A 115,343-nucleotide genomic window follows, 5' to 3' on the forward strand; every position below is an offset into this window, starting at 1 on the left:
TCCATGGATGCCGCGGTTTCCTCAAGGGATGCCGCCTGCTGTTCCGTGCGGCTGGACAGGTCCGTATTGCCCGCGGAGATCTCGCGCGCACCCACATTGATTTCGTCCACACCACGGCGCACCGTTGCCACCGTGCGCGTCAGGCTTTCCTGCATGCGCTTGATGGCCGCAAACAACTGGCCAATCTCGTTGGAGCTGCGCACGTCGATACGGCCGGTGAAGTCGCCGCCCGAGATCTTGTCGAAATGGTCTCCCGCCTGGTGCAGCGGACGCAGCACGGTGCGGTTGATGAAAATCCAGCAGCCCAGCGCCAGCAGCAAGGTGATTGCCAACAGCGCAATCGTCACCGTGCGCGAAATGCGATGGTCGCTCTCGGCTTGCGCCACGAGTTCATTGGTGCGCGTATCCACGAACTGCAATACGCCATACACGGCTTCACGGAATGCGGTGTTGGCCGCACCGCCGGCGTCGTTCAGGTCCAGATATTCCTGGATGGACAGGTTGGCCAATGCGGCAGCCTGACGCTTGTAGACGTCGTCAAACTGACGGTATGAAGTTTCCAGCTTTTCAACGAGTGCTTCCGAACCCGCCATGCGCGGCACCTTGCGAAACGCGTCAAGCTGCTCGTTGCCTTCCCGCATCAAGGTGTCGGCGCGCTGCGCCTGGGACGTGGCCTGCTCGGTTTTTCCCTGCTGCATATCCATCAGCGAATTCGCCAACAGCAGCCGGCCGCGCAGAAACGCGATGTAGGCGCGATTCAATTGCGTCGCCTGGTCGGAATAGGCGTCATTGACCTGTTCCAGCTTTCCGTTGCTGGAGTCCAACCCCATCCACGCCACCCCGTTTGACAGGAACATGGCGCCCGTGAAGAGCAAGAGCACCAGAACGATACAGGTGCGGACTTTCAAATTGACAAGCATGAATTACCCGAGCGTTAAACAGTGAAACGACACAACCTACCCTGAACGCAACCACGGACGCCCCGGTCCTTGACCGGCAGCGTCCGAGAATGGCGAACCGCCACGCCTGGGCGCGGCCTGGGAACCCGCCGCTTATTGGCGGCTGAACAGGCTGGATCCCTGAATCGTCATGAACGCGGCGGAAGCCGCTTGCAACGCCACCTGGCGCAGAGCAAGCTGGCTGGCGCCGGCGTAGTAGTCCAAATCTTCCAAGTCAGACAGCGTCTTGGAATAGTTCAAGCCCTTTGCCGTGCCGGTTGCGTCCAGCGCTTCCAGCTCGTTCATGCGGGCGCCGACCGACGCCGAGACCGTCAAGACGTTGTCGTAATTGCTTGCCAGCTTCTTGTTGGCGGTCGCCAGCTCGTTGTTCAGCTTGGCCAGTGCCACTTCATCGCCGGCAATCGGCGAATCCAGCACCTTGATCAGGCTGTCCAACGTATTGAACATGTCCACGTCGGCCGACTGCACGCTTTCGACGTTGATCACGTCGCCGTTGGCCGGCGTGCCCTTGATCACCACCGACACGCCACCGAAATCGATGGCCGAATCCGGCGTGTATTGCGTGGGCGCGGCCGGCGGCGCGGGCGCGATGACGGGCGGGACCGGCGGGTTGGCGTTCGGGTCCGTCGTCGTGACGCGGTAGCCCATGTTGCCCGTGGCCGGATCCGCTTCAAACTGGATCTGGAAGCTCTTGCCGATGTTGGCCGAACCGGGGGTCACCGACACCGTGCTGAACTGCGCGGTTCCAATATTGGCGTTGGCGGCGGTGCTGACATACGCCTGCGAGCCCGGGTTGGCGCGGTTGAAAATATCGCTGCCCAGATCGCTCGTGGACAACTGGCGCGACTGGTCCACCTGCATCGTGCGTTCGCCGGTGGCGCCGCTGTAGACGATCTTGCCGTTGACGTCCTGCGAATAGGGAACCACACCGCCCTGGTAACCCGAGAACAGGTACTGGCCGTTGCCGTCCGTGCTGTTCGCCAGGCCCAGCAGGGCATCGCGGGCGCTTTTCAGCGCGGTCGACAGCGCTTGGCGGTCGCTGTCGGCAAAGGTGCCGTTACCGGCCTGGATGACACGGGTGCGCACGTCCTGCAAGGCGGTCGTGATCGAATCCAGCACATTGCTTTCCTGGCCCAGGCTGGTCGTCGCCGCATCGCGGTTCATGCCATACGTGCTGTTCATGCTCTTGGTCTGCGCCACGCCGATGGACAGCGAGGCAGACAGCGGATCATCCGCCGGCGTCAGGAACTTGCGGCCGCTGCCTACCTGTTCGACCAGGCGGTTCATGTCCGACTCTTGATTCAGAATGCCGCTCAGGCCATTCGAATACATCATCGTGGTGCTCAGGCGCATGGTGCGGCTCCGGATTTCTTTTTAGTCATCACAATGGAAATTTCGTCTTAACCACGCAGGCCCAGCAACGTGTCGAACACGGTGCTGGCCACATCGATGATGCGGGCGCTGGCCTGGTATTGCTCTTGATACAACGAAAGGCTGACGTATTCTTCGTTCAGGTTGACACCCGACACCGACTGCTGGGCAGCGGTGGTCTGTTTGATCAGGTTGGCCTGCGCGGTGGCGGCCGACTTCACCTGGGCGGTTTGCACGCCCACCGTGTTCACCACCTGCGCGAACATGTCGGTGGTGCTCATCGTGCCGTGGCCCAGCACCTTGGCGCTTTGCAGTTGCGCCAATTTCAGCGCGTTCTTGCCGTTGGCGTCGCCACCCTCGGCGTCGGCCGCGGCCACTTTTTCCGGATCGGTAATCAGCACATTGATGTCGCGCGCGGCATTGCGCGTGGGCGACAGCGACCACGTGTCGCCCGCCTGCGGCGGCGCGTCGATCGTCAGCGTCACGCCCATCTCGGCGTCCAGGTTCAGCGTCGCGTTGGGCGGCGTGCCGGTCGCGGGGCCGTTATAGACGCGCGCGCCTTCCGGCATGCGCAGCACCTGGTAGTTGGTGCCGTCAAACGAAATCTCGTAGTCCTTGGCGTTGACATTGCCCAGGGTGGTGAACGTGCCGGTGATCTGCGCGTTGCTCTTGTTGGCGGTGTTCGGCACGGCCTCGGGCGAACTGACGCTGAAGAAATCGGTGCCCGGATTACCGTTCTGATCCAGGCCTTGGGTGTGCTGTTCGTTGAACGACAAGGCCAGACCGACGGCCATCTGGCCCAGTTGGTTCTGCATCAAGTCCAGCGACGACGAGCGGAATTGCAACAGCCCGCCCAGCGTGCCGCCGGTGATTTCGCTGTCGTCCATTTCCACCGCCACCGTCTTGCCCGCTCCGGCGGGCAAGGTGTAGGCGATGACCGTGCGGCTGGCGTCCTTGGTCGACGCCACGGCCTGCAAGGGATACAAGGTGGAGCCCGACAGCAGCGACTGGCCGCCCTTGGTCAGCGACACGTTGATCTTGTCGCCTTGCGGATAGGTCGTGATGCCGATGAGCTGGTTCAGTTCCAGCACGGCCTGGTCACGCTGGTCGAGCAGGTCGTTGGGGGGGCTGCCATTGGCCTTGCCGGCCGCCAGCGAAATCTGCGTGTTCAGATCGTCGATACGGCTCAGGTAGCTGTTGACCTGTTCAACCGTCGTGGTGATCTGGGTGTTCAGACCTTCACGCTGATTCTGCATTTCGGTGTAGGCCGAACGGATCTGCGTGGCCAGGCTATTGGCTTTGCCCAAGAGGTCGGCGCGCGCCGCCGGGTCAGCCGGCTTGCTGGCGACCGTGTTCATGCTGGTGAAGAAATCAGTCAGGCCCGGGGCAATACCCACGGTGCGATCGGCAAACAGATTATTGATCTGCGACACCTGCGCATACTGCGTCTGCAACTGCGCGCCGCTGCCGGTCGAGCCCACCAACTGCTTGTACAGGAAGCTGTCGTAGCTGCGTTCGACGGTATCGACCTGCACGCCGCGGCCAATGTAACCGTTGCTGGTGGCTTGGGCGCCGGCGGTCGACGTCAGCACGCGCTGACGGTTGTAGCCAACCGTGGTGGCATTGTTGATGTTGTGAGTGGTGGTTGACAAGCCTGCCTGGGCGGCGTTCAGCCCGCTCAGCGCTGTTTTGTACAAGTTCATGCTAACAATGCCCCGTGTGTAACCGCAGGTGATATCTCTGGATACTCCAATAACGGCAGGAGATCGTCCAAATTTAGAGTCCTTCCAACATCTGGCGCGAAATTTCCACGTCAGAGGCTGCCCCACGTAACTGGCCCATGATGCCGATCAGTTTTTGCGCATAGCGCGGGTCGGTCGCGTAGCCCGCGTCCTGGATCTTGCGCGCCGCATCGATTTCGTTACGCGCCTGCGTCACGGCTTCGTAACGCGGACTGTTGCCGATCAGGCGGGCATAGTCCGAGAACGATTCTTCGTAAGAGGAATAGGCGCGGAAAGGTTGCGTCACCTTTTTGGCGACACCGCCCTCGTATTCAGTAGTCAGCACATTGACGACCTGGCCCTTCCAGCTGCCGCCCGCCTTGATGCCGAACAGGTTGTAGCTGGTGCTGCCGTCCGGATGCTTGATTTCGCGCTGGCCCCAACCCGATTCCAGGGCCGCCTGGCCCATGATCAGGCGAGCGGGCACCCCGCTTTGCTGCGACGCCAGGTTGGCCGCGCGCGACATCTTCGACACGAAGTCGACCACATGCTCGGGCGCGCCCTCGGCTGCCGCCAATGCGCGGTCGCTGGCGCGGTTGTTGCGCATCACGTTCAGCAGCGCAGACACTTCGCGCGAGCCGCCCGTGCGGAAATCCAGGTCACCGCCCTGCGCGATGGCACGCACGGCATCGTCGGACATATCGGCCGGCTTGCCCTGCTGCATCTGCGCCAGGATGGACTGGGTCAGTCCGATGCCGGGCGACGCCAGGTGCAGCGCCAGTTGCTCATCGGCCATGGACTGCAGCATCTGCGTCTGTTGCGAATCGAACAGCCCTTCCTTGGGCGTGGCTTCGCGCATGCGCTTGACCATCATCTGCAGGAACAGGGCTTCGAACTGCTTGGCCACCTGGCGCTGCTGCTCGGTGCCTTCGGGATCTTTCTTGACGTCGCGCTTCAGGTCCGACAAGCGGCCCATGTCGAACACCGAATCCTGGCGGGTGGCGCCACGCGCCGCGTCTTGGGTAATTGCCATGGCCGTCAGATGATTTCCAGTTCGGCGCGCAAGGCGCCCGCGGACTTCATGGCCTGCAGGATGGCCAGCAGGTCTTGCGGCGTGGCGCCCAGGGCGTTCAAGCCCTTGACCACGTCAGCCAGGTTGGCGCTGGTGCTCACGCGCTGCAACGAACCATTGTCCTGCCGCACTTCGATCTGCGTGTTGGGCACCACCACCGTCTGCCCTTCCGTGAAAGGCGTGTCCGGCTGCGACACCTGGTTCTGGCGGTTGATGATGACCGACAGGTTGCCGTGCGCCACCGCGGCCTCTTCGATCATGACCGTGCGGTTCATGACGACCGAGCCGGTACGGGCGTTGATGATGACCTTGGCGACCGTGGGCGCGCGCGTGACCTGCAGGTCTTCCACCTGCGACAGGAAGCGCGCCTGCGAAGCCTGCTCCATGGGTGTGCGCACCTGCACCACGCGGCCGTCCAGCGCGGTGGCCGTGCCTTGGCCGAACTTGCGGTTCAAGGCCACCGCCACATTCTGGGCCGTGCCGAAGTCGGTGTTGTTCAGTTCGACGTGGATGTAGCCGTCGCGCGAGAACGTGGTGGGCACGCCGCGCTCGACGATGGCGCCCGAGCTGATGCGCCCGCCATTCAATTGGTTGATCTGCACGCTGGAGCCGCCGGCCGACGCGCCCGCGCCGCCCACCAGGATGTTGCCCTGGGCGATGGCGTAGACCTGGCTGTCGGCGCCCTTCAGCGGCGTCATCAGCAAGGTGCCGCCGCGCAGGCTCTTGGCGTTACCCATGGACGACACCACCACGTCCAGCGTCTGGCCGGGCCGGGCAAACGCCGGCATGGTGGTGGTGACCATGACGGCGGCCACGTTCTTCAATTGCATGTTGCTGCCGGCGGGCACCGTGATGCCCAGTTGCGACAGCATGTTGGTCAGGCTTTGCTGGGTAAAGGGCGTCTGGCGCACCTGGTCGCCGCTGCCGTCCAGGCCCACGACCAGGCCGTAGCCGATCAGCTGGTTGCCCCGCACGCCCTGGATCGAAGCCAGATCCTTGAGCCGTTCGGCCTGCGCCGCACCGGCGCCGGCAAGCAGCCCCACCGCCACGCACACGCGAGCGAACAAGGACAGCACGGCGGATATCGGAGTGGGTTTTGTCATGATCAGAACGGCGAAGCAAGCAGGAAGAAGCGTTGCAGCCAGCCCATGGTCTGAACTTCATCCATGACGCCCTTGCTGCGGTATTCAATGCGAGCGTCGGCCACTTGCGTGGACGACACGGTATTCGTGCCGGTAATGGAACGCGGATCCACCACACCGGCAAAGCGTACGTACTCGCTGCCCCGGTTGATTGCAATCTGCTTCTCGCCAGCCACCTGCAAATTGCCGTTCGACATCACGCCCACGACGGTGGTCGTGATGGTGCCGGTAAAGGCATTGTTGGCGGTGCTGTCGCCCTTGCCCTGCGAGACGTTGCCGCCATTCGCTTCGGTATTCAGGTTGGCGTTGGCCCAACTGCTCATGAACGACGGCGCCGCCGCGATGCCCAGCGTGGCCGAGCCGGTGCGGTTGGTGTTGGTGGCCACGTTCTTGGACGCGTTGGTGCGCTCGTTCAGCACAATGGTGACGATGTCGCCCACATTGCGCGGCCGGCGGTCTTCGAACAACGGGTAGTTGCCGTAGGTGGTGGGCTGGTAGATCGAGCCCGTGGGCTGTGCCATGGGCATGGGCGGCGGCGGCGGCGCGGCGGTCGTCGGCCCGGTCACGATGGGCTCGGGCGGAATCATGGCGCAACCGGCCGCCAGCATAGCCAGCGCCGCACTGAATACCAGACGCAGGACAGACATGGGCATCACAGTTGGGACAGGCGGGCCAGCATCTCGTCAGAGGTCTTGACGGCCTTGCTGTTCATTTCGTACGCGCGCTGCGTCGTGATCATGTTGACCAGTTCTTCAGCCACGTTCACGTTCGAGGTTTCCACGTAGTTCTGCATGATCGAACCCGCGCCGTCCACGCCCGGCTGCAGCAGGTTGGCGGGGCCCGAAGCATCCGTTTCCAGATACAGGTTTTCGCCAATGCTTTGCAGGCCGGTGGGGTTGATGAAGGTGGCGATCTGCAACTGGCCGATCTGCACGTTCACGCCGGCGGCGCCAGGCTGCGTCACCGAGACGATGCCGTCCTTGCCGATGGAGATGGACAAGGCGTTGTCAGGCACGTTCATCGGCGGCTGGATCACATACCCGGACACCGTGGTCAACTGGCCGTTCTGGTCGCGTTGCAGCGCGCCGTCACGGGTGTAGCCCTGGGTGCCGTCGGGCAGTTCCACTTGCAGGAAACCCCGGCCGTTGATGGCGATATCCATTTCGCCGCCGGTGTTGTTCAGGTTGCCGTCCGTGTGGATGCGTTCGGTGGCGGCCACGCGCGCGCCCGTGCCCAATTGCAGGCCGGACGGCAGTTGCGTGGCGTCACCCACCTGGGCGCCGGGTTGGCGCAGCGTCTGGTACATCAGGTCCTGAAACACGGCGCGACCGCGCTTGAAGCCGTTGGTGGAGACGTTGGCCAAGTTGTTGGAGATGACGTCCATGGACATCTGTTGCCCTTCCAGGCCCGTCTTGGCAATCCACAGCGAACGCATCATGGTGAAGTACTCCTAGTGGCGCGGCCCGGCCGCGCGCGATAAATGTTTGAATCAGCGGTCGAATCAGCTGACGGACAGAATGCCGTTGGCGCGTTCGGCGTTGCGGTCAGACTGCTGGATCACCTGCATCTGCTGCTCGAAGCGGCGGGCGTTTTCAATCATGCCCACCATCGCCTTCATCGGATTGGTGTTGCTGCCTTCCAGCACGCCCGACAACAGGCGCAGGCCGGGATCGGCGGGCAGCGGCGGGGCTGGCTGGCCGTTGATCGGCGCGCGGCGGAACACGCCGTCGTCACCATGCACCAGCTGCGTGTTGTCCGGGTTGGCCAGCTTCAGGCGGCCCAGGTTCAGGATGTTGTTGGGGCCGTCGCCCGCGCCAATGGCGGTGATGGTGCCGTCCGACGTGATGCTCAGCGCGGCCTGGTCGGGCACATCGATCGGGCCGCCCTGATCCGACAGCACCGGCTGACCCAAGGACGTCTGCAACAGGCCGTTGATGCCCACTTGCAGGCTGCCGTTGCGCGTGTAGGCCTCGCCTTGCGGCGTCTGCACGGCAATCCAGCCATTCTCGCTGGCCAGCGCCACGTCCATGTCGCGGCCCGTGGTCTGCATTGTGCCCATCTGGAAGCTGTTGCCGGGCGTGGACGCCACCGTCGAAACGCGCGTCGGCAGACTCACCCCGTCCGCCATCGGAACCGAGCGGTACAGCGCGATCTGCTCGCGAAAGCCCGTCGTGTTCACGTTGGCCATGTTGTTGGAGAGCGCGGCCTGATGCTCAGTGATACGCGCTGCGCCATTCATGGCGGTGTAGATGATTCTGTCCATTGCCTATTCCGTCGGTGTCGTCGCGAGCCAGCTTTACTTCAGGTTCATCAGGACTTGCATGATTTCGTCCTGGGTCTTGATGGTCTGCGAGTTGGCCTGGTACGTGCGCTGGGCAATGATCATGTTGACCAGTTCCTTGCTCATGTCGACGTTGGACGCTTCCGTCGCCTGGCCGACCACGCGGGACATGCCGTTGGTGCCGGGCTGGCCCAGGATCGGCTGGCCGGAGGCTGCCGTTTCGGACCAGGCGTTGTTGCCGATGGGCTGCAAGCCTTGCAGGTTGGAGAAGTCAGCCAGCACGATGTTGCCGACGACTTGCGTTTCGCCGTTGGTGTAGGCGGCCACCAGGCTGCCGTCGGCGCCGATGTTGATGCCGCTGAATTCACCGGACGTATAGCCGTCGGGCTTGGCCACCAGTTTGTAGTCGCTGCCGTACTGCGTGGTGCCGGTGTAGTTCATGGCGATGCTGAGCGGGTCGGCCGGCGTGACGGCGCCGCCCGGCGCGGCAAAGCTCAGCGTCACAACCGGGGCGCTGGTCATCGCGCCAGCCTTGTTGAACGTGAACTGCTGGGGGTTGCCCCAGACGCCCGCCGCCTCGGTGGTGGGCGACATGGCCTGGCCGTCCATCGTGTAGTAGACGTCGTAGACGCTGTTGCCCGCGACGTCCGCCGGACGCTTCACGAAGTACTGCATCACCTGGTGCGAGTTGCCCAGGGAGTCGTACACCGTCATGGGCGACGCGTTGGTGTAGCTGGCGGAAATGGTGGGGTTGAAGGGACGGCCGATTTCCGTGACCTCGGCGGTGTAGTTGACGTAGCCCGGAATCTGGCTGATGTCGCCCGCCGTGATGGCGCCCGCGCCGTCGATGGTGACCTCGTTCGGCGCGGTGCCGTACGTGCCGGCGGGCGGAACGGCCGCGTCCCAGACCAGGGCGCCGCCGGCGTCACGCGTGAACTCGTAGGGCGTGCCGCCCAGCGTCACCGTGCCGTTGACCGCGGGCGACGTCACCGTATCGGTCAGATACACCACTTTGGCGTTGGCGTTCAGGTTGGCCACGGTGGTGCCGGTGGCGGTGGCTTGCGGGGCCACGTTGGCGGTCGGCACTTGCAGTTCAACCGGGTTCGCGCCGATCGCGCCGGCCGGATAGCCCGTCAGGCGGTAGCCCTGGGCGTTGACGATGTAGCTGTTCTTGTCGACCAGGAATTCACCGTTGCGCGAATACATGACCGCGCCGCTCTGGTCGGTCAGGCGGAACATGCCCTTGGCGCCGTCGATGGCAATGTCGTACTCACCGCCGCCGCCCTGCACGGTACCCACCGTGAAGCGCTGGTTGATGGCAGCCACTTTCACGCCCAGGCCCACGCGCGAGCTGGCGTAGACGTCCGCGAACGACGCGGTGGCCGATTTGAAACCGACAGTGCCGGAGTTGGCGATGTTGTTGCCGATGACGTCCAGGTTCTGCGCAGCGGCATTCAAGCCGCTCAATCCTTGTCCGAAGCCCATGTTTTCTCTCGCTGATCTTTATCTAGGAAAGCCGCCGCTCGTGCGCCGGCACCGTTTCATGTCCGCCCGATTCAGGCGCCGCCGATTACCTTACGCACATCCAGCATGCTGGCCTGGCCGTCCAGGCCCATGTCCAGACGCAAGCCGTCGGTCGAATACGCCACGCTCTTGACCTGGCCGTAGCTCAACACTTCCGCGTTGACCTTCTTGCCGTCACCGTCGGTGGCCAGAACGGACGCGGTGTACGCGCCCGGCTCCAGCACCACGCCGCCGTCGTTCTTGCCATCCCAGTCCAGCGTGTACACGCCGGTCTTCTGCTCGCCCATTTCAATGGTGCGCACAATGGCGCCGTTGGCGTCGGCGATGCGTACCTGCACCTTCTGCGCGTCGCCTTGCAAGTCCAGGCCATAAGGGGTGATCACGCGCTCGGCGGCGTTGTCGCCGTCGACACCGACCTTGATCTTGTTGCCGGGGATGAGCACGCCCTTGCCGATCATCGACACGGCATTCATCGACTGCGACACGTCGATCTGGCCGCTGATGGCCAACATCGTGTTCTTCAGGTTGTTGACGCCTTCCACCGTCGCGATCTGCGCCATCTGCGAGGTGAGCTCGGCGTTTTCCATCGGGTTCAGGGGATCCTGGTTTTGCAACTGTGTCGTGAGCAGTCTCAGAAACTGATCTTGCAGCCCCTGCGCCGTGATGTTGCTGGTGGAACCCGTTTGGGCCAAGGCCAGGCCGGTGGCGCTGGTATTTTGATTGACGGTGGTCATGGATTCGCTCAGTCAGGGTTTAGGATTGACCAATGGTCAAGGTCTTCTGCATCAACGACTTGGCGGTGTTCAGCACCTCGACGTTTGCCTGATAGGACCGCGACGCCGCGATCATGTTGACCGTTTCGGCCACCGGATCGACGTTGGGCATGCTGATGTAACCCTGGGCGTCCGCCAACGGATGCTTGGGGTCATAGACCTGCTTCAAGGGCGACGGGTCCTGGATGACGCCGGCCACCCGCACGCCGCCGATCTCCTGCCCCAAGGCCTGCCCCGGAGCCGGGTTGACCTGGAACACGACCTGGCGGGCGCGGTACGGCTGGCCGTCGGGGCCGACGACGCTGTCCGCGTTGGCCATATTGCTGGCCGACACGTTCATGCGTTGCGACTGCGCGCTGAGCGCGGAACCGGCGATATCGAAAATGCTCAACAAGGACATGGCCTGTTGCTCCCTTTAAGGATCAATCCTGAATAGCGGTCTGCAGCGACCGGATGCGGCCGGAGATCAACTGCATCGTGCTCTGGTAGTGCAAGGTGTTGTCGGCGAACTGCACGCGCTCGATATCCATGTCCACCGTGTTGCCGTCCATGCTGGGCTGGTACGGCAGGCGGTACAGCAGGTCGGTCGGACCTTGCGAGACGGCCTTGGCGGGAATGTGGCGCGCCGAGGTCAGCGTCAACGAGGTGTCGGCCAGGCGCTTGGAATCTTCCAGGGCGTTCTGCATCGCGGTCTTGAAATCAAAGTCGCGCGCCTTGTAGTTCGGCGTGTCGGCGTTGGCGATGTTCGACGACAGCACTTCCTGGCGCTGCGCGCGCAACGCCAAAGCCTGCTGGTAGAACCGGAAATCTTCGTTAAGCCTGTCTAGCATCGTGGCGCCTTCATGCGTTGCAATACGGATAAAGCACGGGACGCCGAACACACCGGTATCCCATTGGATGACGGAATCATAGGGGCCGGCGGCGTAACACAATCAGCCAAATAACCTGCCATTTCTCATCCAATTCACGTATTGCCAAGCGCGGCGGACTCCTACAATTCAGTCATCATGAAAATCTCCGCACGACTCCTCCTCGCGCGCACAAGCGGCCTGATCGTTCTGGCGCTGACTGGTTCCGGGGCGGCGCTGGCCCAAAGCGCCGTCAGCCAGCCGCCCTCGGCGGTCGCGACCGTGGCGCAAGACTATCTGCTGAATCAGTTGGCCGGCCTGCCCGGCCAACCCGCCGTGACCGTCGACGCGCCGCGCGTGGAACACTTGACGCCCTGCGACGCCATGACCCCGTTCATGCCGTCGGGCGTGAGACTGCGTTCGCGGATGACGGTGGGCGTGCGGTGCAACGCGCCCCGACCCTGGACCACCTATGTGCAGGCCACGGTCAGCGTGTCCGGGTACTATTACGTCGCGTCGCGCTTGATCGCGGCCGGCCAGGCGATCACGCCGGCTGACCTGTCCCCCCGCGATGGCGATCTGGTGTCGCTGCCGCCCGGCGCCATCACGGATCCGCACATGGTTGAGGGCATGACGGCCGCCTACCGTATCAACGCTGGCCAGCCGGTAAGAAGTTCATCCTTGCGCAATGCGCAAACGGTGCTGCGCGGCTCCAATGTGCGGATCAACGCCCGCGGCAAGGGGTTTGTGGTCAGCAGCGAGGGCGAGGCGCTGGATAATGCCGCGCCGGGCGCCCGGGTGCAGGTCCGCACCGCGAACGGCCAGGTGGTCAGCGGTGTGGTGCGCAACGCGGGCTTGGTGGAAATACAACTGTAGGCTCTGTTACAAATCGCGTTGCGGAGGCGGGCAAGCTGCCCTAAAGTTCCATCCGCCCCTGTCGTTACACAGACATAAGTAGGCGGATCCGTCGCAAACCGACCCAGAACGCCCTGCGGAGAAAACCTTGAAAATCAATTCGACCTCCAACCGGCCCATTTCGGCCGACGCCGTCAGCCAGCGCCCGGATTCCGCGGTTGCGCAGGCCTACGGCGCCAGCAACGCCACGGGCTCAAGCAGCTCGCAAGTGGCGTTGAGCTCGGCGTCGCGCAAGATGCTGGCCCTGCAAGACGGCTCGAACGACATCAACGTCGAGCGCGTGGCCGCCATTCGCGCCGCGATTGCCTCTGGCCAATTGAAGATCGACACCGGCCGCATTGCCGACAGCCTGATCGCCAGCGCGCGCGATCTGTTGAAGTAATCCTTGTTCAACGCCTGATCAGAAGCATGACCATGAACCCCGTCGACGCCCTCCAGTCCTGCATGCGTCAGGAAGACGCCCTGATTACCGAGTTTTCGGCGATTCTGGAAGAAGAGACCGAGGTGCTGGTCGGGCCGGGCAATGTGGGCGCGCTGCAGACCATCACGGAACGCAAGGGCCGGGTGGCGCAGCAATTGGTGGATCTGAGCGACACGCGCGACGGCCTGCTGGCCGAAATCGGCCTGCCCGCCGGCCACACCGGCACCGAGCAGGCCGCGGTGCTGCACCCGCAGTTGTCCGGGGTCTGGCAAGCGCTGCTGAGCAAGTCGGCGTCGGCCAATGAAATCAATATGCGCAACGGCGCCCTGATCGACGTCCACCTGCGCTACACCCAGCAATCGCTGGACGCGCTGCGCGACATCAACGGCGCCAAGGGCAACGTCACGTACGACGCCTACGGCCGCGGCGCCCGAGGCGCCCCCAGCCGCAAACCCATCGTCGCCGGATAATTCCGCACGAAATAGGTCCGTAGGATGGGTGGAGCGCGGCACGCCCACCAAAAAAGCACCAGCGCACAACGCGCGAAACCCAGCAGCAGCGGCTGGATATGCACGGCCTCACCGCAAGATGGGTTCCGCGCGATGCAGCCCCAGCGATCTTGCCACGACCCCCACGCGCTGCACCCATCCTACAAGCACCACCGCACATCCGTAGGATGGGTGCAGCGCGGCACGCCGACCAAAAAAACACCCGCGCACAACGCGCGAAACCCATCAGCCCCCACCCAAAATCCAGACCCCGCCGGATGGCTACATCACCCCGCCGCCATCTCCAACATCGCGAACATCTTCAATATCGCCACCGGCAGCAACTTCCCCGATAGCTTTCTCTCTGACCCCATAATTCCCGACAACGGCCCCCGCGCCACCTCGGCAGACGCGGAATGCGCCATCTGCCAGCACGCGGCGCCCAGCTGGCCCGCCATCAGCGACTGCCTGGCCAACGTATGCGAACCATCAACCGCCGGCAATGCCTGCCAGGCGCTCGCCATATAACGGAAACCGGCCTTGGCTTCGTCCTGCAACACCAGCCACCGCGCCACCGTCGCCGCGTCGGCTTGAGACGCCGACAGGTTCGTCACGCCAAACAACTGGCCCGCCACTTCCCCGCTTGCCGTGTCGATCAACCGCGCGCACACCAGGCGGAACGCCGCATTCTCGCCCCGGCCCGGCAACGCGATCTCCGTTCCCGACGCCCACAGCGCCAGCGGCACGGGCTTGCCGTCCTGCTCGCTGACCAACCCCGGCATATCCCCCGGCTGGCCCACCGGCAAGTAGCCCACGCTCTTGCCGACGGCATTCAAATTGGTTGGGCATTCGTCCTGCACCACGCGCATGCCGCCCGGACAGCGCGCCACCCATGACGCGCCCTGCTCGCTTAGCGACTGCCACAACGCCGACGTGCCGGCTTCCAGCAGATGCACCAGCGGCAGGCGCGGCAACTGTTCGCCCAACCAGCGCACGCGCGCCTCCAACGCCGGGCCGGCATCCGCCAGGCCGGGCGCCGCGGGCGCGAACGACGTCAGCATGCCGTGAGCCAGCGCCAACTGCTGCGCCGGCGCCGCCAAGGCTACGCCGCGATCGCTCATCAACAAGGCCCCCATCAAGACGCCACCCGGCAAGGCCTCGCCTTTCATGCTGGTCTTGCCGTGCATGGCCAACAGGTGCCGGTTGCAGACGGATGAGAATTCACGCCGCACCATCGCCAAGGGCTCGTCAGCCAATGCCGCCAGGCTGGCGCCCGCGCCATCGCCCACATATTCACGCCAGGACGCACGCGCCTGCACACAAGCCGGGTCGCTATCCAGCAAGCCGATCGTGTCATCCAGGTTTTGCGCCGCCGCCACCGATGCGGAGCCGCCTTGCGGACGCAGGATCGCCGACGCCAGCAATTGCCTGCGGCGCGCGGGGTCAACCGCGTCCGCCTCGCGCGCGGCCGGCATCAGGGATGCCAGATCCGCTTCGCTGGGCGTATACAAGGCACGCGCGCGTTGAACCATCTGGAAGGCGCGGTCGATCAGTACGTCGGCGCGCGCCAGGTCCATGTGTTCAGGCACCTTCTGGCCCACCGACATATAGTGAATCGGCAAGCGATGGCGGATCGCCGTGTCCAGCGCCGCGCCCAGGCGCGTGGCTTCGTCCAGCTTGGTGATGATGCAACCGGCCACGTCCTCGCCCACCCCATTGCGGTAGGCGTGCGCCACTTCATCCAGGGTATCGCCCTGGCTGGCGGCATTCAGCACCAGCAGCCGGCGCACCGGCTTGCCCGCGTTGCACAGCATCGTGGCCTGTTCCGCCACCAGGCGGTCGCGCTGGCTGATGCCGGTGGTGTCGATCAGCACGATCTTGCGGTTGCCGAGCTCGGCAAGAATGCGGCGCAGCTCGCCCGCGTCGCGCACCGAATGCGCGGGCACGCCCATCAGGCGGCCGTAGATCTGCAACTGTTCAAGCGCGCCGATCCGGAACAAGTCGGTCGTCAGCATTGCAACCTGTTCACGGCCTTCGCGCGCCACGCAGCGGGCGGCAAGCTTGGCCAGGGTGGTGGTCTTGCCCACGCCGGTGGGGCCGACCAAGGCATAGACGCCGCCGGCCAGGAATTCGTCTTCGGAAGCGACCACGGGCAGGTGCGTGACCAGCTCATTGCGTGCCCAGGCTTGGGCGGCGTCGGCCGACAGGCCTTGCGGCAGGCGGTCGACCAGCGTGCGCACCAGCTTCGTGCTGAAACCGGCGTCAAGCAGACTGCGGAACAACGCAGCGGCGGCGGGCTCGCGGCCCGTGCCCTGCCGGCCGCCCCACAACAGGCCATCCATGCGAGTTTCCAGCGCGCCACGCAAGGCGCTGATGGCGTCCTCCAAACCGGTCGTGGTGTTTGCCGGCAGCGACGGTGGCGCCATGGGTGGCGCCTGGCGCAAGGGCGCGTCGGGCATCCGGGCCATCGACGGCGCGGCCGCGGGCGCGTAGGCGGGCGTCGCCGCCGTTGCGGACGCACGCGGCACATAGGCAGGCGCCGCGGCAGGCGTGGACGCAGCAGGCACATAGGCGGGCGCCGTCGCAGGTGCGGACGCAGCCGGCACATAGCCGGGCGCCGTCGCAGGCGTCGCCGGCCGGGCGGGCGGCAAGGCTGGCAGTTCGACACGGGTCGCCGCGCCAGTCAGCGGCACAGCGGGCTGCACGGCGATGGATGGGGCAGCAGCTGGCGCGGGGGCAGGATGCGGCATGGGCGCCTGCTGCGCGGGCGACGGGTGTAGCGACGCAGGCGCAAGCGCTGTGGGATGGGGTATGGCGGATTGAGGTGCATCGACGCCGTTCGACGCCGGCATCGCATCCATTTCCGGCATCGCGGACGAGGCAAAGGCCGACTGGTACGCAGCGATGGAGCGCGACGGCGTTGAGAAGTTGGTCTGCGGCATCGGCGCCTGCGCAGGCGACGGCGTCGAGTAGCCGGTCTGCGGCCTCGGCGGCGGCATGGCTGCATGCGTGGGCTGCGGCATGGCCGACGGCATGGCTGCATGCGTGGGCTGCGGCATGGCCGACGGCATCGGCTGCGGCGTGGCCGCGGGCGCGGGCGCGGGTTGACGCGCCTCCCCGGCCGGCGCAGCGTACGCCGACGCCTCGCGCGGCGGCGCTTCCGACGCCGCATCCTCGAACGCGCCGTCCACCGTGGCCAGCACTTCCACCCCGCCATCGACGCTGCGGTTCGACACGATCAACGCATCCGGCCCCAGCACCTGGCGCACCTGGCGCATCACTTCACGGCTGTTCGCCCCGAAAAAGCGGCTTATCTTCATTGCCCGTTGCTCCCGCCGATCAGCGCGGTCACGCGGACCATGCGCTCATCGGGTATTTCCGTATTCGACAACACGCCCAACTGCGGCAGATGGTGTCGCAAGAAGCGCGACAGCGGCGCGCGCAAGATCGGCGACACCAGCAGCACTGGCGCATTGCCCTGCGATTCCTGGCGTTCGACGGCGGCTTGCGTTTCGCGCAGCAAGGTATCGGCCAGACCCGGCTCCAGGCCGCCACTGGTGGTCATCGCCTGTGACAGCACCCGCTCCAGCTTGACGTCCAGCCCAATCACCCGCAGTTCGCCCTCGCCCGGGAACCATTGCTGCGTGATAGCCCGGCCCAGCGAACGGCGGACCAGCATGATCAGCTCGTTGATGTCGGGCTGACCGCCGGTGCCCGCCGCCTGCGCCGCCAGGCGCGGGCCGTGCTCGGACAGCGTATCGATAATGGTGCGCATGTCGCGGATCGGCACTTCTTCCGACAGCAGGCCTTGCAGCACCTTCTGCAAAGCGGTCAGCGACAGCGTCTTGGGCACCAGGTCTTCCACCAGCTTGGGCGCGTCGCGGCCAATGCGGTCCAGCAACTGCTGCACTTCCTGGCGGCCCAACAGGTTCGAACCGTGGCGGTGCATCAGATGGTTCAAGTGCGTGGCCACCACCGTGCCCGCGTCCACCACCGTATAGCCCGCCACTTGGGCCTGATCGCGCAAGCCCCCGTCGATCCACAGCGCGGGCAAGCCGAATGCGGGGTCGGTCGTGGGCGTGCCCTTGATCTGTACCGTGACGCCGCCCGGGTCAATGGCCAGCCATTGGCCCGGCATCGCCACGCCCTGCCCCACTTCAACACCCGACAGCAGGATGCGGTAATCGTTCGGCTTCAGTTCCAGGTTGTCGCGAATGTGCACCACCGGCGGCAGGAAGCCCACGTCCTGCGCGAACTTCTTGCGCAGGCTGCGAATGCGATGCAGCAGTTCGCCGTTCTGGGCGTGGTCCACCAGCGGAATCAGCCGGTAGCCCACTTCCAGCCCCAACTGATCCACCATGGACACGTCGTCCCAACTGGCCTCGGCGGCCGCGGCCTGCGCCTGCGTGATCGCTTGCGGCGGCACCTCTTCGGCGGCTTGCGCGGCGGCCAGGCGGCGCTTGTGCAGCATCCAGCCGCCCCAGCCCAGCGCACCGGCCAGCGTCAGGAAAGCCACGTGCGGCATGTTGGGAATCAGGCCCATGATGCCGATGATGCCCGCCGTCAGGAACAGCACGGCCGGGTTCGAGAACAGCTGGCTCATGATCTGCTGGCCAACGTCCTGGTCGGTGGACACGCGCGACACCACCACGCCGGCGGCCGTCGAGATCACCAGCGCCGGGATTTGCGCAACCAGGCCGTCGCCGATGGTCAGCAGCGTGTAGACGCGGCCCGACTCGGCCATCGACATATCGTGCTGGGCCACGCCCACGATCAGGCCTCCAATCACGTTGATCACCATGATCAACAGGCCGGCGATGGCATCGCCGCGCACGAACTTGCTGGCGCCGTCCATCGAGCCGAAGAAGTCCGATTCCTGCGAGACTTCGGCGCGGCGCTTGCGCGCTTCGTCTTCGCCGATCAGGCCGGCGTTCAGGTCGGCGTCGATCGCCATCTGCTTGCCGGGCATCGCGTCCAGGGTGAAACGCGCGCCCACTTCGGCGATACGACCCGCACCCTTGGTGATCACGATGAAGTTGATGATGGTCAGGATCACGAACACGATGATCCCGACCGCGAAGTTGCCGCCCACCAGGAAGTGGCCGAACGCCTCGATCACCTTGCCCGCCGCGTCGGGGCCGGTGTGGCCGTTCAGCAGCACGACCCGCGTGGACGCCACGTTCAACGACAGGCGCAGCAAGGTCGCGAACAGCAGCACGGCCGGAAAGGCGGCGAAGTCCAGCGGCTTGCGCGTGAACATGGCCACCAGCAGGATCATCACGGACAGCGCAATGTTGAAGGTGAACAGCAGGTCCAGCAGGAACGTGGGCAGGGGCAGCACCATCATGCCCAGCACCATCACGATCAGGATCGGCCCTGCCAGAAGCCGCGCATGGCCGGCCCCGCTACTCTTCAACATGGTGAGCAAAGCGCTCATTCCTTAAACTCCTTGTGCTGCGGTTGATGCCTGCGGGTCCAGCGCTGCGGGCACGGCCAGTTTGGTCGGGACCGACGGCTCGGCCCCCCATCCTGAACGCCACGAACGCAGTTGGAAGACCCACGCCAGCACTTCCGCCACCGCGGTATATAGCTCGGCCGGGATTTCTTGCCCCAGCTCGACGTGTTGATGCAATGCGCGCGCCAGGGGCGGCGCTTCCAATGTGGGAATACGGTTCTCGGCAGCCAGTTCGCGGATCTTCGCCGCGATCAGGCCCGTGCCCTTGGCGATCACGCGCGGGGCGCCGCTCTTGTCTTCGTCATACTTCAACGCCACCGCGTAGTGCGTCGGGTTGGTCACCACGACGTCCGCATTCGGCACTTCCGACATCATGCGGCGGCGCGCGGCCTGGCGCTGCTGCTGGCGGATGCGCGCCTTCACGTGCGGATCGCCTTCGCTTTCCTTGTGTTCCTGGCGCACGTCTTCCTTGGACATGCGCAGCTTCTTCAAATGGCTCCAGATCTGCCAGGGCACATCCAACAGCACAATCACCAGCAGGGACGCCACGATGAAGACGCAGCACAGCGCCACCAGCGACAGCGCCTTGATCAGCGCAGCCGACGGCGCCACGTGCATCAGGCCCATCATCTCGTCGTGATAGCGCCAGATGACCCAGACGGCCACGCCGCCCACCAGCAGGGCCTTGGCCAGCGCCTTGATCAGTTCCACCACCGTCTGCGACGAGAACATCCGCTTCAGGCCGGCAAACAGACTCAGCTTCGAAAAATTGGCCTGCAGGGGCTTGCCGGAGATCACGATGCCGCCCAGCAACACGCTGGACAGCACGGCCACCACCATCAGCACGCCAAACACCGGCAGCAGCGTCATCAAGGCGTGGCCAAAGCCGATCACCGCCTGTTCAACCATCACGCCGGGGTCCGTCACAATGCGCTGATCGAACGCCAGGCCGTTGTGCAACACGCCGCTCAGGCCCTGATACAAAGACCCGCCGCCGGCCCAGATCATGCCCACACCGGCGGCCAGCATCATGAACGTGCCCAGTTCCCGGGAACGCGCAATCTGCCCCTCCTCGCGCGCCTTTTCCAGGCGCCTGGGAGAGGCTGCTTCGGATTTCTCGAGGTCGCTTTCTTCAGCCATGCTCTGCGGTTCTGTTGCGGCTCGCGGATTTTCGGATTACGAGCCGCCCGCCGAGATTCTAGGATCGCCCGGGCTTGGGCGATAAGCCAAGAAGCGGGAATAAAGCGGTGCTATTCCGCGCTGCGCAGCATGGCGGCCGGCACGGCGCCATCCAGGGCCGCCTCGAAGCTGACGTAGTCCAGCCCGATGCGGACCGCGCCCCAGTGTTCCGACCCCAAATACAGCGGGATCGAAATGTCGTTGATGATCTCGCCGGTATCGCGCGAATAGGTCTGGAAGAGCATCGCGCCGGTGTTGGCGGCCAGCCGGGCGCCCACGGGGTCGTCAAAAATCCGTTTGTGCCGCGACCGCGCGATGTCCACCTTGGGGTCGCCCGTGGGCGGGTGCGAAAAGCAGCCGTTGTGGGCAGGCGCGTAGCCCCGTGCATCGACCACCAGCGTGTAGATGCCGCCCGGCACCGCCTCCAGCACGCCGTCCAGCAGCTGCGTCAAGGCGTCGTCGATGGCCCGGTCATAGCGCGTGTGGTAGCGCGGCGGTTCGCTGCCGGCAATGCGCTGGTAATGACGGTCGAACACATCCACGCCCCGGCGGCGGGCGTCGTCCAGCAGACGCTGCGCCGCGGCCTGAAAACTCTCCAGTGTTTCGCACAGCCGGTCAAACGCCGTCTTGCCCGTGCGCACGTCGGCCAGCACTTCCTGCACACTTTCCGTCTGGCGGCGGATACGGTCGATTTCATTCGACATGCTGCCCACGCGCTCCAGCACGTCGGCACTCAACGCGGCAATGCGCCCCACCTCCTCGCTCATGCCGTGGTTGGTGGCATCAACCTCGCCGATGGCCTGCACCACCTCGTTCACCTGCAGGTTCATGCTGCCGAAGTCACGCACGAAGCGCTCGAAATCGGTGCAGGTGCGGTCCAGCACGGCGCCGGAAGCGTCCACGTCTTCCCGCAGCGTGCCGGTCTGGCGCTGGGTGGTGTCCACCAGGTCCAGCATTTCGACGGTATGCCGACCGATATCATTGGTGGCGGCATTGACCCGTTCGGCCAGACGGCCCACTTCACTGGCCACCACCGCGAAACCGCGCCCCGCATCCCCTGCCCTGGCCGCCTCGACGCCCGCGTTCAAGGCCAGCAACTGGGTTTGCAGCGCAATGTCCTTGATCAGCTTGCTGATGTCGGCCACCGAGCGCGCGCGCAGGGTCAACTGGCCCACGACTTCGGTAAAGGCGGCCATCTCGCGGGTCATCCGGTCTACCCGCGCCTTCACCTCCGACAGTTCGGACAAGGCCTGCTCGGCGGCGTGCAGGTTCTGGCCGGACACGTCGGCAATCTGGCGCGCATGGGTCGACGTGGACGTGGACAGGGCCGCAATCTGCGCGCCGCTGTCGGCCAGTGCACCCGCCGCGCGCGCCTGCTCTTGCGCCAAGACCGAGCAACGCCCCGCCTGGTATTGGGTACGCGCCGCGTTCAAGGCGATTTCGATACTGGATTGCCGCACGGTGACGATGCGCCCGCGCATCCGCGCCAGGAAACGATGCAGGGAGAAAACCGCGGGGCTGAGGGAAAGGGTACGTTCGGACAGCGTGCCGTCGCCCCGGTTCAAGCGGCGTAGCAGTGCCCACATACCGCCCAGGCGGAATACGGATCTGGCCATGATGGACCTCCTTGTGCTGGCCCGGATCGCCTTCTGTGGGCGTCCGTTGCCTGGCGCGCGGCGCGCGCCTTGTCTCGTACTGCAAGGCCCCCCTGCTTATTCTTCTAGGCACGCGCCACCGGCGGCCAAGCCGGCCGGCGCGATGGGTCGATCAGAACCCCAGGCTGGCCAGCAGGTCGTCGACCTGGTCCTGGCTGGTGACGACGTCCGTCTTGCCTTGCGGACTGATCTGCGGTCCGTTCAACAGGCTGTTGGCTTCGTCGCGGCGTTCCTGCGGCACGTTGTCCAGCAGCACCTGCAGCAGTTCGCGTTCAATCGCGCCCACCACGTCCATCATGCGCATGATGACCTGGCCCGTCAGGTCCTGGAAATCCTGCGCCATGATGATTTCCATCAACTGGGACTGGGTCTGCTGCGTCTGCTTGGGCACGTCCGCCAGGAAGGCGCGCGTGTCTTTCACCAGTTCGCGCGCCTCGGGCAATTCCAGCGGCTGGTCGTACCACTGCTGCCAGCGGCTATCCAGCGCCTGCGCCGAGCGCGACATGCCGTCCTGGATCGGGCCGGCCTGCTCGGTCGCGTTCAGCACGCGGTTGGCGGCCTGCTCGGTCATCTGGGCCACGTAGCGCAGGCGATCGCGCGCATCGGGGATGGCATTGGCCGCATCTTTGATCGCCTGATCCAGACCCAGTTCGCGCATGCTGTCGCGCAGCATGCGCGTCAGCGAGGCAATTCGATGGATCAGATCAGGGTTCTCGGCGGCGGCTTCAACTTGTTCCGTGGGGCTCATTGCTCACCTCAGCCGGCAATTTTCTCGAAGATCTTGTTGAGCTTTTCTTCCAGCGTTGCCGCCGTGAAAGGCTTAACCACGTAACCGTTGGCGCCGGCCTGGGCCGCCGCAACGATGTTTTCCTTCTTGGCTTCCGCCGTCACCATCAACACCGGCAACGAGGCCAGCGATGCGTCGGCGCGGATCTGCTTGAGCATTTCCAGGCCGTCCAGGTTGGGCATATTCCAGTCGGACACGACGAATTGGAAGCCGCCGTTACGCAGCTTCTCCAGCCCGATCGCGCCATCCTCGGCTTCGTCCACGTTCTCGAAACCCAGCTCTTTGAGCAGGTTGCGGATGATTCGTCGCATGGTGGGGAAGTCATCCACCACCAGAATCTTGATGCCCTTGTCTACCATCTTTCACTCCAGAAGAAATTTGCTTGAGATCGATCGTGGGTGGCAGACGCGTCAGACGCGGTGCCCACGGTCGCCCAGGCGAGTCAGAATGCGTTCGCTAATCGCCGACAGCGCAACCACTTCATCCACGGCGCCCATGGCGATGGCTTCGCGGGGCATGCCGAACACCACGCAGCTGGCTTCGTCTTGCGCGATGGTGTGCGCGCCCGCGCGATGCATGGTCAGCATGCCGGCCGCGCCGTCCTTGCCCATGCCGGTCAAGATGACGCCGATGGCGTTCTTGCCGGCGGCCACGGCGGCGGAATTGAACAACACGTCCACCGACGGGCGGTGGCGGTTGACGGGTTCGCTGGCTTCAAGCTCGATCACGTAGTTGGCGCCGCTGCGGCCCAGGCGCATGTGGGTGTCGCCGCCCGGCGCCAGGTACACGTGGCCCGGCAGCACGCGGTCGCCGTGAACGGCTTCGCGCACTGTCACCGCGCACAGCGCATCCAGCCGCTGTGCGAACGAACGGGTGAAGCCGGCCGGCATGTGCTGCGTGATCAGGATGGCCGGGCTGTCCGGCGGCAAGGGTTGCAGCACTTCGCGGATGGCTTCGGTGCCGCCCGTGGACGCACCCACGATCACCAGCTTTTCCGAGCTGGACAGCGGGCGGCGCAACATCGGCGCGGGCGCGGCCTGCGCCGAATGCGGCGTGGGCGCGCGCAGCTTGGCGCGCGAGGCCGCGCGGATCTTGTCCGCGATGATCTCGGTGTATTCCAGCAGGCCGTCGCGGATGCCCAGCTTGGGCTTGGTTACGAAATCGATCGCGCCCAGTTCCAGCGCGCGCAGGGTGATTTCACCGCCGCGCTCGGTCAGGGACGACACCATGACCACCGGCATCGGCCGCAGGCGCATCAGCTTTTCAAGGAAGTCCAGCCCGTCCATGCGGGGCATTTCCACGTCCAGCGTCAGCACGTCGGGGTTGTGGCGCTTGATCAGGTCGCGCGCCACCAAGGGGTCGGGCGCGGTCGCGACCACTTCCATATCAGGTTGGCTGTTGATGATTTCAGTCATCAGCCCGCGCACCAACGCGGAGTCGTCCACACATAAAACGCTTATTTTTTTCATTGTCTGCTGCCTTGGCCGGTTCAGGCCTTACTCGCACATTCGTAGACGGTCTGCCCGCGCAGACGAAAATCCCGGCTGATGTAGGTGAAGTTCTCGGAGTGCCCGGCAAACAGCAGGCCGCCCGGCTTGAGCAGCGGCGCAAAGCGCTCCAGAATCTTCGCCTGCGTCGGCTTGTCAAAATAAATCATCACGTTGCGGCAGAAGATCACGTCGAACTTTTCGTTGATCGGCCACGACGGCGCCAACAGGTTCAAGGTTTCGTACCGCACCATGTCGGCAATCTCGGGCCGCACGCGCACCTGGCCGGCGTTGGCGCCACGGCCTTTCAGGAAGAAGCGGCGCAGGCGCTCGTCTTCCATCTTGGCAACGCGTTCGGCCGGGTAGACGGCGGCGCGCGCCCGGTTCAGCACATTGGTGTCGATGTCGGTGGCCAGCACCGTGGACGATGCCGCGCGCGGGCCCAGGGCCTCGACCAGCGTCATCGCAATGGAATACGGCTCTTCGCCGGTGGACGCGGCACAGCACCACACCGACACGGGGCCGCCGCGCTTTTGGGCGAACTCGGCCAGGATCGGGAAATGGTGCGATTCGCGGAAGAAGGCGGTCAGGTTGGTCGTCAAGGCATTGACGAATTCTTCCCACTCGTGCGCGTCGGGTTCGTGTTCCAACTGGTCCAGATAACTGCCGAAGTCCTGGCGGCCCAGGGCGCGCAAACGCCTGGCCAGGCGGCTGTAGACCATTTCACGCTTGTGCGTGCCCAGCGAGATGCCCGCGCGCGCGTGGATCATCTTGCGGACGCGGGAAAAGTCCGCGTCGCGAAAATCGAATTGGCGGTCCACCGAAACGGACGGCGCCTGGGTTGCCGCAGTTGCCACGCGATTCCTCAGTGCCCAAGCGCAAGCGCATCGGGCGATTGCAAACGTGAGTCTTCATCGGACGAGCGCACCGAAGACAGGCGCTGCGCCGGCACTTCGATGACTTCGCCCGCATTGATCTTGAACACCGCCACGGCTTCGGCCAGGCGTTCGGCCTGCTCCTGCAAGGAGCCCGCCGCGGCGGCGGCTTCTTCCACCAGCGCCGCATTCTGCTGCGTCACTTCGTCCATCTGCGACACGGCGCGGTTGACCTGGTCGATACCGCTGGACTGTTCTTCGGACGCCGCCGAGATCTCTCCCATGATGTCCGTCACGCGCTTCACCGACGCCACAATCTCTTGCATCGTCGCGCCGGCGCGTTCCACCTGCTGCGAACCCGCGCCCACCTTGGTGACCGAGTCTTCAATCAAACCCTTGATTTCCTTGGCGGCCTGCGCGCTGCGCTGCGCCAGCGAGCGCACTTCGCCCGCCACCACCGCAAAGCCCTTGCCCTGCTCGCCCGCGCGCGCCGCTTCCACGGCAGCGTTCAGCGCCAGGATGTTGGTCTGGAAGGCAATGCCGTCAATGACGGAAACGATTTCCGAAATCTTGCGCGAGCTGGCCGAAATCTCTTGCATGGTGGTAACCACTTCGGATACCGCCGAACCGCCTTTTTCAGCCACGTCCGACGCGCTGGCCGCCAACTGATTGGCCTGGCGCGCGTTGTCGGCGTTCTGCTTCACGGTGGACGCCAGCTCTTCCATGGATGCCGCGGTTTCCTCAAGGGATGCCGCCTGCTGTTCCGTGCGGCTGGACAGGTCCGTGTTGCCGGCCGCGATTTCATGCGAGCCCACGTTGATTTCGTCCACGCCACGGCGCACCGTTGCCACCGTGCGCGTCAGGCTTTCCTGCATGCGTTTCAGGGCGGCGAACAACTGGCCAACTTCATTGGTGTTGCGCGCGTCCACCCGGGCGGTCAGGTCGCCACCCGCGATGCGGTCAAAGTGCTGGCCGGCTTCCTTCAAGGGCTGCAGCACGCGACGGCGCAGGAAAACATAGGTGGCGAACACCAGCAGCGCGGCGATCACACCGCCCGCCGCCACCGCTATCAGCACGAATTGATAGCGCACCTGGGCCACGTCATGCGCGTCCATCATCTTGCTGGCGCGCCAGAAATCAAAGGCTTCGATGGCGCGTGAAAAGCGCCCTTCCAGCGCGTCCTGCACCGTCTGAACCTGCTTCTGGTAAGCCGGCATGTCGGCCTTTTCCAGGGCGGCGACCAGCGGATTCAAGCCTTGCTGCACCAGCATGGCGTAGGCCGCTTCAATTTCCTTCAGCGACTCGACCGCGTCCGGAGGCTGCGGCAGGGTCTTGTAGTATTCGAATTCCGCCTGGCCCTTGTTCATGGACGCCTTGGCGCGTTCCAGCAAGCCGGTGGCTTCCGCCGACAGGCCCTGCGTCAGCAAGGTGGCTTGGCCCACGTTGCTGACGATGTCCGCATAGTTGGCGGCGGCGGCGCGGCCCAGGCCGCTCATCGTGTCCTTGTAGCTGGACACGACCCGGCTCACCGCGTCATTCAGTTCCTGCGACTGCTTGATCTCGGCCAGGGTCCCATTGCTGATGCGCAGGGACAACACGCCAAGCGCCGCCCCAATCACCAACATGAATGAGAAGAACGCCAGCACCCACAACAGGCTGCTGCGTATCGTCATGTTCGCGAAAAACTTGCGCATCTCAAGAACCACCCTTTGACTGCAATCGTTAAAGGAAAGCGCCACATCGCAATGAATATGGCGCCTCTACCCCGCGTTCCGGTCAAACTCCGATCAGGAGGCAACCTTCTCCACCAGCGCCATTTCATCGCTGGTCATCATCTTCTCGATATCGACCAGGATGAGCATGCGCTCGTCCACCGTGCCCAGGCCGGTCAGGTATTCCGTGGACAGCGTGGCGCCGAATTCCGGCGCCGGACGAATCTGGCCGGCGTTCAACATCAGCACGTCCGACACACCGTCAACCACGATGCCGACCACGCGGCGATCCAGGTTGAGGATGATGACCACGGTCTGCTCGTTGTAGTCAACGCGGCCCAGGTTGAACTTGATGCGCAGGTCGACGATGGGAACGATGATGCCGCGCAGGTTCGTCACGCCCTTGATGAAGGTCGGAACGTTGGCGATGCGAGTCACCGTGTCGGCGTCGTAGCCCCGGATTTCCTGCACTTTCAGGATGTCGATGCCGTACTCTTCGTCGCCCAGCGTGAAGACGAGGAATTCGCTGCCGACATCTTCGTTGCGCGCGGATTGCGCTTGCGGTTTGGCTGCCATGATTTTTAATGCTCCATCAATTCAAAATGGCTTCGGGCTGCGACCAACGTTCACGGTTGGCGCGCGCAAGCGCAAATACGTCGACAATCAGGGCCACGCTGCCATCACCCAGGATGGTGGCCGCCGAGATGCCGGGGACCTTGCGGTAGTTGGACTCAAGATTCTTCACCACCACCTGGTGTTGGCCGATCAGGTGATCCACCAGCAACGCAAAACGGCGGTCTTCGGCCTGCATGATGACGGCGATGGCCTGCGTGGGGTCGGTCTGCGCCTGGCTGACCGAGAACACGCGGTGCATTTCCACCAGCGGCAGGTATTCGCCGCGCACATGCATCACGCGTTCGTTGCCCGCCACCGAATAGATCTGGTCATTGGTCGGTTGCAGCGATTCCGTCACATGGTTCAGCGGCAGGATGAAGGTTTCCTCACCCACGCGCACCGACATGCCGTCCAGAATGGCCAGCGTCAACGGCAGCACGATGCGGGTCGTGGTGCCGTTGCCCGGCTCGCACGACAACTGCACATGGCCGCCCATGTCCTGGATGTTCCGGCGCACCACGTCCATGCCGACGCCACGGCCCGAGATGTCGGTAACCTTTTCGGCGGTGGAGAAGCCTGGCGCGAAAATCAGTTGCCAGATTTCATCGTCAGGCGAATTCTCGTTCACGGCCAGGCCCTGGGCCATGGCCTTCTTCAGGATCTTTTCGCGGCTCAGGCCGCCGCCGTCATCGCTGACTTCAATGACGATGTTGCCGCCATTGTGTTGCGCGGACAGCACCAGTTGGCCGACCGGGTCCTTGCCCGCGGCAATACGCTTTTCGGGTGTTTCGATGCCGTGGTCCAGGCTGTTGCGCACCAGGTGCGTCAGCGGGTCGATGATGCGTTCGATCAGGCTCTTGTCCAGCTCGGTGGCGCGGCCATACGTTTGCAGTTCGATCTGCTTGCCCATCTTGCCGGCAATGTCGCGCACCAGGCGGGGGAAGCGGCTGAACACGTAGTCCATCGGCATCATGCGGATCGACATCACCGCTTCCTGCAGATCGCGGGCGTTGCGTTCCAACTGCTCCATGCCGTTCAACAGGCGGTCATGCAGGACGGGGTCCAGCGTGGAAGCCGTTTGCGCCAGCATGGCCTGCGTGATGACCAGTTCGCCCACCAGGTTGATCACCTGGTCGACCTTTTCGACGCCCACGCGAATGGACGTCGATTCCTTGTCGGCATGCGCGGGCGCGGCCGGACGCGAAGCGCGCGAGGCGGCTTGCGTGATGGCCTCGGTCGCGGCGGCGGTGTCCGCCACGGTGGGCGTCGGCTCAACCGGGGCCGGAGCGGGCGCAACGGCGGCTGCCGCGACGGGCGCGGCGGCGGCGACCGCCACCGGTTCGGCGGCAGCCACGGCCACCTGGCCGGTGGGCGCCGCTTCGCGGGTGATGCTGAGCTGATCGCCGTCCACGATGAAGCAGCACACCGCTTCAATGTCGTCCGGCGTGCAGGTGCTGTCCATCCACACGGTCAGGGCGCCATCGGCTCGTTCGCTTGCGCGCACGTTGCCCAGGTTGCCCATTTCTTCCAGCAGGGACGCGGCGTCCTTGTCGGACACCTTGGTGATCCTGACCTTGAGCGGCAGGTCGCCGGCATCGGCCGCGGGCGGCACGGGTTCGGGCGCGACGACGGGTGCCACGACAGGCTCGGGAGCCGGGGTGGGAGCCGGAGCGGCCGCCACGGGCGCGGGCACGGGAGCCGTGGGCGCGGCCGCGGCCGGGTCCTTATGCTCCAGCGCCAACTGCCTCAAGACAGCGCAGATACGCTCAAACACGGCTTCATCGGGCTCTTCGGAGGCCCGATAGGCATCCAGTTGGCTTTTGAGCACGTCTTTCGTTTCCAAAAAGATATCAATCATGTCCGTACGCAGCGCCATTTCGCCACGGCGGATTGCGTCCAGAAGGTTTTCCAGCAGGTGGGTCGTGCCCGCCAACTGCGTAAAACAGCCGAATGTCGCCGCGCCGCCCTTGATCGAGTGGGCCGCGCGGAAGATGGCATTGAGCTGTTCGATGTCGGGAGAACCCACGTCGAGTTCAAGCAGCAACTGCTCCATCTGCGCGAGCAGCTCGTCCGCCTCATCGAAAAAGGTCTCGTAAAACTGACTGAGGTCCAAACCAGAACTCATGACCCGTACGCCTTCATAAATGAACCTGCTTTACGCGCCGGCCTGCTCATCGAGCAGCTCGGTCGCCAATTCCACCAGCACATCGGGGTCGACCGGCTTGGACAGCCAGCCACAAACGCCCAGATCCCGAGCGGCCATTTTGCTATCCACATCGTCCTCGGTGGTCAGCACCAGCACCGGCACATCCAGGTACTGGTCCAGTTCACGCAGGCCTTGAATCAGCTCCAGCCCGCCCTTGACGGGCATGTTCCAGTCGCTGACCACCAGGTCCACCTGGTGGCTCTTGGCCACTTCCAGCGCTTCCTGGCCGTTGCCGGCCGTCAGCACTTTCCATCCCGCGCCCGTCAACGTCGCCTGCACGATCATTCGCATCGTCGCCGAATCGTCCGCCACCAGAATCGTTGCCGCCATTGCTATCGAACCCCTTCGGCGGGCGGCGCATTCGCCGCTTCACCTTGTTTGGTTACCGTCCCGGCCTGGGCGCCGGCTTGCGCCGCCTCCACGGCCGTCCCCACCTCGCGGGCATCTTTGGCGCTGATGTCCGCCGCGGCGGCGTTCTCGCTTTCGATGCGCTTTTGGGTGTTCATATTGAGCACCACGAGGCTGATACGTCTATTAACGGCTGCATACGGATCATCTTTAACCAGACTCATGCTGGAAGACAGACCCTGGATGCGCATGACCTTGCTTTCGTTCATGCCGCCGGCCACCAATTCCTGGCGCGAGGCATTGGCGCGGTCAGCCGACAATTCCCAGTTGCTATAGGCGCGTTCGCCGCGCGCGTACTGCGACGCGTCGGTGTGGCCCGAGATGCTGACCTTGTTGGGCAGCTCGTTCAGCACCGGCCCCAGCTCGCGCAGGATGTCGCGCATGTACGGCTGCACTTCGGCGCGGCCGGTGGCGAACATGGGGCGGTTCTGGTTGTCGATGATCTGAATGCGCAAGCCTTCGGTCGTCAGGTCGATCAGCAGTTGCGGCCTGAAGCTTTTCAGGACGGGGCTGGTCTCGATGACGTTCTCAAGGCGCTTTTTCAGGTTTTCCAGGCGGTGCTGCTCGCGCCGTTCGGCGTCGCCCATGGGCTGGGACTCAACCCGGTTGCCCTGACCCTTGCGGACATCGCCCTCGCTGCGCAAGGGGTCACGCCCGCCGCCCGGCACCGCGCTGGTTTCGGCCGAGCTGCTGGGGCCGCCCGTGATCGCCACGCGCAGCGGCATGCGGAAGTATTCCGCGATGCCCTTGAGTTCTTCGCGTGGCACGATGCTGATCAGCCACAGCACCAGAAAGAACGCCATCATCGCGGTAATGAAGTCGGCGTAGGCGATTTTCCAGCTTCCGCCGTGGTGTCCGCCGCCCTTGACCTTCTTGCGGCGGATCACCACACGGTGGTTGTTTACCGTGCTCATGGCCCGCTCCGTCAGGCCTTGCCGGTCGACTTGGTTTGCCGGACGTGTTCTTCCAGTTCACCAAAGGTCGGACGCACGGACGAGAACAGCACCTTGCGGCCAAATTCCACCGCCAGTTGGGGCGGGTAGCCGTTCATGCTGGCCAGCAGCGTGGTCTTGATGCATTCCAGCACTTTCATGGCTTCGTCGTTGCGGCGTTCAACCCGCGAGGCCAGCGGCCCCACGAAACCGTACGCCAGCAAGATGCCCAGGAACGTACCGACCATGGCCTTGGAGATCAGGTCGCCCAGAATGGCGGGCGGCTGATCCACGGCGGCCAGCGCCTTGATCACGCCCAGCACCGCGGCCACGATACCGAAGGCCGGCAGACCATCGGCCATCTGCTGCAGCGCATGCGCGGGCACTTCGCGTTCATGGCGATAGGTCTCGATTTCCTCGTCCATGAGCGTTTCGATTTCAAACGAGCTCATGTTGCCGCTGATCATGATGCGCAGGTAGTCCGTAATGAACTCCATGAGCTTCGCGTCTTTGGCGATGCGGGGATATTCGCTGAAGATCGGGCTGGACGCCGGATCCTCGATGTGCGATTCGATGGCCATCAGGCCTTCACGGCGCGCCTTGTTCAGCAACACATACAAGAGAGCCATCAGCTCCATGTACACATCTTTGCTGTAGCGCGAGCTTTTCAGCGCGTCGGGCAGCGCCTTCTTCACCAGCATCAGCGACTTTTTGCTGTTGCCGGCCAGAAAAGCCCCAAAGGCCGCACCAAAGATCAGCGTCAGCTCGAAGGGCTGGTAAAGCGCGCCCAAATGGCCGCCCAGCGCTATGAAGCTGCCGACGACCGACACGATCACCACGAGAAAACCGATAACAATCAACACATCAGGCCCCTGCCAACGAAGTCTAAAACTAGCGTCAATGATCCCCTGTTCCCCCCGACCCAAAAAGGCGGGTTACGGGGAGTTTTCCAGGGCTTTTGATGTATTTGGACGCAAACTGCGCGCGTCCGGTCAGGGACGGGCGTCGCCAAAGAGAGGCGCGGGACGGGTGCCGGCGCGCGCTTTGGCCGCTGCGCGCGTCTTGCCGGCGCGAGGTGGCGGACGGCAGATCGCGCACACAAAATCCGATTGCGGATCGTGGGCGTGGGCAATGAAATGGCCGCCGCATTGGCGGCAGGCGGACAGCTGCAGCATGCCGCTGTCAAAGAAGCGCACTAGCATCCAGGCGCGGGTGAAGCTCAGCACGGGCTCGGCGCTTTCGGCCGTATCCAGGCCGGCGTTTTCCAGGTAGAGGCGATAGGCATCGATGATGGCCCGTATACCCTTGCTGCTGGTGCGCGCGTTCAAGAACGAATAAACGTTGTAGAACAGCGACGAGTGGATGTTCGGCAGCCAGGTCATGAACCAGTCAACCGAGAACGGCAGCATGCCCTTGGGTGGCGAGCAACCGCGAATTTCACGGTACAAGCGTGCGAGGCGGTCGTGGCTGAGGCTGGTTTCAGCTTCCAGAACCTGTAACCGGGCCCCCAGGGTAATCATGGAGCTGGCAAGCAGGATGTCGTCCGCTTCCTGAGATACGCTTTTGGAGGCCATTACGCGAGTCCGAGTGGGTGGTCGAGCGGCCGTCAGGCCAGTTCTTCAACAGGTTGCTTGGCCAACAGGATCGTTGCGTGGGCTTGTTGCAGCGCACCACCCAGCACATCGTGGGTCAGCGCGGACAGCAGGCTGTAATCATCAAAGCGGAACCGGCACAACAGCGAGCTGGAGCTGGCCAACTTCACCAATTGCGCCGGTGACAGACGCATCAGAATATCGGCAACTTCGTTGCTGAATCCCAAACGAAACATGGATGCTGCATAGTCATCACGCAACATACGTTGCGCAAGTAACAGGTATGACAGATTCACTTCACGAATATCTGCCAGCAATGAATTTTCGACTTGTTGCACGCCCTACTCCCTATCCCTAATCCCACCCACGGGGGCTCTATGACCAAAAGCACCGACGCCTTAATAGCGCCTGAATGCTGCTGCATCCTGTTTTAATGCGAAATGTATCATTTGTTCGCAATTTAAGTAAAATTTACCACAGGTGATGTCATTTTCTATGACTTATATGACAAATCTTTGTTGATATTGCGCAACCTGTGAGTTTAGATACACATTGACATAGAAACTCGTGACGAATTTACGTCAATTTGGCAAATAAGCATTCAAAACATTGCGTACTTCCGCGAATGAAATGTTGTGTTGTGCCGACAATGACACCTTGCCGATCACTCAATCCTGGTCGCTTTAGCGCAGCCGCGCGTTTGTCGACAATGTCGCAAATTGACAACGTTTGACGATGCGTCACGATGGATACAGCCTGACATTCCCGCAATGCCCCACGCAGATGACAGCTTGGTCGAATATGCCCCGCTAGTGCGGAAGCTGGCCCTGCAATTGCTCGCCCGGCTACCCGCCAGCGTTGAGCTCGACGACCTGATACAGGCCGGCATGATCGGCCTGCTTGACGCCGTAAGGCGCTATCAGGAAACCGCAGACGCCCAATTCGAGACCTACGCCACGACCCGTATCCGTGGCGCGATGCTGGACGAGCTACGCGGCCAGGACTGGCTGCCGCGCAGCGTCCGCACCAAGGCGCGCAAAATCGAGCAGGCCATTCAACAGCTGGAACAACGCTTGATGCGCGCGCCTTCCGAGGCCGAGATCGCCGCCCAGCTTGAAATGCCGATCGGGGAATACCAATCGCTGCTGCACGACGCCCAAGGCGTGCAGATCGTGCATTACGAAGACTTCACCACCGAACCCGATTCCGCCTCCGGCCAATCCGACTGGACCGCGACGCTGAACCACGGCTCGGCCGGTGGCAACCCGCTGGATGCCCTATTGGCTGGCGACTTCCGCCAGGCGCTGGTGCAGGCGATTGACGCGCTGCCTGATCGCGAAAAATTGTTGCTGTCGCTGTGTTACGAGCAAGGGCTGAACTTGAAAGAGATCGGCGCCATCATGAATGTGACCGAGGCACGGGTGTGCCAACTGAGGTCGCAGGCGACCGCGCGGATCCGGGCCAAGCTGAAAGAAATGGCCTGGCAGGAGCTGCCGCTGGAAGGGCAGATCGCGCAGATCATTTGATGGGTCGATTTCGCGACAGGAAACTCCCCCGGAAATCCATCGCTGTTCGGGCCATATAGCCGAACGCCACGCTGATAGCCTTTCGCACAGCTCACTAATCCGCAAGCAGTCGCGTTCAAACCGCGCGCCGCCCCTTTTCCTGGAATTTCGCAATGACCGCAGCCGATCATTTGACTCAGGCCATCTCCGACGCCTACGACGAAACCCCCTATATATCGAACGCATTCGCGTACACGTCGCCGGGCAACCTGCGCGCAGTGGCAAGCCTTTATGGCTTGGCCGCGCCCGCGCTTGAGAGCGCCCGGGTACTGGAACTGGGCTGCGCCGCGGGCGGCAACCTGCTTCCCTTCGCGCTGGCCTATCCCAACGCTCGCGTCGTCGGCATAGACTTGGCGCCGCACCAGATCGAGGCGGGCCAACAGGTGGCGGAAAAGACTGGCGCCCGCAATCTGGACCTGCGCGCAATGAGCGTGACCGATGTCACCCCTGAATTGGGCGTGTTCGACTACATCATCTGCCACGGCGTGTTCAGCTGGGTTCCGCCCGAAGTCCGCGACGCCATCCTGCGCATCTGCCGCGAAAACCTGGCGCCCGAAGGTGTTGCCTACGTCAGTTACAACACCTACCCAGGATGGAAAGCCGCGGACGTGGTCCGCGATGCCATGATCCTGAACAGCTTTGGCGCGCAAACCGCCCAAGAGAAGCTGGCCAGCGCCAAAGAGATGCTGGACCTGTTGGAAAACGGCTTGTGGCACAACAATCCGCTGCAGTCGGCTCTGCAAGGCGCGGCGCACAAACTTCGCGGACAGTCCGACCACTACCTGCTGCACGAATACCTGGAAGCGATCAACACGCCTTGCTACTTCCTGGAATTCGCCGCTGCCGCCCAGCAGGCCGGGCTGGCGTATGTGACGGACGCCGAACCGCATCTGACCTTCGCTTCCACCTACGGCAGCAAGGTAGCGCTAGGCCTGAACGGTTTGTCGGCCAAGGGCAACCGCGAAATGCGCGAACAGTATCTGGATTTCGCCGTGGGCCGCTCTTTCCGCAAAAGCCTGCTGGTGCATGGCGAGCGCGCTGAAAAAATGCTGGAACAACCCGAAGGCACGGCGTTCAAGGCGATGCACTTCGCCACGCGGCTTGACGCCGCCGCCGCCTCGCCTGGCGCCTCGGCGGAACATCGCCACTACCTGACCCCCAACGGCGCGACACTCAGCACCAAAGACCCGGCCATGCTCGGCATGATCGACGCGATGAACAAGGCCTGGCCCCGCTCGCTGCCGTTTGACGCGCTGCTGGACATTGCGCGCGCGCACAATCCGGGCATGCAAGGTGAGAACCTGGCCAATGCGGTCTATATGAACCTGATCACGCTGGTGCAATCCAGCGCCGTGCATTTCCGCATGGAACCATCGTCCTACCTGGCGCCCGACAGCAAGCCCGCTTTGATCCCGGGCGCCCGCGAACTCCTACATGAAGTAACAAGCACGGTATGCCAAGTGGGCATGTACAACCTGTGGCACCAACCCGTAACGCCGCCTGCCGATGCATTGGGCCGATTCGTCGCCCTGCATATGGACGGCTCGCGCAGCGTGGCGGAGCTTCGCACCCTGACGCGCGACACCCTGACGTCCGGACGCACGCCCCACCCCAACGGCGAGTCTTATAAGGGTGCGCGGAATCTGGAACCCGTCGCGCAGGAATTCCTGAATGCCTTGCTGGCCGAATTGCGTCGCACGGGCCTGCTGGTGAATTGACGCTTACAACTTCCGCGGCCAGCGCCTTATGGGCAAGCGCGGGGCAAGCGCCGGGCAAGCGCCGCGAAACCGCCCCATAAAGCCAACATATTTACGATTGCCGAAAAAAAAGCCTAAAGATTGATTTGGGACTGCCGTAATCCTGACAACGGAGAAATTCGAAGACGCAAGAAAGCGAATTCTCCCGTTAACACGATGGGCGGCCCCGCTGCCCGGTTTGAAGAAGCCTTTCTCTCTTGGGAGCCTAAACATGGCTGCAGTCATTAATACCAACTACTTGTCGCTCGTTGCTCAGAACAACCTGAACAAGTCGCAATCGTCCCTGGGTACCGCCATCGAACGCCTGTCGTCGGGCCTGCGCATCAACAGCGCCAAGGACGACGCTGCCGGTATGGCCATTGCCAACCGCTTCACCGCGAACGTCAAGGGCCTGACCCAAGCCGCTCGTAACGCCAACGACGGTATCTCGCTGGCTCAGACGACGGAAGGCGCCGCCTCCGAAGTCAACACCCACCTGCAACGTGTTCGCGAACTGTCGGTGCAAGCCGCCAACGGCAGCTACTCGCAAGAACAGCTGAACTCGATGCAAGACGAAATCAACCAGCGTCTGTCGGACATCGACCGTATCTCGGAACAAACCGACTTCAACGGCGTGAAGGTTCTGTCGGATTCGGCCAAGCCCCTGACGCTGCAAGTTGGCGCCAACGACGGCGAAACGATCACCCTGAACCTGTCGGAAATCAGCGTCAAGACGCTGGGTCTGGACGGCTTCAACGTCAACGGCTCGGGCGTGACCCAAAACCGTTCGGCCACCGTGTCCGACCTGCAAGCTGCTGGCGGTACCGCCGTCGGTAACGACTGGACCGTCACCACGACGCACGCTGCTGCCACGGCTGACCAAACCTTCGCCAAGCTGGAAAACGGCAACACCGTCAGCGTTGGCACTGGCGCCACCGGCGTGACCTACACGTACGACGCCGCCAACAAGAACTTCACGTTCACCGACAAGTCGGCTTCGAACGCTGGTGCTGTTACGGCTCTGGCGACCTCGCTGCGCCCGGCTACCGGCACCGCCACCGGCACCTACACGCACGCCAACGGTTCGTCGTCGACGTCGTTCCAAGTTGACGCGACGGGCAAGGTTACGGTCGGCGGCCAAGACGCCTACCTGGACGCCGCCGGCAACCTGACCACCAACAGCTCCAGCGCCACCGCTGCTACGCTGGAAACGGTCATGACCGCCGCCTCGAACAACACCGGCGCCGCCGGCAACTCGTCGGTGTCCATCGGTGGCAAGACGTACTCCAACACGGGTACGGCTGCTCAACTGTCCTTCACCAACACCATCGCTTCGGATGCACTGCTGGCAGCGGTTAATGCCAACACCACCGCCGGCGACGTGATCATCACGCTGGGCCAAGGCATCACCAGCGCCAACGTCACCTTCACCAGCGGCGCGTCGACCGACACGTACGTTGACGACAAGGGCACGTTCACCACGACCAAGACGTTCGACACGACCTACACCGTTGACCCCAACACGGGCAAGGCTACGGTCAAGAGCGGCACGGGCACGGGCGACTACGAAGCCAAGGTTGGTGCTGAAGCCAAGGTCAACAGCTCGGGCAAGCTGACCACGGAAGACACCAGCAAGGGCACGAAGACCACCGATCCGCTGAAGACCCTGGACGCCGCCTTCACCAAGCTGGACAAGCTGACCGGCGAGCTGGGTGCTGTGCAGAACCGTCTGGAATCGACGATCTCGAACCTGAACAACGTGGTCAACAACCTGTCCAACGCTCGTTCGCGTATTCAAGACGCCGACTACGCCACGGAAGTGTCGAACATGTCCAAGGCTCAGATCCTGCAACAAGCTGGTACCTCGGTTCTGGCGCAAGCCAACCAAGTGCCGCAAACGGTTCTGTCGCTGCTGCGTTAATTCTCGGCAAAGACACGAACCCGCGGGGGAAACTTCGGTTTCCCCGGCTGGCGGCCAGTACCGGTCCTTCGCGCCGGGCCTGGCCATCTCAAGAAACCCGCTTTCAGCGGGTTTTTTTTCGTCTGTCGCGCCTAGCGGGCTCTTTCGGGAAAGTGGCGCGGAATTCCGACGCTGATTCACGGAATGAAGGACGGGGGCAGTTCGTAGAATCGTCCAGACTCCACCCTCAGGCCTCGCGCCTTCCCGTTACAAGCACTCATGTCGAATCCGGCCTATTTTCACCGTCAGGCGATCGCCGAACCGGGACTTCTTGCCCCCAGCCACTCTCCTGTGCACTTGCGGGCAACCGCCCATCTATATGGCGTGACGGCGCCCGCGCTGGAACATGCGCGGGTGCTCAGCCTGGGTTGCGGCACGGGCGAAGGCCTGTTCCCCTTTGCCCTGGCCTACCCAGAGGCCCAGGTCATCGGCATTGATGCCTTGGAAGCCGCTATCGGGCAGGGCCAACAGATGGCGGCCTCGCTGGGCTTGACCAATGTCACGTTGCTGGCGCAGAGCTACGACGACCTGGCGCCGGAACAGGGCCAGTTCGACTACATCATCGCGACGGGCCTATATAGTTACCTGCCGCCCGAACATGCCCAAGCCTTGCTTGAGCGCTGCGGCGGGCTGCTCACGCCGAATGGCGTCCTGTATGTGGATTACCACGTCTACCCAGGCGCCAAGGCGCAAGAAGTCGTTCGAGACGCCATCCTGTTGCATGGGCATGCCGCGCAGTCGCAAGAGCAACTTAGAAGCAGCGCGGCCGCTGCGCTGACGCTGTTCACGGAAGGCGTCTCCGGCGCCAATCCGATGGCGAATCAATTGGCCGTCGTCGCCGCCCAGGTCCAGCGCGCCTTGGACGGGCAGGTGCAAGCCAGCGTTGACCCGTTCTCCTGCAACCCCTGCTACTTCATCGAATTTGCCGGACGCGCCGCACAGGCGGGCCTGGGCTATGTGGGGGATGCCCAGGCGCTGGCGGAAATTCCGCTGCACATGGGGCAGAACGTCTCGTTGACGAATAGCCTGCTGACGATGGGGCAGCCTGCGACCGTCAAACAGCAATACCTGGACTTCGCGACGGGACGCGGATTCCGCCAAAGCCTGTTCACCACGCAGGCAAACGCTGAACAAACCAAGCCCCGTCCCGATCTGGCCCGCATGAAAGACCTGCGCTGGGCCAGTGGCGCACAACGTCTTGCCGCCAATGGCCAGGAACAGGGAGCCACGTATGTGAACCACCTGGCCCGCGGCCTGGTGACGACAGAACCGCATATGGTCAGGCTGTTGGACACGCTGTGGCACGCCTGGCCCGGGACCTTGCCCTACACGACGCTGGTTGCCGTGTTCATGCATGCGGAAGGGCTGGATGATTCGGCGGCCCGCAAGCTGCTGGACAAATCACTGCTGACCTTGATGGAGCACGACCTTGTCCACTACTGCCTGGATGCCGGGCCGTACGATCGCGACGACGACGCCCCCACCCGTCCGCTGCCTTGCGTCGCGGTCTCGGCGCCTGCGCCGGGTTCGGATCCGGCGCCACGCTGCTTCAACCTGTGGCACGAGCCTGTCAATCTGGTTCTGTCGGAAAACCAGCGCGAAATGGCCCGCCGCCTTGGCGAAGGACTGTCGCTGCTACAGGTGAATACCGCCCCAGCTTCAACCGAAGTCGGAATCATCCAGGATACGTCGACCCTGCTCGAATTCCTGGGCTTGCTCAAACGCTATGGGCTGTGTCAGGGCTCGGCGTCGTCCTGGGCGTCGATGCTTGGCAATGCCCTGTCTGCCAGCGGCGGCCAGGCGCAGTTCTTCGGGCTGTACAGCGGCGCCTTGGCCCGCCAGTGCCTGAACCAACGGATACTGGCCGCCAATGCGATGCGAGGCGGGCTACCCTCCTCTGCCGAATCCATGGCGATGCGTATCCAGGACCTGCTGAACGAGCGCCAATTCGACAAGGCAGAGGCCTTGGCCCGGCAACTGGCCAAGACGGTGCCGGGCGCGTCGGCCGCGTGGGAACCGCTGGCCGTCACGCTGTGCAATACCGGGCGTTTCCAGGAGGCGCTCGCCCCCGCGCTGCAGATGCTGGACCTGGCGCCGGCCCGGGCACAGTGCTACATCATTCTGGCGTCTTGCCTTACCGCGTTGACGCGCACGTCTGAAGCGATCGGCACCGCGCGCCGCGCGGTGGAGCTTGCCCCCAAGGATGCGAATGCCCACGGCGTGCTTGGCGATGCGCTATGCGCCGAGCTGCGCTACAAAGAGGCGCAGGCAAGCTGCCTGACCGCCTTGGCCTTGGACCCTCTTCAAGAAAAGGCCAGGACCAATCTCAGCAAGATCCTCATGGACCGAGGCGACGCCGAAGGCGCGGTCGCCGCCGCAAGGGCCGCGGTATCCATTGCCCCCAAGGCGCTTATTCCCCACAACAACCTGCTGTTTGCCCTGAACTACTCGCCGAGCGCCAGCGCCGAAGAAGTGTTCGAGGCCTACCGCCAATACAATCGTACGCACTGCGAAGCGCTGCGCGCGACGTGGCAGGCGCACACGAACAAGCGCGATACGCGCCGCCGCATTCGCGTGGCCTACGTATCGCCGGATTTTCGCCAGCATTCGGGCAATTACTTTATCGAGCCCCTGCTGGCCAACCATGATCGCGAGGCCTTCGAACTCTGCGCCTATGCCGAATTCGTGGCGAAAGACGCGGTCACCGCGCGCTTTGAACGCTACTTCGATCAGTGGACGCCGACCGCGGGCATGAGCGACAGCGCGCTGGCGGAGCGCATCCGCGCCGACGGTATCGACATTCTTATCGATGTTGCCGGCCACACCGGCGGCAACCGCCTGGGCGTGTTCGCCCGCAAGCCGGCTCCGGTTTCCCTGACCTGGCTTGGCTTCGGCTACACAACCGGCCTGAATGCCATCGACTACATCATGAGCGATGAAGTCATGGCGCCCACCGGCTCCGAAGCCTTGTTCTCGGAAAAGCCCTGGCGCCTGGCCGACACCAATTTCATCTATCGCGCGGGCACCACGATGGGCGACTGCGGCGAGCTTCCCGCACTGAAGAACGGCTACATCACGCTGGGCAGCCTGACGCGCGCGATCCGCATGAACGACAAGGTGGTGCGGGTGTGGTCGGATATTCTTCGCCGCCTGCCCAATGCCCGCCTGGTGGTCAACAGCAACAGCTATCGAGACGGCCCCATGCGTGAAGAGCTGGCCGGCCGCTTCATGGCCCAAGGTATCGAGCGCGAACGGCTGCTGATCGGCTGGGAATCGCCGCCATGGAATGTCCTGCGCAACATGGACATCGGCCTGGACTGCTTCCCGCACAACTCGGGCGTCACGCTGGTGGAAACGCTCTATATGGGCGTGCCCTACGTCACGCTGGCCAGCCGCCCCAGCGTTGGCCGCATCGGCAGTTCCGTCCTGAACGGCATCGGCCGGCCGGAATGGATCGCCCAGACCGAAGAGGAATACATCCAGAAGGTCGTGGCCCTGGCCAGCGACTTGCCGACGCTGGCCCGTACTCGTGCCGGCCTGCGCGCTGAGATGCACGCCAGCCCCCTCATGGACGAACCCGCGTTCGCCCGCAAGTTCGAAACCGCCCTGCGCGGCATGTTCAACACCTGGTGCGAATCCCAAGCATGAAAGCCATCATTCTTGCCGGGGGCCTTGGCACCCGGATCTCTGAAGAAACCCATACGCGCCCCAAGCCGATGATCGAGATCGGCGGGCGGCCCATCCTGTGGCACATCATGAAAACCTATTCCGCCCACGGCGTGAACGACTTCGTGATCTGCTGCGGCTACAAGGGCTACATGATCAAGGAGTACTTCGCCAACTACTTCCTGCACATGTCGGATGTGACCTTCGACATGGCCGACAACCGCATGGAAGTGCACCAGCGCAAGGCCGAACCCTGGCGCGTGACGTTGGTGGACACCGGCGAAAACACCATGACGGGCGGCCGCCTGAAGCGCGTGGCGGACTACGTGAAGGAAGACGAGGCGTTCTGCTTCACCTATGGCGACGGCGTGGCCGACATCGACATCAGCGCCCTGATTGCGTTTCATCGCAAGCATGGCAAGGCGGCCACGGTCACCGCCGTGCAGCCGCCTGGACGCTATGGCGCGCTGCGCCGCGAGGGCGACCGCGTGACCGGTTTTACCGAAAAGCCGCGCGGCGATGGCGGCCTGATCAACGGCGGCTTTTTTGTGTTGGCGCCCAGCGTGCTGTCCCTGATCGATGACGATGACACAACCTGGGAAGCCGGCCCACTGGAAACGCTGAGCCGCGACGGCGAACTGCATGCCTTCGAACACCTGGGCTTCTGGCAGCCGATGGACACGCTGCGTGAAAAGAACCTGCTGGAATCGCTGTGGAGCACGGGCAAGGCGCCATGGAAAGTCTGGTAAGCCCCAACGCCGCGTTCTGGCGCGGCAAGCGCGTCGTGCTGACCGGGCATACCGGCTTCAAGGGAAGCTGGCTTGCTTTGTGGCTGCATCGCCTTGGCGCACGGGTTACGGGTATCGCCCTGCCCCCCGCCAGCGAACCCAGTCTGTTTCAAGCGGCCGGCGTTGGCGACCTGATCAAGAGCTGCTACTGCGATATCCGCGACGCCGCCGCGCTACGTGAACACGTCGTGGCCGCCCAGCCCGAGATCGTGCTGCACCTGGCCGCGCAGGCCTTGGTGCGGCCCAGTTACGCGCAGCCGCTGGACACGTTCGCCACCAACATCATGGGTACGGCGCACCTGCTTGATGCGCTGCGGGCCACGCCGTCCACGCGCGTGGCGGTCATGGTCACGACCGACAAGGTCTACCGCAACAACGAATGGCCGTACCCGTACCGCGAAAGCGACACGCTGGGCGGGCACGACCCCTACAGCGCCAGCAAGGCAGCCAGCGAACTGGTCATCGCGTCGTACCGCGACGCCTTCCTTCAGGCCCAGGGCGTGTCGATCGCGACCGCGCGCGCGGGCAATGTCATCGGCGGCGGCGACTGGTCAGTGGACCGGCTGCTGCCGGACGCAGTGCGTGCCTGGCAACGCGACGGCGAACTGCACGTGCGGCGGCCGGATTCCGTGCGGCCATGGCAACATGTGCTGGAACCGCTGGCGGGCTATCTGACGCTGGCCGAAGCCCTCTGGGGTAACCCGGCGCTGGCGGACGCCTACAACTTCGGCCCCGACGCCACCGAGGCGGCGGCGGTGCGTACCGTGGTGGACCTGGCGCAAGACGCCTATGGCCGCGGACGCACACGCTATGCCGAGCACATCGACGGCCCGCACGAAGCCGGCCTGCTGACGCTGGACACCGCCAAGGCGCGCGCCGCCTTGCAAGTCACGCCGCGTTGGCCGCTGGCACAGGCGGTAACGCGCAGCATGGACTGGTATCGCCGCTTTGACGCGGGCGAAGATGCGCTGGCCCTGTGCCACGCCGATATCGATCTGTACGAGGCGCGGCCATGAGCCTGGACATTATCGACACGCCGTTGGCCGGCCTGAAGATCGTGCAACGCCATCCGCGTGGCGACGCGCGCGGCTTTCTTGCCCGCCTGTTTGACGGCGCCGACCTGCGCGCCTGCGGCTGGGACGGGGCCATGGAACAAGTCAACCATACCTACACCGCGCAGGCCGGCACCGTTCGCGGCATGCACTACCAGTTGCCACCCCATGCCGAGATCAAGCTCGTCAGTTGCATCCGCGGCGCCGTCTGGGATGTGGCCGTGGACGTGCGCCGGGGTTCGCCCACCTTTCTTCAGTGGCATGCCGAGCGCCTGTCCGCCGACAACGGCCGCGCGCTGTTGATCCCGGAAGGCTTCGCTCACGGTTTTCAAACCCTGACCGACGACGTCGACATGCTCTATTGCCATTCCGCGCCGTATGCGCCCCAGTCCGAGGCCGGCCTGCACTGCCAGGACGCCCGACTGGGTATCGCCTGGCCCCTTCCCCTTACCCAAGTGTCCGAGCGTGATCAGCAACATCCTCGCCTGGACACTGCATTTCCGGGAGTCGCACTGTGAAGTGCCGTCATTGCCAGGCTGAATTGCGCCTGCCTTTCCTGGACCTGGGCCACGCGCCCCCGTCCAATGCCTACCTGAGCGCCACTGCCCTGCGCGGCCCCGAGACCTGGTTTCCGCTGCGCATTCTGGTGTGCGAAACGTGCTGGCTGGTCCAAACCGAAGACCACGCCGGTCGCGAAGCGTTGTTCACCGACGACTATGCCTACTTCAGTTCGTTTTCGTCTTCCTGGCTGGCCCATTCGCGCCGCTATGTGGATGAGATGATCGGCCGGTTCGGCCTGAACGCCAGCAGCATGGTCACCGAAATCGCCGCCAACGATGGCTACCTGCTGCAATACGTGCAGGCGGCCGGCATCCCTTGCTATGGGGTCGAACCCACGGCCAGCACCGCGCAAGCCGCCCGCGAGCGCGGTATCGACATCGTGCAGCGGTTCTTTGGCGTGGAACTCGGCGACGAGTTGGCCGAACAGGGCCGCGCGGCGGACTTGATCGCTGCCAACAATGTGCTGGCGCACGTGCCGGACATCAATGATTTCGTCTCCGGCTTCGCGGCGCTGCTCAAGCCGCAGGGCGTGGCCACGTTCGAATTTCCGCACTTGCTGCGCATGGTGCAGGAAAGTCAGTTCGACACCGCCTACCACGAGCATTACTCCTACCTGTCTTTGACCGCCGTGTCGCGGATCTTCGCCGCCAACGGGCTGGCGGTGTTTGACGTAGAGCCTCTTTCCACCCACGGCGGCAGCCTGCGCGTCTTTGCGCAACGCCTGGACACCGGCAAGCATGAGGTCACCGCCGACGTGGCGCGCACCTTGGCCGAAGAGCAGCAGGCCGGCATGACCAGCCCCGCCTTCTATTCGCGCTTCCAGGAACAGGCCGAGCGCGTCAAGAACGACCTGCTGGCCTTCCTGGTGGAACTGCGCCGCAGCGGCAAACGCATCGCCGCGTATGGCGCGGCCGCCAAAGGCAACACGCTGCTGAATTTCGCCGGCGTGCGCCCCGACCTGCTTGCCTACGTGGTCGACCTGAACCCCGCGAAACAAGACAAGTACCTGCCCGGCAGCCACATTCCCATCGTCGCGGAAGCCACGCTTCGGGAAGACAAGCCCGAGTACATCCTGATCCTGCCGTGGAACCTGAAGACCGAGGTGTCGGCGCAGCTGGACTACGCGCGCCGTGAATGGAACGCGAAGCTGGTCACGGCCATTCCATCCTTGTCCATCGAGAGCGCGGCGCAGTAATGCACAAACAGCCGGACAGACAACCGGACAAGCCGCCGGTCACGGTGTTGGGCGCCACGGGCTTCATCGGCCGGCATCTTGTCGCGCGCCTGCGCGCGGACGGCACGCCTTGCGAAGCGCCGCCTCGCCAAGACCGGTCGCTGTTGACCCGGCCCTTGGGCCACGTCGTCTACGCCATCGGTCTGACCTCGGATTTCCGCAGCCGGCCGTTGGACACCGTGGAGGCACATGTCTGCCTGCTGCGCGGCCTGCTTGCGGCCGGCAACTTCGATAGCCTGACCTACCTGTCCAGCACACGGGTCTACGCCGGCTCTGCCGATACGCGCGAAAGCGCCACGCTTGCCGTCAACCCAAATGACCCGAGCGACCTCTACAACCTGTCCAAGCTCATGGGTGAATCGCTGTGCCTGCACGGTGGCCGCAGCGGGGCCAAGGTGGCGCGCCTGTCCAACATCGTGGGCCTGCGCGATACGCCCGACAGCTTTATCGACCAATTGCTGGAAGAAGGCGCGCGCGGCAACGGCATTACGCTGCGCACCTCGCTTTCTTCACGCAAGGACTATCTCTACATTGACGACGCGGTGACGCAAATACTGGCTATTGCGCAATCAGAAGTCGCCCGCGGCATCTTCAACGTGGCGCATGGCGCAAGCGTCGACAACCGCGAAGTTGCCCACTGGTTGCAACACACGCTGGGCTATCGCTGCAACGTGGCGCCCGGTGCACCCGAATGGGCCTTTGCCGATGTAGACGTGAACCGCATCCAGGCGCTTTGCGGCGTTGCGCCGCGCGCCTTCTCCGACTATTTCCCGAATTTTCTGGCGCAGTACCGCCTGCACAAAGGAATCTGAATGTCCTACCTTGAAACCACGCCCGACGCGCACCCCGACTACCGCCAGGAAAAAGAAGCCCGCATTGCCGGCTTCGCCACCGACCAGGAATTCCGCGAGCTGTCCATTGCGTGGCGCCAGATGGCGCTGGAACGCAAGTACATGAACAACTTCTCGTGGGCCGGCCGACCGCTGATCCAACTGCCCATGGACGCCATGGCAATGCAAGAGCTGATCTGGGCCGTGAAGCCGGACCTGATCATTGAAACGGGTATTGCGCACGGCGGTTCGCTGATGCTGTCGGCGTCCATGCTGCAATTGCTGGGCGTGGGCGAAGTGGTGGGCGTGGACATCGAGATCCGCGAGCACAACCGCAAGGCGATCGAAGCGCATCCGCTGGCACAGCGTATCCACCTGATTGAAGGGTCCAGCATTGATCCCGCGACCATCGCTCAAGTGCGCGCACATGCCGAGGGCAAGAAGAACATCATGGTCTGCCTGGATTCCAACCACACGCACGAGCACGTGCTGGCGGAACTGAATGCCTACGCCGATCTGGTCAGCGTCGGCAGCTACTGCGTGGTCTTCGACACCTTCGTGGAAGACATGCCGGCCGACTACGAATGGCCGGGCCGTCACTGGGGCAAGGGCAACAACCCCAAGACCGCAGTGTGGGAATGGATCAAGCAGCACCCCGAGTTCGAGATCGACCGCTCGGTGGAAGACCGCCTGCTGGTCACGTCCGCACCGGACGGTTTTCTGCGCCGCAAGGCCTGAACCGCCGCTTGAGCCGAAGCCATGATCCTGATCGACCCCACTGCACGCGTTTCGCCCCTGGCCGACATCGAAGACTCCACGCGCGGCACGCGCATTGTGATCGGCCCCAAGGCTGTCGTGGATGCCTTCGTGAAAATCAAGCCCGCCGGCGGCTCGGGCGATGTCGAGATCGGCCCGGAGTGCGTGATCAATTCGGGCTGTGTGCTGTATACGGGCCACGGTATTCGCATGGGCGCGCGCGTGGCGGTTGCCGCCAACTGCACGTTCGCCCCCGCCAACCACGAGTTCCGCCGCCGCGATCTACCCATTCGTGAGCAAGGCTTCCGACCAAGCAAGGGCGGCATTGTCATCGAGGATGACGTCTGGATCGGCGCCAACTGCGTGCTGCTGGACGGCGCCATCCTGCGCGAAGGCTGTGTGATTGCCGCGGGCACGATTGTGCGCGGCGAAGTGGCGGCATTTTCGATACAGGGCGGCAACCCGATGACCGTACTGGGCTGGCGCGAAGAAACTGGCGCCTGAAGACGCCTGACGCAACGACACAACGGTAGGAACATCATGAGCACCACGCAGCGAGAACGCTTTGAAGAAGACGGCTACCTTGTCCTGAAGGACTTCTGGCAGCACGGCGAACTCATCGAACTGGAAACGCAACTGGCTGAATTGGGCCAGCGCATCGTGGGCGCGCAGTTCAACCCGCGCGACTTCGGCCAATACGAACTGGAGCCCGCCACGCAATCATTGCTGTATGACCGGCTGAAGTACCTGCCCGCCCTGTCGAGGATGTCGGGTAGCCCGACCGTCCATGACCTCTGCCGCGACCTGGGCTTGACGCATCCTTCATTGATGGGGTGCTGCAACATGCGCCTGGACAAACCGGCGGACTCGCGTCACTTGTTCGCCTGGCATCAGGATTCGCTGTACCTGCTAGGGTCGGAAAATGCCGTCACGCTGTGGATTCCGTTTCAGGACGTCAACCTGGCGTCCGGCACGATCCAGGTCATACCTGGCAGCCACAAGCGCGGCCTCTACCCCTTCAAACGTATCAGCGACAAGGTTATCGCACCTTACGTGCCGTTCCTGCAACGCGATCTCAGCCTGGATGTGGAAGTGACCGAGACGCCGGAGACTATCACCGCCGAACGTGGCGACGTCGTCATATTCAAGCAGATGCTCCTGCATCGAAGCACGCCCAACCTGGGTGAACAGATCCGCTGGACCACGCAATTGCGGATCACCGATCTGGCTGATGCGGAGTACCGACGCCAACGCTTTCCCACCGGCGACCGCACCAACATTTTTTACGTCGACTATCCCGGCCACAACGCCCAGCAACGCCGAGAGCAAGAATCCGAGAACGCAGCCACATGAACGACACTACTGACCCCTCCCGCTTTCGCCAGGACGGCCGCAGCACTGGCCGCGAAGTGAATTACCGCGCCGAATTGGGCGACTTCTTTGGTGCCGCACGAGGCAGCGCAGTCGAGAAACTGGAGAACTTCCCCTGTTTCGTGCCTCGCCAGAGCATCGCGCGCTTTCTGTGCTTGTCCGAACTCTTCAAGATGGCGCTGCACGTGCAAGGCGACGTCATGGAATGCGGCGTGAACTGGGGCGGCGGCCTGATGACGTTCGCCCAATTGAGTGCCACGCTTGAACCCGTCAACCTGCAACGGCGCATCGTCGGCTTCGATACATTCTCGGGCTTTTCGGGCATAGCCGAGCAGGACCAGCATGCCGTGATTCAGACGACCGAACGCCGCATCAACGGATATGAAGCAGACAGCTTCAACGACCTTCAACGCGCGATCGAGCTATTCGACGGGAACCGCTTCATCGGGCACATTCAGAAGGTCGAATTGGTGAAGGGTGACGTCGCTGAAAGCGTGCCGCGTTATCTAGCGCGCGAACCGCAGACCGTGGTGTCGCTGTTGCACCTGGACCTGGACCTGTACGAGCCCACCAAGATCTGTCTCGAACACTTCGTGCCGCGCATGCCGAAGGGTGGCGTCATCGTCTTCGACGAATTGAACAATCGCACCTGGCCGGGCGAGACGCTGGCAGTGATGGAAAAACTAGGCTTGAACAAGCTCAGGATTCAAAGATTTACCTACGAACCGCACGTAAGCTACGCCATCCTTGAGTAAGCGTCGCCGGCAGCCAGCCTGTCGGCCAATCCTCACCAAACCGCACTTTTTCCACGCTATTCCCCTTTTGAGGTACTTGCCGCTTCCCTCATAATTGCCGTCGCACCGCTTTTGTATCTATATTTTTCAGCCCCATGACCGCCACGCCCCCCGATCCTTTCGCTACGCAGTACGACAGCACGACGGATCCAGATGCCACGGCACCGGTCGATGATGCGCAGACCCAGCGTCTGCGCGAAGAGAACCGCGCATTGCGCGAATTGCTGGCCGCCCAGGTGCAGGCCATTGCTCCCACGCCCCCACCCGCCAAATCGGGCTGCCTGCGCCGCATCGGCTGGGCGCTGATTTCGGCGCCGGGCGCCGCGCTGGTGGGTTGGCGTGCCCTATTCTGGCGCGAGGATGCTCCACCGATGACCGGGCGCCGGGTCGGTTCGGCGACGCTGACCGTGCTGTACACGCTGGCCATCTATGCTGCGTTGGTGCTGCTGGTGGTGTCCTGGAATGCGCCGAACAATGGCATCGCAGGGCCTGGCACGACGGGTGCGGTCAGTTCGGGCCGCGTACCGCTGACGCGCCTGCCCCTCGTGCCCGCTAACGAGGCGCCCAGCGATTGGGATACGTCAGGGGCCCCCCCTGTACTGAGTCCGCGCACGCAAGACGCGCCGACCGCCAATCCGGAACCCGACAAGGCGCCGCACGTCGCGCAGGCGGCGCCCGCGCCTGCCGCCCCGGAAGAAACTGGCACGGCTCCGGCCGATGGGCACACAAGCGAAAGTCCGGCCGCGAACGACGCATCAGGCGCGACATCGGCCGCGGCATCAAGCACGACATCAACCGCGCCGCAGCCCACGCTGCACATTACCGAGATTCCGGCGGAAAACCCCTTGGCCTGGGTCGATACCCTGAAAGACGCATTGGCGCGTTGCGCCGAGCTGGGTTTTTTTGAACGACCGAATTGCGCGTGGGAAGCACGCAGGCAATTCTGCGAGCCGAATCAGGGCTGGGGCGTCGTGAAGGAATGCCCTGCCCGGCCCTGACTTTGATTAGCCTGGCTTTGATTGGCCTGACTTTGCTATCCCTACCTTGATCAGGCATCAACTCACGCCCCATCGCTGTCACATCCCGGCCACGTAAAAACCCGACAATTCTTTGCACCAAAACCGCAAACCTGCGTAATAATGCGACATGTTTGATTTGGCTAGGTCACATCGGCTTCGCCGTAGCGCCTGCCGCCAGCTTTCCTCTACAAGGACACAAACCATGGATTCCATCAGCAGCACCGTCAACGCCGCCCTGGCCTTGCAAGACGTGAACCTTACGCAGGAAGTCCAGGCCCGCGTGCTGAAGAAGGCGCTGAACGCGCAAGCCGACACCGCGCTGACGCTGATGCAGTCCGTCGCCCCGATGGCCGTTGACGCCACGCTGGGCTCGCGCATCAACACGCACGCCTGATCGCGAACACCTGAACTCCGCGCCGCCCAGCACAGGGCGGCATCGGATAAAAAAAGCGCTGGTCCTTTTACAAGGCCAGCGCTTTTTGCATTGCGGCGTCAGTGTGTAAGGCGGCGCATGCGACGGCAAGCGCCGCAACACGCTACCCACCACACGTTTACTTCTTCTTCATCGGCGGCAAATCGGTGCAGACGCCTTCCGCCACTTCGGCCGCCATGCCCACCGATTCACCCAAGGTCGGGTGCGGGTGGATGGTCTTGGCGATGTCGACCACGTCGGCGCCCATTTCCACGGCCAGGGCCAGTTCGCTGATCAGGTCGCCAGCGTGGGTGCCCACGATGCTGCCGCCCAGGATGCGATGCGTTTCCGCGTCGAAAATCAGCTTGGTGAAACCTTCGTCGCGGCCGTTGGCGATGGCGCGGCCGGAAGCCGCCCACGGGAACACGCCCTTCTCGATCTTGATGCCTTGCTTCTTGGCTTCGTCTTCGGTCAGGCCTACCCATGCCACTTCCGGATCGGTGTAGGCCACCGACGGAATGACGCGCGCGTCAAAGAACGACTTCTGGCCGGCGGCGGCTTCCGCTGCCACGTGGCCTTCGTGCACGGCCTTGTGCGCCAGCATCGGCTGGCCGACGATGTCGCCAATGGCGTAGATGTGCGGCACGTTGGTGCGCATCTGACGATCGACCTCGATGAACCCGCGGTCGGTCACGGCGATGCCCGCCTTGTCGGCGCCGATCTTCTTGCCGTTGGGGCTGCGGCCCACGGCTTGCAGAACGAGGTCGTAGCGTTGCGGTTCCTTGGGCGCGCCCTCGCCTTCGAAGGTGACGTAGATGCCGTCTTTCTTGGCTTCGGCGCCCACGGTCTTGGTCTTCAACATGATGTTGTCGAAGCGGTAGGCGTTTTTCTTTTGCCAGACCTTGACCAGGTCGCGGTCGGCGCCTTGCATCAGGCCGTCCAGCATTTCCACGACGTCCAGGCGTGCGCCCAGCGTGGAGTACACCGTGCCCATTTCCAGGCCGATGATGCCGCCGCCCACGATCAACATCTTCTTGGGCACTTCACGCAGCAGCAGCGCGCCGGTGGAGTCGACGACGCGGTCGTCCTTGGGCATGAAGGGCAGCTTCACCGATTGGCTGCCGGCGGCGATGATGGCTTGCTTGAAGCGCAGCGTCTGCGTCTTGCCGTCGGCGGACGTCACGGTCAGGTGGTAGGGGTCGGCGAATTCGCCCACGCCCGTCACCACGGTGACCTTGCGCGCCTTCGCCATGCCGGCAAGGCCGCCGGTCAGCTTGGCGACCACGCTGTCCTTGTAACCGCGCAACTTGTCCAGGTCGATCTTGGGTTCGCCAAAGCTGATGCCGTGGGCAGCCAGCTCGCGGGCTTCGTCGATGACGGCGGCGTTGTGCAACAGCGCCTTGGACGGAATGCAGCCCACGTTCAGGCAGACGCCGCCCAGCGTTTGGTAGCGTTCGACCAGGACCACGGACAGGCCCAGGTCGGCGGCGCGGAAGGCGGCGGAATAGCCGCCGGGGCCCGCGCCCAGCACCAGCATGTCGTATTCACCGTCGGCCGAGCCCTTGAAGCTCGATGCCGCCGGAGCGGGCGTCGCGGCCTTGGTGGCGGGCGCGGCGGCCGGTGCCGCAGAGGCAGCCGCTTGCTTGGGCGCTTCAGCAGCCTTGGCCGGAGCATCCTTGGCGGCCGGCGCGGCGGCGGCATCAGATGCCTCCACTTCCAGCACGACCGCGCCTTCCGCGACCTTGTCGCCGACCTTGACCGCAATGGACTTCACCACGCCGCCTTGCGACGCGGGGATTTCCATCGAAGCCTTGTCGGACTCAACGGTGATCAGGCTTTGTTCGGCCTTGATCGTGTCGCCCACGGCGACCAGCACTTCGATGACTTCCACTTCCTTGAAGTCACCGATGTCCGGCACTTTGATTTGAACGGTATTGCTCATAGGGCTCCCCGTTTACAGCGCAATGCGGCGGAAGTCGGCCAGCAAGGCGCCCAGATAGGCGTTGAAGCGGGCAGCGGAGGCGCCGTCGATGACGCGGTGGTCGTACGACAGCGACAGCGGCACCATCAGGCGCGGCACGAACTGCTTGCCGTCCCAGACGGGCTTGTGCGACGAACGCGACACACCCAGGATGGCCACTTCGGGCGCGTTGATGATGGGCGTGAAGGACGTGCCGCCGATACCGCCCAAGGACGAAATCGAGAAGCAGCCACCCTGCATTTCCGCGGGCGAGATCTTGCCGTCGCGCGCCTTCTTGGACAGGTCCGTCATTTCCTGGGCGATCTGCAAGATGCCCTTCTTGTCGGCGTCGCGGATCACCGGCACCACCAGCCCGTTGGGCGTGTCGGCGGCGAAACCGATGTGGTAGTACTGCTTCAACACCAGGTTGTCGCCGTCCAGCGACGCGTTGAACTCGGGGAATTTCTTCAGGCCCGCGACCACGGCCTTGATCAGGAAGGCCAGCATCGTGACCTTGATGCCCGACTTCTCGTTTTCCTTGTTCAGCGTGACGCGCAGCGCTTCCAGGTCGGTGATGTCCGCTTCGTCGTTGTTGGTGACGTGCGGGATCATGACCCAGTTGCGGTGCAGGTTCGCGCCAGAAATCTTCTTGATGCGCGACAGCGGCTTGGCTTCGATCGGGCCGAACTTGGTGAAGTCGACCTTCGGCCACGGCAACAGGCCCAGCGCGGCGCCATCGGCCGAACCACCGGCAGCGGCGGTTGCGGGGCCGGCGGCCAGCGCTTGCTTGACGAAACCGCGCACGTCGTCGGCGGTGATGCGTTCCTTGGGCCCCGAACCCTTGACCTTGCTGAGGTTCACGCCCAGTTCGCGCGCGAATTTGCGCACGGAAGGCGAAGCGTGCGGCAGTTGCCCGGGCTTCAGGTTGGGGTCTTCCAGCGCGGCGGCGGGTGCCGGACGCGAAGCGGGAGCGGCGGCGGGCGCTTCAGCCTTGGATTCTGCTTTCGCTTCGGTCTTGGCTTCGGCCTGGGCTTCCGGCTTGGCAGCAGGCGCAGCGCCGGCGTCGCCTTCAACGACGACAACAACCGAACCCTTGGCGACCTTGTCGCCCACCTTGACCTTCACTTCCTTGACCACGCCGCCTTGCGACGCCGGGATCTCCATCGAGGCCTTGTCGGACTCCACGGTGATCAGGCTTTGTTCGGCCTTGATGGTGTCGCCCACGGCGACCATCACTTCGATGACTTCCACTTCCTTGAAGTCGCCGATGTCCGGCACTTCGATATTGACCGGGCCGCTGGCGGCGGCAGGCGCGGCGGCTTCCGCCTTGGCGGCGGGGGCAGCGGCAGCAGCCTGCTTCGGCTCTTCTTTAGCAGCGGCCATGGGGGCCTCTTCCTTGGCGGCCGGGGCGGCGTCCGAGGCTTCGGCTTCCACTTCCAGCACGACCGCGCCTTCGGCGACCTTGTCGCCGACCTTCACGGTGATGGACTTCACCACGCCGCCTTGCGACGCGGGGATTTCCATCGAGGCCTTGTCGGATTCGACGGTGATCAGGCTTTGTTCGGCCTTGATCGTGTCGCCCACCGCCACCAACACCTCAATGACTTCCACTTCCTTGAAGTCGCCGATGTCGGGAACCTTGATTTGCACGATGTTGCTCATGTCTCTTTACCCTCAGGCGTATTGCGGGTTGGCTTTGTTCGGATTGATGCCGTACTTCTTGATGGCTTCCGCCACCTTGGCCATCGGAACCTTGCCTTCGTCGGCCAGCGCGCGCAGCGCGGCAACCACGACAAAGTGGCGATCCACTTCGAAGTGCTCACGCAGCTTGGAGCGGAAGTCCGAACGGCCGAAGCCGTCGGTGCCCAGCACCTTGTATTCGCGGCCCTTGGGCACGAACGGACGGATCTGGTCGGCAAACAGCTTCATGTAGTCGGTCGACGCGATGATCGGGCCTTCGGTCTTGGCCAGCTGTTCCGTGACGTAAGCCACTTGCGGCTTCTTTTCTTCAGGGTGCAGCATGTTGTGGCGCTCGGCGTCCAAGCCGTTGCGGCGCAGTTCGGTGAAGCTGGTGACGCTCCAGATGTCCGAGGCCACGCCCCAATCGGCGTCCAGCAGTTCCTGCGCCGCCATGACTTCGCGCAGGATCGTGCCCGAACCCATCAGTTGCACGCGGTTCTTGCCCTTGCCGTGCGACTTCAGCTTGTACATGCCCTTGATGATGCCTTCCTCGTCGCCCTGGGTCAGACCGGGCTGCGGGTAGTTTTCGTTCATCACCGTCAGGTAGTAATAGACGTTTTCCTGGTCTTCCACCATGCGCTTCAAGCCATGCTGGATGATCACGGCCAGCTCATGGCCGAACGTCGGGTCGTAGGACACGCAGTTCGGAATGGTGGACGCCAGGATGTGGCTGTGGCCGTCTTCGTGCTGCAGGCCTTCGCCGTTCAGCGTCGTGCGGCCGGCGGTGCCGCCCAACAGGAAGCCGCGCGCCTGCATGTCGCCCGCTGCCCAGGCCAGATCGCCAATGCGCTGGAACCCGAACATCGAGTAGTAGATGAAGAACGGAATCATGATGCGGTTGTTCGAGGAATACGACGTGGCCGCCGCAATCCACGAGCTCATCGCGCCCGCTTCGTTGATGCCTTCCTGCAGCAGTTGGCCGTCGGCCGATTCCTTGTAGTACATGACCTGGTCTTTATCGACCGGGATGTACTTCTGGCCTTCCGGCGCATAGATACCGATCTGGCGGAACAGGCCTTCCATGCCGAAGGTACGCGATTCGTCGGCCAGAATCGGCACCACGCGCGGGCCGAGTTCCTTGTCGCGCAGCACCTGGTTCAGGATGCGCACGAAGGCTTGGGTGGTGGAGATTTCACGGCCTTCGGCGGTGGGTTCCAGCACGGCCTTGAAGGCGTCCAGCGCGGGGGCCTTGAGTTGTTCGTCGGCCTTGGCGCGGCGGCGCGGCAGGTAGCCGCCCAGCGCGGCGCGGCGCTCGTGCAGGTACTTCATTTCGGGCGAATCATCGGCCGGCTTGAAGTACGGCAGGTCTTCCAGTTGGTCGTCCGGAATCGGGATGCCGAAGCGGTCGCGGAATTCGCGGATGGATTCCAGTTCCAGCTTCTTTTGCTGGTGGGTCGGGTTCTTGGCCTGGCCCACGTGGCCCATGCCGTAGCCCTTGATGGTCTTGGCCAGGATGACGGTGGGTTGACCGGTGTGGCTGGTGGCGGCGTCAAACGCGGCGTACACCTTGTGGGGGTCGTGACCGCCACGGTTCAAGCGCCAGATGTCTTCGTCGCTCATGCGCGAGACGGCTTCCAGCAGCTTGGGGTGCTTGCCAAAGAAATGTTCGCGAACGAACTTGCCGTCGTTGGCCTTGTACGCCTGGTACTCGCCGTCAACGGTGTCTTCCATGATCTGGCGCAGGATGCCTTCCTTGTCGTGCGCCAGCAGCGGATCCCAGTAGCCGCCCCAGATCAGCTTGATCACGTTCCAGCCCGAACCACGGAAGTCGCCTTCCAGTTCCTGGATGATCTTGCCGTTGCCGCGCACCGGACCGTCCAGGCGTTGCAGGTTGCAGTTCACCACGAAGATCAGGTTGTCGAGCTTTTCACGAGCAGCAAGCGCGATGGCGCCCAGCGATTCGGGTTCGTCCATTTCGCCGTCGCCGCAGAACACCCAGACCTTGCGGTTGCTGGTGTCGGCAATGCCGCGGGCGTGCAGATACTTCAGGAAGCGGGCTTGATAGATGGCCATCAGCGGGCCCAGGCCCATCGACACCGTCGGGAACTGCCAGAACTCCGGCATCAGCTTCGGGTGCGGGTACGACGACAGACCCTTGCCGTCCACTTCCTGGCGGAAGTGGTTCAGCTGTTCTTCGGTCAGGCGGCCTTCAAGATAGGCGCGGCCGTACATGCCGGGCGACGTGTGGCCCTGGAAGTAGACCAGGTCGCCGCCGTGGCCTTCGTCTTCCGCGTGCCAGAAGTGGTTCTGGCCGCAGCCGATCATGGTGGCCAGCGAGGCGAACGACGCGATGTGGCCGCCCAGGTCGCCGCCGTCCGGCGGGTTGTGCTTGTTGGCCTTGACGACCATGGCCATGGCGTTCCAGCGCACGTACGAACGGATGCGCGATTCCAGTTCCAGGTTGCCCGGATGCGCCGGCTCCAGGCCGGGCGGAATCGTGTTGACGTAAGCGGTATTTGGCGAGAACGGGATGTGGGCGCCGGAACGACGGGCTTCGTCGATCAGGCGTTCCAGCAGGTAGTGCGCGCGCTGCGGCCCTTCGCGATCAAGGACTGCCGCCAGGGCTTCGAGCCACTCCTGGGTTTCAAGGGTGTCTTCGTCGTTGGCAGCCTGCGGGGCGCCAGCCTGGGCGAAAGAGGACATCGTGTGTCTCCTGTTGGGGTTCGTTCGTGACCACACCCGCTTATTCGTTCAACTTGCGGACTCTGCATGGTAGCCGGGATCATCCGGGCTGCCATGACAGGCATGGGTCGGGGGGTGTTTTTCTAGAGACCTGCTTTGGGTCGGTTCCCTATCAGCCGGCATTCTAAGAAAGAAGATTAACCGGTCGCAAGGAAAATTTCATGTTGCGGTACGGCATTTCGTAATGTGAAATGTTGACCGCAAGCTGAATGGCCGATGACGGCACTTTTTAAGCTGTACGCCAAAAGCAGGGCTTGATTCCCGGCAATTCCCGGCCAACACGCACTAAAATGCGCGGTCTATCCGGCCCGAATTCCATGTCCAGCGCGCCCAAGTCAAATATTCCTACGCCGTTCCACGATCACGCCCGCACCCGCCGCCGCGGCGTGTATTGGGTCACGCCCGCCATGGTGCTGATCCTATACCTCTGTGTGATGGGGGTGTTCTTCTGGCTGCAGCGCATTCATGACGATAGCGTCATGTTTGTGACGATCGACCAGGAAATGCGCCAGCAACGCCTGATATGGGTGGTGCTGGCATTGTCTTGCGTGATCGTCATCAGCCTGTTGATGCTGTGGCGCTATACGCGGTTCCGCTCCACCGCCGAAGCCGCGCTGATCGCCGAAACGGGTTTTCGCCGCGCCATGGAAAACTCCATGTCCACCGGCATGCGCGTGCTGGATATGGAAGGCCGCATCGCTTATGTGAACCCGGCCTTCTGCCGCATGATCGGCTGGAACGAAGCCGACCTGATCGGCCGCAGCCCGCCCTTTCCTTATTGGGTGCCCGGTCGCCATGAACAGCACCAGCACACGCTGGACGTGCTGATGTCGGGCAAGACGCCCAGCAGCGGCCTGGAAGTGGAAGCGCAACGGCGCGACGGCTCGCGCTTCACCGCGCGCATGTATGTGTCGCCGCTCTTGGACCCCAACGGCAACCAGATCGGCTGGATGACGTCGATGACCGACATCACCGAGCCCAAGCGCATTCGCGAAGCTTTGACCGCCGCGCATGAGCGTTTCATGACCGTGCTGGAAGGCCTGGACGACGCCATCTCGGTGACGGCCGACACGCACGATGGCCTGGAACTGCTGTTCGCCAACCGCACCTACCGCCGCGTCTTTGGCGCGCAGACGGGCGGCCACGACGAACTGCTGGCCGGGCGCCGGGGCCGCTTCACTGACGAATCGGTGGAAGTGTTCGCGCCTTCTGTACAACGCTGGTTTGAAGTGCACCATCGCATGCTGGCCTGGACCGATGGCCGCCGCGTGCGCATGCAGGTGGCGCGCGACATCACCGAGCGCCGGGGCCATGAAGAAGCGTCGCGCGTGCAGCAGGAAAAGATTCAGCTCACCAGCCGCCTGACGACCATGGGCGAAATGGCCTCGTCCCTGGCGCACGAACTGAACCAGCCGCTGACCGCCATCGCCAACTACAGCATGGGCGCCGTCGCCCTGGTCAAGGCTGGCCACACCAGCCCCAACATGCTGCTGCCGGCGCTGGAAAAGGCCGCGTCACAGGCCGAACGCGCCGGCAAGATCATCAGCCGCATCCGCGAATTCGTGAAACGCAGCGAGCCGCGCCGCCAGCGCGTGGCCATTGGCCGCATTGTCGACAACGCCATCGGCTTTGCCGAAATCGACGCCCGCAAGCGCCGCATCCGCATCGACAGCTTCGTGCCGTCCAACGCGCCTGACGTCTTGGCCGACCCCATCCTGATTGAACAGGTGCTGTTGAACCTGCTGAAGAACGGGCTGGAAGCCATGGAAAACAGCGAGGTCGATGAGCTCAAGGTGGCGGTGATCCTGCACGAGCAGCACATCGAAGTGGCCGTGGTGGACCGTGGCCATGGCCTGGCCGAGCCCGAACGCCTGTTCGAACCCTTCTTCAGCACCAAGTCCCAGGGCCTGGGCATGGGGCTGAATATCTGCCGTACCATTATTGAATCGCACCACGGCCGTCTGTGGGCAGACCCCAACCCCGCCGGCGGTACTATTTTCCGCTTTACCCTGCCCTGCGCTGCATCCCAGCCGCAGGCCCAGAATGATCAGTCAGAGGAGTTGCACGCATGAACACGCCCCACCTGTCGAGCACGGTATTCATAGTTGACGACGACGAAGCGGTCCGCGATTCGTTGCGCTGGCTGTTGGAAGCCAATGGCTATCGCGTTCGCGCCTATGCCAGCGGTGAGTCCTTCCTGGAAGACTACGACGCCAGCCAGGTCGGCGTGCTGATCGCCGACGTGCGCATGCCCGGCATGAGCGGCCTGGAACTCCAGGAACAACTGATCGCCCGCAACGCCCCCCTGCCCATCGTGTTCATCACGGGCCACGGCGACGTGCCCATGGCGGTGTCCACGATGAAGAAAGGCGCTGTCGACTTTCTGGAAAAGCCCTTCAACGAATCCGACCTGCGCGAGATCGTCGCCCGCATGCTGGAGCAGGCCACGCAGCGGGTCAGCAAGCACCAGGCTCAGAAGGACCACGAAGCCATGCTGGCGCGCCTGACCGCGCGCGAGCAACAGGTGCTGGAGCGCATTGTCGCCGGCCGCTTGAACAAGCAGATTGCCGACGACCTGGGCATCAGCATCAAGACCGTCGAGGCGCACCGCGCCAACATCATGGAAAAACTGGAAGTGACTACCGTTGCTGATTTGATGAAAGTGGCCTTGGCCAAACCCGAGGCACATGCATGACCGCTAGGATTATTGATGGCGCGGCCCTGTCGCTGCGCATTCGCGAAGAAGTGGCCCAACGTGTTGCGGCCTTGGCGGCCAAGGGCACGCGCCCCGGCCTGGCCGTGGTGCTGGTGGGCGCGGACCCCGCGTCCCAGGTTTACGTGCGCAACAAGGTTGCCGCCTGCGAGAAAGCCGGCCTGCATTCCGTCAAGGAACAGTACCCGGCCGAGATGACCGAGGCCGAACTGCTGGCCCGCATCGCCGTGTTGAACCAGGATCCGACCATACACGGCATCCTGGTGCAGTTGCCGCTGCCCAAGCACATGGATTCCCACAAGGTCATCGAAGCCATCGCGGCCGAGAAAGACGTGGACGGGTTTCACATCAGCAACGCCGGCCTGCTCATGACCGGCCAGCCGCTGTTCCGCCCCTGCACGCCCTACGGCGTGATGAAGATGCTGGAATCGGAAGGCGTGACACTGCGCGGCGCGGAAGCCGTAATCGTCGGCGCCAGCAACATCGTCGGCAAGCCGATGGCCATGTTGCTGTTGCAAGCGGGCGCCACCATCACCATCTGCAATTCCAAGACGCGCGACCTGGCGGCCCAAACCCGCCGCGCGGATGTCCTGGTCGTTGCCACCGGCAAGCCCGGCATGATCGACGGTTCGATGATCAAGCCCGGCGCCGTGGTGATCGACGTGGGCATCAACCGTGGCGAAGACGGCAAACTGTGCGGCGACGTGGACTTCGCGTCCGCCAAGGAAGTGGCCGGCGCCATCACCCCCGTACCGGGCGGTGTGGGCCCGATGACCATCGCCATGCTGCTGGTCAACACGGTAGAAGCCGCCGAACGCGCGGCGGGTTGATCCGGCAGGATGGGAGCAACGCGATTGGCGGTGTAAAAAAACCCCACCGCCGTGCGCGCGCAACCCATCACATCGTAGGATGGGTGCAGCGCGCACGACCATGTAGAAGAACCCCGCCGCCGTTCGCGCGAAACCCATCAGGCTACGCCAGGACCGTGGCGGGGCTTGGTAAAAACACCCGCATGCAATTCACGAAAGCCAGGGTGCCCGCACCTGCCACGGTGCCACGGTGCCACCTTCGAAAGCCCGTGTGGCTGCGTTTGCGCGGCGCCGACCCTGCTTGATGGGTTTCGCGCGTTGTTTGCCGGGGTTCTTTTTTATAGGCATTCGCGCTGCACCCATCCTACGATGAACGTAGGCTGACGCGCGACGCACACGGGCCCACGCATTCCTCCCCTTGCTTTTGGGCGGATCGCCCCTATCTGCTCCCTATGTCTCTCGCCTTTTCCGGTAACACCATGACCCAGAATCCCCTGCTTGCCCCTGTCTCCGACCTGGTCGATTATGCGGCCGTCAAGCCGGGGCATATCGTCCCCGCCGTGGAAGAACTGCTGGGCATCGCCCGCCAGGCGGTCGACCATGCCGCTGATTCCGCGCTGGCGCCCACCTGGGAAGCCGTGGTGGAACCGCTGGATACCGCGTCCGAACGCCTGTGGCGCGCCTGGTCGGTGGCAGGCCACCTGAACGCGGTCGTCAACACGCCGGAATTGCGCGAAGCCTACAACGCCGCGCTGCCGCTCATTACCGAATTTTCCACCTGGGTCGGGCTGCACGAAGGCCTGTACCGGCAATACCAGCGCCTGGCCGCCGCCCCCGATTTTGCATCGTGGTCGCCCGTGCGCCGCCGCATCGTCGAGATGGCGCTGCGCGACTTCCGCTTGAGCGGCGTGGAACTGCAAGGCGCCGACCGCGAGCGCTATGCGCAGATCTCCGACCGCGAAGCCCAGGCGTCGCAGAAGTTTTCCGAAAACGTGCTGGACGCCATCGACGCCTGGTCCTTGCTGGTGGACGATGAATCGCGTCTGACCGGCATCCCCGCCGACGTCCTGTCAGCCGCCCGCGCCGCCGCCGAAGAAGACGGCAAGCCGGGTTGGAAGCTGACCCTGAAAATGCCGTGCTACCTGCCCGTGATGCAGTACGCGCAAGACCGCGCGTTGCGCGAAGCGCTGTACCGGGGCTATGGCACCGTTGCTTCTGAACAAGGCGAAGCCAAGTTCGACAATTCTCCGCTGATCGAAGAACTGCTGTCCCTGCGCGCCGAGGAATCCGGCTTGCTGGGCCTGGGCACCTACGCATCGCTGCGCCTGCAAACCCGCATGGCGCGCGACGCCCGCGAAGTCACGGAATTCCTGCGCGATCTGGCCGCGCGCGCCAAGCCGTTTGCGCAGCGTGACCTGGCCGAACTCAAGGCCTACGCCACCGGCGAATTGGGTTTGGACGAGCTGCAACCATGGGACGTGGCCTTTGCGTCTGAACGCCTGCGCGAATCGCGCTATGCCTATTCCGAAGATGAAGTGAAGCAGTACTTCACCGAACCCCGCGTGCTGGCTGGCCTGTTCGACGTCATTGAAAAGCTGTTCGACGTGCGCCTGACCGAAACGCCCGTCTCCACCTGGCACAGCGACGCACGCGGCGTGCGCGTGGAACGCCCGGACGGCGGCTTGATCGGTTATCTGTACCTGGACCTGTATGCCCGTTCCGGCAAGCAAAGCGGGGCCTGGGTGGATAGCGAACGCGCTCGCCGCGTGGTGGCGGGGCAGGTGCAAACGCCCGTGGTCTACCTGACCTGCAACTTCTCGCGCCCCAACGGCGACCGCGCCGCAGTGCTGACGCACGACGACGTCATCACCCTGTTCCACGAAACCGGCCATGCGCTGCACGCGCTGTTGTCGGAAGTGGACGAACCCGGCGCGGCGGCATTTGCCAGCGTGGAGTGGGACGCCATCGAACTGCCCTCGCAGTTCATGGAGAATTTCTGCTGGGAATGGGCAGTGGTGCAAAAGCTGTCGGCGCATGTGGACACGGGCGAACCGCTGCCGCGCGCGCTGTACGACCGGCTGGTCGCGGCGCGCAATTACCAAAGCGGCATGCAGGCCGTGCGCCAGATTGAATTCGCGCTGTTCGACATGCTGATGCACGACCGCGCCAAGGGTGCATCCATTTCGGAAGTGCTGGCGCTGCTGCAGGAAGTTCGTCAGGAAGTGGCGGTGCTGTTCCCGCCGTCGTGGCACCGCCTGCCGCACGCGTTCTCGCATCTGTTCGCGGGCGGTTACGGCGCGGGTTACTACAGCTACAAGTGGGCCGAAGTGCTGTCGGCGGATGCCTACGAGGCCTTCGAGGAAGCCGCGGCCAAGCAGCCCGGCAACGCGCTGGGCACGCTGGACCCGGAAACCGGCGCCCGCTTCCGTCGCGAAGTCCTGGCCGTAGGCGGCTCCCGCCCCGCCGCCGATTCCTTCGCCGCCTTCCGCGGCCGCCCCCCCCGCATCGACGCCCTGCTGCGCCACAGCGGCATGAGCGGCACGTAAAACGCCAACGTAGGATGGGTGAAGCGCGGCAAAGTCGATGCAAGAAATACGGTACCTGCCGCGCGTAACCCATCAGCAGCCGGCACCATCACGCCAGCGCCACCAGATGGGTTACGCGCGATTCAGGCCATTGATTTTCTGCCCCGCATCGCGCGCTTCACCCATCCTACGCACGCACCGCCGACACCACCAACCATCTTCCATGCACCGACTGCCTGGATCCCGCTTGCTTCCAAAATCCGCGGATCTCCTCATCCTCCGCCCGCTTCACACGCCGACGGTAATAAAACCGTGATGGCACCGCCAACACATGTTCCATCATTCGCTTCGGTTTCGGTTCATCAACCTCATGCAGCGTGATATCCACGAAACCGTAATGCGACAACAACAAATGCAGTTGCGGAAAGCTCCACGGGAAATACGTGACGTAGTCATCGCCCCGCTTGCGGCCCACCATCGGCCGGAAACCGGAATGGAAACCGCGCATCAGAAACTGCAGCCGTGATCGCATGTTCCAGGTATTGGGCGTGGTGATGATCACCGTGCCGCCTGGGCGCAGCGCATCGTGCAAACTCTGCAGCAGCACGCCCGGATTCGTCATCAAGTGAATCGCCTCGCAGCAGACCACAGCGTCATACGCCTCGGCCACGCTCAGCGGGGTATCCAGATCGTGTTCGGTCACCGACCGATAGCTGGCGCTTGCTGGTGGGAATTCCCATAGACCCACACCGTCAACGACCACTTGCCCGTCGGCTTCCGCAGACAGCGTTTCACCCAACCAGCCCACGCCGCAAGGCGCGTCCAACACCCGCTGGGCACGCCGGGTGCGCAAAATGTCGATAACCACCGGGTAATACGGGTAACAAAGGGCGGTGTTCGCTGCCATATCCACGTTAACGCTCTCTTCACATCACACTGACGACGCACCGAATGTACTTCGGCGTCGCGGTCTGTTGAAAGGGTGAGCAACACGCCATAAGTTTGCGACAGGACAAACGTCGGCCTTGCATCAGGCCCGCAATGCCACTTCGCCCGCCGCCCCGCCCCACTCATGAAGGTAGAATCAACAAGCTTGCCGCGGGCTTGCCCTTCGTTCAACCTTTTGGCACCTCCTGGACTCATGCGACACCTCATTACCGGCCGCGCCTGGCGCGGCCTGCTGCTGGCTCTGTGTGTGTTTCTTGCCGCCTGCGGCGATCGGAACGTGGACTGGACGCTCTACAACGTCAAGGGCCATTTGCCCGACCTGAAGTTCTCACTGCCCGGCGCGGGCGGCAAGACCATCAACAGCGATGATCTCAAGGGCAAGACGGTCATGCTGTTCTTCGGCTACGCCAGTTGCCCCGACATCTGCCCCACCACCATGGCGCAACTGACCGCCGTGCTGCAAAACCTGGGCGACAAGGCCGAAAACGTGCGCATCGTGTTCGTCAGCGTCGACCCCCACCGCGACACACCCGACATCCTGCAGGCCTATGTCAATGCCTTCAACAACAATGCCATCGGCGTGACCGGCAACGAAAAGCAGGTGGCGGATCTGGCCCGCCGCTACCGCGTGGCCTACCAGATTGAAAAGCCGCGCCCCGGCGACGACGCCGACATGTACGAAGTGACGCACAGCCGCGGTGTGTATATTTTCGACAAGGACGGCCACGCGCGCCTGCTGGCGTCCGACACCGACAGCGTCGACGCCCTGACCAAAGACGTCCGGCAGTTGATCGACATTACGTCCTGACCCGGACGCCACGGGGACCGTGCACCGCAACATGTTGCATGGCAACCCCACATACCAGTTGTTACAGCCGCGTCATAAAGAGCGTGGGTATCATCAGTGCGCATCGCCCCCTTTTTTCCAAAGCAAGGAGTACGCGCATGAGCATTATCATCATGATCATCGTCGGGTTCATCGTGGGCTTGATCGCCCGCGCCATCATGCCCGGAGACCAGAACATGGGGATCATCATGACCACCATCCTGGGTATCGTCGGCGCCGTGGTGGCCGGGTTCCTGGGACAGACGATGGGTTGGTATGCGGAAGGCGAACCCGCGGGTTGGATCGCGTCGGTGATCGGCGCCATCATCGTGCTGTTCGTGGTTGGCCTGATCGCCCGCAAGCGCGCTTGACGCCCTGCCAAGACAATCATCAATAAAAATCGGGCCGATCTTTCGATCGGCCCGTTTCTTTTTTTGCTGAGTTTCTTTTGCGCTGAGTTTCTTTTGTGCTGAATTTATTGCGCCAAAAAATTCAGCGCACCCCGCTTACGATCCCGTGGCCGGCACGGCCGGCGCCGTCTGCGCCGCCACCGTGCGCTCGGTCCACCCACCGCCCAGCACCTTGTACAAGGTAACCAGGTTCGACAGCCGCGCCAGGCGCGTATCCACCAAGGCCTGTTGCGCCGTATACAACGAACGCTGCGAATCCAGCACGCTGAGGTAGTCGTCGATACCCTGGCGGAAACGCTGGTCCGACACGTCGTAGGCGCGCTGGTTGGCATTCACCAGCAAGCGCTGCGCTTCAATCTGGTCGTCCAGCGTGCCCCGTCCGGCCAAGGCGTCCGCCACTTCGCGGAACCCCGTCTGGATGGACTTCTCGTACTGCGCCACCTGGATGTTCTTTTGCACCTTGGCCAAGTCCAGGCTCGCCCGCAGCGAACCGCCCGCGAAGATCGGCACGGTGATCTGGGGCACGAAGCTCCAGGCGCCCGAACCACCTTCGAACAAACCGCCCAGGCTGGCGCTGGCGGTGCCCGCCTGGCCGGTCAGGCTGATGGTGGGAAAGAACGCCGCGCGCGCCGCGCCGATATTGGCATTGGCGCCTTTAAGCTGATGCTCGGCCGCGCGGATGTCCGGGCGGCGCGCCAGCAGGTCCGACGGCAGGCCGGCGGGCAAGGTGGTCGGCAGCATGCCGTCGTCCAGCGTCACCGCCTGGTCCAGCGCCGCGACAATCTCGGGCGACATGGGCTGGCCCACCAGCAGCGTCAAGGCATTGCGGTCCTGCGCGGCCTGGCGCGTGTATTGCGACAGGTTGCGCTGGGCCGTGCGCAGCGATACTTCCGCCTGACTCAAGTCCAGCGCGGTGGACAGGCCCTGGTCATAGCTTTGCTGCGTGAGCTTGTAGGAATCTTCCTGGCTCTTGAGCGTGTCGCGCGTCAGGCTCAGCAGTTCCTGGTCGGCGCGCAGCGTCAGGTAGGCGTTGGCCACTTCGGCAATCAGCGTCAACTGCGTGGCCGTGCGCGTTTCGTCCAGCGCCAGATACGACTCCAGCGCCTGGTCGCTCAGGCTGCGGATGCGGCCGAACAAGTCCAGTTCCCACGCCGACATGGCGGCGCCCACCTGGTAGCTGCGGCTGGTGGTGGCGCGGCCGCTGGCGGACAGGTCCGCCGGGGTGCGCTGGGCGGATTCCTGGCCGGCCACGCCCACGCTGGGCAGCAGGTCGGCGCGCTGGATGCGGTATTGCGCACGCGCGGCTTCCACATTCAAGGCCGCCACGCGCAGGTCGCGGTTGTTCGCCAAGGACAGTTCAATCAACTGTTGCAGCAGCGGGTCGCTGAAGAAATCGCGCCAGCCGATATCGGCCGTGGACATGCCCAGCGCCGCGTTGGCACCGTCGGCCTGGTAGGCCGGGCCGGTGGGATAAGTTGCGCTGACCGGCGCGTCCGGCCGTTCATAGGTGGGGGCCAGCGAGCAGCCCGCCAGGGCCGCCGCCAGGGAAACAGACAACAAGGTTCTCATCTGAAGTTTCATTACGGTTGCCCCTCGGCGGACACATCCTTCGAGCCGTTGGCGCTGGCGTCGTGCTTGTCTTGGCTTTCGCTGACGCGCTTGACCTTGAACACGCGCAGCATGATCACGAAGAAGGCCGGAACAAAGAAGATGGCCAGGAACGTGCCGGTCAGCATGCCGCCGATCACACCCGTGCCGATGGCGTTCTGGCTGCCCGACCCGGCGCCCGACGAGATCGCCAGCGGCGTCACGCCCAGGATGAACGCCAGCGACGTCATCAGGATGGGCCGCAGGCGTTGGCGGGCGGCGTGAACGGCCGATTCCGTCAGGCTTGCGCCGGACTCGAAGTGTTCCTTGGCGAACTCCACGATCAGGATGGCGTTTTTGGCCGCCAGCCCCACCGTGGTCAACAGCCCCACCTGGAAGTACACGTCGTTGGACAGCCCGCGCGCCAGCGTCGCCAGCAGCACGCCGATAATGCCCAGCGGCACCACCAGCATCACCGCCGTCGGGATGGACCAGCTTTCGTACAAGGCGGCCAGACACAAGAACACCACGATCAAGGAAATCGCGTACAGCGCCGGCGCCTGCGAGCCCGACAAGCGCTCTTCAAACGACAGCCCCGTCCATTCAAAGCCCACGCCCACCGGCAGCTTGGCCGCCAGCTTTTCCATTTCTTCCATGGCCGCGCCCGAGCTGTAGCCCGGCGCCGCCTGGCCCTGGATGTTGTAGGACGGCACGCCGTTATAGCGGTTCAGCTTTTGCGGACCGAAGCTCCACGTAGCCTTCGAGAATGCCGAGAACGGCACCATGTCGCCCGCGTTGTTGCGCACATACCATTTGTTCAGGTCATCCGGCAGCATGCGCGATGATGCCTCGCCCTGCGCGAACACCTTCTTCACGCGGCCACGGTCGATGAAGTCGTTGACGTACGACGAGCCCCACGCGGTGGCCAGCGTGCTGTTGATGTCCGATACGGCCACGCCCAGCGCACGCGCTTTCTCGCGGTCGATGTCCAGTTGGTACTGCGGCGCGTCTTCGATGCCGTTGGGACGCACGCCCACCAGCACCGGGCTCTTGGCGGCCTCACCCAGCAACTGGTTGCGCGCGGCCAGCAGCTTTTCATGGCCCACGCCGGCGCGGTCCATCAGTTGGAAGTCAAAGCCGGTGACGTTGCCCAGTTCCATCACGGACGGCGGCGGCACCACGAACAATTGCGCGCGGCGCTCGGTCTTGGCAAAGTGCGCGTTAGCGCGCCCCGCCACGGCGGCCGCCTTCAGGCTGGCGTCGCCGCGCTCTTCCCAGTCACGCAGCTTGATGAACAGGATGGACGCGTTCTGGCCACGGCCGCCAAAGTTGAAACCGTTGACCGCGAACACCGAGGTCACGGCATCCTTTTCTTCGGTCAGCAGGTACTTGGTGGCGTCGTCGATGACGGCCTTGGTGGCTTCGGCGGTGGCGCCGGCGGGCGTCTGAATCTGGGCAAACAAAATGCCCTGATCCTCGCCCGGCAGGAAGGCGGTGGGAATGCGCGTGAACAGCCAGCCCATGGCAATGACCAGGGCCAGGTACACGATCATCAGACGCTTGGTGCGGTTCAGCCCGCGCGCCACCGTGTTGGCATAACCGTTGCTGCTGCGTTCGAACGTGCGGTTGAACCAGCCGAAGAAGCCCCGCTTCGAACCGTGATGGCCCTTGGGAATGGGCTTGAGCAAGGTGGCGCACAAGGCTGGCGTGAAGACGATGGCGACCAGCACCGACAGCACCATGGACGACACGATCGTGATGGAGAACTGGCGATAGATCACGCCCGTGGAGCCGCCAAAGAACGCCATGGGCACGAACACGGCGGCCAGCACCATGGCAATGCCGATCAGCGCGCCCGTGATCTGGCTCATGGACTTGCGGGTGGCCTGCTTGGGCGTCAGGCCCTCTTCGGCCATCACGCGTTCCACGTTTTCCACCACCACGATCGCGTCGTCCACCAACAGGCCAATGGCCAGCACCATGCCGAACATCGTCAAGGTGTTGATGGAATAGCCAAACGCGGCCAGCACGCCGAACGTGCCCAGCAACACCACCGGCACGGCCAGCGTGGGGATGATGGTGGCGCGGAAGTTCTGCAAGAACAGGTACATCACCAGGAAAACCAGGATGATGGCTTCCACCAGCGTCTTGAACACTTCATGAATCGACAGGCTGACGAACGGCGTCGTGTCGTACGGATACACGACGTCCATGCCCTGCGGGAAATACGGCTTCAGGTTGTTGATGGTGTCGCGCACCGCCTGCGCCGTATCCAGCGCGTTGGCGCCCGGCGCGAGCTTGATCGCCAGACCCGCGGCCGGGTTGCCGTTGTAGTAGCTGTCGATGGCGTACGTCTGCCCGCCCAGCTCAATGCGCGAGACATCGCGCAAACGCACTTGCGAACCATCGGTATTGACCTTGAGCAGGATCTGGCCGAAGTCTTCCGGCTTCTCCAGACGCGAGGGCCCGATGATGGTGGCGTTCAACTGCTGCCCGCGCACGGACGGCAGGCCGCCCAACTGGCCGGACGACACCTGCACGTTCTGTTCCTGGATCGCCGACACCACGTCCACCGTGGTCAGCCCGTAGTTCACGAGCTTGGCGGGGTCCAGCCAGATGCGCATCGCGTACTGCGAGCCGAACAGCTGGAAGTCGCCCACGCCTTGCGTGCGGCTGATGGGGTCTTGAATGTAGGACGCGACGTAATCGGCCAGGTCGTCCCGCGTCATTGAACCGTCGGTGGACACAAAGCCCGCCACCATCAGGAAATTCTTGGTGGCCTTGGTGACGCGTATGCCCTGCTGCTGCACTTCCTGCGGCAAGAGCGGCTGCGCCAGCGACAGCTTGTTTTGCACCTGCACCTGCGCCGTGTCCGGGTTGGTGCCTTGCTTGAAGGTCAGCGTGATGGACATGCTGCCGTCGGAATTGCTTTCCGACGAGATGTACTGCAAGCCGTCCAGGCCGTTCATCTGCTGTTCGATGACCTGCACCACGGTGTCCTGCACGGTTTGCGCGGACGCGCCCGGGTAGGTCACCGCGATGCCGATGGCGGGCGGCGCAATGTTGGGATACTGCGAAACCGGCAATTGCAGGATGGACAGCGCGCCGGCCATCATCAGCACGATCGCGATCACCCAGGCAAAAACCGGCCTATCGATAAAAAACTTTGCCATGCGTGGCTCCCTGATTACTGCTTGGCCGAGGCGGCATTGGCCGCCTGCGGCTGCGGCGCCTTGGCGCCGGCTTCGGTGGCGACGACTTCAACGCCTGGACGCACCATTTGCAGACCTTCCACGATGACCTTGTCGCCGGCGGCCAGGCCGTCGGTAACCAGCCACTTGTCGCCAATGGCGCGGTCGGTCTTCAGTTCGCGCAGTTCCACCTGGTTCTTGGCGTTGACGACCAGCGCCGTCGGCAGGCCGCGCTGGTTGCGCGTCACGCCGCGTTGCGGCACCAGCAAGCCGTCGGCGGCCACGCCGTCAGCCAGTCGCGCACGCACGAACATGCCCGGCAAGAGGCGGCGGTCGGGGTTGGGGAACACCGCGCGCAGCGTGATGGAACCGGTGCCCTGGTCTACCGTGACTTCCGAGAACTGAAGCTTGCCGGTCTGCTTGTACTGCGAGCCATCTTCCAGGGTCAGCGTGACCAGCGCGGCCTGTTCGCCGTCGGCACGCTTCAACTGGCCGCTGGCCAGTGCGTCTTGCAGGCGCAGCAACTGCACGCTGGACTGGGTCACGTCAACGTAGATCGGGTCAATCTGCTGCACCGCCGCCAAGGCCGCGGTCTGGTTGGCCGTGACCAACGCGCCTTCGGTCACCGACGAACGGCCGATGATGCCTGCAATGGGCGACAGCACCTTGGTGTAGACCAGGTTGATGCGCGCGGTATCCAGCGCGGCCTTGGCCGACAGCACGTCGGCGGCGGCCTGGTCACGCGAGGCCACGGCGTTGTCGTAGGTCTGTTGGCTGACGGCGCGCGTGGCCACCAGCGGCTTGTAGCGTTCGGCCAGCAAGGCGGCCGTCTTCTGCTGCGCCTGGGCGCGGGCCAACGCCGCCTTCTGGCTGTCCACATTGGCTTGGTACAGCGCCGGGTCGATCTGATAGAGCTGCTGGCCGGCCTTGACCTCACCGCCTTCAGTGAACAGGCGCTTTTGCACAATGCCGTTCACCTGGGGCCGCACTTCGGCCACGCGGAACGGGGACGTGCGGCCCGGCAATTCGGTGGTCAGGGAAACAGGCTGCGTGGCCAGGGTCACCACGGTAACCTGCGGTTTGCCCGCCTGCGGCGCGTCTTGTTTCTTGCCGCAAGCGGCCAGGGTGAGAGCCGATGCCGTCAGCGTGAGCACTGCCGCGCTGCGCCACATAGCGCTTTTCTTATTCATAGATATTCCCGATTTCCGACAAAAATAGGAGCCCGCCTCCCGCCCGCGGTAAGGGGGGAGGTCTTGTGCATCGAATGGGTGGATTGGCATTGAAAACGCAAGAGGGGCTTTAGTGCATTGCTGCATTGCAGAACCCGCATTCTGAGTTATCCCGCCCTGGAAACAAAGGGGCGCAGAAAGAAAACATCATTCCATTTATGGGACAATTTCCCGAACTGGGTCTGTGAAAGAATCTCGCCATGAAACGCTTACAAGGCATGGAACTCTTCGTCGAAGTGGCCAAGACACGTAGTTTTAGCCGCGCTGCAGCAACGCTGGGCGTGCCTAAATCCACCTTGTCTCGCCAGGTGGCCGAATTGGAAAAGTCGGTGGGCCTGCGCTTGTTGAGCCGCACCACCCGCAAGGTGGAACTGACCGACGCCGGGCGGCTGTACTTTGAACGCTGCCAACGCATCGTGGCCGAAGCGCAGATTGCCCATGAAGAATTGCAGAAACTGGTCGATACGCCAGCCGGGCCGTTACGGGTGAACATGCCCGCCGATTTCGGCACGGACTTCCTGGCTGAATCGTTCATGGAGTTCTCCCGCCGCTATCCCGACGTTACGTTTTTCCTGGACCTGGCAAATCCGGATCACGCCTCGCGCGTGTTCCAGACCTGCGATATCTCGATCGAAATCGGCGAACTGCCCGATTCGACGCAAATCGCCCGGCTGCTGGGCATGCTGCCCGCGCACCTGTATGCCTCGCACGACTACCTGGAAAAGCACGGAGAACCCAAGCACCCCAGTGACTTGACCCGTCACGAGTGCATCGAATTCCGCGCGGAAGGCGCGGGCCGCGTCACGCGCTGGCCGCTTAACTGCGGCGATCAGCACATCGAGTTCACGCCGGGCAACCGGTTTTCGGTAAACGGAGTCGCCATGGCGCGGCGCCTGGCCATGCTGGGCGCGGGCATCGCGGTGCTGGTGGGCGGCCAGACGGCCGAACAGCAATCAGGGCAGTTGCGGCGCGTATTGCCAGACTGGCAATTGGGCCCCTTCCCTGTCTATGCGGTCACCGAAACTCGGTTGCTGCCGGCCAAGACCCGGATCTTCATCGAATTCCTGATGGAGCGTCTGGGCAGCAACGGGCAGGCGAAGGATACCCCCGCTTTCATGAAATAACGGGGGCTTGGAAACAGACTGAAAAATCTGCTGGGCGCCGACATCAGTTGTCGGCTGAGCCGAACAGGGAAGCTGAATGTTCCCTGAAAGAAGAATCAAAAAAGAAGCGTCAAAACCCTTCGTCGTCGCGCAGATAACGCCACTGACCCAGCGGCAAATCACCCAGCTGCACGCGACCAATGCGCACGCGCTTCAAGCCCACCACTTTCAGGCCGACCAGTTCGCACATGCGGCGAATCTGGCGCTTCTTGCCTTCGCGCAGCACAAAGCGCAGTTGGTCGTGGTTCTGCCAACGCACGTGCGCGGGCTTGAGCGCCTTGCCATCCAACGACAGGCCATGGTTCAACAGTTCCAGCCCACGGTCGGGCAAATCGCCCTGCACGCGCACCAGGTATTCCTTATCAACGCTGGAGTCTTCGCCGATCAGGTGCTTGGCGATGCGGCCGTCTTGCGTCAGCACCAGCAGGCCTTGCGAGTCGATGTCCAGGCGGCCAGCCACCGCCAGCCCTTCCAGGTGCGCGCGTTCAAAGCGCTGCGGATGCCGGCAGCCCGCAAAGCGCGAGCGCGAGTCGATCAGCGCAACCGCTGGCGTATAGCCCTTTTCTGCCTGGCCCGACACATACCCCACCGGCTTGTTGATCAGGATGGTGACGCGCGAGGTCTGGCGTGCCTGCGCGGCGCGCTCAAGCGTGATGACTTGGTCGGGGAACGCCTTGGCGCCCAATTCGGACACCACGACGCCGTCCACGCGGACCCAGCCGCGTTCGATATAGCTGTCGGCCTCGCGGCGCGAGCAGAGTCCGCGCTCGGACATGAGCTTGGAGATACGTACTTTTTCCATGGGCGGTATTGTATGCGTTGGCGGGCCGCCCGCCGCCCGCGCCGCTCTGCCATTCCGCTTGCCCTTGCCACCTGCCTGCGGCATTGCGACGCAGGCGGGCCGCGCGCCGAGCTTGGCATAATACGCAGCCATGATGAAACCCGCAGCCCATCACCCCCCGCTTGCCCCCGGCTGGCTGGCCGTCGCGCCGCCCGTCCTGCCCCCCGCCATGCGCCACTGGCTGTTCCGCCCGGGCGCGCTCACCGCCGGCTTGCGCCAGGTGGGCCAGGTACGCCTGCGCGTGCTGGCCGAATACGCCGACGGCGCGCCGCCCGACGAAGCGCGCGCCATGGGCATCGCGCCCGGCTCGCCCGTGTGGATCCGCGAAGTGCTGATGTCGGTAAACGGCGTGGACAGCGTGCCCGCCCGCAGCCTGACGCCGCTGCGCGCCTCGCACGGCGCCTGGCAAGGCATGCGCCGGCTCTTGACCCGGCCGCTTGCCGACATGCTCTATCACGACAGCACCGTCATCCGCTCGCCCTTTGCCTGCCGCCGCCTGGCGTCGCCCGTGCCTTTCCACGCCACGGCGCGCGGGGCCTTGCCGGCGGATCGTCGGGAGCAGGACGCCGCCCGGGTCTGGGCGCGCCGATCCGTCTTTTGGCGCCAGGGTCAGCCGCTATTGGTGGCCGAGTGCTTTTTGCCCGGGTTCTGGGATGAGATCGCCAACCAGTCCGTGCCGCCGCTGGTGCCGCATCAGCGCACGGCGCGTTGATGGTCAAGCGTTGGGCGTTGGGCGTTGAGCGCCTTTCTTACGGCATTTCGCCGGAATCATCATGGACGCCATGCGCCGTCCAGGTTCACAATCAATTCCAGCCAATGCGTCGTGCCAAAGAGGCCCGCCCATGGAAGACGAACCGCCGGAAAAATCTGTTCGCCGGCAACGCGTTGCGCTGCCTGACTGGCTATGCCAGTACCAAAAGCCGTGGATAAAGGATGACGTCACAGCCGGCCTGACGACCGCCGCCGTCGTCATTCCGAAAGCGCTTGCCTATGCCGCCGTAGCGGGGCTACCGGTTCAGGTGGGGCTCTACACCGCGTTCGTGCCGATGCTTGTTTACGCCTTCCTCGGCACATCCCGGCCGCTTAGCGTCAGCACCACGACCACACTGGCCATCCTTACCGCGACAGCCCTGGATCGCGCCGTGCCAGGCGGCGACGCCACGCAACTGCTGGTTGCCACGGCAACGCTGGCGCTGCTGGTTGGCATCGTGCTGATAGCGGCGTCTCTGTTGCGGCTTGGCTACTTGGCCAGCTTTATTTCCGAACCGGTATTGGTCGGCTTCAAGGCGGGCATCGCCATCGTGATCGTGGTCGATCAAATACCGAAGCTGCTTGGGCTGCACTTTCCCAAGGGGCCGTTTCTGTCGAACGTGCTGTCAATTTTTCATGGCTTTACACAGCTGTCGATCGCCACCGCCGCCGTCGGCGCGATCACATTGGGCCTGCTCCTGGTTCTGGAACGATTCACGCCGCGCGCGCCAGCGCCGCTGGTGACGGTCGCCATCGCCATCGCGGCAACCAGCCTGTTCGGACTAAGCGATCTTGGCGTGCAAACAGTGGGCCATGTGCCCACGGGCTTGCCGTCGCTGACGCTGCCGGATACGTCATTGGTGGGCGAGCTTTGGCCCATGGCGCTGGGAATCGCGTTGATGAGTTTCACCGAAACGATCGCGGCCGGACGCGCTTTTGCGAAAGCGGGCGAGGCCCTGCCGAACGCCAATCGAGAATTGTTGGCCACGGGATTTTCGAATGTGGGCGGCGCGCTCTTCGGCGCCATGCCGGCGGGCGGCGGGACGTCGCAAACCGCCGTGAATCGGCGCGCCGGCGCACGCACCCAGGTCGCCGAGTGCGTCACCGCCGGGCTTACGCTGGGCGTCATGCTGCTGCTGGCGCCTTTGATTGGCGCTATGCCGCACGCCACCCTGGCGGCGGTGGTCATCATGTACTCGGTTGGCCTGTTCGACCCGGCCGAGTTCCGTGCGATTGCCAGGGTGCGGCGCACAGAGCTAGTCTGGGCCTTGGTGGCGCTTGCCGGCGTCGTGCTGCTTGGCACGCTGCAAGGGATACTCGTCGCCATCATCGTGTCGCTCGTCGCGCTGGCCCAGCAGGTATCCAACCCTCCCTTGCATCGGCTGCTGCGTAAACCGCACACGAACCTGTTCCGTCCGGCGTCCCCGGACCATCCCGACGATGAGGCGCTTGAAGGCATCTTGCTGCTTCGGCCCGAGGGACGCATCTTCTTTGTGAATGCAGACAATATCGGCCAGAAGATCACCCAATTGATCACCGCGACACGACCGCGGGTAGTCGTGCTGGATATGGGAAGTGTTTTCGATATCGAATACACCGCGCTGAAAATGATGAACGAGGCGGAACGCCGGTTAAAGCGGGACGGCGTTCAGCTTTGGCTGGCGAATCTAAGCCCTGGCGTGCTGGCCACGGTAAGACGATCCCCGTTGGGCGAAACCCTGGGCGCGGACGGTTTGTTCCAGACACTTGAAGAGGCCGTCCACAAATACCAGAACACCAGCCGGTCTGCGTCCTGAGCGGGAATATGTTGACTATGGTCAAGTCGCATTGTCTTGGCGGATCTACGCTGACGCTGCAAATCCTCTTGATTTGCCTAGCAGTCCAAGGTGCCAACCACGTGGAGATTGACCATGAACATCCGCAATCTGGCCGCACTGGCATTCGTCGCCGTGCTGGCCCCCGCCTTGACGGCCGCTGTCGCGCAGACCGCGCCGCCCTCTCCCGCTCAGTCGGCTGAACAGTCCGCCGACGACACGCAGCAGTTTGACAAGAAAGCCGCCGAAGTCAGGGACAACATGGAGAAAATGCAGCAAACCATGAATCAGATACAGAAGACGACCGACCCGAACGAACGTCGGAAACTGCTTCAAACGCATCAGGAGCTGATGCAGACCACCATGGGAATGATGGGCGAATTCTGGGGCAGCGGCGCCATGGGTTGCTGTGGGGCCATGGGTACCGGCGGGCCGCATCACCGGGGACGCGGGCAGATGGGTTGGAATGCGATGCGGGGAAACTATTCGAACCTGAGCCCCGAACAGATCCGGGAACGTCAGTACATGCGGGATCAATACATGGGCATGCAGCAGATGATGATGGAGCAAATGATGCAGCAGCAGCTCCACCGAGGCGCCCAGCCGCGTTGACCCAAGGCGGCGGCGGTCCGGCATGAGCTAGACCCCGGCGATACACGCTTGCTCCACGCGCCCGCCTGCCGCGCCTACCCCTCGTACCGCCGCCCTTGCGCCAGCAATTCCGGCGTGCCGATCACCGTGTTCAAGCCGTCGAAATCCAGCATCTGCGGTTGCCACGGCGCGGTGGTGCCGTGTTGGCGCAGGCTGCCGTAATAGCCCTGCAAGGTGTGCGCCACGGCGCGCGCGGTGCCGCCGGGAAAGATGACGATGCGAAAGCCCAGCGCGGTCAAGGCGTCGGCGCTTTGCACGGGCGTCTTGCCGCCTTCCACCATATTGGCCAGCAGCGGCACGCGAGCGGCAAAGCGCGCGCAGGCCGCCTGCATCTGTTCGGGCGTGCGCAGCGCTTCGATGAAGAGCGCGTCCGCGCCCGCTTCCAGATAGGATTCGGCGCGGTCCAGCGCGGCTTCCAGCCCGTCGACGGCGACCGCATCGGTACGCGCCAGTATCAGCGTGGACGCATGCACTCGCGCATCCACGGCGGCGCGCAGCTTGCCGCACATTTCGGCGGCGGGTATCACCGTCTTGCCGTCCAGATGGCCGCAACGCTTGGGAAAGGTCTGGTCTTCCAACTGGATCATCGCGGCGCCCGCGCGTTCAAAGCCACGCACCGTGCGCTGCGTGTTCAGCGCATTGCCAAAGCCCGTGTCGGCGTCCACGATGACCGGCGTGGCCACGCGCTCGGTGATCCGCGCCAGCGTGTCCTCGACTTCCGAATACGTGGTCAGGCCGATGTCCGAGCGCCCCAGCCGCGTGTAGGCGATGGACGCGCCCGACAGGTACAACGCATCAAAGCCCGCCTGCTCGGCGATGAGCGCCGACAGGGCGTCGTAGATGCCGGGCGCCAGCACGGCGCCTGCGGCCAATTGCGTTTTCAGTGCGTGTTTCATGGTGATTCCTGATCAAGTTCTTGCCCCAGCAGCGTGGCGGCGGTGGCGGCGGCGATATAGCCGCCCGCCACCGCGCTAAGCAGTCCATTGCCGGACAGATAGCCCGACACGTCGTTGCCCGACACGCCGCGCGCGGCGCCGCCGGCAGCCAGCAGATTCGGCAATGCCTGACCATTGCGATCCAGGACGCGGCATTGCGCATCAATGTCCAGGCCGCCTTGGGTATGGAACAGCGCGCCGGTGACCTTGACGGCGTGATACGGCGCTTGCAGGGCGCGGTCGAAGCGGCGGCCATGGGGGTCGGCCACATCCGGGCTGACGCCCTGCAAGGTCTGTTGCAACACGTCGGCGTCGCAGCCGATCAACGCGGCCAGCGCAGACACGTCGGCGCAGGTCTTCACCGCATGGCCGGCTTCGGCCGCGACAAAATCCGGGAAGCCGCGCGCCAATGCCAGCGTGCGGTCGTCGAACACGTTCCAGGCCACCCCACCCGGCTGCGCCAATACATGGACGGCGGCTTCGGAATAGCCCTGCGTTTCGTCATGGAAGCGCAGGCCGTCGCGATTGATCTGCACGCCGCCGTCCATCATGACGGCCCAGGAAATCAGCGCGCCTTGCGGTGTGGCCCAGGACCCGTGTCCCTGGTAAGCGCCCAGGTCGGCCAGGCGCGCGCCCAAGGCCTTGCCCCATTCGATGGCGCTGCCGTCGTTGCCCACGTGGCCGCCGTAGACGGCCTCGCGCATGGCGGGTAGATGTTCGGCCACCATGGCGGCGTTGCCGCCAAATCCGTTGCAGGCCAGGATCAGCACCTGGCAGCCGATTACGTCGATGGATCCGTCGGGTCGTTCGCAACCCACGGCGGTGATGCGGCCGCTGGGGTTCCCGCCGCTGTTGTTCCCCTCGCCGCCTTCCCCTCCCGCATCTTCCACCCAGATTTCCCGGGCCAACGCGCGCGTCAACAGATGCGCGCCCGCGCCCGTGGCGGCGCGTTCCAGCGCGGTCACCAAGGCCACGCCCGTGCGTTCCGGCAAGGCATGCATGCGACGCGCGCTGTGGCCCGGATACAGAAAGCCGTCCAACACGTCGAAGGTCAGGCCATGGCGCGCCAACATGTCCATGGCCGGTGCGGCTGCATCCGTGTAGGCCGCGACCAGATGCGGCGCGGCCGTGCCGTGGGCCTTGGCTTGGATGTCGGCGGCGAAACGCTCCGCGCTGTCATCGATGCCAGCCGCGCGCTGCACAGCCGACCCCGCCGCCGGAATGAATCCCGACGACAACGCCGACGAGCCGCTGGGCGCGGCGTCGCGCTCGATCAACACGGTTTCAATGCCGGCCTGCGCCAGACGCAGCGCGGCGGTCAACCCGCAAGCGCCCGCGCCGATGATCAGCACCGGCACCTGCATCATGTCGGCGTCCGAGGCGCTGCCGGAGGTGCTGCCCGGGTTGCCGTTCGGGTTGCCGCCGAGACTGCTGCCGGGATCGCCCCGCTTCACGGCCGGCGCGCTCACGACGCCAGCCGGCCCATGAAGTCCGCGCAGGTGATCACGTCCGCCACCGTGCGCAAGTCCGCCAGCGCGGCGTCGTGCATGGCGGGTGTGGGCGCGGCGCAGCCGTCGGCCAGCACCGTCACGTGATAGTCGCGCATATGGGCGTCGCGCGCCGTGCTGGCCACGCCGCCGTTGGTGACGATGCCCGCGATGACCACGCTGGACACGCCCGCGCGCCGCAGCACCCAATCCAGCTGCGTATTGAAGAAGGCCGAATACGCCACCTTCCAGACCGACACGTCGACCAACCCGTCCAGCTCGGCCACATTCGCCTGGCCGGGCGAGCCAGCCGCGAAATCGCCTTTTGCCAGGAACGGGCGCAGTTGCTTCAGGTGCGGCGAGATCATGGGTTCGCCATGCGCATCGGGCCACAAGGTAAACAGGCTGGACGCGACCAGGCCACCTTGCGCCTTCAGCGCACGGGCCAACGGCGCCACGCGGGCGGGCAAGGCGCGCGCCTCGCGGCTGACAGCGCCGCCCCGGTCATAGGCGCCGCCCGGCGCCAGGAAATCATTCTGCAGATCGATGATGAGCAAGGCGGTGGTGCGAGGGTCCAAGGCATGCATGGCGGTCTCCTAGGCGGTCTGGCGCGTGATCAGCAGATTGCCCAGCGCGTCGACGCGGCCGGCAAAGTCGGGTTCGATCCAGATGGTGGTGTCGGGCTGTTCAAGAATGGCGGGGCCGGCCACTTCCGCCTCCACGGGCAGATCCAGGCGCGCGTAGCGCACAGCGTCGTGCCACTGGCCCGCGTGAAACACCCGCTGCGTGCCCAGCGCGGCGGGCATGTCCTGGCAGGTGGGCGCCAGCAGCGCAAGATCAAACTTGGGGCGCTGCCCGATGCGCGCATAGCGCAGGTTCAGGATGCGCACCGCAATGCCATCCAGACTGCGGCCGAACGACGCGCGGTAGGCGCGGTTGAAGGCGGCGGCAATGCCCGCACGGTCCAGCTCGGCGCGCGTGAGTTCCACGCGCACGGTATGGCTTTGGCCCACGTACAGCATGTCCAGCTCGATGCTTTCGCGGATGCCTTCGAAGGCCACGCCCGCCGAGTCCAGCCGTTCCTGGCAGGCTTGCGCCAAGCCGTCGATACGCGCCAGCAGATCAGCGGCGTCCAAGGCATCCAACGCGGTGTTCAGCGTCTGCACGCCGTCGTGCCGCATGTCGGCCATGACGCAGCCCAGCGCGGACGTCACGCCCGGGTAGCGCGGCACGATGCCGTGGGCCGCGTCCACTTCGTTCATCATGGCGCACACGTGCAGCGCACCGCCGCCGCCGAACGGCATGTAGGCGAACTTGCGCGGGTCGTGCCCGCGTTCAATCGACACCACGCGGATCGCGCCCGCCATCTTGGCGTTCGCGACGGTCAGGATGGCTTCGGCCGCCGCATGCACGTCCAGGCCCAGCGGCCGCGCCACGTGTTCGTCGATGGCCGCGCGCGCCAGGTCTACATTCATGGTGGCCAACAGCCCGCCGCCCAGCGGGCGCTCGGCGGAAATGCGGCCCAGCAACACGTTGGCGTCGGTGACGGTGGGCCGGGTGTTGCCACGGCCATAGCAGGCCGGGCCGGGAATGCTGCCGGCGGATTCCGGACCCACCAGCAACAGGCCGCCCGCATCCACGCTGGCGATCGAGCCGCCGCCCGCGCCGATGGTTTCAATCTGGATCATCGGCGCGCGCACCACCATGCCGAAGTCGATGGAAGTCTGCGCCGACAGCGACGCTTCGCCGCCCGCCACCAGCGACACGTCGAACGAGGTGCCGCCCATGTCGCCCGTCACCACGTTGGGAAAGCCAGAGGCGCGCGCAATGGCGGCGCAGGCGATCACGCCCGCCGCTGGACCCGACAGCGCGGTGCGCACCGGCACGTCGCACGCGGTCTGGCGCGACATCACGCCGCCGTTGCTCTGCACCACCAGCAGTTCGCCGTCAAAGCCGTTCTGCTTCAGGTCGGACTCCAGGCGCGTCAGGTAGCTGCCCACCACGGGCTGCAAGGCGGCGTTCAACACTGCTGTTGAGCAGCGTTCGAATTCACGGATCTCGGGCAGCACTTCGGTGGCCGCCGTGACGTTGCCATTCGGCCAGATGGCGCGCACGCGGGTCGCGGCCTGGGCTTCGTTCACCGGGTTGGCGTAGGCGTTGACGAAGAACACGCACACCGCCTCGCAGCCCTGCGCCAGCAGCGCCCGGGCCGCCGCTTCCACCTGATCCAGATCCACGGGCGTGTGTACCGTGCCGTCGGCCAGCACGCGCTCGGCCACTTCCAGGCGCAGGTCGCGTGGCACGACAGGTTCGTAGTTGCCACGAAGGCCCCAGGTCTGCGGACGATCGCGCCGGCGCATTTCCAGCACATCGCGAAAGCCCGCCGTGGTGATGATGCCGGTGCGGGCCACCTTGCGTTCCAGCAGCGCGTTGGTGCCCACGGTGGTGCCGTGCACGATGGTGGCAATGGCGCTGGCGCCGTCAGCCACGCGCGCGATGCCATTCATGAAGCCGCGCGCCTCTTCGCCGCGCGTTGACGGCACCTTGACCACGCGCGCCGTGCCGGCTGTCTCGTCCAGCACGAACAGGTCCGTGAACGTTCCGCCCACGTCCACGCCGACGACGAGTCCCTGTGCCGTGTTCTTATCTGCCGCGCTCATGCCAACTGCTCCTTCTTGTTGTTGGCGATATCGCCCACATAGCCCATCTTGCGGTCGTGCTCACGCGCTTCAGGCGCACGGCCGGCGGGGTCGCCATAACCGCCCCCGCCCGGTGTTTCCAAGCGCACGCGGTCGCCGCGCTGCAATTGAATGCCCAGCATCTTGGAGCTCATGGGCGGGGTGCGCCACTGGCCGTCCTGCTGATAGCGGAACACGTTCAAGGCGGCCTCGCCACCGCCCGCGATGCCCTTGGGCGCGCTGCGGCCGCGTTCGCCGAAGATGAAGGCTTCGGCGCTGTCTTCCAGCAATTCAATTTCGTAGATGGCGCCCAGGCCGCCGCGATGCGTGCCGGCGCCGGCCGAATCCGGGCGCAGCGCCCACTGCGTGAAGCGCACGGGGTACGCCGCTTCCAGGATTTCCAGCGGCGGAATGGTGGCGGTGGAAATCGGCGCGTTGCCATGGCTAAGCCCGTCGCCGTCGGAATGCCCGCCGTGGCCACCGCCAAAGAAGCTGAACATCACCCAGCGCTGGCCCTTGCGCGCGGCGTCGCTGCGATAGCCCGCGATGGACAAGGCGTTGATCGTGCCATAGGCCTGCGCCATGGCGCGCTGGGGCGCGGCCTGCGCCATCGCGCAGAAAATCACGTCGATCATGCGCAGGATGGTTTCGGTGTAGCCGCCCACGGGGCGCGGGCGGTCAGCCGAAATCACCAGGCCGTCCGGCAGCACCACGTCCACCGCGTCCAGCACGCCCGCGTTGGCCGGCACGTCAGGAAACAGGTGCTTCAAGGCCACGTAGCAGGCCGCAATGGCGGTGGCGCGCGAAATATTGACCGGGCCAGCGCAGGCGGGCGAGGTGCCGTTGAAATCCAGCGTCAGCCGGTCGCCTGCAATCGTCAGCTTCAACGCGATGCGCAGCGCCACGTCGCGCACGCCATCGTTGTCCAGCATGTCTTCGAACGCGTATTCGCCGTCGGGCAGGCGCGCAATGTGGTCGCGCATCAAGCGGCGCGCGCGCTCGCGCAAGGTATCCAGGGATTCCAGCACGGTGTCATCGCCGTACTCATCCAGCAGGCCGTCCAGCCGGCGCGCACCCAGCTCCAGCGCGGCCAGTTGGCCGTTCAGGTCGCCCCACAGGCTGTCGGGCAAACGGGTGTTGGCTTTCAGGATGGCCAGCACGTCCTGGTCCAGCACGCCCGCGCGCAGGATGCGCACGGGCGGAATCTGCACCGCTTCCTGCCAGCATTCGGTGGCGGCCGGGTTGTAGTTGCCCGGCACCGCGCCGCCCACGTCGTGCCAGTGCGCAGCCGACGCCAGAAAGCAGAACAGCTTGGCGCCCCGGAACACCGGGCGCACCAGCTTGAAGTCATTGGCGTGCGTGCCGCCTTCGTAGGGGTCGTTGAAGAGCCAGACGTCGCCATCCACCATGCCGCCGCGCTCGGCGGCCACCTTGGCGGCCGCCTTCACGGCAAAGGCCATCGCGCCCACGAACACGGGCAGGCCGGACTTGCCCTGGATCAGCGTGGCGCCGGTGGCCGCGTCGTACATGCCGTGGCAGGCGTCGTGGGCCTCGGCAATGATGGGGTTGAACGCGCTGCGGTACAGCGTCGCGTCCATCTCATCGGCAATCTGTTCCAGACGGCCCTTCAGGACCGCCAGGGTGACGGGATCAAGCATCGTGTTCTTCCTAAGAGGTTTGGCGCTGTTTCAGCAGATTCAGCAGTCCGCCGGCCCGCACCATGTCCATCAGGAAGGTGGGTACGGTTTCGCAATGCAGTTCAGCAGGCTCGACGCCGGCCGCGCGGCCGATGCGGCCAGACTCGGGGTCCAGGGTGATGCGCTCGCCTTCCGCCAACGCGTCCGCCTGCGCGCAGGTCAGGAGCAGCAGGCCGACGTTGAAGGCGTTGCGAAAGTACAGGCCGTTGAAGGACGGCGCGATCACGGCGGCCACGCCCAGGCGCACCAGGGCCGACGCCGCCTGCTCGCGCGACGAGCCGATGCCGAAATTCGGCCCGGCCACCAGGACGTCGCCCGGCTGCACCTGCCCCGCGAATTCCGGGCGGACCCGTTGCAGGCAATGGCGCGCGATCTCGTCGATGCCGAACTTCATGTAGGCGCCTGGCGCCAGCGCGTCGGTGTCGATATCGGCCCCCACGCGCCAGACGCGATGGGTTGATGTGCCGTGCGTGGCGGTGGCTTCGGTTGCGCTGGGGGGTGTTGCGATCCGGCGCGTCATGCCATCACCTCGCGCGGGTCTGCGATGCGGCCGGCCACGGCGGAGGCCGCCACGGTGTAGGGCGAGGCCAGATAGACCTGCGCCGTCTCGGATCCCATGCGGCCCTTGAAGTTGCGCGCGGTGGTGGAGATGACGCTGGCGTCGTCGGGAATGGATCCGCCATAACCGGCACAGGCCCCGCAAGACGTGGCCAGCACCTGGGCGCCGGCGTCTTGCAGCACCTGCATCACCCCTTCCTGTTCCGCCTGTTGCTGGTCCAGGCGGCTGGCAGGCGCGACCATCAGGCGCATGCCCGGCGCCAGGCGGCGCCCGCGCAATACGCTGGCCGCCGCGCGCAAGTCGTCCAGCTTGGCGCCGGTGCAGGCGCCGATGTAAGCCACCTGCACGGGCACGTCGCGGTATTGATCCACATCGCGCGCATTGGCCGGGCTGTGGGGCGCGGCCACCTGCGGCGCCAACGAGGCGGCGTCGAAGTCGTGCCATTCGGCGTCTGCCCCGGCATCGCTTTGCCAGCGGGCCAGGTCCAGCGCATCGGTCACGCCCGCCGCGCGCAGATAGGCGGCGGTGGTTTCGTCAGGCGCAATCAGGCCCACCTGCGAGCCCAGTTCGGCGCTCATGTTCGACAAGGTCATGCGTTCCTGCATGGGCAGCGCGCGCACGGCCTCGCCGCAGAATTCCACGGCCTGGTAGCGTCCGCCATTCATGCCGTAGCGGCCGATCATGTGCAGCATCATGTCCTTGGCGGTCACACCAGCGGCCAGCCGCCCGTTCCAGCGCATCATCAGCGTCTGCGGCACCTTGACCCAGATCTTGCCGGTGACGGCCACGCCCAGCATTTCGGTGCTGCCGATGCCGAACATGTACGCGCCGAACGCGCCGCCCGTGGGCGAATGCGAATCTCCGCCCACGCAGAACATGCCGGGGCGAATATGGCCGTGTTGGGGGACGACGACGTGGCAGATGCCGACCGAGTCATACACGTTGGGCAGTTGCTGCCCCGCCGCCCAGTCGCGCGCAATGCGCACGATGCGGCGCGATTCATCATCGGATTCGGGCACGTAGTGGTCGATGACCAGCACGATTTTTTTCGGGTCCCACAGCGATGCGCCCAATTCTTCCAGCATGGGCTGCAAGCGCCGCGGGCCGCTGGAATCATGGAACATCGCCAGGTCCACGCCACAGGTCACGATCTCGCCCTGCTCGACCGAGGCGCGGCCACAGGCGGCGGCGATCAGCTTCTGGGCCAGGGTTTGCGGCGGAATTCGCGGCGAACTATGGGGTGAACTTCGGGGCGGACTTTGCAGCCGCGGGGTTTGATCAACAGGCATCGCTACATCCCCAGATACGCGCGGCGCACGTCGTCGCTGGCCATCAGTTGCGCGCACGGCCCGCTATAGCGGATGGCGCCGTTTTCCATCACGTAAGCGCGCTGCCCCGTTTCCAGCGACTGGCCGACGTTCTGCTCAACCAGCAAAATCGCCAAGCCGTCGGCGTGCAGGCGCTGAATCAGGCCGAACAGTTCTTCCACCATCAAGGGCGACAGCCCCAGCGACGGTTCATCCAGGATCAGCAGCCGGGGCTCGGCCATCAAGCCCCGCCCTATCGCCAACATCTGCTGTTCGCCGCCCGACATGGTGCCGGCCAGTTGCGCCAGCCGTTCACGCAGGCGCGGAAAGATGTCCAGCACGCGGTCCAGGTTGGCCGCGCGGTGCTCGCGCGCCCGGGTGAACGAGCCCAGCTCCAGGTTTTCGCGCACGCTAAGGTTAGGGAAAATGCGGCGGCCTTCGGGCACCTGGATCAGGCCGGCCTTGACCACGTCGCGGTAGTGCCGCCCGGTCAGGTCCTGCCCGTCAAAGCGCACCGACCCGCCCCAGGGCTTGAACAGCCCGCAAACGGTGTTGTTCAAGGTGGACTTGCCCGCGCCGTTGCTGCCCAGCAGCACGACGATTTCACCTTCGCTCACGGTCAGGTCCACGCCGCGCAGCACTTCCATGCGGCCATAGCCCGCCCGCAGGCTGGAGACTTCCAGCAGCGCGCTCATGCCGGCGCCCCTTGCGCGGCCAGGCGGGCCGCCGCGCCGTGCCCAAGATAGGCTTCCACCACCGTCGGGTCGCGCGTCACTTCGCCGGGCGTGCCCGACGCAATCAAGCGGCCCTGCGCCAGCACCCATACGTGTTCGGCCAGGCTCATCACCGCGCGCATGACGTGTTCGATCATCAGCACGGTGACGCCATCGTCCACCAGCTTTTTCACCACCGGAATCATCTCGTCGATCTCGCTCGGGTTCAGGCCGGCCAGCACCTCGTCCAGCAACAACAGGCGCGGCCGCGTGGCCAGCGCGCGGGCCAGTTCCAGCCGTTTGCGCCCCGCTACCGTGAGGTCGGCGGCGGGCTTGTCCAACACGCCTTGCAGGTTGACGCGCGCGGCCACCGCTTCGGCCTCGGCCAGGGCGGCGCGCCGGTCACGCAGTCGCAGGTGCGCGCCCACCGCGATGTTCTGCCGCACTGTCTGCGCGCCAAAAGGCTGCACGATCTGGAAGGTACGCGTCAGGCCCAGTTGCGCGGACTCATGCGGGGCACGCCCCGTGATGTCCTGCCCGGCAAAATGCACCGAGCCCGCGCCGGGTGTCAGAAAGCCGGACAGCAGCGCGAACAGCGTGGTCTTGCCGGCGCCGTTGGGGCCCACCAGCGCGGTCAGCGAGCCTTGCGGCACGGCCAGGTTCACGTCCTGAACCGCCTTCAGGCCGCCAAAGGAAATAGACAGGTTGCGAGCTTGCAGCAGGATCTCAGACACGGGCGCGCTCCTTGCCAAACAGCCCACGCAGCGACTGCCCGCTGCCGCTGATGCCGCGCGGCAGGAACATCACGATCAGGATCAGCACCACGCCGTAGATCACCATGCTGATGCCGGGCAGTTCGCCAAACAGGTTGCGCGTCAGGTCGGCCAGGCCATGCAGCGCCACCGCGCCCAGCACCGGCCCCCACAACGTGCCCATGCCGCCCACGATGGCGCCCACCAGGGCTTCCACCGACACGGCCGACCCAAAGGCAATGCCCGGGTCGATGTACTGGAACACCTGCACATAGAAGGCACCCGCCGCGCTCATGAACGCCGCCGACAAGGCAATGCCGCCCAGCTTCACGCGCAGCGGATTCACGCCGATGGCGCGCGCCGCGTCCTCGTTGTCGCGCACCGCTTGCAGATACGCGCCAAAGCGCGAATGACGCAGCCAGGCCGTGACGGCCAACGCCAGCACCACAAAGGCCAGCAGCAGATAGATATAGCCCCGGCGCGACACAAACTGCATGTTGGCCGCGCCCTCTTGCAGCGGCACCATCAGCCCCACCCCGCCGCCCGTGAAGGGCGCCGACAAGGCCAGGATGCGAAAGACCTCGGCAAACGCCAGCGTCACCAGCGCAAAGTACGAACCCTTGAGCCCGTAGCGGAACGTCAGCCCGCCCACGGCCAGGCCCGTCAGCGCGCCCAGCGCAATGGCCATCGGCAGCGCCAGCCAGGGATTGATGCCCAGGCTAAGCTGGCCGAGCGCCTGGGCATAGGCGCCCACGCCAAAGAACAGCGCGTGGCCAAACGACAACTGGCCGCCGTATCCACCCAGAATGTTCCAGGCCTGCGACAGCAGCGCCGCGTATAGCGACATCATCACAAACGTCAGCAACACGCCCGACTGCGCGAACGTTGCCAAGACGGCCAGCGCCACCCCGAACAACGCGATAGAAATAAGATCCCGGTTCATGCTCAGCCCCTCGCCCCGAACAGCCCCTGCGGGCGAAACAGCAGCACCGCGATGAAGATCGCAAAAATGCCCATCTGACCCAGCGAGTCGCCCAGGAACAGGCCGCCGATGGACTCCACCACGCCGATCAGCAAGCCGCCCACCAAGGCCCCCACAAAGCTGCCCATGCCGCCCAGCACCACGATGGTGAAGGCCACCAGCACAAAGCCGCTGCCCACTTGCGGGTTGACGTAGTAGGCGGGCAGCAGGAAGCAAGCCGCCGCGCCCAGGCAGGCCATGCCGATACCGAACGACAGCGCATAGACCTTTTCAACATCAATGCCCATCAGCTTGGCGCCCTGCTTTTCGCGCGCCACCGCGCGTATGGCGCGGCCCAGGTCGGTGCTGCGGATGATCCAGAACAGCACCGCCGCCACGGCCAGCGCGCCGAAAAAGGCGATGACCTTGGGCAGCGCGATCATGGCGGGACCGATCTCAACCGTGCTGAGCGTGTAGGCCGTGTCGATGCTGCGCGTGTCCGACTTGAACCACACCAGCGCCAGGTTTTCCAGCACGATGGCCAGGCCCAGCGTCACCAGCAGAATGTTCTCGTCCTTGCCGTGGCTGGCGCGGTTGATCACAACGCGCTGCAACGCATAGCCCAGCGCGAACATGCCCGCCACCACCAGGGGCAACGCCGCATAAGGGTCGATGCCCAGCCGGTCTTTCAGCAGGTAGACGGCGTACAGCGCCACCATCAGCGCGGCGCCGTGAGCAAAGTTGATGATGTGCAGCACCCCGTAGATCAGGGTCAGCCCCAGGGCGATCAGCGCGTACACCGCGCCGGTCGTCAGGCCGTTCAGCACCGATGAAAAGAGGATGGCGGGATCCAGCATGCTGCGCGCTCAGGCCTTCAAGGGAAAAATGGCGTCGGCCTGGCGGTATTCGGCCGGTATGATCACCTTGATGTCACCGCCGATGACTTGCGTCAAGAGCGGCTGCGCGCCCGTGTTCTGGCCGTTGACGAACTTGGTGGGGCCATACGGCATGAGGTTGTCGTGGAAGGTGCTGGACGCCAGCGCGTCGGTGATGGCGGCGCGGTCAGCCGACTTGGCGCGTTCGATGGCGTCGGCCAGCAACTGCACGGCCACGTAGGTCATGAAGACCTCGTAACTGAAATACGCGCCCTTCTCTTCCACGCGTGCCTTCAGCGGCGCCACGCGCGCATCCTTGGGGTTGAACCAGTGGTTGCAGTCGATGATGCCGTTGGCGATGTCCGGAAATTCCTTCAGGAACTTGTAGCTGGACGCCGCGCCCCCCAGCACCGAAAAAATGGCCTTGGGCTGCACCTTCTGCTGCTTCATGGCGCGCAGCAGCAGCGCGTATTCGTTGTAGTAGTTGGCCGGGATGACGATGTCCGGGTTCACGGACCGCATGCGCAGCACGATGTTGTTGAAATCGCGCGTGGGGTTCGGGTGCTTCACCACTTCCTTCACCTCGAAGCCGTATTGCGGCAGCGACTTCGACAGCAACGCCGCCGTGCCGGTGCCGAACAGCGACTCCTCGTGCACGATCATCACGGTCTTGGCCGGCTTGCCGGCGGCATCGTTCAAGGCCACCAGGTCGGCAATGGCGCGTTCGCTACAGGCACGGTAGCCCGGCCCGAAACGGAAGGTGTTCTTCAGGCCGCGCTCCACAATCTGGTCGGCCACGCCCACGTCCACCACATGCGGCAGGTTGTACTTGGCCGCCGTCTGCGTGGTGGCCAGGCAGATCGCCGACGCATACGCGCCGACAATGGCCGACACGCCCGCCTCGTTCATCTTTTCCACTTCGGCCGAACCCGCCTCGGGCCGCGACTGCGCATCGCCCAACACCGCAGACAACGGCGCACCGCCCAAGGACTTGATGCCGCCCGCCTTGTTGATGTCTTCAATGGCCAGCAGCGCGCCCAGCCGGCATTGCTGCCCCGAATACGCCAAGGCGCCGGTCACCGGGTGCAGCACACCCACCTTCACAGGCGTGGCGCCTTGCGCGCGCGCCACCCAGGGCGCGGACAGCAGCGCCGTGGCGGCGGCGGATCGATACAGAAAAGTGCGGCGCGAATTCATGGGAGATCTCCGAGGGGTTCAATGAAATTGGGCCGACAGCTCTTCGCTGACCCAGACTTTGGCGTCGATGCTGCCGACGCGCGACAACTGCAATTGGTATTGGTAGCGGTCGGGCCGGTACAGGCCCTGCAAGAGCTGCACGGGGCGGTCGTTCACGTCGCGCACGACGCGGGTCACGGCCAGCAGCGCCGACCCCACCGACACATCCAGATGGCGCGCCACTTGCGCATCGGCCAGGCGCGCCGAAATGGTTTGCGTGGCGCCGCCAAACTCCACGCCAGCCGCTTCCAGCAGCATCAGCAAGGGTTCGCGTTCCAGGTCTTCACGCGTGAAATCAGCCACGGCCTGCGGCACGTAGGTGGTGATGTGCGACAGCGGCCCGGCCTCGGTGCTGCGCACGCGCAGGCTCTTGTGGACCGGCGTGCCCACCGGAATGCCCAGCGATTCGGCCACCGTGGGCGGTGCGGACACCAGCGCGCTGTCCAGCACCTGCACAGAGGTGCGCAGGCCCATGTTGACGATGTTCTCAAGCAGCCCGGTCAGGTGCGCCTTCTGCGACGCGTTGGCGGCGGGCGCGGCTTGCGCGTTGGACGCCGCCCGCAAAGGCCAGGTCCCCAAGCCAGGACGCCGCGACACCAGACCATCGGCCACCAGCATTTCCATGGCCTTGCGGATGGTGATGCGGGCCACGTCGAACTGCCCGGCCAGCGCATGCTCGCCCGGCAAGCCGTCCTGGTCGAAACGGCCCTCTTGCAACTGCTCGCGCAGCACAAGATAGATCTGGTGGTATTTCGGCAGAGGCAGTGTGGTTCCCATGCCGGAAACTCTAGGGGTGTCCTAATGTACCGTCAATGGAACAAATGGCTGGAAGGGTTGTTCTATCGGGAAAACACTGACGGTCTGGACGGGATACCGCATCCGGCTAATTTCTGACACAATCCGTCTGAAATTAATAATTGGGGACGGCGACAGCCGCATTCGAAACCGGGCCAACGCCCACACCATCCAGGAAAGAGGAATGAAGAAGACAACGAAGCTGGCAATGTTGGTGCTTACCGCGGCATTGCTCGCGGGTTGCAAGACAACGGTCGAGACCGAGGTCAAGGTTTCGGATTTGCTTGATGCAACTTCCAAGCAGATCGCCGGCAATCTCCTGGTCGAAGTGCCGGCTTGCCAAAGTCATGAAGATTCCCGTCAGCCGTCGAAAATCCTGGTGGACGTGCAGCAAGCCGTACCGGGGATCTTCTCGGACGCGAAGTACGAGGAGTGCTTTCGCAAAGGCTTCGACTCCTACGCCCGGTTCTCCATGCCGATCGTTCTGACGAAGGGCAGTGACGGCAAGCTGGCTTCGCAATCGCACATCAACTTGGTGTCGAATGAACGCCAACTGCTGTCCGTCAGCGTGCCGGAGTCGATCAGGGCAAAGATCGACAGCACCCAAAAGAAGTCGCCCGTGGGCAAGCTAGATCTCAAATTCGAAATCAAGGTAAAGAACGACACAGGCGAGGCGCTCCCGTTTGCTGCGATCGCCGTGTTCGTCGACAAACAACCTGTCGTCTATGGCGTTTTGACGGTCAAGCCAGGACAGTCATTTGTTGTGGCGCTCTCTGACGTGTCCGCCAAGAGCGCAGTCCAATTCGGCAATGCGGTGGTTCTGGCGCACGCCCAGCAGTAGGCCGCCCGTGGATTACAGGACGACATCTGACAGGGTACGTGCCATGCCCATCACCTACCGATCCGCCATTGCCGACGACGCCGCCGCGTGCATCACGCTGCGCACCCAAACCCGCGAAAACGCGGTCACCGAAGCGGAACTTGCCGCCGCCGGCATCACGCGCGAAACCTGGGCGGCGGGTATCGACGCCGGTCTATACCCCGGCGTGGTCGCGATGGACGGCGACGTGCTGGCGGGCTATTGCTTCGCGCACCGGGATACCGGCGAGATCGTCGTGCTGGCCTTGCTGCCTGACTATGAAGGCCTGGGAGTGGGCAAGACGCTCTTGGGCATGGTGGTCGAGGCGCTACGCACGCGCGGATTCGCGCGTGCGTTCCTGGGTTGCGCCACGGATCCGGCGGTGCGGTCCTATGGGTTTTATCGGCACCTGGGATGGCGGTCCACAGGCACCTTCAATGACGCGGGCGACGAGGTGCTGGAGTATTTGTTTTGACGGCTGTTCACTGAGGTGCGTACCGCACCCGCCGACACCCGCTGCTGAACTCGTCAGAACTTCCAGCGCACGTCCACCGACCCCGTGTGTTGACGGTTGCCACCTCCGAATTCCCCGCCGTAGCTCAGACCCGCCGTCATGTTGCGCACCGCGACAAGGTCGGCGCCCAGTTCAATGCGGGCCGCGTCCCGCGCGATGGGCGCGCCCGCCACGGAAAACGAAGCCCCCTGGTCGAAAGCCAGCGTCTGCGTCGGCTGCAGGCTGCCATAGGCGTGGCGCCAGCCCAGCATGCCGCGCAGCACGATGGCGGATTGCGCGGGCGACCATTGGCCGCGCAGCCCCGCCAGCGTGCTGGTGCTGTCCTGCGTCTGGGCGCGGCCGGACAGGGCCGCGGATCCGCCCGATTCAGAGAAGCCACGCACGCGCAATTGGCTCCACGACAGGCCGACAAAGGGCTCTAGCGTGACGGTGGGCGCCACCGCCAGGGAATATCCCGCTTCGGCGAATAACTGCGTGGTGTTGCCGCTGTAGTTCGCTTTCAGCGTCTGGTCCAGGCTGCCGTAGCGAATCTGGCGGCGCGTGTCGATGTCGTGCCAGCTGTAGGCCGCGCCCGCCAGAACGTTCACGGCGCCCGCGCCCGTGGCAAAGGACTTGCCGCCGTAGATCGTTGCGGTGTAGCTCTGCGTCTTGGCGGTGGCCGAGCGCTGGTCAGGACTCAAGCGGGCATCCGTGTAGCCGAAGGCGCCGCCGACGCGCCACCCCTGCCCTACGCCAACGTCGCCCCCCACCACGACGCCAGTGCTGCTTTGATCCGCGCCCGGCGCGTTACCGTCGCCGCGCAGGCGTTGACGGTCTCCGATTACCTGCGCCCACAGCGGCGAGGCGCCGGACCGAGGCAGCATCGCGGCTGACGGTGGCGCGTCCGACATGCCAGCCTGCGCGCTGAACCCGCCCGACCGCATCGGCGCCGACAGGTTGGTGCGCAAGCGGGCCAATCCGGTCTGCGCGATGAACGGCGTGGCGCTCATCAAACCAGACGCCACGCCAGCGTGCGTGTCGCCGGACAATTGGTTCAGGGCTTGCAGCAACTGGCTGGTATCGCTGCTCAGCATGACGCTGCGCCAGACCTCATGGCTTTGCGGCAGGCTGTCGATGGCCGCCGCCACGGCGCGCTGGTTGGGGGTTTGCGCGGCGCTTGCCAGGCTGCGGTCGTTACGAGCCAGCGTCAGGGTCACGTCGTTGCCGTCACCGCCCGCCGTATTGACCGAGGCATCCAGGAACAGCAGGGGATTGTTCACCGCGGCGAACCCGCCCGCGACCGCGCCGGCGCTCTGCTTGGCGATCAAGGTGTAGGGGCCGGTGTCGGCGTTCCAGGCCGACGCGTCCGCGGGCGACAGGCGCAGGTCCAGGGTGGCACCCGTGATGTCGACTCCGCCCGCCACCACCACGCTGTCGTGCGTGGTGGGTGTGGCGTTGATGCGCAGCGTGCCGTGGTTGACGTAGTCGCCGGAAAAAGTCTGTGTGCCGATGCCGTCGCCGCCCGGCGCGTGCACGCCGCCCGCCAAGATAGTGGCCGACCCCAGGGTGCCGGCGCCCGCCAGCATGGCGCCCGACGCGACCTGCAGGGTGCCACCCAGGCGGGCGTTCTCGGCCAGCGTCAGCCCTCCTGCCGACACGGTGGCCGTGCCGGTATAGGCGCTGCTATCCGAAGCCAGCGCCAACATGCCCGCCCCGATTTTGTTGAGCGCGCCCCCGCCGGACACGGCGCCTTGCAGGGTGAAAGCATTCGTCAGGTCAAGCGCGCCGCCCGCGGCGCCCAGCGTCAGGCCGCGCCCGGTGCCTGTATAGGCGGCATCGGCAATGCGCAGCGTGCCGCCGTTGAGCGTCACGCCGGTGCCGGCTGCGCCCAGGTTGGCGTCGTCGGACACCGCCAGCACGCCCGCGGAAACGGTGGTGCCGCCAGCGTAGGTGTTTGCGCCGTTGAGAACCAGCGTGCCGCCTTGAGTCTTGTCGATGCCGCCCGCGCCGGATATCACCGTATCGATCACGGCGGTCGCGCCACCCAGGACCCGGAGTTCGCTGCCACCCGCGCGCGTTTCCAAAGCGCCGGTGCCGTTCAGGCGGTAGCCGTCGGCCACGAACTGCAGGCCTGCGAACGATTGCGTGCCTTGCACGCTTACCGTGCCGCCGCCCGTCGTCAGGAAGACGGCGTGATTGCCTGCCCACGCTTCGGGCACGGTGCCGCCGTCGTTCACCCAATTGGTGGCCGTGGCGTCCCAGGTGCCATTGCCCCCCGTCCAGGTCTGCAGGAGATTGCTGCCCGTGACGCCGACTCGCAGGTCCAGGTGGCCAGCCACTTCAGACACCACGCGCACGTCGTACGCGGACAGCGAGGCCGGCATGGCGCCCATTTGCAGGCCGCTGCCGGTGAGTTGGCCGCCATAACTGATCAAGCGGTAATAACCCAACCCCGCGGTGCTGTCGGGGTCGCTCAGCGCCAGGGTGCCGTCCAGTTGCACGTCGCCATCAACCTGCAGATGGTCGCTGGCGCCTGGCGCCGAGGCATCGTTGCCCGGCGCGCCCAGCTCGTAGTCCAGCGTTGCGCCGGCGGCAAGCGTAAAGTTGCCCGCCACCCGCAAGCTGCCCAGCGAATTACCCGGAGCGATGACGCCGCCCGCGGTCACGGTAGTGGCGCCCACGGTGCCGCTGCCGCCCAACCGCGCGCCGTTGCCGACGGTGACGGCTGAGCTGGCGATGGAACCGTTCACCACCAACGAACCGGCGTCGATCTGGGTGGCGCCGGTATACGTGCTGGTGCCCGACAAAGTAAACGCGCCGGTGCCCTGCTTGAGCAATCCGCCAGACCCGTTGAGCGTGCCCGAGTACGTGGTGCTGGTGTTGTCGGCGCCCAGCGTCAGCGTGGCGCTGCCCAGTTGCACAGTGCCCGCGCCTGACAGCGCGCCAAGCGACTGCCCATAGCCGTTGAGATTCAGCGTGGCGCCGGCGCTGACGTTCATGGCGCCGCCGCCGAAAACCTGCGACGCGCCCGCCACCAAGGTGCCCGCCTGCACGGCGGTGCCGCCCGTATACGTGTTGGCCCCGGACAGCGTCAGTGTGCCCACGCCGGTTTTGCTCAGCCGGCCGCTGCCGTCCAGCACGGCGGAGATGCCCACGTCGAAGCCGTTGGAATCCAGGAACATGCCGCCCGCGCCCAACGTGATGTCGCCCGCGCTGAAGCCCTGCAAGAGGTTCGCTTCCGAGGTGGCCGCGCGCAGCACGCCGCCATTGAAGTCGATCGTGCCCGTCGTGCTGCCGGCCTTCCTGACAACGGGCCCTGTCCGCAGAACGCCCCGTCCGTCAGCGTCAGAGCCATTGACCTGCATGATCCCGCTGCCGTCGCCGAGCTCTATCTGCGCGACGCTCACCGTGGCTCCGTTCTGCACGACCACCGTGCCGGTCGTGCCTGCTTGATTGCCGATCACCAGCGCGGTATCGCTCGACCACACCGAGTTCGCGCCGGAGATCAGGGCGGACCCATCCGTGTAGGCGCCGACAAAGCTGCGCGCGGTGGACAACCTGGCGCCGTCCAGCACATGCAACTCGTTGGTCGCGTTAGCGCCCCCACCGACCGCGAAGTAGTTGGCCGACCACGTCGAATCCGCGCCCGTCACGATTGCGGTACCGCCGGAAGCAGAGCCGACCCACACATCATGGGACGTCATTTGTGCGCCGTTGCTTACGGTAATTTCCGCCTCGCCGGCCGAGCCGATGTACACGTCCGACGTCGCACTGCCCAAGCGCGCCAACGGGCCCGTCACTTCCATGGAACCGTTGCTGGCCAAGATCTGTCCTGCCGTGGTGGTCGCCCCCGTCAGCCGCAGCAGGCCTGTGCCCAACTTGACCAGCGAACCGGTGCCGCTCATGTCGTCCGCATACTCGACCGTGCCGCTTCTGCTGAAGGTGACCGACCAGTTGTTGACGATATCGCCGCTGATAGAGCCCGTGGCGCCGCCCGCGCCAATGTACAAGGGGCCCCCGGATACGGTCGTTCCGCCCGTATACGTGTTGGCGCCGGTAAGCGTCACACCACCGATGCCGTTGACCACCAGGGAACCAGAGCCTGTGATGTCCGAGGCCAGTTGGTAGGCCCCGGCCTGGTTGAAATTGATGGTTCCGTTGTTGACCAGTGTGGTCAGGTTGGTGATCGCGCCGCCGATCGTGGCGTTGGCCGTGTCGCTTCCGATGTTAAGCGTGCCGTTGGCGTTGATGATGAACGCCCCGCCGCCCGCGAAGTTTGCCGTGCCCGGCCCCAGGTTCAACACGCCGGCTCCGCCGCCCGTTCCCCCGCCGACCACCAGCCGCGCCCCGTTGCCGAACGACAGGGTGGAATTGCCCTCCACGGTCACCGTGCCGCTGCCGCCTTGGCCACCTGCCTGCGAACCGCTCGCGCCCCCGCCCGACCCGCCGATCAGAAGCGTGTCAGCCACGGAAAGCGTGGCGTTCGTCAACGTCAGTGCGCCGGATCCGCCACTGCCACCGACGCCCGTCGCGCTGCTGCCTCCGCCCGCCCCGCCCACCAGCAGTGAATGGTTTACCGTCAAGGTCGCATTGCTGACGCCCAGGCTGCCTGCCACGCCATCACCGCCGGCCTCACCGTCGAAGCTGGCGCCACCGCCACCGCCACCAATGCCGACGTAGTCGTAGCTTGTCGAGATGCTGATGGTTCCCGAGCCAACCGCCTGGGCGCCCTGGCCTGCGGTACCCCCGGCAGACGTTCCGTCAGTTCCGACAATATTGCCGCCGTCGCCACCGGCACCGCCGTTGCCCAGGCCGCCGCCAGCACCCAGCGCGCCACCGCCACTGCCGCCACCGGCCGCGGGTGCCGCTGGACCGCCCGCGCCGCCACCACCGCCCACGCCGCTCTGTCCGCCCACGGTGCTCGACGCGCCACCGGCGCCGCCGCTGCTGCCCCCGGACGAGTCAGGGCTGGAGAGCCCATCGCCTCCGCGCTCCACTCCGCCTCCCGCGCCACCACCAACGGCATTCCCGCCGCCACCGCCGCCCCCGCCAATACCCCCGCCGCCGCCGCTACCGCCCGCCGACGCACCCGCCGACGTCACGCCGCCATTGCCGCCATTGCCCACAAGCAGGCTCTCCGCAAATGACGGGGTGGCAACAAGCGGCATGCAAGTCACGGCCGCAAGCGCCAGATAGACGGGGCTAAGTTTCAGCTTGCGGACGGCAGAGTGGGTACGCATGGGCAATGTCTCGAGTGGGAGGGTTGGTGTTGACATAGGTACGGCTGGCGGGAATATTGCACAGCCTTCGGCCCGACCTGCCAGGGGCCGAGATGCTTGTTCAATCGGGGCTGACAATTCCGCGCGATGGAACGTGCGTGGATGGTCACAAAACCGTGAGCCGACTACCCCTGTTATCGGCGGGCGAATCCGAAAATTTAGGGGATGCCGCGGATTTTTTTGCGGCGTATTTCCCCATTCAGAAAGCTGCCCAGCTATTTACCCGAAATCACCCCAGCTGTTCAAGCCCAACCCAACAGGGAATAACCCCAACCGGGAATCGCTTCAGGAGACGGGCCATGACCGCACCTCGCTCGGCGTCAGAAACGCCGCTCATGCGCATGACAAGATCGCGCGTGAACTACGTGTAAGCGCACAGGTGAGCGGAAAAGAACGCCGAGTTCGGCGTTTTGGGCCAATGTCGGATGGCGTTCAATGTGCTGCTAGTCACCCGGAACAATAGGTACAGCCATGAACAGAGTTGAACTGTCGACCATGGGCCTTGGCGCCTCGCTGGCGAAACAGGGGCGCGCCAGTGCATCCAATGCCTCGTTTGCTGATGTGCTTGAAGAATCCCAGCGCAACACGGACCGATTCCAGATGGGTAAACCGCCTGTCCCACTGTCTGCCGCTGAACAGGATCTGCACAATTATGTGAGCATGTCCACCGAAGAGCGTTTTTTTGAGATGACGCTACGGTCGCTAGGCATCTCAAAAGAAGAATATGAAGCGATGACGCCCGCGGAGAAGGAAGAAATTGCCCGACTCGTGCAAGAGCGCATCACTGAACGCGTCAAAGAGAATGCAAGCAGTGGGCGCGCATCGACTTTCGAGATTTTCTGAGCGCTCGTTGGGCTTGCTAGCCAAAGGAAGCTCTGGCTTTCGCGCATGACTGACGCATCAGCCAGAGCGGGGGCCGGCCCGTGCATCACGCAACCGACTGGCGCTCGCGGCCTCGTGTTTCAGCGGCGCCACACCCCGCCCAAATTTCTCGCGATACGCTGTCGGACTAGTCAGCACGATGCGCCGAAAGTGCCTGCGCATGGACTCCTCCGAGCCGAACCCTGCCAACTCGGCAATACGACCGATCGGCAAGGGCGTTTGCGCCTCAAGCATCTCACGGGCCACCGCCACACGTTCGCGCACCAACCATTCATACGGCGCCATGCCGGTAGCGTCATGAAATTGCCGTTGCAGCGTGCGCGGGCTCATGGCGGCGCGTTCCGCCAGAGCGCGCAGCGTGTGCGGCAAGGCGGGATGCTGGCGCATCCAGTCCATCAACTTCGTCAAACGCCCGCTGTCGTCGTGCGGCATGGGGCGCGGCACAAACTGCGCCTGGCCGCCTTCCCGGTGCGGCGCCACCACCAGCCGCTGCGCGACCCGGTTCGCCACGGCGCCGCCGTAATCGCGCCGCACCAGGTGCAGCAACATGTCCAGCCCCGCCGCCGAGCCCGCCGACGTGATGATCTGGCCTTCATCGATGTAGAGCGCATCCGGCTCAACCCGCACTTGCGGGTAACGACGCTGCAGCGTTTCGGCGTATCGCCAATGCGTGGTTACGGTCTTGCCGTCGAGCACGCCGGCCGCGGCCAGCACGAACACGCCGGAGCAGATCGAACATAGCCGCGCGCCGCGCTGGTATGCCATGCGGATTCGCTTGAGCAGCGCCTCGGGCGGCAATTCATCGGCATCGCGCCAACCGGGCACCACGATCGTATCGGCGCGATCAAGCATCTTGAGCGTGTACGGCGCGGCGACCGTGATGCCGCCGGCGGCGCGCAGCGGGCCGGGCTCGCTTGCGCAGACGGCGAAACGATACCAATCGACCCCCAGCTCGGGGCGTTCCAGCGCGAAGAGTTCCGTCACGCACCCGAATTCGAAAGTACAAAGCCGGTCGTAAGCCAGCGCAACGACAAGATGATTAGCCATGGCGGGATCTTACCGAATAATGGCAATTACGCCACTACCGCGGATGGCCGCCAACAGCCAGAATGAGGCCACTGGATCGGCTTTCCAGGCACGTTATTCCCGAACCATTTCTACAGAGTCCAACCATGTCGACCCCCAACGCCGTCACCGCGATCCCGGCCGCCCACAGTGAAGCCGCGCTTGCCCACTTTCGCGCGGCAATGCAGTTCGAGACCGATTGTTCGGACGTAGCCAGCGCGCTTGCCAGCGGCGCCCCCGGCTTCGTTCTGCTTGATGTCCGCAGCCCTGCCCTGTTCGCGCAAGGACACGTGCCGGGCGCGCTGAATCTGCCGCACGGCAAGATCGTGGAATCGAAACTCGTGAACTATCCCGTGGATACGCTCTTTGTCACGTACTGCGCCGGGCCGCACTGCAACGGTGCGACGCGTGGCGCAATGCGATTTGCCCAGTTGGGGCGGCCGGTGAAGGTGATGATCGGCGGGATCACCGGTTGGCTGGACGAGGGTTTCGACCTGGCGACGAGCGATGCGACGCAGCGCGGTGAAGCCTCTCGACCTGGTCGATAATCGGGCATTCCTGCTTTTTCGCATGGAGCGGGACGGGCAGATGCGGCGATTCCGGAAGCCCGAGTTTCGAGCCGATATCCATGGCACCGACAAGAAGTGCAGCTGGGTTCAGATAACCAGATTGCGAAAAGCGTAATGTCACCGTAGCAAAATTGTCATCGCGGCCCCTTAGCATGTGAGCCTATTTGCCGCCTTGCGTCGGCCTGCGTTGACTCTCTTGCGATATGCCCTGTTTCGCCAAGGCTTTTCCCCCTGGTTACTCGTCGCCGCCGTGCACATTGGCCTGAGGCTCATGCGGAAAATTCTAGCGACTTTGGCCACCGGGGCTGCCATCGCCTCGTCGGCGTCGGCAGGCGCCGAGCTCTCGACCGTCCACGATCCTGTCTTGGCCTATGACCTGGACTGGCCACGCCAGCCGCTACATGATGCTTTGCAACGATATAGTCAGTTGACCGGAGACTCCGTGCTGTACGACAGTGGGCAGACGGCAGGAAAAATGGCGGCGGCGCTGTCCGGCCGCTATACCCCCCACGAGGCGCTGACGAGCATGCTGGCTGGTACCGAGCTGCAAGCCCGCTATACCGCCCCGAAAGCGCTGCTGCTGCAGCCTCGCACGCGCACCCCACCCGCCCCTGTGCCGCCAATTTCGCAAGCCGCCCGACAGCAATACTATGGGCTGCTGCAGACCCGGGTGCTGACCGCCCTGTGCTCCCGCCCGGCCTTGCGCACGGGCCAATACCGTGTCGCGTTACGCGTAGACCTGGATCAACAACATTCCCTGTCGAACGTGTTGGTCCACGCCACCGGCCGACCCGAGATGGAGGCAGCGTTGCGCGAGTCTCTCGCCGGCCTGCCCATCGGCGCCCCGCCGCCCGGCTTCGGCCTACCCGCTACCCTGCTGATCACACCCGAGGCTGCACGCCGCTATGGCGGTTGCGCGCCATGAGCGGTGCCGGTCTGGCCGCGCTTCGGCGCCTGATCGCCGAGCGCTACGACGCCATCAAGCATCAGGTGGCTCGCCGGTTGGGCGGCGCGTCCGACCTGGCGGGTGACGCGCTGCACGATGCCTATATGCGCTTGTCCGTGCGCGACGACCTGGACGCCATTCGCCACCCGCAGTCTTATCTGGTCAACACCGCCGTGCATGTGGCCATTGACCGCATCCGGCAGGATGTGCGCCTGCTCAGCGAAAGCGAGGTGAGTGAATTTTTCGACGTCGCGGATGCCAGCCCCGGCCCGGACGTGGTGATGCAGTCACGCTCGGACATGACGCAGATGTTCAAGGCCTTGGACGCGCTGACGCCCCGTCAGCGCGATATCTTGCTTGCCGCGCGCGTGGAAGGCCTGTCTCGGCCCGAGCTTGCCAAGCGCTGGGGCATATCGGTGCGGCTGGTGGGGCGTGAACTACAGACCGCGCATGAGCATTGCGTGCGGGCGATGGCTCGGACGGAGAAATAATTGCAAGAAAGTGTTCATTTCAGTCCGATGGGGTTCCGTTCCGGCTTCGTGAAAACGTCTAGATATCAGCACGGCAAAAATCGCGCCGCGCATGCGAAACAACCCTATGGATACCAACCTTAACCCGGGCCCTGTTCCCGACCCCGCCATCGAGCGCGAGGCCCATGCCTGGGCGCGCATGCTGGCGACCAATGCGCCCACCACGCGAGACGGCGACGCGTTCAAGGCATGGCGCGCCCAAAGCGCGGCGCACGAGCGCGCCTGGGTAAACGCCGCCCGCGCCTGGAACGAACTGGGCCACGCCGCGCACGCCTATAGGGCACGCAACCCAGCGCCCAACCCGGCCCGCCCCGCCACGGTCAAGCTGGGCAGAAGATGGTTCCTGGCGGGAGGGGCCGGCGCCTTCGCCAGCATGGCCGCGGTTGCGCTGCTGCGGCCGCCTTTTGGTCTGTGGCCATCCTGGGCACAAGCCAATGCCGACTATCGCACCGTCACGGGCGAACAACGCAGCATCGAAATAGCGGGCCAGCACCTCGAACTGGATCTGAACACGCAGACCAGCATCAACGTATCGACGCGTGGCGACGAGCCGCGCATTGAAGTGGTGTCTGGCGAAGCCGCGATCCGGGCCGCTCGAAGTCAGCCCTGCGCGGTGCTCGCCGGGTCGGCGCGCATGCGCCTGTCCACCGGAGACGTCGAGGTACGCCGCCTGCATGACGACCGTGTTCACTTGCGCTGCAACAGTGGCCAGATTGAGCTGACGCATCCCAAAGCCACGATGCTGCTGACAGCGGGACAGCAACTCAGCTACGACGCCGATACGCTGGATGCGCCAACCGTCTTCACCCGGACGGTGTCGGATTGGCGTACCGGCATCGTCAGTTTTCACGACTTACCGCTGAACCTGGCAATAGACGAAATCAACCGATATCGTCCTGGGCGGGTGGTGCTGTTGAACGACGCGCTCGCGAAGCATCGATTAAGCGCGCGCTACGAGGTAAAGAACCTTGATCAGGCCATTGCGCAGATCCAGCAGTTGTACGGCGTGTCGGTTCGTCGCATGGGCGAAGTGGTGTTCTTAAGCTGACACCCCCCTGCGGGCCTGACGCCTGTCATAAAAAATTCACGGGGATTTCTGTGCCGAGCCCCAAGGCGTCGTTCGACTAGATGAGTAAGCGGGCACGGTGGCCATGTCACTGCCGCCCTTCATCGACATCCTTGAATCACGCCATGTCCTCGTCTACGTCCGCTACGCCTTTTGCCTCCTCTCGCCCGCAACACGTCCCCGCCCCCAAGGGTTCGCGCCATCCTGGCGGTGAGGCTGCCCGGCGCCTGAGCCCGCTGTCCCAGGCCCTTGCGGCCTTCGCTATCGCGGGCACCGCCAGCGGTGTGGCGCAGGCCCAGACGCGCGCGTTCAGCCCCGGCTGGTTTTCCGAGAAGAACGCGGTGCAGTCGACCGCGCAGCGCACTGGCCGCATGCCGGACGGCAGCTTTGCGGGCATCGGCAACAGCGCGCGCCAGCAAGCCCAATCACGTCAGCAACTACGGAAATCGCTGGAAAACCTGAACCGCACGGCCGCCGCCGTGGCCGCCCAGCAAGCGGCGCAGGCAGCCGCCCGCGCCGCCGCCGCGGCAGGCGGTGTGGACGTGCCGGACGGGCGGGTCGAAGGCGGCCTATGGGAAGCCCAGGGCGCGCAAGCCAAATGGGAAGGCGCCAAGGCGGCAACCTCGTCATCAAGCGGCGGCAGGCATACGGTCACGATCGAACAGACGAAGTCCCGCGCGATCCTGAACTGGGACACCTTCAACGTCGGCCGCAATACCACGCTGCAATTCAAGCAGGACGCCAGCGATGCCGTGCTGAACCGCGTTGTCGGCGCCAACGCCAGGCCCAGCCAGATCCAGGGCGCGATCAAAGCCGACGGCACCGTGCTGGTGGTGAACCAGAACGGCGTGATCTTCAGCGGCACCAGTCAGGTCAACGCCCGCAACCTGGTCGCCGCGGCCGCCACCATCACCGACGCGCAGTTCCGCGAAAAAGGCCTGTTCGTTGACACGGACGGCACGCAACCCACCTTCAAGGACGCGCTGGGCAGCGTGCTGGTGCAGCCCGGCGCGCGCATCGATACCGCCGCCCCCACCACCGCCACCAAGGGCGGCGGCTACGTGCTGCTGCTGGGCAGTGAAGTCCACAACGCCGGCACGCTCACCACCCCGCGCGGGCAGGCCGTGCTGGCCGCGGGCGACGATTTCGTTATTCGCCGCGGTTACGGCACCGACGGCAATCCCAGGTCCACCACCACGGGCGTCGAAATCAGCGCCACGCTGAAAACCGACAGCAAGGCAGGCCAGGTCCGCAACACCGGCCTGATCAGCGCGCCTGTCGGCGACATCACGATGACGGGCCATGCCGTGCGCCAGGACGGGGTGCTGGTCGCCACCACCGATATCACTGCGCGCGGCGCCATCCATCTGCTGAACCGGGCCAGCGATGCAGCAGGCAGCGTGACGCTGGGCGCGGGCAGCGTCACCGCCGTGCTGGTAGAGGCGTCCGCCCTGACCGGCCTGGACAGCCAGCGCCAGGCCGCGATCAAGACGGTGGACGGCTCGCCCACCAACAAGGCCACCGGCGCATTCGACAATCTGAGCACGGTCGCCGACCGCTTGGATCTGTCGCGCATCGAGGTGGTGACGGGCGACGTGGCGTCTTTCAAGGGCGGCTCGACCACCTTGGCCACTGGCGGGCAGATCGTCGTTTCAGCCAAAAGGCAGGCCGTGCTGGAGAACGGCGCGGAACTCGACGTGGCGGGCGCCATTGGCGTCAGCGTGTCGATGGAATCGAACAACCTGCAAATCAACGTGCAGGGCAACGAGCAGCGCGACGCGCCCGTCAACCGCGACAGCAAGCTGCTGAACAACAGCGATGTCTGGGTGGACCGCCGCACCCTGGTGAAAGTCGCCAGCGGCACCAATGGCTACAGCGGCGACCGCTGGTACACCAGCGGCGGTCTGCTGGAAGTGGGCGGGTATCTGGCCACCCGTGAACGTGGGGCCGGCGAATGGCTGGCGCAAGGCGGTACCGTGACCGTCACGGGCGGGGAATTGATCACCCGGGCCGGCTCCGACATCAACCTGTCGGGCGGCACGCTGGACGTGCAGGACGGCAACATCCGCCAAAGCTGGCTGCGCGGCGCCGATGGCCGCCTGTACGAAGTCTCGCGCGCGCCCGGCGACCTGCTCTACACCGGTCTGTACCGGGGATATGAAGATATCCATGCCCGCTGGGGCGACAAGGCCACGCGCACCTTCTACAACCCGTTGATCGCCCCGAAATCGCGCTTTGAAAGCGGTTACACCGTGGGCCGCGACGCGGGGCAGCTAATCGTCTCCACTGGCGCCGCCCAGTTGGCGGGCACCTTGACGGGCGAGGTCTACCAGGGAGCGCGCCAGGTCGACGCACCGCAATGGGATATGGACGGCTACTACCAATCGCAAACGGCCGTCGCGCGCCGCGCGCAGTTGACCGTCGGGAGCTATACGCCGATCTTCGATGCCAGCGCCAATATGCTGGCCTGGACGCTGGGTGGGGTCGCCAAGCATGTGACGGCAGGCGCGGGCGCCGCCGCCGACGGCGAGATCCGGCTGGATGCGGCCTGGCTCAACGCCGCCAATCTGGGCGCGATCCGGCTGGCCGGAACCGAGGGGGTCGCGGTCGATCAGGCTTTGCACGCGGCAACGGGTGCAAGCGTGGTTCTGTATGCGCCCCAGGTCGACATCAACGCCGGCATCAGCGCGGCGGGCGGCCGGATTCTGGCTGGCAACATCATCAAGCAATGGAACGCCAACGGCCGCAACGAAGACACGCCGGTGCTCGCGCCCGCCGACCGGCCCACCGGCGTGGCGGTCTCGGCAAACGCGGTACTGGACGCCGGCGGCCTGTGGACCAATGTGCTTGCCAACCCCGCCGCTTCCGGCGCACTGGCCTATCGCCAGGGCGGCACCGTATCGCTGCGCAGCACCCAGGGCGTAACCCTGGCCCCGGGCAGCATCTTGGACGTGTCTGGCGGCGGAGCCATGCTGGCCAATGGCAAGACCCTCGGCGGCAAGGGAGGCGACGTCACGCTGGCGGCGGGCTTTGATGCCGCGCTCAGCCACGAAGGGACGATTGCGGCACAGGGCGTGGATGGCGGCGGCAAGCTGTCTTTGCAGGCGGACAAGGTGCGCATCGTAGCGGCAGGTCAGGTGGCCGCGGCGATCGCCGACGCGGCGGGAAGCAGAGTCTCCGTCCTGGCCGACGACGCCTTCGACATGGGGTTCTCGCAATACGAAGTGATCGGCTTCCATGGCCTGGAGGTCGCGGACGGGGCGCAAGTCCGGGTCACGATGCCGGTCCAGCGCTACGCCTCCGGCGTGCGCGCCATCCAGGACAAGTCGCAAGCCCTGCAGACCTGGATGCCCGTGCTCTACCAGGAAAATCCGGCCAAAAGCCTGCTGACGCAACGCAAGGGCGCCAGCCTGGCGCTACAGGCGGGATCCTCGTTGTCGACCGCCGCCGATTTGGCGACCACGCTTCTGCGCGTGGGCGACGGCGCCCTCGTCGAGGTGGATCCAGGGCAGAAGATCGATCTGGCCGGCATCGGGCAGATCACGCTGAACGGCACGTTCAACGCGTGGGGCGGCGCTATCGCGGTCCAGGGGATACGACCCGGGTCCGCGGATGACGCCATCGCGGCCGGGCATGGCCGATCCATCTGGCTGGGCGAAACCGCCGTGCTGGACGTCGCGGGCCGCGCCGCCACCGCCTTCAACCACGACGGCCAGGCATATGGCCGCGTGCAGGACGGCGGCAGCATCGTGCTGGGCGGCCAGGTAGACGTATCGCTGGGCGTCTCCCCGTCGCCCGACCTGTTCATCGTCTCGCGCCCCGGCAGCCGCCTGGACGCCTCGGGCAGCGCCGCCACGGTGCTGGTCAACGGCGCGCCAACAAGGTTGGCTGGCGCTGGCGGCAGCATCACCATCAGTTCCGGCAACGGCCTGTACCTGGATGGCCGCATGACCGCCCTTGCAGGCGGCGCGGGCGCGGCCGGCGGCACCCTGTCAATCGGCCTGGATGCACCGGTCTACCGCACGGCGGCGATGGCAGCCCGAGTGAACCAAGGACGTGACCTGCTCCTGTCGCAACAGGCCTTGCCCGACGAGCTTGCCGACTTTGCCGACCCGGAGGCCGCGGCCGACGAGCTGGTCTATGGGCGCGGCGCCATCAGTGTGGCGCAAGTGCGGGACGGGGGGTTCGGCAGCCTGAACCTGCTGAGCAACGGCGCCATCAGCTTTGCGGGCGACGTCGACCTGCGCATGGGTCAAAGCCTGCGCCTGTTCAGCACGTCGCTCAACATGACGGAAGCCGCCCCCTCCACGGCCCAGGTGCGGTTGGCCGCCCCCTATGTGATGCTGGCGGGGGCCACCGACAACGGCGCGCCCGACTTATACACCCGCCCGACATCCTCGCGCCCGCCCTCCACTCGCGTCAGCGAATCCGCCTTCATCGCGGATGCCGGATTCATCGATATCCGCGACATGGTCGTGCTGGGCGCGCTGACCACGCAGCGGGCGCCGAACGGCGATGTCAGCTACGTCGGCACGGGCTTCACCCAGACCGACCTGCGCAGCCAGGGCGACATCCGTGTGCTGGGCGGCCGCGGCACGCAAGTCGCGCTGGCGAACCAGCCCTACACCACGCAGCTTGCTGCCCCGGGCAATCTCAGCCTGACCGCCGCGCAGATCTATCCGGACACGGGAGCGGTGACGCGGATCGTGGCCGGCCCGAACGGCACGCGCGACGGCGTCATCGGCTACGAAGCGGACCGCACGCTTACCATCCGCCGCAATAGCGACGCCCTTCCCCCGCTTCCGTACAGCGCGTTCGGCAAGCTGCGCTTAGCCGCCGACATCATCGACCAGGGCGGCGTGGTGCGCGCGCCGCTCGGAATGCTGGAAGTGGGGGTCGCGGATACCACCGGCACCACCTCCCGCGTCAATCTGCTGCCAGGCAGCGTCACGTCCGTCAGTGGCCGGGGGCTGGTCATGCCCTATGGCGGCACCGTCGACGGCGTGACCTATCAATACGCCGGGCAGAACATCGTGTTGACCGGCGCAGGCGCCGCCACGATCGGCGGCGAATTAAGCAGCGGCATCCAACTGGCGGGCGAAGAGGTTCGGGTAGGCAGCAACGCTATGCTCGACCTGTCCGGCGGTGGTCAATTGCTGGGGGCCGCTTTCGTGACGGGCCGGGGAGGTTCCACCGACGCCCGATTCAACCCGCTGGTGCAGATCAATGCCAAGGGTGCTGGCTTCACCCTGCCGGGCCTGGCAAGCAACCCGGTCTACGCGCTGGTGCCCGGCATGCAGGCGCCCGTGGCCCCCACCACGCCCGACGGGCGCCAGCATTCGCCGCAGATCGGTCAGCAAGTCACGGTGGGGAGCGGCGTGCCCGGCCTGCCCGCCGGCACCTATACGCTGATGCCATCCACCTATGCCCTGATGCCGGGCGCGTTCCGCGTGGAAGTCAACGGCCTGGCGGCGGGCGTGCCCGCTTCAGGCGCGATACCGCTGCGCAACGGCTCCTGGTCCATTGCGGGCAACGTCGGCACGGCCGGCACAAACCTCGCCACGGCGGCGCCCAAGCAGTTGTTGATCACGTCCGGCGACGTCCTGCGCCAGTACTCGCAATACAACGAGATGGACTACGCAGCCTTCGTGCAGGCCGACGGCGTGCGCCGCGGCGTTCCGCGCGCCATGCTGCCCGCTGACGCGCGCACATTGCGGGCTTATCTGGCGGGCGGCGCCCAGGGCCAGGCCTTTTCGTTCGCGGGCCAGGTCGACTTTTCCGCCGCCACAGCCGGCTACGGCGGCACGTTCGCCGTCGCGTCCAGCGATACCAAGGCGGGGCATCTAGAGGTCACCGCCCCGGGCGCGGGGCGCAGCGCAGGCTTCGAGGGCTTATCCCTGGATTCCGGCCAGCTCAGCGCGCTTGGCGCACCCCGCCTGGTGCTGGGCGCCGTCCCCTATGTGGACTACACCAACAACAGCAACACCGTCGACTTCGGCTACGCCCGCACGCACCTCTTATCCGTGGCGCTGCGCGAGGGCGCGTCGCTCTCAGCGGCCGAAGTCTTCCTGGTGACCAGCGGCCTGACCACCGGCATCACCGTTGAACGGGGGGCATCCATCAACACCATCGGTCGCGGCAAGGCGCCTTTTGATTCCACTGCCGGCTACACCTATGGGGCATCCGCCAGCAGTTTCCTGGCCCTGTCCAACGGTTGGATCAACATGCTTCCACCCACCGTGGACCAGGAACCCAAAGGCGCCGGCCCTATCCGCATCGGCGTCTGCGGTGTTACCTGCGCCGGTGAATCCCTGCTGTACACCGAGGGCACGCTGGCCGCCGTCACCAACAAGACCTTCGACCTGGGCAGCGCCGCCAGCTACGGCGCGCGCTACCTGACGCTGGCGGTAGGCGCCATCAACGCCGGCAGCGAACAGGCCCTGGCGGCGGCAGCCGCGCGCGGCGCGCTTGGCGCAGGGCTTAGCCTGGACCAGACGCTGCTGAATCGCCTGATGGCGGGCGACCAGCGCTTTAGCGCGCCGGCGCTTGAGATGCTGACCCTGGCCGTCAGCGACTCGTTCAACTTCTTCGAAACCGTCACGCTGGACACGACCGATCCCGCCACCGGCAAGTCGCGCCTGCAAACGCTGGCGCTGACGGCCCCGGCCATCTACGGCTATGGCCAAGCGGGCGACGTGGCCACGCTGCGCGCGGGCAACCTGATCTGGAACGGATCGATCACGCCGCCCGTCGGCGTGATCGACAACGGGGCGGGCACCGGCAGCGGCACGCTGAATATCCAGGCCGAGCGCATCGAATTCGGCTATGGCCCCTACACCCAGCCGCTGGGCGAACTGGACAATGCCCGCCTGGCCTTGGGTTTTGCCAACGTCAACCTGAGCGCCAGCGACCGCATCACCGCCAATCATCAAGGCAGCCTGGCCGTGTACCAGTCCCGGGGCGCTTTCGATACCGCCTCAGGTTGGCGCTACAGCGGTGGCACATTGAACATGGAGGCTCCCCTTCTGACGGGTGAATCCGGTTCCATCAACCGAATCAAGGCCGGCACCGCGATCAACTTCAGCAGTCCGCTGGCAGTGGCATCCGTTCCCCAGGGGCTCGGACTGGGCGCGGAACTGGCGCTGGACGCCGGCACGCTGAATATCAACGGCCGCATCACCCTGCCCACGGGCAAGCTGAGCGCAATCGCGGACAACGCCTTGATCCTGGGGCCCGGCGCGCATCTGGACGTAGCTGGCCGGCCCGTGCCATTCGACGACATCACAAAATACAGCTGGGGAGGCGACGTCAGCCTCCACAGCCGGCAAGGCGACATCACGCAAGCGGCGGGCAGCATCATCGATGTCTCCGCCCAATACAACCGCGCCGGGCGCCTGACCGCCGTGGCGCTGGCCGACGACGCTGGCCGCGTGGACCTGCAAGGCCGCATTCTGGGCATGGCTTCGGGCCGGTATGACGCGGGCGGCACCCTGGTCCCCTACGCCTTTGGCGAAGTGGATATCCGAGCGCAGCAAGTGGACTTCGCGGCGCTGAACCAACGCCTGAACGAGGGCCAGGTCTTCGGCGGGCGCAGCCTTCAGCTCAAGCGCGGCAACCTTGTCATCGGCGACGAGGTACGTGCCCGAAATGTGAATATCTCGGTCGATGCCGGCAGCCTGACCGTGACCGGCCGCATTGACGCCAGTGGCGACGGTGCCGGCAGCATCCGCCTGGCGGCGCGCGATGGCCTGCGCCTGGCGTCCACCGCCGCACTGGATGCGCACAGCACGACACTGCGCGTGGACAGCTACGGCAAGATCATTGACGCCCCCAACCGCGCCATCGTGGAACTGAATTCGGGCAATGGCCTGTTGCGAATGGACGCAGGCGCGGTCATCGATTTGCGCGCCGGCACGGGCGCGCCCCGCAACGACGGCCTGCCGCGAGGCACGCTGGCGCTGAATGCGCCGCGTCTGGGCGGCGCGACCGGCGGCGACATCAACATCGATGCGCGCGGGCCGCTGGACATCCGCGGCGCGCGCAGCATCGCGGTCAACGGGGTCTGGGTCTATACGGACGCAACACCGGGTACCGAAACCACGGCGGACGGCAAGCCCTACCAGGTCATCGACCAGGCCTACCTGAACCGCCTGCACGACGACAGCGTCGACTTCATTGACCGGGCTCGGTCCAACAGCAACCTGGTCAACGGCAAGCTGGCCGGCCTGCTCGCCTATGGCGACGCCCTGCACCTGCGCCCCGGCGTCGAGATCCGCAGCGCCACCGCGGACGGCAACCTGGTGGTGCAAGGCGATCTGGACCTGTCCGGCTTCCGCTATGCCAGCCTGAACCCGCATACGCCGCTGCGACCGGGCGTCTACGGCTCGGGGGAAGTGGGCAATCTGGTCATCCGCGCAGGCGGCGACTTGCAGATCCACGGCAGCATCAACGACGGCTTCGCCCCGCCTCCTGAGGTCAAGCAGGACTTGAACGGCTGGCGCCTGCTGCCGGGCCGGGACTTCACTGGCGGCGACATGATCACGCCCCATGCCGGCGTGGTGCTGGCCGTCGGTACTGCGTTCCCGGTCGGCGCCATACTGAATTACGACTTGATGCTGCAAGGCGGCGTGCTTGCCGAACATTCCGTATTGCCCGTTACTGCCCCCTTGGCCCGGGAGTTGATACTTCCCGCGGGCACGGTGCTATCGGCGCCCATCTTCAACCCGGACGGCACGGTGGCGCACGCAGCCGGCACCGTGCTGCACCAAGCGTTGACACTGCCCCCCGGCATGGCCCTGGCGGCAGGCACGCGCTTATCAAGTAGCGCCTTCCTTGGCGCCGTCACCTGGCCTGCCGGCATTCCCCTGCCCGCCAACGCGAACCTGGCCGCCGCGGTCACCCTGCCGCGTGGCGCGCTGATCCCGTCGGGCACGAACGTGATGCTGGAACCCGGGGTGGAATACGTCGATCTGCGCCCGCGCGTCGACGGCGCCCAGGGCCAGGTGTGGGCCGTGGCGCCCATGCTGCCTGAAGGTTCGCAATCGTGGTCTATGCGGCTTGCGGGCGGCGCTGATCTGGGCGCGGCCGATACACGCATCACGCAGTACGCCACGAAGGTCGGGCTTCAGCGTGGGGACCTGGTGCTGGCCGACAGCCACTACGGCATGTATGGCTTTGATGGCCCCGGCAACTTCGTCTGGACGCAGTTGGTCGCCGACGACCTCGGCATGCCGGAGTTGGTGGGGCAGGTCATCGAGGACGATTTCACCCGCGACATGTTCGGCTATCCGAGTGCCGGCGCCCTGTGCGCCGACCTCCCCGAGTACTGCGCCTCAAGCGGCGCGAACAACTACATCCCCGCGCCCGCCACCCCGCGCTTCAGCGTGCTGCGTACCGGCACCGGCGACCTGGATCTGCTGGCGGGCGGCAGCTTGCGCATGCAGTCGCTGTATGGCGTCTACACCGCGGGCACGTCATCCACGGGCACCTACGCGGGCGACCCCTACAACCAGCCGCGCCTGATCAATTCCGACGACACGGTGCTGCGCGACCCGAGCAAGGGCTTTGAAGCCTTTGTGGACGGCGGTCCGCAAAGCGTCTACCGCGCCTGGTATCCGGATGGCGGTGGCAACGTGACGCTGCGTGCCGGCGTCAGCCTGACCGGCGATCTGATGACGGCATCCGTGGCTTCGTACGGGCGGCCATTGACCCGCTCGACCGGCTACTCCTCCGACCTGGTCGGAAACTGGCTGTGGCGCCAGGGCAGCGGCGACGCGGCGATAGGCCAGGCACAGCCCACCGCATGGTGGCTGAACTTCGGCACCTATACCTCCAGCGCGCCAGACCAAGCCGATGAATTGCGCGGCTTCACCGGCTTCGGCACCCTGGGCGGCGGCAACCTGGACATCGACGTGCGCGGCGACGCCGGCATCATCACTTCGCACCCCATCAGTTACCAGGAACGCCAGATCAACCCGCGCAGCCAGGCCTTGACGCTGGCCGTGGCCAGCACGGGCCGCGTGATGGCCGACGGCACGTTGGCGCTGACCGGTGGCGGCGACCTCATCCTGCGGGTCGGCGGCAGCTTGAACCCTGCGCTGCCCAGCTTCTATGAAGCCCCGGGCGCGGTCACCAACCTGCGCGGCCAGACGCTGCTGCAAGCCGCCTCGATGGGCCGGATGGACCCGATCTACAACCTTCGGGCGGCACGCGACACGCGCGCGCTGGACCGCTTCCAGGCCAGCACCTACGAGCCCGCGGGGGCGTTGACGCTGACGCCGGGAGACAGCGCTTTCCAGGTGCAAAGCCTGGGCGCCCTCGTCATCCAGACCGCCAGGGACCCCGGCCGCGTCCTCCTGCCGGTGTCCATGCCGTACACGCAGGCCGATGGCACGCTGGGCGTTTACGGATCCGACAGTTGGTTTTCGCTATGGACGCCCAATACCGCCATCGACCTGTTCAGCGCGGGCGGCGACGTGGCGCCGGTATTCAGGGCCGGCATCGACAACGATGGCATCGTCATCTACCCCTCGCAGTTCTCAGCAGTCGCCGCTCATGGAGATATCCGGTACGACAATCCGGTCGCCCTCGCGCCCGGCGCCCTGTCCCGCCTGGACCTGCTGGCCGGTCAATCCATTTATGGTGGCGACGCCCCCTTTGGACGCACCAGCGCCGATCCTGGCGCGTTGGCATCCATCGACCGGCCGGCCTTTGCCGGAAAGGTAAAGGCCGCCCACAGCAGCAGCATCATCTGGGGCCCCACCACCCTATCGCCCGACGGCGCCTATCGGGACAACGTACTGTTCGCCTTCGGGTCGTTGACGGCCGCCACGTCGGACGTCATGGCGCCCTCGCGCTTTTATGCCAGGGACGGCGACCTTGTCGGTGTCAGCAGCGGCCGGCATATCCGGCTGGCGAACATCGGCAATGTCCTGACCGGCACCGACTGGTACGCCGCGGGCGGCCCAGTGCGCATGATCGCCGGCCGGGACATCGTCGGCAGCGGCAGCCCGCTGGGGGCAACCGATTCGCTATCCGGCCCGATCCCGTATCAATACACCGACAATCTTTTCGTGCATGGCGATGCCAACGACGTGTCCGTGGTGCAAGCCGGCCGCGACATCCTTTACGGCAGCTTCACCGTGGCCGGCCCTGGCACGCTGGAAATCAGCGCGGGCCGCAACATCCTGATGGAAGACAAGGCCGCCGTTATCAGCCTGGGTCCTGTCGTGACCGGCGATACCCGTCCAGGCGCCAGCATCGTGCTGCAAGCGGGGCTCGGTGCGCAGGGCGGCGACTACGCTGGCTTGCTACGTCACTACCTCGATGCGGGCGTCGCCGATCCCGGCCTGCCGCTGACCGACCAAGGCAAGCCTTTCAAGACCTATGAAGCCGAACTGCTGCTTTGGCTGACGCAGGCCTATGGATTTGCCGGCAGCATGGACGACGCCCGCGCCTTTTTCGATGCGCTGCCGCCAGCGCAGCAGCGCGTGTTCGCGCGTCAGGTCTACTTCGCCGAACTCCGTGCCGGCGGCCGCGAATTCAACGACCGGACCAGCCCGCGCGAAGGCAGCTATTTGCGCGGCCGGCAAGCCGTTGCCGCGCTGTTCCCGTCCCTGAGCACGACGGGGCAGACGCAACGCTACGAAGGCAGCATCACCCTGTACGGGGGCGCCGGCCTGCAAACCCGCAGCGGCGGCAACGTCCAGGTTCTGACGCCCGGCGGTGCGCAGGTCTACGGCGTGGAAGGCGCGGCGCCGCCCGCCACCGCGGGCGTGCTGACCCAAGGTAGCGGCGACATCCAGCTGTATGCGCAGGACAGCATTCTGCTGGGACAAAGCCGAGTCATGACGACTTTCGGCGGTGACATCCTGGCCTGGTCCGCGCAAGGCGACATCAACGCGGGACGCGGTTCCAAGACCACGGTGGTCTACACCCCGCCCCGCCGGCTATACGACAGCGTAGGCAACATCACGCTGTCTTCCGCCGCGCCGTCCAGCGGCGCCGGCATTGCCACCCTGGCGCCGTTGGCGGAAGTGCCCGCCGGCGACGTGGATCTGTACGCACCGTTGGGCACCATTGACGCGGGGGAAGCGGGCATCCGCGTGTCGGGCAACGTCAACATTGCCGCGCAATCCGTGCTGAACGCCGCCAACATCAAGACGCAAGGAGACAGCGTCGGCATCCCGCTAGCCGCTACCGTCAACACCGGCGCACTTACGTCAGCCAGCACGGCGGCAACCTCGGCGGTCAACGCCGCCCAGGAATCGGTGCAGCGCAGCCAGGACCGGGCGCGTCAAGGCCAACCCTCGATCATCAACGTGCAGATCCTGGGCTTTGGAGAGGAGCCGCTATCTGGCGCCGCACCGCCGCTCCAGCGTGACAGCCGATCCGATAACGCCTCGGCATATCGACCGAACAATATGGTGCAGGTCGTCGGCAACGGAGCACTTACGTCGGCGCAACTCGAAAAGTTGAGCCCTGAGGAGAGGACCGCGTTTGGACTGTAGTTGGCGCGCCATGACATTGACGGGCAAGACCCACAAACGGAAGGGCTGAGCGTCGCGAGCTACGCTTCCCTGCTTTGCAAAAGGACCATTTGGTCCGGCACGGCCACCTGAGCCGTGCCGGGCGACGGCTGGAATAGTCGCCGCCGCTTTCCCAACGCACAAGCGCCGTTGCAGCCAACTCCGCAGCCACCCGTGGTGGTCGCGGTAGAGCAAGCCCAGGTTGCGGTGCTTCAGAAATTCCAAGGACGACATGGCGGCACCGCCCCGTGCGAGGGAAAATGCGGCAGCACATCGGCGGCCAGTTCCTCCAACACCTCGGATGCCGGGCGCTGCGAAAACTGTATCCCCAGGGCGGCGTGGTTCACGCCCGCCGCCTGCCACGCTTCCAGCAGCGCCATCAGGCCCTTGCGCCCAGTGCGCAGGACATAACCGCCGTGCAACGGCGTGCGCGGATGGTCGGGGTCGTCCACCAGATCTATCCATTCGTTGGTCATGTGCGGACGGAATGCACCACCAGGAATAAGGTCCCGCCAGGCACGGATTTTTTCGGCCAGATGCTGAGGGCCTGTGGGCGTATGGGTTGCGTTTGGGTACGTCAGCCAACCGTCCGCGTGCTCGGCAATCCACGCGAGCGACTGGCCGGACGAGCCCGTCACCATCATCGGAATCGCACCCGCGACGGGCTTGGGCAGGAACTCGGCGCCCTTGAAGCGCCCCAGCGGGGAATCGATGGCCAACAGCCCGGCCTGCATAAGCTGACGCATGTAGCTGAGCGCGTGGGCGAAACGCTCTGCCCGATCCCCGTGTTCCAGCCCATAAGCCGGGAATTCAATCGGCCTGTCACCAGACGCCACGCCCATCACCAGGCGGCCGCCAGACAACTGATCAATCGTTGTGGCGGCTTTGGCCAGATCGATGGGATGCCGCAAAGAGATAACGGCACTGCCCGTCGCCAGCGCCACATGCTTCGTTCGCGCGGCCAGGTAGGCCAGATAGGTGAAAGGGTCGAACACCTGTCCGGCATCCCCAAAGGACGGATCGAACAGGGGCACGTCACGGACCCACACGGCGGCGAAGCCCTGCCTGTCGATCTGGCTGACCAGGTCGGCCTGGCCGGCAAGCACCTTCATGTCGCCCGCGTAGTTGCGC

The 115,343-nt window shown here is 64.8% G+C and carries 88 protein-coding genes (1 of these 88 running past the window's edge); 36 read left to right on the plus strand and 52 right to left on the minus strand.

Annotation, left to right across the window (positions count from 1 at the left end; genetic code table 11):
- From WBR68_RS23940 to flgB, 12 genes are all read right to left on the minus strand, one after another.
- Positions 1-920: Tar ligand binding domain-containing protein (locus tag WBR68_RS23940; RefSeq protein WP_230695445.1), on the minus strand; the 920-nt coding region annotated here is incomplete at its 3' end.
- Between the two features lie 132 nt (positions 921-1,052).
- Positions 1,053-2,312, minus strand: a complete 1,260-nt coding sequence (flgL, locus tag WBR68_RS23945; RefSeq protein WP_050450238.1) for a flagellar hook-associated protein FlgL — start codon at positions 2,310-2,312, stop codon at positions 1,053-1,055.
- Positions 2,313-2,359: 47 nt separating this feature from the next.
- Positions 2,360-4,033 carry a flagellar hook-associated protein FlgK gene (gene flgK, locus WBR68_RS23950; RefSeq protein ID WP_050450237.1) on the minus strand — a complete coding sequence of 558 codons (1,674 nt, stop codon included), beginning with the start codon at positions 4,031-4,033 and terminating at the stop codon, positions 2,360-2,362.
- Between the two features lie 73 nt (positions 4,034-4,106).
- Positions 4,107-5,084 (minus strand): flagellar assembly peptidoglycan hydrolase FlgJ, encoded by a 978-nt coding sequence (gene flgJ / locus WBR68_RS23955; protein WP_050450236.1) that lies wholly within the window; start codon positions 5,082-5,084, stop codon positions 4,107-4,109.
- Positions 5,085-5,089: 5 nt separating this feature from the next.
- Positions 5,090-6,226 (minus strand): flagellar basal body P-ring protein FlgI, encoded by a 1,137-nt coding sequence (locus WBR68_RS23960; RefSeq protein ID WP_050450235.1) that lies wholly within the window; start codon positions 6,224-6,226, stop codon positions 5,090-5,092.
- 2 nt (positions 6,227-6,228) lie between these two features.
- On the minus strand, positions 6,229-6,918 hold the full coding sequence (locus WBR68_RS23965) for a flagellar basal body L-ring protein FlgH (protein ID WP_050450234.1): 690 nt from the start codon (positions 6,916-6,918) through the stop codon (positions 6,229-6,231).
- On the minus strand, positions 6,918-7,703 hold the full coding sequence (gene flgG, locus WBR68_RS23970) for a flagellar basal-body rod protein FlgG (protein ID WP_050450233.1): 786 nt from the start codon (positions 7,701-7,703) through the stop codon (positions 6,918-6,920). The genes WBR68_RS23965 and flgG overlap by 1 nt, the downstream gene beginning before the upstream one ends.
- 63 nt (positions 7,704-7,766) lie before the next feature.
- Positions 7,767-8,528 (minus strand): flagellar basal body rod protein FlgF, encoded by a 762-nt coding sequence (locus tag WBR68_RS23975; protein WP_050450232.1) that lies wholly within the window; start codon positions 8,526-8,528, stop codon positions 7,767-7,769.
- A gap of 33 nt (positions 8,529-8,561) precedes the next feature.
- The gene (locus tag WBR68_RS23980) at positions 8,562-10,031 is read right to left on the minus strand and encodes a flagellar hook-basal body complex protein (RefSeq protein WP_230695446.1); all 1,470 of its coding nucleotides are present in this window, start codon (positions 10,029-10,031) and stop codon (positions 8,562-8,564) included.
- A 71-nt stretch (positions 10,032-10,102) separates the two neighbouring features.
- On the minus strand, positions 10,103-10,804 hold the full coding sequence (locus WBR68_RS23985) for a flagellar hook capping FlgD N-terminal domain-containing protein (protein ID WP_050450230.1): 702 nt from the start codon (positions 10,802-10,804) through the stop codon (positions 10,103-10,105).
- 19 nt (positions 10,805-10,823) lie between these two features.
- Positions 10,824-11,243, minus strand: a complete 420-nt coding sequence (gene flgC / locus WBR68_RS23990; RefSeq protein WP_050450229.1) for a flagellar basal body rod protein FlgC — start codon at positions 11,241-11,243, stop codon at positions 10,824-10,826.
- Positions 11,244-11,265: 22 nt separating this feature from the next.
- The gene (gene flgB / locus WBR68_RS23995) at positions 11,266-11,673 is read right to left on the minus strand and encodes a flagellar basal body rod protein FlgB (RefSeq protein ID WP_050450240.1); all 408 of its coding nucleotides are present in this window, start codon (positions 11,671-11,673) and stop codon (positions 11,266-11,268) included.
- Between the two features lie 177 nt (positions 11,674-11,850).
- Between flgB and flgA the strand changes: the two genes are divergently transcribed.
- The 3 genes from flgA to WBR68_RS24010 all read left to right on the plus strand — a co-directional run bounded on the left by flgA (position 11,851) and on the right by WBR68_RS24010 (position 13,497).
- Entirely contained in the window at positions 11,851-12,567 is a 717-nt protein-coding gene (gene flgA / locus WBR68_RS24000; RefSeq protein WP_230695447.1) for a flagellar basal body P-ring formation chaperone FlgA, read from the plus strand.
- Positions 12,568-12,694: 127 nt separating this feature from the next.
- Entirely contained in the window at positions 12,695-12,988 is a 294-nt protein-coding gene (gene flgM / locus WBR68_RS24005; RefSeq protein WP_050450227.1) for a flagellar biosynthesis anti-sigma factor FlgM, read from the plus strand.
- 32 nt (positions 12,989-13,020) lie between these two features.
- Positions 13,021-13,497 carry a flagella synthesis protein FlgN gene (locus WBR68_RS24010; protein ID WP_050450239.1) on the plus strand — a complete coding sequence of 159 codons (477 nt, stop codon included), beginning with the start codon at positions 13,021-13,023 and terminating at the stop codon, positions 13,495-13,497.
- Between the two features lie 305 nt (positions 13,498-13,802).
- Here WBR68_RS24010 and flhF read toward each other — a convergent pair whose 3' ends face one another.
- The 16 genes from flhF to flhD all read right to left on the minus strand — a co-directional run bounded on the left by flhF (position 13,803) and on the right by flhD (position 32,756).
- The gene (flhF, locus tag WBR68_RS24015; RefSeq protein WP_230695448.1) at positions 13,803-16,835 is read right to left on the minus strand and encodes a flagellar biosynthesis protein FlhF; all 3,033 of its coding nucleotides are present in this window, start codon (positions 16,833-16,835) and stop codon (positions 13,803-13,805) included.
- On the minus strand, positions 16,832-18,952 hold the full coding sequence (gene flhA, locus WBR68_RS24020; RefSeq protein WP_050450355.1) for a flagellar biosynthesis protein FlhA: 2,121 nt from the start codon (positions 18,950-18,952) through the stop codon (positions 16,832-16,834). Before flhA ends, flhF begins: the two co-directional genes overlap by 4 nt.
- 3 nt (positions 18,953-18,955) lie before the next feature.
- Positions 18,956-20,110 carry a flagellar biosynthesis protein FlhB gene (flhB, locus tag WBR68_RS24025; RefSeq protein ID WP_050450354.1) on the minus strand — a complete coding sequence of 385 codons (1,155 nt, stop codon included), beginning with the start codon at positions 20,108-20,110 and terminating at the stop codon, positions 18,956-18,958.
- A gap of 110 nt (positions 20,111-20,220) precedes the next feature.
- Positions 20,221-21,735, minus strand: coding sequence for a methyl-accepting chemotaxis protein (locus tag WBR68_RS24030; RefSeq protein ID WP_230695491.1), 1,515 nt, complete (start codon positions 21,733-21,735; stop codon positions 20,221-20,223).
- Positions 21,736-21,916: 181 nt separating this feature from the next.
- Positions 21,917-22,552 (minus strand): protein phosphatase CheZ, encoded by a 636-nt coding sequence (gene cheZ, locus WBR68_RS24035; RefSeq protein WP_050450353.1) that lies wholly within the window; start codon positions 22,550-22,552, stop codon positions 21,917-21,919.
- 8 nt (positions 22,553-22,560) lie between these two features.
- Positions 22,561-22,950 (minus strand): chemotaxis response regulator CheY, encoded by a 390-nt coding sequence (gene cheY / locus WBR68_RS24040; protein WP_043545108.1) that lies wholly within the window; start codon positions 22,948-22,950, stop codon positions 22,561-22,563.
- Between the two features lie 51 nt (positions 22,951-23,001).
- Positions 23,002-24,060 carry a protein-glutamate methylesterase/protein-glutamine glutaminase gene (locus WBR68_RS24045; RefSeq protein WP_127184309.1) on the minus strand — a complete coding sequence of 353 codons (1,059 nt, stop codon included), beginning with the start codon at positions 24,058-24,060 and terminating at the stop codon, positions 23,002-23,004.
- Positions 24,061-24,080: 20 nt separating this feature from the next.
- Complete coding sequence (locus tag WBR68_RS24050; protein ID WP_050450351.1) at positions 24,081-24,935, minus strand: CheR family methyltransferase; 855 nt, start codon at positions 24,933-24,935, stop codon at positions 24,081-24,083.
- A gap of 8 nt (positions 24,936-24,943) precedes the next feature.
- The gene (locus WBR68_RS24055) at positions 24,944-26,647 is read right to left on the minus strand and encodes a methyl-accepting chemotaxis protein (protein WP_050450350.1); all 1,704 of its coding nucleotides are present in this window, start codon (positions 26,645-26,647) and stop codon (positions 24,944-24,946) included.
- Positions 26,648-26,740: 93 nt separating this feature from the next.
- On the minus strand, positions 26,741-27,241 hold the full coding sequence (gene cheW, locus WBR68_RS24060; protein WP_006219029.1) for a chemotaxis protein CheW: 501 nt from the start codon (positions 27,239-27,241) through the stop codon (positions 26,741-26,743).
- A 16-nt stretch (positions 27,242-27,257) separates the two neighbouring features.
- Positions 27,258-29,405, minus strand: a complete 2,148-nt coding sequence (cheA, locus tag WBR68_RS24065; RefSeq protein WP_230695449.1) for a chemotaxis protein CheA — start codon at positions 29,403-29,405, stop codon at positions 27,258-27,260.
- Positions 29,406-29,435: 30 nt separating this feature from the next.
- A complete protein-coding gene (locus WBR68_RS24070; protein WP_050448967.1) occupies positions 29,436-29,816 on the minus strand; it encodes a response regulator in 381 nt (126 codons plus the stop codon).
- Between the two features lie 2 nt (positions 29,817-29,818).
- Positions 29,819-30,808 carry a flagellar motor protein MotB gene (motB, locus tag WBR68_RS24075; RefSeq protein ID WP_050448968.1) on the minus strand — a complete coding sequence of 330 codons (990 nt, stop codon included), beginning with the start codon at positions 30,806-30,808 and terminating at the stop codon, positions 29,819-29,821.
- Between the two features lie 11 nt (positions 30,809-30,819).
- Positions 30,820-31,689, minus strand: coding sequence for a flagellar motor stator protein MotA (gene motA / locus WBR68_RS24080; RefSeq protein ID WP_046806435.1), 870 nt, complete (start codon positions 31,687-31,689; stop codon positions 30,820-30,822).
- A gap of 129 nt (positions 31,690-31,818) precedes the next feature.
- Positions 31,819-32,400: a flagellar transcriptional regulator FlhC gene (gene flhC, locus WBR68_RS24085; RefSeq protein ID WP_050448969.1), complete on the minus strand. Its 582-nt coding sequence runs from the start codon at positions 32,398-32,400 to the stop codon at positions 31,819-31,821.
- A 32-nt stretch (positions 32,401-32,432) separates the two neighbouring features.
- Complete coding sequence (gene flhD / locus WBR68_RS24090) at positions 32,433-32,756, minus strand: flagellar transcriptional regulator FlhD (RefSeq protein ID WP_006219025.1); 324 nt, start codon at positions 32,754-32,756, stop codon at positions 32,433-32,435.
- A 432-nt stretch (positions 32,757-33,188) separates the two neighbouring features.
- Between flhD and WBR68_RS24095 the strand changes: the two genes are divergently transcribed.
- From WBR68_RS24095 to WBR68_RS24165, 15 genes are all read left to right on the plus strand, one after another.
- On the plus strand, positions 33,189-33,944 hold the full coding sequence (locus WBR68_RS24095) for an RNA polymerase sigma factor FliA (protein ID WP_050448970.1): 756 nt from the start codon (positions 33,189-33,191) through the stop codon (positions 33,942-33,944).
- A 152-nt stretch (positions 33,945-34,096) separates the two neighbouring features.
- Positions 34,097-35,701, plus strand: a complete 1,605-nt coding sequence (locus tag WBR68_RS24100) for a methyltransferase regulatory domain-containing protein (protein WP_050448971.1) — start codon at positions 34,097-34,099, stop codon at positions 35,699-35,701.
- Between the two features lie 250 nt (positions 35,702-35,951).
- Complete coding sequence (locus tag WBR68_RS24105; RefSeq protein WP_050448972.1) at positions 35,952-37,640, plus strand: flagellin N-terminal helical domain-containing protein; 1,689 nt, start codon at positions 35,952-35,954, stop codon at positions 37,638-37,640.
- A 258-nt stretch (positions 37,641-37,898) separates the two neighbouring features.
- Positions 37,899-41,327, plus strand: a complete 3,429-nt coding sequence (locus WBR68_RS24110) for an O-linked N-acetylglucosamine transferase family protein (RefSeq protein WP_230695450.1) — start codon at positions 37,899-37,901, stop codon at positions 41,325-41,327.
- Positions 41,324-42,094: a glucose-1-phosphate cytidylyltransferase gene (rfbF, locus tag WBR68_RS24115; RefSeq protein ID WP_230695451.1), complete on the plus strand. Its 771-nt coding sequence runs from the start codon at positions 41,324-41,326 to the stop codon at positions 42,092-42,094. The genes WBR68_RS24110 and rfbF overlap by 4 nt, the downstream gene beginning before the upstream one ends.
- Positions 42,079-43,149, plus strand: a complete 1,071-nt coding sequence (gene rfbG, locus WBR68_RS24120) for a CDP-glucose 4,6-dehydratase (RefSeq protein WP_230695452.1) — start codon at positions 42,079-42,081, stop codon at positions 43,147-43,149. Before rfbF ends, rfbG begins: the two co-directional genes overlap by 16 nt.
- Positions 43,146-43,703, plus strand: coding sequence for a dTDP-4-dehydrorhamnose 3,5-epimerase family protein (locus WBR68_RS24125; RefSeq protein ID WP_050448976.1), 558 nt, complete (start codon positions 43,146-43,148; stop codon positions 43,701-43,703). Before rfbG ends, WBR68_RS24125 begins: the two co-directional genes overlap by 4 nt.
- Positions 43,700-44,941, plus strand: coding sequence for a methyltransferase domain-containing protein (locus tag WBR68_RS24130; protein WP_230695453.1), 1,242 nt, complete (start codon positions 43,700-43,702; stop codon positions 44,939-44,941). Before WBR68_RS24125 ends, WBR68_RS24130 begins: the two co-directional genes overlap by 4 nt.
- Positions 44,941-45,792, plus strand: coding sequence for an NAD-dependent epimerase/dehydratase family protein (locus WBR68_RS24135; protein WP_230695454.1), 852 nt, complete (start codon positions 44,941-44,943; stop codon positions 45,790-45,792). Before WBR68_RS24130 ends, WBR68_RS24135 begins: the two co-directional genes overlap by 1 nt.
- On the plus strand, positions 45,793-46,548 hold the full coding sequence (locus WBR68_RS24140) for a cephalosporin hydroxylase family protein (protein ID WP_127184298.1): 756 nt from the start codon (positions 45,793-45,795) through the stop codon (positions 46,546-46,548). It abuts the gene before it with no gap.
- A 21-nt stretch (positions 46,549-46,569) separates the two neighbouring features.
- A complete protein-coding gene (locus tag WBR68_RS24145; protein WP_230695455.1) occupies positions 46,570-47,070 on the plus strand; it encodes an acyltransferase in 501 nt (166 codons plus the stop codon).
- A 36-nt stretch (positions 47,071-47,106) separates the two neighbouring features.
- A complete protein-coding gene (locus tag WBR68_RS24150; RefSeq protein WP_230695456.1) occupies positions 47,107-47,919 on the plus strand; it encodes a phytanoyl-CoA dioxygenase family protein in 813 nt (270 codons plus the stop codon).
- Positions 47,916-48,692 (plus strand): TylF/MycF/NovP-related O-methyltransferase, encoded by a 777-nt coding sequence (locus WBR68_RS24155; protein WP_230695457.1) that lies wholly within the window; start codon positions 47,916-47,918, stop codon positions 48,690-48,692. Before WBR68_RS24150 ends, WBR68_RS24155 begins: the two co-directional genes overlap by 4 nt.
- Positions 48,693-48,826: 134 nt before the next feature.
- Complete coding sequence (locus tag WBR68_RS24160; protein ID WP_230695458.1) at positions 48,827-49,729, plus strand: hypothetical protein; 903 nt, start codon at positions 48,827-48,829, stop codon at positions 49,727-49,729.
- Positions 49,730-49,952: 223 nt separating this feature from the next.
- Positions 49,953-50,144 (plus strand): putative motility protein, encoded by a 192-nt coding sequence (locus WBR68_RS24165; RefSeq protein WP_050448982.1) that lies wholly within the window; start codon positions 49,953-49,955, stop codon positions 50,142-50,144.
- Between the two features lie 157 nt (positions 50,145-50,301).
- Here WBR68_RS24165 and lpdA read toward each other — a convergent pair whose 3' ends face one another.
- The 3 genes from lpdA to aceE are packed head-to-tail and all read right to left on the minus strand — an operon-like array spanning position 50,302 to position 56,505.
- Positions 50,302-52,104, minus strand: a complete 1,803-nt coding sequence (lpdA, locus tag WBR68_RS24170; protein WP_230695459.1) for a dihydrolipoyl dehydrogenase — start codon at positions 52,102-52,104, stop codon at positions 50,302-50,304.
- 12 nt (positions 52,105-52,116) lie between these two features.
- Positions 52,117-53,784 carry a dihydrolipoyllysine-residue acetyltransferase gene (gene aceF, locus WBR68_RS24175; protein ID WP_230695460.1) on the minus strand — a complete coding sequence of 556 codons (1,668 nt, stop codon included), beginning with the start codon at positions 53,782-53,784 and terminating at the stop codon, positions 52,117-52,119.
- A gap of 12 nt (positions 53,785-53,796) precedes the next feature.
- Positions 53,797-56,505 carry a pyruvate dehydrogenase (acetyl-transferring), homodimeric type gene (gene aceE / locus WBR68_RS24180; RefSeq protein WP_127184293.1) on the minus strand — a complete coding sequence of 903 codons (2,709 nt, stop codon included), beginning with the start codon at positions 56,503-56,505 and terminating at the stop codon, positions 53,797-53,799.
- A gap of 356 nt (positions 56,506-56,861) precedes the next feature.
- Between aceE and WBR68_RS24185 the strand changes: the two genes are divergently transcribed.
- The 4 genes from WBR68_RS24185 to WBR68_RS24200 all read left to right on the plus strand — a co-directional run bounded on the left by WBR68_RS24185 (position 56,862) and on the right by WBR68_RS24200 (position 62,612).
- Positions 56,862-58,616, plus strand: coding sequence for a PAS domain-containing sensor histidine kinase (locus WBR68_RS24185; RefSeq protein ID WP_050448986.1), 1,755 nt, complete (start codon positions 56,862-56,864; stop codon positions 58,614-58,616).
- Positions 58,613-59,239, plus strand: coding sequence for a response regulator transcription factor (locus tag WBR68_RS24190; protein WP_043545730.1), 627 nt, complete (start codon positions 58,613-58,615; stop codon positions 59,237-59,239). The genes WBR68_RS24185 and WBR68_RS24190 overlap by 4 nt, the downstream gene beginning before the upstream one ends.
- Positions 59,236-60,087, plus strand: a complete 852-nt coding sequence (gene folD / locus WBR68_RS24195; protein WP_050448987.1) for a bifunctional methylenetetrahydrofolate dehydrogenase/methenyltetrahydrofolate cyclohydrolase FolD — start codon at positions 59,236-59,238, stop codon at positions 60,085-60,087. The genes WBR68_RS24190 and folD overlap by 4 nt, the downstream gene beginning before the upstream one ends.
- Before the next feature lie 458 nt (positions 60,088-60,545).
- Entirely contained in the window at positions 60,546-62,612 is a 2,067-nt protein-coding gene (locus WBR68_RS24200) for a M3 family metallopeptidase (protein ID WP_230695461.1), read from the plus strand.
- 166 nt (positions 62,613-62,778) lie between these two features.
- Here WBR68_RS24200 and WBR68_RS24205 read toward each other — a convergent pair whose 3' ends face one another.
- Positions 62,779-63,498, minus strand: coding sequence for a class I SAM-dependent methyltransferase (locus WBR68_RS24205; RefSeq protein WP_230695462.1), 720 nt, complete (start codon positions 63,496-63,498; stop codon positions 62,779-62,781).
- A gap of 234 nt (positions 63,499-63,732) precedes the next feature.
- Between WBR68_RS24205 and WBR68_RS24210 the strand changes: the two genes are divergently transcribed.
- Together WBR68_RS24210 and WBR68_RS24215 are read left to right on the plus strand one after the other, a co-directional pair.
- The gene (locus tag WBR68_RS24210) at positions 63,733-64,347 is read left to right on the plus strand and encodes an SCO family protein (protein ID WP_050448990.1); all 615 of its coding nucleotides are present in this window, start codon (positions 63,733-63,735) and stop codon (positions 64,345-64,347) included.
- A 137-nt stretch (positions 64,348-64,484) separates the two neighbouring features.
- The gene (locus WBR68_RS24215; protein ID WP_050448991.1) at positions 64,485-64,736 is read left to right on the plus strand and encodes a GlsB/YeaQ/YmgE family stress response membrane protein; all 252 of its coding nucleotides are present in this window, start codon (positions 64,485-64,487) and stop codon (positions 64,734-64,736) included.
- A gap of 135 nt (positions 64,737-64,871) precedes the next feature.
- On the opposite strand, the gene adeC is transcribed toward WBR68_RS24215, so the two are convergent.
- Genes adeC through WBR68_RS24230 form a run of 3 tightly spaced genes read right to left on the minus strand, consistent with a single transcriptional unit; the run spans position 64,872 to position 70,725 of the window.
- Positions 64,872-66,356 (minus strand): AdeC/AdeK/OprM family multidrug efflux complex outer membrane factor, encoded by a 1,485-nt coding sequence (adeC, locus tag WBR68_RS24220; protein WP_230695463.1) that lies wholly within the window; start codon positions 66,354-66,356, stop codon positions 64,872-64,874.
- Entirely contained in the window at positions 66,356-69,535 is a 3,180-nt protein-coding gene (locus tag WBR68_RS24225; RefSeq protein WP_230695464.1) for an efflux RND transporter permease subunit, read from the minus strand. The genes adeC and WBR68_RS24225 overlap by 1 nt, the downstream gene beginning before the upstream one ends.
- 14 nt (positions 69,536-69,549) lie before the next feature.
- On the minus strand, positions 69,550-70,725 hold the full coding sequence (locus WBR68_RS24230) for an efflux RND transporter periplasmic adaptor subunit (protein WP_304505236.1): 1,176 nt from the start codon (positions 70,723-70,725) through the stop codon (positions 69,550-69,552).
- Between the two features lie 275 nt (positions 70,726-71,000).
- Between WBR68_RS24230 and WBR68_RS24235 the strand changes: the two genes are divergently transcribed.
- The gene (locus WBR68_RS24235; protein ID WP_050448995.1) at positions 71,001-71,906 is read left to right on the plus strand and encodes a LysR family transcriptional regulator; all 906 of its coding nucleotides are present in this window, start codon (positions 71,001-71,003) and stop codon (positions 71,904-71,906) included.
- 109 nt (positions 71,907-72,015) lie between these two features.
- Here WBR68_RS24235 and WBR68_RS24240 read toward each other — a convergent pair whose 3' ends face one another.
- Positions 72,016-72,747 (minus strand): pseudouridine synthase, encoded by a 732-nt coding sequence (locus WBR68_RS24240; RefSeq protein ID WP_050448996.1) that lies wholly within the window; start codon positions 72,745-72,747, stop codon positions 72,016-72,018.
- A gap of 130 nt (positions 72,748-72,877) precedes the next feature.
- Between WBR68_RS24240 and WBR68_RS24245 the strand changes: the two genes are divergently transcribed.
- The 3 genes from WBR68_RS24245 to WBR68_RS24255 all read left to right on the plus strand — a co-directional run bounded on the left by WBR68_RS24245 (position 72,878) and on the right by WBR68_RS24255 (position 75,962).
- Positions 72,878-73,498 (plus strand): chorismate--pyruvate lyase family protein, encoded by a 621-nt coding sequence (locus WBR68_RS24245; RefSeq protein ID WP_230695466.1) that lies wholly within the window; start codon positions 72,878-72,880, stop codon positions 73,496-73,498.
- Positions 73,499-73,628: 130 nt separating this feature from the next.
- A complete protein-coding gene (locus WBR68_RS24250; RefSeq protein ID WP_230695467.1) occupies positions 73,629-75,332 on the plus strand; it encodes a SulP family inorganic anion transporter in 1,704 nt (567 codons plus the stop codon).
- 114 nt (positions 75,333-75,446) lie between these two features.
- Positions 75,447-75,962: a hypothetical protein gene (locus WBR68_RS24255; protein ID WP_230695468.1), complete on the plus strand. Its 516-nt coding sequence runs from the start codon at positions 75,447-75,449 to the stop codon at positions 75,960-75,962.
- 74 nt (positions 75,963-76,036) lie between these two features.
- Here WBR68_RS24255 and WBR68_RS24260 read toward each other — a convergent pair whose 3' ends face one another.
- The 13 genes from WBR68_RS24260 to WBR68_RS24320 all read right to left on the minus strand — a co-directional run bounded on the left by WBR68_RS24260 (position 76,037) and on the right by WBR68_RS24320 (position 89,978).
- Positions 76,037-76,897, minus strand: coding sequence for an isocitrate lyase/PEP mutase family protein (locus tag WBR68_RS24260; protein ID WP_230695469.1), 861 nt, complete (start codon positions 76,895-76,897; stop codon positions 76,037-76,039).
- Positions 76,894-78,303 carry an FAD-dependent oxidoreductase gene (locus WBR68_RS24265; protein ID WP_230695492.1) on the minus strand — a complete coding sequence of 470 codons (1,410 nt, stop codon included), beginning with the start codon at positions 78,301-78,303 and terminating at the stop codon, positions 76,894-76,896. The genes WBR68_RS24260 and WBR68_RS24265 overlap by 4 nt, the downstream gene beginning before the upstream one ends.
- Before the next feature lie 98 nt (positions 78,304-78,401).
- Positions 78,402-79,010, minus strand: coding sequence for a cysteine hydrolase family protein (locus WBR68_RS24270; RefSeq protein WP_230695470.1), 609 nt, complete (start codon positions 79,008-79,010; stop codon positions 78,402-78,404).
- Between the two features lie 9 nt (positions 79,011-79,019).
- Positions 79,020-81,083 carry a hydantoinase/oxoprolinase family protein gene (locus WBR68_RS24275; protein WP_230695471.1) on the minus strand — a complete coding sequence of 688 codons (2,064 nt, stop codon included), beginning with the start codon at positions 81,081-81,083 and terminating at the stop codon, positions 79,020-79,022.
- A complete protein-coding gene (locus WBR68_RS24280) occupies positions 81,080-82,759 on the minus strand; it encodes a hydantoinase B/oxoprolinase family protein (protein WP_230695472.1) in 1,680 nt (559 codons plus the stop codon). Before WBR68_RS24280 ends, WBR68_RS24275 begins: the two co-directional genes overlap by 4 nt.
- A 10-nt stretch (positions 82,760-82,769) precedes the next feature.
- On the minus strand, positions 82,770-83,318 hold the full coding sequence (locus WBR68_RS24285) for a LeuD/DmdB family oxidoreductase small subunit (protein ID WP_230695473.1): 549 nt from the start codon (positions 83,316-83,318) through the stop codon (positions 82,770-82,772).
- Entirely contained in the window at positions 83,315-84,580 is a 1,266-nt protein-coding gene (locus WBR68_RS24290; RefSeq protein WP_230695493.1) for a 3-isopropylmalate dehydratase large subunit, read from the minus strand. Before WBR68_RS24290 ends, WBR68_RS24285 begins: the two co-directional genes overlap by 4 nt.
- A gap of 68 nt (positions 84,581-84,648) precedes the next feature.
- Positions 84,649-85,359, minus strand: a complete 711-nt coding sequence (locus WBR68_RS24295) for an ABC transporter ATP-binding protein (RefSeq protein ID WP_230695474.1) — start codon at positions 85,357-85,359, stop codon at positions 84,649-84,651.
- Positions 85,356-86,111, minus strand: coding sequence for an ABC transporter ATP-binding protein (locus WBR68_RS24300; protein WP_050449007.1), 756 nt, complete (start codon positions 86,109-86,111; stop codon positions 85,356-85,358). Before WBR68_RS24300 ends, WBR68_RS24295 begins: the two co-directional genes overlap by 4 nt.
- Positions 86,104-87,072 (minus strand): branched-chain amino acid ABC transporter permease, encoded by a 969-nt coding sequence (locus tag WBR68_RS24305; RefSeq protein ID WP_230695475.1) that lies wholly within the window; start codon positions 87,070-87,072, stop codon positions 86,104-86,106. The genes WBR68_RS24300 and WBR68_RS24305 overlap by 8 nt, the downstream gene beginning before the upstream one ends.
- Before the next feature lie 2 nt (positions 87,073-87,074).
- Positions 87,075-87,947 (minus strand): branched-chain amino acid ABC transporter permease, encoded by an 873-nt coding sequence (locus tag WBR68_RS24310; protein ID WP_050449009.1) that lies wholly within the window; start codon positions 87,945-87,947, stop codon positions 87,075-87,077.
- 9 nt (positions 87,948-87,956) lie between these two features.
- A complete protein-coding gene (locus tag WBR68_RS24315) occupies positions 87,957-89,162 on the minus strand; it encodes an ABC transporter substrate-binding protein (protein WP_230695476.1) in 1,206 nt (401 codons plus the stop codon).
- A gap of 18 nt (positions 89,163-89,180) precedes the next feature.
- Positions 89,181-89,978 (minus strand): GntR family transcriptional regulator, encoded by a 798-nt coding sequence (locus WBR68_RS24320; protein ID WP_050449011.1) that lies wholly within the window; start codon positions 89,976-89,978, stop codon positions 89,181-89,183.
- A gap of 202 nt (positions 89,979-90,180) precedes the next feature.
- On the opposite strand from WBR68_RS24320, the gene WBR68_RS24325 reads away from it, so the two are divergent.
- Positions 90,181-90,837 (plus strand): DUF7424 family protein, encoded by a 657-nt coding sequence (locus tag WBR68_RS24325; protein WP_230695477.1) that lies wholly within the window; start codon positions 90,181-90,183, stop codon positions 90,835-90,837.
- A 43-nt stretch (positions 90,838-90,880) separates the two neighbouring features.
- On the plus strand, positions 90,881-91,330 hold the full coding sequence (locus WBR68_RS24330; RefSeq protein WP_127184276.1) for a GNAT family N-acetyltransferase: 450 nt from the start codon (positions 90,881-90,883) through the stop codon (positions 91,328-91,330).
- A 53-nt stretch (positions 91,331-91,383) separates the two neighbouring features.
- On the opposite strand, the gene WBR68_RS24335 is transcribed toward WBR68_RS24330, so the two are convergent.
- On the minus strand, positions 91,384-96,588 hold the full coding sequence (locus WBR68_RS24335; protein WP_304505235.1) for an autotransporter domain-containing protein: 5,205 nt from the start codon (positions 96,586-96,588) through the stop codon (positions 91,384-91,386).
- A 510-nt stretch (positions 96,589-97,098) separates the two neighbouring features.
- Here WBR68_RS24335 and WBR68_RS24340 point away from each other — a divergent pair.
- Positions 97,099-97,470, plus strand: coding sequence for a hypothetical protein (locus WBR68_RS24340; protein ID WP_230695478.1), 372 nt, complete (start codon positions 97,099-97,101; stop codon positions 97,468-97,470).
- A 57-nt stretch (positions 97,471-97,527) separates the two neighbouring features.
- Here WBR68_RS24340 and ftrA read toward each other — a convergent pair whose 3' ends face one another.
- Positions 97,528-98,556 carry a transcriptional regulator FtrA gene (ftrA, locus tag WBR68_RS24345; RefSeq protein ID WP_230695479.1) on the minus strand — a complete coding sequence of 343 codons (1,029 nt, stop codon included), beginning with the start codon at positions 98,554-98,556 and terminating at the stop codon, positions 97,528-97,530.
- Between the two features lie 125 nt (positions 98,557-98,681).
- Between ftrA and WBR68_RS24350 the strand changes: the two genes are divergently transcribed.
- From WBR68_RS24350 to WBR68_RS24370, 5 genes are all read left to right on the plus strand, one after another.
- Positions 98,682-99,122, plus strand: a complete 441-nt coding sequence (locus tag WBR68_RS24350) for a rhodanese-like domain-containing protein (RefSeq protein ID WP_230695480.1) — start codon at positions 98,682-98,684, stop codon at positions 99,120-99,122.
- A 292-nt stretch (positions 99,123-99,414) separates the two neighbouring features.
- The gene (locus tag WBR68_RS24355; protein ID WP_157055556.1) at positions 99,415-100,068 is read left to right on the plus strand and encodes an STN domain-containing protein; all 654 of its coding nucleotides are present in this window, start codon (positions 99,415-99,417) and stop codon (positions 100,066-100,068) included.
- Entirely contained in the window at positions 100,065-100,580 is a 516-nt protein-coding gene (locus WBR68_RS24360) for an RNA polymerase sigma factor (RefSeq protein WP_050450442.1), read from the plus strand. Before WBR68_RS24355 ends, WBR68_RS24360 begins: the two co-directional genes overlap by 4 nt.
- A gap of 106 nt (positions 100,581-100,686) precedes the next feature.
- Positions 100,687-101,667 carry a FecR family protein gene (locus WBR68_RS24365; RefSeq protein WP_230695481.1) on the plus strand — a complete coding sequence of 327 codons (981 nt, stop codon included), beginning with the start codon at positions 100,687-100,689 and terminating at the stop codon, positions 101,665-101,667.
- Positions 101,668-101,810: 143 nt separating this feature from the next.
- Complete coding sequence (locus WBR68_RS24370) at positions 101,811-114,194, plus strand: filamentous haemagglutinin family protein (protein WP_230695482.1); 12,384 nt, start codon at positions 101,811-101,813, stop codon at positions 114,192-114,194.
- 230 nt (positions 114,195-114,424) lie between these two features.
- Here WBR68_RS24370 and WBR68_RS24375 read toward each other — a convergent pair whose 3' ends face one another.
- Positions 114,425-115,343, minus strand: partial view of an LLM class oxidoreductase gene (locus WBR68_RS24375; RefSeq protein ID WP_127186312.1) — the 3' portion only. The gene runs 44 nt beyond the window's last position; 919 of the gene's 963 nt are visible here — the last part of the coding sequence; its start codon lies off the right edge, out of view — the gene reads right to left on this strand; the stop codon is at positions 114,425-114,427.

Source organism: Achromobacter sp. JD-1, from assembly GCF_038594925.1.
In the GTDB taxonomy this organism is placed as follows: domain Bacteria; phylum Pseudomonadota; class Gammaproteobacteria; order Burkholderiales; family Burkholderiaceae_B; genus Achromobacter; species Achromobacter spanius_C.

Excerpts from the sequence above, each read along its gene's own strand:
- WBR68_RS24270 (WP_230695470.1), bottom strand. The coding sequence starts at position 79,010 with ATGCATGCCTTGGACCCTCGCACCACCGCCTTGCTCATCATCGATCTG.
- WBR68_RS24140 (WP_127184298.1), top strand. The coding sequence starts at position 45,793 with ATGTCCTACCTTGAAACCACGCCCGACGCGCACCCCGACTACCGCCAG.
- WBR68_RS24275 (WP_230695471.1), bottom strand. The coding sequence starts at position 81,083 with ATGAGCGCGGCAGATAAGAACACGGCACAGGGACTCGTCGTCGGCGTG.
- WBR68_RS24365 (WP_230695481.1), top strand. The coding sequence starts at position 100,687 with ATGGATACCAACCTTAACCCGGGCCCTGTTCCCGACCCCGCCATCGAG.
- WBR68_RS24055 (WP_050450350.1), bottom strand. The coding sequence starts at position 26,647 with ATGCGCAAGTTTTTCGCGAACATGACGATACGCAGCAGCCTGTTGTGG.
- WBR68_RS24340 (WP_230695478.1), top strand. The coding sequence starts at position 97,099 with ATGAACAGAGTTGAACTGTCGACCATGGGCCTTGGCGCCTCGCTGGCG.
- WBR68_RS23960 (WP_050450235.1), bottom strand. The coding sequence starts at position 6,226 with ATGACAAAACCCACTCCGATATCCGCCGTGCTGTCCTTGTTCGCTCGC.
- WBR68_RS24190 (WP_043545730.1), top strand. The coding sequence starts at position 58,613 with ATGAACACGCCCCACCTGTCGAGCACGGTATTCATAGTTGACGACGAC.
- aceF (WP_230695460.1), bottom strand. The coding sequence starts at position 53,784 with ATGAGCAACATCGTGCAAATCAAGGTTCCCGACATCGGCGACTTCAAG.
- WBR68_RS24105 (WP_050448972.1), top strand. The coding sequence starts at position 35,952 with ATGGCTGCAGTCATTAATACCAACTACTTGTCGCTCGTTGCTCAGAAC.
- motB (WP_050448968.1), bottom strand. The coding sequence starts at position 30,808 with ATGAGCACGGTAAACAACCACCGTGTGGTGATCCGCCGCAAGAAGGTC.
- aceE (WP_127184293.1), bottom strand. The coding sequence starts at position 56,505 with ATGTCCTCTTTCGCCCAGGCTGGCGCCCCGCAGGCTGCCAACGACGAA.
- rfbG (WP_230695452.1), top strand. The coding sequence starts at position 42,079 with ATGGAAAGTCTGGTAAGCCCCAACGCCGCGTTCTGGCGCGGCAAGCGC.
- WBR68_RS24360 (WP_050450442.1), top strand. The coding sequence starts at position 100,065 with ATGAGCGGTGCCGGTCTGGCCGCGCTTCGGCGCCTGATCGCCGAGCGC.
- WBR68_RS24165 (WP_050448982.1), top strand. The coding sequence starts at position 49,953 with ATGGATTCCATCAGCAGCACCGTCAACGCCGCCCTGGCCTTGCAAGAC.
- WBR68_RS24280 (WP_230695472.1), bottom strand. The coding sequence starts at position 82,759 with ATGCTTGATCCCGTCACCCTGGCGGTCCTGAAGGGCCGTCTGGAACAG.
- WBR68_RS24295 (WP_230695474.1), bottom strand. The coding sequence starts at position 85,359 with ATGAGCGCGCTGCTGGAAGTCTCCAGCCTGCGGGCGGGCTATGGCCGC.
- WBR68_RS24205 (WP_230695462.1), bottom strand. The coding sequence starts at position 63,498 with ATGGCAGCGAACACCGCCCTTTGTTACCCGTATTACCCGGTGGTTATC.
- WBR68_RS24185 (WP_050448986.1), top strand. The coding sequence starts at position 56,862 with ATGTCCAGCGCGCCCAAGTCAAATATTCCTACGCCGTTCCACGATCAC.
- flgB (WP_050450240.1), bottom strand. The coding sequence starts at position 11,673 with ATGCTAGACAGGCTTAACGAAGATTTCCGGTTCTACCAGCAGGCTTTG.
- flgC (WP_050450229.1), bottom strand. The coding sequence starts at position 11,243 with ATGTCCTTGTTGAGCATTTTCGATATCGCCGGTTCCGCGCTCAGCGCG.
- WBR68_RS24315 (WP_230695476.1), bottom strand. The coding sequence starts at position 89,162 with ATGAATTCGCGCCGCACTTTTCTGTATCGATCCGCCGCCGCCACGGCG.
- WBR68_RS24225 (WP_230695464.1), bottom strand. The coding sequence starts at position 69,535 with ATGGCAAAGTTTTTTATCGATAGGCCGGTTTTTGCCTGGGTGATCGCG.
- WBR68_RS24350 (WP_230695480.1), top strand. The coding sequence starts at position 98,682 with ATGTCGACCCCCAACGCCGTCACCGCGATCCCGGCCGCCCACAGTGAA.
- WBR68_RS24125 (WP_050448976.1), top strand. The coding sequence starts at position 43,146 with ATGAGCCTGGACATTATCGACACGCCGTTGGCCGGCCTGAAGATCGTG.
- WBR68_RS24145 (WP_230695455.1), top strand. The coding sequence starts at position 46,570 with ATGATCCTGATCGACCCCACTGCACGCGTTTCGCCCCTGGCCGACATC.
- flgK (WP_050450237.1), bottom strand. The coding sequence starts at position 4,033 with ATGAACTTGTACAAAACAGCGCTGAGCGGGCTGAACGCCGCCCAGGCA.
- folD (WP_050448987.1), top strand. The coding sequence starts at position 59,236 with ATGACCGCTAGGATTATTGATGGCGCGGCCCTGTCGCTGCGCATTCGC.
- flhB (WP_050450354.1), bottom strand. The coding sequence starts at position 20,110 with ATGGCTGAAGAAAGCGACCTCGAGAAATCCGAAGCAGCCTCTCCCAGG.
- WBR68_RS23975 (WP_050450232.1), bottom strand. The coding sequence starts at position 8,528 with ATGGACAGAATCATCTACACCGCCATGAATGGCGCAGCGCGTATCACT.
- flgA (WP_230695447.1), top strand. The coding sequence starts at position 11,851 with ATGAAAATCTCCGCACGACTCCTCCTCGCGCGCACAAGCGGCCTGATC.
- flhC (WP_050448969.1), bottom strand. The coding sequence starts at position 32,400 with ATGGCCTCCAAAAGCGTATCTCAGGAAGCGGACGACATCCTGCTTGCC.
- WBR68_RS24285 (WP_230695473.1), bottom strand. The coding sequence starts at position 83,318 with ATGACGCGCCGGATCGCAACACCCCCCAGCGCAACCGAAGCCACCGCC.
- flgJ (WP_050450236.1), bottom strand. The coding sequence starts at position 5,084 with ATGGCAATTACCCAAGACGCGGCGCGTGGCGCCACCCGCCAGGATTCG.
- WBR68_RS24010 (WP_050450239.1), top strand. The coding sequence starts at position 13,021 with ATGAACCCCGTCGACGCCCTCCAGTCCTGCATGCGTCAGGAAGACGCC.
- lpdA (WP_230695459.1), bottom strand. The coding sequence starts at position 52,104 with ATGAGCAATACCGTTCAAATCAAAGTGCCGGACATCGGTGACTTCAAG.
- flhF (WP_230695448.1), bottom strand. The coding sequence starts at position 16,835 with ATGAAGATAAGCCGCTTTTTCGGGGCGAACAGCCGTGAAGTGATGCGC.
- flgL (WP_050450238.1), bottom strand. The coding sequence starts at position 2,312 with ATGCGCCTGAGCACCACGATGATGTATTCGAATGGCCTGAGCGGCATT.
- WBR68_RS24095 (WP_050448970.1), top strand. The coding sequence starts at position 33,189 with ATGCCCCACGCAGATGACAGCTTGGTCGAATATGCCCCGCTAGTGCGG.
- WBR68_RS24325 (WP_230695477.1), top strand. The coding sequence starts at position 90,181 with ATGAAGAAGACAACGAAGCTGGCAATGTTGGTGCTTACCGCGGCATTG.
- WBR68_RS24255 (WP_230695468.1), top strand. The coding sequence starts at position 75,447 with ATGAACATCCGCAATCTGGCCGCACTGGCATTCGTCGCCGTGCTGGCC.
- WBR68_RS24335 (WP_304505235.1), bottom strand. The coding sequence starts at position 96,588 with ATGCGTACCCACTCTGCCGTCCGCAAGCTGAAACTTAGCCCCGTCTAT.
- WBR68_RS24210 (WP_050448990.1), top strand. The coding sequence starts at position 63,733 with ATGCGACACCTCATTACCGGCCGCGCCTGGCGCGGCCTGCTGCTGGCT.
- WBR68_RS24110 (WP_230695450.1), top strand. The coding sequence starts at position 37,899 with ATGTCGAATCCGGCCTATTTTCACCGTCAGGCGATCGCCGAACCGGGA.
- WBR68_RS24200 (WP_230695461.1), top strand. The coding sequence starts at position 60,546 with ATGACCCAGAATCCCCTGCTTGCCCCTGTCTCCGACCTGGTCGATTAT.
- WBR68_RS24310 (WP_050449009.1), bottom strand. The coding sequence starts at position 87,947 with ATGCTGGATCCCGCCATCCTCTTTTCATCGGTGCTGAACGGCCTGACG.
- cheZ (WP_050450353.1), bottom strand. The coding sequence starts at position 22,552 with ATGAGCCCCACGGAACAAGTTGAAGCCGCCGCCGAGAACCCTGATCTG.
- WBR68_RS24160 (WP_230695458.1), top strand. The coding sequence starts at position 48,827 with ATGACCGCCACGCCCCCCGATCCTTTCGCTACGCAGTACGACAGCACG.
- WBR68_RS24260 (WP_230695469.1), bottom strand. The coding sequence starts at position 76,897 with ATGAAACACGCACTGAAAACGCAATTGGCCGCAGGCGCCGTGCTGGCG.
- ftrA (WP_230695479.1), bottom strand. The coding sequence starts at position 98,556 with ATGGCTAATCATCTTGTCGTTGCGCTGGCTTACGACCGGCTTTGTACT.
- adeC (WP_230695463.1), bottom strand. The coding sequence starts at position 66,356 with ATGAAACTTCAGATGAGAACCTTGTTGTCTGTTTCCCTGGCGGCGGCC.
- rfbF (WP_230695451.1), top strand. The coding sequence starts at position 41,324 with ATGAAAGCCATCATTCTTGCCGGGGGCCTTGGCACCCGGATCTCTGAA.
- cheA (WP_230695449.1), bottom strand. The coding sequence starts at position 29,405 with ATGAGTTCTGGTTTGGACCTCAGTCAGTTTTACGAGACCTTTTTCGAT.
- WBR68_RS23985 (WP_050450230.1), bottom strand. The coding sequence starts at position 10,804 with ATGACCACCGTCAATCAAAATACCAGCGCCACCGGCCTGGCCTTGGCC.
- flhA (WP_050450355.1), bottom strand. The coding sequence starts at position 18,952 with ATGAGCGCTTTGCTCACCATGTTGAAGAGTAGCGGGGCCGGCCATGCG.
- WBR68_RS24150 (WP_230695456.1), top strand. The coding sequence starts at position 47,107 with ATGAGCACCACGCAGCGAGAACGCTTTGAAGAAGACGGCTACCTTGTC.
- WBR68_RS24370 (WP_230695482.1), top strand. The coding sequence starts at position 101,811 with ATGTCCTCGTCTACGTCCGCTACGCCTTTTGCCTCCTCTCGCCCGCAA.
- WBR68_RS24230 (WP_304505236.1), bottom strand. The coding sequence starts at position 70,725 with ATGTGGCGCAGCGCGGCAGTGCTCACGCTGACGGCATCGGCTCTCACC.
- WBR68_RS24155 (WP_230695457.1), top strand. The coding sequence starts at position 47,916 with ATGAACGACACTACTGACCCCTCCCGCTTTCGCCAGGACGGCCGCAGC.
- WBR68_RS24265 (WP_230695492.1), bottom strand. The coding sequence starts at position 78,303 with ATGATGCAGGTGCCGGTGCTGATCATCGGCGCGGGCGCTTGCGGGTTG.
- WBR68_RS24355 (WP_157055556.1), top strand. The coding sequence starts at position 99,415 with ATGCGGAAAATTCTAGCGACTTTGGCCACCGGGGCTGCCATCGCCTCG.
- WBR68_RS24215 (WP_050448991.1), top strand. The coding sequence starts at position 64,485 with ATGAGCATTATCATCATGATCATCGTCGGGTTCATCGTGGGCTTGATC.
- WBR68_RS24245 (WP_230695466.1), top strand. The coding sequence starts at position 72,878 with ATGATGAAACCCGCAGCCCATCACCCCCCGCTTGCCCCCGGCTGGCTG.
- WBR68_RS24235 (WP_050448995.1), top strand. The coding sequence starts at position 71,001 with ATGGAACTCTTCGTCGAAGTGGCCAAGACACGTAGTTTTAGCCGCGCT.
- flgG (WP_050450233.1), bottom strand. The coding sequence starts at position 7,703 with ATGATGCGTTCGCTGTGGATTGCCAAGACGGGCCTGGAAGGGCAACAG.
- WBR68_RS24330 (WP_127184276.1), top strand. The coding sequence starts at position 90,881 with ATGCCCATCACCTACCGATCCGCCATTGCCGACGACGCCGCCGCGTGC.
- WBR68_RS23980 (WP_230695446.1), bottom strand. The coding sequence starts at position 10,031 with ATGGGCTTCGGACAAGGATTGAGCGGCTTGAATGCCGCTGCGCAGAAC.
- cheY (WP_043545108.1), bottom strand. The coding sequence starts at position 22,950 with ATGGTAGACAAGGGCATCAAGATTCTGGTGGTGGATGACTTCCCCACC.
- WBR68_RS24100 (WP_050448971.1), top strand. The coding sequence starts at position 34,097 with ATGACCGCAGCCGATCATTTGACTCAGGCCATCTCCGACGCCTACGAC.
- WBR68_RS24135 (WP_230695454.1), top strand. The coding sequence starts at position 44,941 with ATGCACAAACAGCCGGACAGACAACCGGACAAGCCGCCGGTCACGGTG.
- WBR68_RS24045 (WP_127184309.1), bottom strand. The coding sequence starts at position 24,060 with ATGAAAAAAATAAGCGTTTTATGTGTGGACGACTCCGCGTTGGTGCGC.
- WBR68_RS24320 (WP_050449011.1), bottom strand. The coding sequence starts at position 89,978 with ATGGGAACCACACTGCCTCTGCCGAAATACCACCAGATCTATCTTGTG.
- WBR68_RS24250 (WP_230695467.1), top strand. The coding sequence starts at position 73,629 with ATGGAAGACGAACCGCCGGAAAAATCTGTTCGCCGGCAACGCGTTGCG.
- WBR68_RS24240 (WP_050448996.1), bottom strand. The coding sequence starts at position 72,747 with ATGGAAAAAGTACGTATCTCCAAGCTCATGTCCGAGCGCGGACTCTGC.
- WBR68_RS24070 (WP_050448967.1), bottom strand. The coding sequence starts at position 29,816 with ATGGCGGCAACGATTCTGGTGGCGGACGATTCGGCGACGATGCGAATG.
- WBR68_RS23965 (WP_050450234.1), bottom strand. The coding sequence starts at position 6,918 with ATGCCCATGTCTGTCCTGCGTCTGGTATTCAGTGCGGCGCTGGCTATG.
- WBR68_RS24305 (WP_230695475.1), bottom strand. The coding sequence starts at position 87,072 with ATGAACCGGGATCTTATTTCTATCGCGTTGTTCGGGGTGGCGCTGGCC.
- WBR68_RS24030 (WP_230695491.1), bottom strand. The coding sequence starts at position 21,735 with ATGTGGGCACTGCTACGCCGCTTGAACCGGGGCGACGGCACGCTGTCC.
- cheW (WP_006219029.1), bottom strand. The coding sequence starts at position 27,241 with ATGGCAGCCAAACCGCAAGCGCAATCCGCGCGCAACGAAGATGTCGGC.